Consider the following 115343-nt stretch of genomic DNA (forward strand, 5'->3'; position numbering starts at 1 on the left):
CGGGTGCGTGATCGGCGACGTACGCCCCGAACGCCTTCAGATCGAGGTGACCGGCGCCGCCGCCGAGTTCGGTTGCCTGGAACCGTTCTCCCACTGACTGGAAGTCGACCGTCAGCTTCAGGGCGGCCATGTACCGCTCGGCCACCACCGCCACGCACGGTTTCGGCCGCCCGATGTGGATGGTCGGCGACGGGCTCCCGGAATGTCCGGCCCCCAGCGGCCGCGCCGCCGCCCGCGGCCTGCGCCCTGGCCCCGATCGCCGGCCCCTCCGGCCCTGGTGACCGTCCCTATTCGATCAGCACGCGGACGTCCCAGGGGCCGAGGGGCAGGGTCTCGCCGGCGGTGAACGAGTGCGGGCCGAGGGCGTCGGAGGCCGCGCCCGGCAGGACGATCTCGGCCGGGGTGAACGACCAGTTGTGGATGAAGCGCAGCCGTCGGCCGTCGGGGGCGGTGGCGCCGGTCGCGGTCACGGCCGGGGGCAGTTCGGCCCAGGCCGCAGCCGGGCGGAGCCACGTCATCAGGGCCCGGGCCAGGTCGATGCCGGGGATCGTGCCGACGTACGTGATCCGGCCCTTTCCCACGGCCCTCGTGGTGATGGCCGGCCACTGACCGAAGTGGGGATGGTCGTACGACGCGACCACCTCCGCGTCCGTGGCGATCAACCCGTCGGCCCAGCGGGTGGCCGCCGCCCCGGCCGGCAGGCCGAGCACCGGCGACATGACCGGCAGGTCGGCGGTGAGGTTGCTGAACTCGTCGTACCAGACGCCGGCGGCCTCGGCCAGGCGGGCCGGCATGCGGTCGGTGCGGGCGCGCCCTTCCGGGTCGCCGTAGGCGGTGCGGGGGCCGAGGACCAGGTGGCCGCCGGACGAGGCATAGGACAGGAGCCGGTCCAGGGTGGCGTCGTCCGCCATGTAGAGGCCAGCCGCCACGAGGACCGGGGTGTCGGCCGTGTGGTTGTGGGCGTGCTGAACCCGTACCTGTAGACCCGCGTCGAACGCTCCGCGGTAGAACGGGTCGACGATCCCGTGGTAGGCGCGGGCGTCCGGGCTCCCGTCGGCGTGGGACAGGGGCGGGTACTTCTGCATGAGCCACTTGCTCGGCAGGTCGAAGAGGACCGTCACGTCCGCGTCCGGGGTGAGGCCCGCGACCAGATCGCCGGCGGCGGCGAAGTCGGCGCCCAGGCGGGCCAGCTCGCGATAGGTGCGACCAGGACTGCCGTTGTGCGGGAGGACGCCTCCCCAGTAGGTTTCGGCGCCGAAGTGCAGGGTGTGCCAGTGCCAGTACTCGATCATGCGGGCGCCCCGGGAGACCAGGGCCCACGCCGCCTGGCGCCATTGGCCGTCGTACGCCGGGCGGTTGTCCCAGGGCATGCCGATGCTCGACGCGTTGGTCTCGGTGACCAGGAACGGGGCCTGCTTGGAGGCGTACATCCGGTCGGCGCTCTGATAGAGGGCCCACGTGCCGCGACTGGTCCAGCCCTGATCGGCCGTGCGGCGGTCGGGAAGCTCGAGCGAGTCCTGCATGCCGTAGTACGGGTTCCCGGCCGTCACGTCGAGGTGGGTGGCCGTCGCCGCGTCGTCGAGCGCCGGTCGTTCGTACGAGAAACAGGTCGTCACGAACTGATCGGGCCGAGCGTATTCGCGCACGATGCCGGCCTGCCACGCGATGAAGCCGGCCGTCAGCTCGCCCTGGAACCGGCGCCAGGCCACGTCGTACTGGGGCTGCACGTTGCCGTCCGGGCGCCACAGGTCGGCCCACGTCGACAGCCGGTGCGACCAGTAGACCAGGCCCCACTCGCGGTTCAGCGTCTCGACGTCGCCGTAACGCTGCCGGAGGTCGTCCACGAAGCGCTGGAAGACGCCCTCGTTGTGCAGAATTTCGTTGCCGGGCTCGTTGTCCACCTGATAGCCGATGATCGCGGGGTGGGCGGCGTACCGGGCCACGATCTTGCGGATGACCCGTTCGGCGTGGAAGCGGAAGGCCGGATGCGTGAAGTCGGCCTCCTGCCGGGCGCCCCACGGGATGCGCTCGTTCGTGCCGCGCTCCCCCGCGATCTCGGGGTAGAGACGGGCCAGCCACGGGGGTACGGCGTACGTAGGCGTGCCGAGGATGACCGAGATGCCCCGCGCGTGGGCCTCGTCGAGCACCGGCTCCAGCCAGTCCAGGTCGAAGGAACCGTTCGACGGCTCCCAGGTCGACCAGACCGACTCGCCGACGCGGATGACGGTGAAATGGGCGGCGGCCATCAGATCCAGGTCGGTCTTCAGGCGTTCGTACGGCTGGTACTCGTAGTAGTAGGCGGCACCGAACAGAACCGGCATGTGTTTCCTCACTCCTTGACCGATCCGGCGGTCAGCCCGGACTGCCAGTAGCGCTGCAGCAGCAGGAATGCCGCGATCAGCGGCACGATGGACAGCAGGGATCCGGTCACCACGAGGGCCAGCAGCTCCGGGTCGGAGCCGCTGCCGGCGGCGGCCTGGGCCGACCAGGAGCTCAGGCCCACGGTGATCGGGTACAGCTTCGGGTCGTTCAGCATGATCAGGGGCAGGAAGTAGTTGTTCCAGGTGGCCACCAAGGTGAACAGCAGCACGGTGATGAAGCCGGGCGCAAGGCTGCGGGCGGCCACCTTGAAGAAGATGCGAAACTCGCCGGCGCCGTCGATGCGGGCGGCCTCGATGAGGCTGTCGGCCACGGCGTCCTGGGCGTAGATCCGCATGAGGTAGAGGCCGAACGGGCTGACCAGCGACGGCAGGATGATCGCCCAGGGCGTGTTGACCAGGCCGACCTTGCTGAACATGACGTACGTCGGGATGGCCAGGGCCGTGGTCGGCACCATCACCGAGCCCAGCACCAGGCCGAACAGCTTGCCGTTGCCGCGGAAGCCGTACTTGGCGAAGCCGTATCCGCCGAACGCGGCCAGGAAGGCGGCCCCCAGCGCGCTGACCACCGAGTACACGAGCGTGTTGAGCAGCCATCGCCCGTACTCGCCGCCGTTGTGCCCGAAGGTCTCTCCGATGTTGGTGAACAGGGAGAACGAGTGGCCGAACCAGAGGCCGAAGGTGGAGAACAGGTCGCCGGTGTTCTTGGTCGACGCGATGAGCAGCCAGAACAGCGGCAGCAGGAAGTAGATGAGCACGGCCACCATGCCCAGCGTCAGGACGTTGCTGCGGCGAAGGGTCATGACTTCGACCTCCGGGAGGAGATGAAGAGGACGATGTACGAGGCCAGCACGATCACCAGGCCCAGGAGGAACGAGACGGCCGCCGCGTAGTTCACGTTCTGGCTGGTGAAGGCCAGGCTGTAGGCGTACAGGTTGGGGGTGTACGCGCTGTCGATCACGTTGGGCGCGAGCCGTTGCAGCAGGTTGGGCTCGGCGAACAGCTGGAAGCTGCCGATCACCGAGAAGAGCAGGCAGAGCAGCAGGGCCGGCCGCAGCGCGGGCAGTTTGATGCTCCAGGCGATCCGCCACGCGCCGGCGCCGTCGACGGCCGCCGCCTCGTACAGGTCGGACGGGATGGCCCGCAGCGCGGCGTACAGGATGATCATGTTATAGCCGGTGAACTCCCAGGTCACCACGTTGGCCAGGGAGCCCAGCATGGCGCCCGAGCTGAGGAAGTCGGGCGCGGACGTGCCGATCTTGTCGGCCAGCTGGGCGAACGGGCCGTAGTCGCGGCCGTAGAGATATCCCCACATGAGCGTGGCCACGACGCTGGGCACCGCGTACGGCACGAAGACACCGAGCCGGAACACCTTGGCCGCGCGCAGCAGCCCGCTGTCGATGGCGAGCGCGGCGGCCAGGGCCAGCACGAGCATGACCGGCACCTGGATCAGGAAGAACCGGAACACCCGGAACACGCCGCTGATCAGCCGGTCGTCGCCGAACGCCTTGACGTAGTTGTCCAGCCCCGTGAAGACCGTACCGCCGATGAGTTGTTCCTTGAAAAGGCTGAGATAGGCGGCGTACGCCAGGGGAAGCAGGAACAGCAGGAGGAACAGGACCAGGAAGGGCGCGACGAACAGGTAGCCGCGGTTGGCCTGGCTGACGGAGGCGCCTTTGTTCGCGGCCGCCGTGCTCGCCGCCGCCCGTCGTGCGGTCATGGTGCTCACTGCCCGGAGACCTCGAAGCCCTGGTCCTTGGCGTAGGACACGATTCGCGACTGCCACTGGTCGGAGGCGGCCGACAGGTCGGTCCTGTCGGCGATGGCCTTGCCGACGGTGTCCACCCAGTCGGTGACCGACTGGTCGAGGAACGGCGGCCACTGGAAGTCGGTGTTGACGGTGGAGCTGACGCCCGCGAAGACCTCGTTGACCTGCTGGCCGCTGAAGAAGTCGTCCTTGAGGCCGGTGAACTCGGCGTCGGCCAGCAGGGCCTTGGTGGCCGGGAAGAAGTTCTGCTCGGTGTTGAACATCTTCGTGGTCTCGGGGTCGGTGTTGAGGAACTCGGCGAACTTGGCCGCCGCGATCGGGTTCTTGGTCCCGGCGATGACCGCGGTCGTCGACCCGCCCCAGTTGCCCGAGGCATTGTCGCCGGCGTTCCACTGCGGCAGCGGGGCCGCGCGCCATTTGCCGGCGGTCGCCTTGGCGCTGCCGGCCAGGAAGACCGGGCCCCAGGCGGCGGTGATCCAGGTGGCGTACCGGCCCTTGTTGAAGCCCTGGTACCAGGCGTCGGTGAAGTCGGACTCGGTGGCCAGCAGGCCGGCCTGGTCGAGCTTGCCCCAATAGCCGGCGAGCTTCTTGGAGACCTCGTCGTTGACGTTCAGGCCGACGGTGGTTCCGTTCAGCGAGTACGGCTTGGCGCCGGCCTGCCATTGCAGACCGTGCCAGACGCCGGGCTCGTTGGCGGACAGACAGGTGATGTACGTGTCGGGGGCCGCGGCGTGCAGCTTCTCGGCCGCCGCGGCGAAGTCGTCCCAGGTCTTGGGCACCGTGATGCCGTACTTGTCGAACAGGTCGGCCCGGTAGAGCATGCCCATCGGCCCGGTGTCCTGCGGATAGGCCCAGATCTCGCCGCCGGAGCCGGTGACCTGGCCCCATGTCCAGTCGACGAACTTGTCCTTGAGCGCCTCGGCGCCGTACGGCCGAAGATCCACCAGGCTCTTGGTCAGCGAGAACGTCGGGATGTACTGGAACTCCATCTGGGCCAGGTCGGGGGCGCCGGTGCCGGCCTTCAGGGCGGTGCGCAGCTTGGTGTACTCCGGGGTGCCCTGGCCGGCGTTGACCACGTTCACCTTGATCTGCGGGTACTTCTTGGTGAAGACCGCGACCTCCTTGGCGATGTCCGGCACCCAGGTCCAGAAGGTCAGCGTGGTCGGGGTCTGCATGGCCTTGTCGATGTCGGCCTGCGAGACGGGCTGGGTCGTCGTTTTCGCGTCGCCGTCGTCGCCGCTGCAAGCGGCGGTGAGGCCGGCGAGGGCGGTGGCGGACATCAGGGAGAGCAGTCGGCGGCGGGAGAGGGAACGCTCGTACATGGCCTGGCTCCTTGGATGTTAACGTTCACATCAATGGGCGAAGGTTTGTAGTGCCTTGCAGACAGGGGCTCTATGCGGTCGAGCCGCGGATGATGAGCTCGTAGCTGGTGGCCGGAACCGGCGCGGGCGGCGCCGACGGATCGGCCAGGTGCTCGACCAGGCGGTTGAGGCCGAGCACGGCGACGGTGGCGTTGTCGGGGCGCACGGTGGTCAGCCCCGGGGTCAGATAGGCCGCGACCGGGATGTCGTCGAAGCCCACCACGCTCACGTCCTGCGGCACCCGGCGGCCGGCCTCGGCCAGCGCCCGCATGAGGCCGATCGCCATGTCGTCGTTGGCGGCGAAGACGGCGGTGACGGCCGGATCGGCCGCCAGGTCACGCCCGGCGCGATAGCCGGACTCGGGCGTCCAGTCCCCCTCGACCGGCGGCGGCACGACCGCGCCGGCCCGCTCGAGGGACTGCCGCCAGGAGCGCTGCCGCTCCTGGGCCGCGTACCAGCGCAGCGGCCCGGCGATGTGGTGAACGGTGCGGTGGCCGAGCCCGAGCAGATGCTCGACCACGGTGTTGGCCGACTCGCTGCCCTCGTCCTCGTTGACGGTGAGCACCACCGGCGCCTCGACCGCGGGCGCCCGCCCGATGGTCAGCACCGGCACGTCGGCCCTGATCGGATCCTCGCGCTGGTCGATCGGCTCGGCCAGCACGATCGCGTCGACCCCCTCGGCGAGCAGGCTCTGCACGGCCCCGGCGATGGTCCCGCGATCGCCCTCGAAGGTGTTGACGATGCTCAGCGCGTACCCGGTGGGCCGGGCCGCCCGCTCCAGCGCCACCAGCAGGGTCGAGGGGCCGTAGAGCGCGGTGCCGAGCGAGACCACGCCGATGCGGTTGCTGCGCTCGAGCTTGAGCGCCCGGGCCGCCCGGTTGGGCCGGTATCCGAGCTCCCGCGCCGCCGCGAGCACCCGCTCGCGCACCTCGTCGCCGACATAGCGCTCGCCGCTGAAGACCCGCGAGACGGTCTTCTGCGACACCCCGGCCAGTTTGGCGACGTCGGTGCCACCCGGACGGCGGCCGCGGGCCGTGCTCTCGACACCGCTCACGTCGCCTCCCGGTCTCTGACTACGCAGTCACATCAGCCGCGTGGGTCGACTGTCTTCGTAGTCACACCAAAGGTCAATGCTTCGTTACCTTTTCGTGTCCTTATGTTTCGGCTGTGTGTCGCGCTCTTATCCGGCGACGGCCAGGAACTCCGAATAGAACAGGCCGAGGCCGACGGCCACCGAGATGCCGGCGATGATCCAGAAGCGGACCACGATGTTGACCTCGCTCCACCCGGCCAGCTCGAAGTGGTGATGCAACGGCACCATCCGGAAGACGCGCCGGCCGGTGGTCCGGTACGACACGATCTGGATCACCCAGGTGACCGTGATCAGGACGAAAAGGCCGCCGATCAGGATCGAGAGCAGGGTGGTGCGGGTGGCCACCGCGAGCCCGCCGATCAGGCCGCCGAGCCCGAGCGAGCCCACGTCACCCATGAAGATCCGGGCCGGGGACGTGTTCCACCACAGGAAGCCCACGCAGGCGGCGGCCGCCGCGGCCGCGATCATCGCGATCTCCAGCGGATCACGGACCTGGTAGCAGTAGTCGTTGGTGCGGGCGTAGTCGCTGTCACCGCACCAGTGCCGGTACTGCCAGAAGCCGATCAGGGCGTACGCCCCCAGCACCAAAATGGAAGCCCCGGTGGCCAGGCCGTCGAGGCCGTCGGTCAGGTTCACGCCGTTCGACATCGCGGTGATCACGAAGACGAAGACCATCACCGAGCCGACCTTGCCGACGTCGAGCCAGCTGATGTCCCGGATGAACGAGATGTGCTCGCTGGCCACGGTCTGCCCGTTGGTGCTGGCGAAGTAGAGCGCGACGACGCCGAACCCGGTGCCGACGAGCGCCTGGCCGAGCAGCTTGCCCTTGGCCGAGAGCCCGTCGGAGTTGCGCCGCCGCACCTTGAGCAGGTCGTCGAGGAACCCGACGACACCGCAGAAGACGAACAGCCCGAGCAGGACCAGCGCCGTCATGGTCGGCCGTTCCTGGGCGATCTGCCGGTCCGGCAGCGTGGTCAGGGCGAAATGCCCGGCCACGTACGCGAAGACGGTGGCCACGATGATCGTGACACCGCCCATCGTGGGCGTGCCCTTCTTGCCGGCGTTGCTGGCCAGCCCGAGGCCGCCGCGGATCGGCTGCCCCGCCTTCAGGGCGGTGAAGACCCGGATCGCGATCGGGGTGGCGAACAGCGAGATGAGGAACGCGACCGCCGCCGCGATGATGACGGCCCTCACGAACGGGAGTCCTTGACGAGATCAACGGTCACAGGGCACGAGCTTGCCATCCGGGGGCAAGCCCGTCCAAACGTCAGCCGAGCTCCTCGAAAAGCGTGACATGCAGGTCACCCGGCGCATCCAGGCGCGAGTTCAACGACCGCCACGGCGTCTCGGTGGGCGGCGCGACGACGTCGGCGCCGGCTTCAACCGATTGGGCCGTACGCCCGGCAACGTCATCAACTTCGAAAGCGATCCGGAACCGCGGCGCGACCGTCCGCCCCACCTCGACCGCGTCCACGTAACGGTGGTGCGCCGGATTGGCCAGTTCCAGGGTGGCCCGCCCGGCGTCGAGAATCATGACCCGCTCATCCCCGTCCCCACTGAAGGCGGCCTCCTCCCCCAGCCCTAGCGTGTCGCGAAAGTACGCCACAGCAGCGTCGAAGTCCTCCACCTCGACGATCAGCCGCATCTGCCGAACACCGCTTCGCCGCTCCGCTTTCTCGTCAGTCATGACGCCACTTTCACGCTTTCAGGGGCCGGAGGCAACGCAGGGACGGGGTGCGCCGCGAGGTGATCCTGCAGCTCCCGGTGCCGGAATTGATAGCTGACGCCCGCGACCCGCAACAGGCCGGCTCGCCGGCATTGGTCGAGAAATTGTTCGAGCCGCAGCGGAAGATGATGGCGGTTCCAGCGGCGCGTGCACAGCAGGAGGGCCGCGTACCGGCTGCTCGCGAATCCGCACTGCCCGAAGAACGTGACGGTCGCCGCGAACGCGATCGCCACAGCACCAGGAGGCCGACTCACGAGAGCGGCGCAGAATCCGGCCAGCAATCCGTTCGTCAGCCCGGCGACCAGACCGAACACCAGGTCGCCGCGGAGGACCGAGCGCGGATTCGCCGCCGTGATGTCGTTGTCGTCACCGAGTCCGACCGCGACGACGCCGATCGGCATCCCCGCCGCGGCGCCCAGCAACGCCCCGACCGATGCGCCCATGACCAGGCCGTTGACGCTGCCTCCGTATCCAGCTGCGACGGCGCCCACGAGCCCGCAGCCGAAACCGCCCACGGATCCGGCCTTGATCCCCGACAACAACCCGGAGGACAAACGGCGCCGGCCGGACCGGCTGCGCACCCGGACAGCTCGCAGTCGTCGCGGGGATCCCCGCACCGCCACCCACGGCAGGAAGATGGCCCAAGCCGAACCACTCACCTGAATCACCACGATGGCCGTGAGGTACTGAGCGCGGTCGGCATGCGCGTGAGCGACCATCGTCGGCAGCGCGACGGCCCAGCTCGCGGCGATGAGCGCGGCCAGAACCGAGCGGGGCAGCCAGGTGCCGGCCAACGGCCACAACTCGTGCAGCGTGATGTCCGTGCCGGACAGCCGGCGTCCGCCCAGCGAACGGCCGTCGCGGTTGTTGTCCGCCAAGAAACCGGCGAGCACGGCCAGCCACTGGTGCGCTCGGGGGCCGACCGTCTGGAGCGCGGTGGGCAGGAACAACGTGAGCAGGTGGTCACGTACCTTCTCCGCGGTGTCCAGCGCGGGGTCGGTCAGCTCGGCCGGGTCGTGCGGCCAACTGCCGTCCGGATCACGCTGCTCATAGACGGCGGTGGCGAGGGTCAGGCGCCACGGTGTGGCCAGGCCGGCTGCCAATCGACCGCGGGGATCGGCGTCGAGACGGTCCAGCACGCCCTGCCATCTATGCGGAGCCATGGTGCGGTCGCTGATGAAGTCGCGGGCCTGCCGGCCGGTGAGTGGCAGGATTTCGACCCGGGCCGCGCCGGTCAGCGCGTTGTGATCGTCGATCAACGCCTGGTACTGGCTGCTCCGGCAGGTGACGATCACCGGCGCGCCGGCGTTGAACCGCTGATATCCGTTGAGCGCCCGGACCGCCAGACCGGCCCGCGACGCGTAGCCGGGCTGGTCGGTGCCGTCCAGCTCGTCGAGTCCGTCGACGATGAGCAGGACCAGGCCCGCGTCGACCAGCGCCTCGGCGGATCGCGCCGGGAAGTCGTAGACCGCGACGAGATATTCGATCAGATGGCGCCGCACCTCGTGCCCGTCGACGTTCCACGAGGTCGCCGGCATGCGCACCGGCACCGCGGCGGACGGCTCCCGATTCTTCAGCACCATCATGATGAACTCGATGGCCAGGAGCGTCTTGCCCGCGCCGGGAGCTCCGGTGATCACCATCCGCCCGGTGGGCAACTGCCGGAACGACGTCGCGATATCGCTCAGCTGTCCACTCCGGGCCGTCCGGCCGGACTTGCGCCGGGCCGGGCGGGGCGGGGTGTACGAGAACCGCACGTCGATCACTCGTTCCGGATCGCCGAGCAGTTGCCGGCGCGCCGCCTGTTCCTGTGTCAGAACCGCCTGGGCCAGCCGGTCGGCCAGCATGGTGAGGTCGACCTGGTTCCGGCGCCGGTCACGGATCGCCAGAGTCAGCGCGAGCACCAGGGTGGCGGATCCGAAGATCAGACCCACCGGATCGACGTCACCGAACTTCCAGTCGACCATGTCCCACGGGTGCAGCGCCCAGAGCAACATCACGGCACCAGCGACAACCGCCCACCACAACCGGCGTCCGCTCACGCCGACATGATGGCGAACTGGTGCAACCCTCAGATGACTATCGGTCGGCGTCGAGGGTGGCCACTCGGCGCTTGCCGGCGGTCAGGCGGTAGCTCGCGTCGAGGAGTTCGGCTATCTCGGCCCAGTCGGTTCGCGGGGTCAGGTCGATGCCCACCCAGCCGGACGGGCCCAGATACGCCGGTACGTACGTGTCCGGGTTTTCGAGCAGGGCCTCGCGTTCTCCGGGCTCCGTCCGGACGATCAGGGAGTGCGGGTGGGTGACGTACTCACCATCGATCTTTATCGATCCGCCGTAATAGGCGAAGACCTTCGTGGTGTAGAAGGCGGGATGGCCGTGTGAGACCTTCTCGGCGGCGTCGGGGAAGGCGAGCGCCACCGCTCGGATGCGGGCCAGCAGCGGGTCCGCGTCGTCGAACATGATGGGATGCGCCATCTTGACAGTTGAGCACAGGTCGGGCCTTTGGGCGATCCAGCCGTTAAGATCTCAGACTCGGGCGACGGCGAGGGCGGGCCTAGGAGGCGGGTGTTGACCAGCATCGAGGACCTGTCGTCGCAACTGTCCGACGCTCTGGCCCAGCTCGAGGGCCTGCGGACGTTGCACGAGGTCAGCAAGGCGGTGCACGCCAGTCTCGACCTGACCCGCACGATGGACGCGGTGGTGCACGGCGTCACCAAGGCCTCCGGGTTCGAGGTCGCCGTGGTCAACCTGCTTCAGCTCGACGGTGATTTCGCCGTCGTGTCGGTCGAGGGCGACGAGGAGATCCGCCGGGAGCTGCTCGGCACGACCTCCACGCTGGAGCAGTGGCAGGAGCTGTTCGGCAAGGGCGAGCAGTGGGGGTCGCTGTTCTTCATCGACCACAAGCACGAGATGCCCGAGACGATGACGGTGTGGACGCCGGACATCCCGGTGCCCGACGAGCCCGAGGGGTGGCATCCGGAGGACTGCCTGTTCGCGCCGCTGTCCGCACCCGACGGGGAGCTCGTCGGGGTGCTCAGCGTGGACCTTCCGCGTGACGGGCGACGGCCGGGGCTCGTACAGAGGGAAATGCTGGAGCTCTTCGCCCAGCACGCGGCGATCGCCGTGCAGCATGCGCGGCTTCACCACGAGCTGGAGGAGAAAAGGGCGCAGCTGCATCACGCGGCCACCCACGATCCGCTGACCGGGCTGGCCAACCGGACGCTGCTGCGGATGTTCACCGAGGAGATCCGCGGGGACGAGATGGGCGTCCTCGTGATCGACCTCGACGATTTCAAGGCCATCAACGATCTGGGCGGGCACGACAGCGGCGACCTGGTGCTGCGGGTGCTGGCCGAGCGGATGCGCAAGATCGTGCGCCCGGGTGACCTGCTCGCCCGTACGGGCGGAGACGAATTCGTCGTCGTGGTGACGGGCGAAGACGTGGCGTCGGCGCTGAACAATCTGGCCGACCGCATGCACGTCGCGCTGGCCGCACCCGTCGAGACCCGGATCGGGCCCCGGCGGGTGGGCGCCAGCATCGGTCACGCCTTCGGTTCCGGCGACTTCGCCCAGTTGTCGGCCGCGGCGGACGCGGACATGTACCGGACGAAGCAGCGGCACCGCCGGGTGACTAGCGCCAACTATCGTTGACGGTCAGCGCGCAGGCCGAGCCGGTGTTGATGACCCGGTTGCCGCCGCTCTCCCACGTGACGGCCGAGCCGTTCTTCTTGACGTACTTGTACTCGACGCTGGTGTTCGGCGGCAGGTTCACCGTGCCCCGCCACACCGGGTAGGTCGCCGAGGAGAGCGCGACCCCGCCGCTCGTGTTCCAGTTGCTCAACTCGTTGCGGTTGCCCAGGACGAACACGTTCTCTCCCCACACCGTGGTGGCGCTGGCGGCGAAAGTGACGGCGACTGTCGTGCAAGAACCGCCACCGGATGTCCGTGCGTTGACGTGCAGGGCCAGCATGCCGTTGGCCGGCACGGTCGCGGTGAACTGGCCGCTCGCGTCGACCGTGTAGGCGGTTCCCGAGCACGTCGTGCCGCTGACGTCGCCGTTCGCGACGTCGCAGTAGGTGCCCGCCGGCAGCGACGTCTGGAAGGTCCGGCTCAGCGAGCCGCCACGGTTGAAGACGGCGTACGCCGCCGCGCCGCGCCCGAACGCGATCTGGTTGCCGCCGTTCGACCACCAGTTCGTCACCGACGTGCCCGCGGCCGCGTTGTGGAAGCCGACCAGGTTGGCCGTGGTCCGCGTACGGTGTTCGCAGGCCCAGCCGTTTCCGCAGCTCACCGCCGTGGTCGTGCCGTTCGACGAGGCCGGCGGGCCCGCCTCCGGGTTGCTGAAGGTGAAGCTGCTCATCACCGACGGCGTGCCGTACGGATAGGCGAGCATGAAAGCCTCGGACAGCGCGTAGTTGGTGCCGTCCTTGTAGGTCAGCTTGGCCCGCCCGTTGCGCTGCGTGTCGTGGTTGTCGATGAAGGCGACCGCGTCGCCGCTGCCCAGCAGCATCTGGCCGGGAAGGTTTTGCAGATTTTGCAGGTTGCCGTCACGGAACGCGTTGCCGACCACGTCGCCGTAGCGGAACTCGGTCACGTCGCCGATACCCGTGTACTCCGACGGGCTGGGCTCGCCGGCGCCGCCCTCGATGGTCTCCTGGAAGATGTACGGGGTGCCGTTGAGCTGACCGTAGATCGCCTGGAGGTCGGCCACCGGCACGTGCTTGGCCGCGTCGACGCGGAAACCGTCAACACCGAGCGAGATCAGGTCATTGAGGTACGCGACCAGCTTGCCCCGCACATAACTGGACTCCGTCTTGAGATCGGAGAGATCCACCAGCTCGCAGTTCTGGATCTCCCACCGGTCGCCCCAGTTGGCGATGTCGTCGGTGCCGTTGCGCCCGCAGTGGTGGAAGTCGTCGTTTCCGTACGGAACCGCCGGATAGCCGTAGTGGCTGTAGGTCGAGCCGGCCGTTCCGGTGCCGGTCGAGGCGCCACCGGCCATGTGGTTGAGGATGGCGTCGACGTAGATCTTCACACCGGCCGCGTGGCACGTGCTGACCATGTTGGCGAACGCGGCCCGGTCGCCGCGCCGGGACACGAGCTGGTAGCTGACCGGCTGATAGTCCTGCCACCACGGATAGCCCGAGCCGGGCAGGACCACGTGTTCCTGCGGGGGCGACACCTGCACGCCGCCGAAGCCCTTGGGCCCGAGCACATTGGTGCACTCGGACGCGATCGACGCCCACGGCCATTCGAAGAGGTGCACGATGACGTCGCGCGGGCCGGGATTGGCGTCCGCCTTCGCGTCGGCGTGTTGCGGCCGCCCCGCGACCAGCACGCTCACGAGGAGGGCGAGCAGCGCGACGACGGAGAAACTTCGTTTCACTGGTTGTCCTTTCATTTCAGATAGGCGCCGGTCGTGCCGACCTTGCCGGGGGCCGGGTTGCCGGGCAGCGAGAGCACGAAGACGCGCGCGTTTCCCTTGCCGCCGGCATCGGCGGTCAGACTTCCGTTGGTGACGTTCCGGGACTCGCCGGTCACGGCATCGACATAGGTTCCATTGGGTACGCCGGTGAAAGTGGCCGCACCCGACACCGTGACCAGGGCGAAGCTGTCCACGGCGCCCGAGGTGTACCGGCGCTTGAACGCCATGCCACCGCTGACGCCCTCGGTCGAGTACTGGCCCATCTGGAGCGCCGGGATCGCGCGCCGGATCTGGTTGAGCCGCTGCACATGCTTGGCCAAGGGCTTCGACAGGGTGGTGGCGACCTGGCCGCTGGCGTTGCTCACCACGCCGAAGTCGGAGGCGGTCACCGAGCCGGCCACGTGGTCGCCGTAGTAGGCGCGCCCGGTCGTGGCCAGCGGGCAGGTCGGGCCGCAGTCGATGCGCTGGCCGGCCTGGAATTCGATCTCGGAGCCGTAGTACAGCGTCGGGATGCCGCGGAAGGTCCACATCAGCGCCATGTTCTCGGCCCACGCGTCGGTGCCGCCGGCATAGCGGGTCGACGACTTGTTGGGCCCGTAGTCGTGCGAGTCGACGTAGACCGTGTTGTAGGTCGCGTCGTTCACCGAGTCGTCGGAGTCCTTGCCGTTCCAGAAGGCGTTGGCAGCGTCCCCGAAGTTCATGTGCATGCGCATGTCGATGATGTTCATGCCGGAGAACCGGCTGTGGTCCGGAGCGTGATAGAGGTTGCCGTTCAGGAAGGCGTTGCTGCTGGTGGGCTGATTGCCGGTGCCCTGCTGCTGCTCATAGTCGAATTGCTCGAGGGCGGCCTGCGTGTCGTCGGCGCTGTAGTCGCGGCGCTCCTTCCAGGTGAAGAACTGGGCCGAGTGGTTCACCGAGCCGCGGTTCCACTTGTCGTTCACGAAAGCCGCGACCTCACCGAAGACGTAGAAGTCCTGGGCGCGCTCCGAGCCGTACTTGGAAAGCAGTTTGCTCTGGATCGCCGGAAGGAAGCGCCGGTTCCAGGTGAGGCGCGGGATGTGCACGGCGGTGTCGATCCGGAAACCGTCGACGCCCATGTCGATGTAGCGGTTGTAGACGTCGATCAGGAAGTTCTGCACCGTCGTGTTCTCGGTGTTCAGGTCGGCCAGGTCGTCGGCGAGCCAGCAGGAGCGCGCGTCCTCGCCCTCCCAGTTCCCGATCCAGCACTGGTGATAGAGACTGGCCGGGAACATGCCCGAGGTCGGTGACGGCCATTGGCAGTGGTGAATCGTGTAGCCCTCGGGGCTCTTCTGGCCGGTGGGCGTTCCCCAATCGCGGCAGGTGTTGCCGGTGGGTTCGGCGGTCTCCCACAGGTCACCGTTGTACGGGCGCCCGTTGGTCTCCTCGAGCGGGTCGTACGCCTTGCCGTCCTGTTTGGTGCTGTAGAGCCAATCCCATTGGCCGTCCTTCGCGCCCCAGACCTTCGGAACGAAGAGGTTCTTGGCGCCCCATCGGGACGTGTGGTTGTAGACGACGTCCTGGTAGATCTTGAGGCCCTTGGTGTGCGCTTTGTCGATGAGCTCCTGATAGGTCGCGCCGGGCGATTCGAGGCGCGGGTCGACCCGGTAGAAGTCCCAGCCGTGATAGCCGTGGAAGTCGTAATCGGACCGGTTGGTGACCACCGGGGTGATCCAGATGGCGGAGAAGCCGAGGCCCTTGATGTAGTCGAGCTTGTCGATGAGGCCCTGGAAATCGCCCCGGAACATCGGGTCGTTGTTGGCGGCGTTGCCCGACGTCACATGCTGGCTGCCGCCGCGATTGTTGGACGTGTAGCCGTCGGCGAACCGCGCGGTCATGACGAAGTAGATGCTGTCCTTGCGGGGGTCGCCGCCGAGCATCTGCCCCGTCGTGGCCGGTGGCGTGGTCGGGGGTGGCGTGGTCGGGGGTGGCGTGGTGGGACTTTCACCGCAAGGACTTGCATTGCTGACGGCGCCGCCGGTGATGGTGACCGTGCCGACGCCGGTGCTGTAGTTGCGGCCGCTGTTGTTGTCCCAGGTGCCCTGGCCGTTGTTGAAAGTGATCTGCAAGCCGGTGGCGCCGCCGACATCGAGGTCCTTGCGGTACCAGCCGGCGCACTCGGCCGCGCCCATCTCCACGCCCGGAACGGCCGTCCAGGCGCCGCCGTTCGGGGCGTAGTGGATGTTGACTGTGCTCCAGGCCGCGGACGGCTTGTAGTAGACCGCGGCGGTGGCCGCCGCTGCCGCTTCTTGCGGTGCCACCAGCAACGGGGCAAGCAGGATCGTGACCAACCATCGGGGCATGGCTTTCCGATCTTTCGATTGAGGGACGTGACTCCTTTTCGGCCCTCCACCTGCGGGGGAAGCGGTGACAGAGCCGTAATCCGGTGTTCACATTGGAACGGACGCTAGCAAGAGTTTGCAGTGATTGGAAGAGTTTTCCGGCATGTTGCAAGTTGGTGCGGCCCGTTACGATGCGGCGATGACCATGGCGGCGCGCACCCCACTCCGCGACCGGAATCTCGGCTGGACCGTCGCCGGCGCGCAGCTCGCCTACGCCGCCTGGTACGCGCTGTGCGCGTTTCTCACGCTGCGCCACGCCGCTTCGTTCGCCGGCCATTGGTACCTGCCGTCACGCGACGACGTGTACACCGCCGAGGCCGACATCTGGGCCGGCTGGCCGTGGGCCACGTGGATCTCGCTGACCGCTCCGATGGCGCCCGTGGTGGCCGGCCTCAGCCTGATCGTCTCCGCGGCCATGTTGGTGACCGGTTACGCCCGCGGTCACCGCGCCCTGTTCATCACCCTGATCGCCGGCGCCGTGGCCGCCCTGCTGACGATCACCGTGTCGTTGACCCCAGCAGCCCAGCAGGTCACCGGCTGGCTGATGGACTGACCGTCAGCGACCCGAAGCCGGCCGCCGCGGTCACATCGAGCCCCGGCCCTTGCCCGGCCGTCAGGGTGGTGTCCCGGGCGATGCCTTGCTGACGCCGCCCGTAGAGGGTGACCTCGCCGGCTCCGGACCGCGCCACGACCCGCACGGGCACTTCACCCTCGGTGGCGATGCTCCAGTCGCGCACGCCACCGGACATCCGAACCGGCAACACCCGATCCCCACCCGGCAACGTCAGCCGTACGGTGTCCGCACCCCCACCGAGATCAACCTCGCGCACGGTGCCGCCGCCCAGCTCGAACGTCGCGACCCGCACGCCCGCACTCATCCGGATGGTCCAGTCGATCCGAGCGTCGAGCACCACGTCGACCCTGCCCGCCCCGGTAGCGTCGGCCGCGTCGGCGGTGAGCCGGACGGTGCTTCCCTCCACGGCAACCGCCGGGACGAGGCCACTTCCGGCCGGGCTGCTGACCTGGGCAGGCCCGTCACCCGGACGGCCCAGCGCCAGGTTCAGCTCGCCGACACTGCTCGCAAGGTCGAACGTGCCCGCCGCGAAGGCCGGAACTACATCGTCCGCCGAACCACCTTCGGGCGCCGGGCCTCCCTCGCCCGCCGGTCGACCTTCACCCACCGGACCACCCTCACCCGGGCCGCCTTGAGCCGGGCCTTTGTTGCCCGCCGGGCCGCCTTGAGCCGGGCCTTTGTTGCCCGCCGGGCCTCCCTCAGCCGCGGGCCCGCCGGCGGCCGACGGTGCACCCGATGGCGAGGAACCGATCGAGGCGGCCGCGGCGACCGCGCCGACACCAAGGAGGATGACGGCGCCGAGGAGCGCGACCACCGCCTTCGGCCGGCCGCGGCGCCGCGCGACCGGTATCGCCGCCGCCCCTCCCAGCCCGAGATTCGGCCCCGCGTCCAGAGTGGCCCGACCCGGCGGTGGGACCGCCGGGAACTCTTCGGTCGGCGGCTCGTCGTCGATCGCCGTGTCCGGTTCTTCCCGGTAGGCGTACCCGGCCGCCCCCGACAACAACGGATAGCTGTCGGTCGGACCGTCCATCGTCGTCTCCTCGCTGCGGCCAACGGCGTCGCCCGGGGATACGGACCACGCCGGCCCTCCGGTTCAGAGATCGGCGATCCGCTTCCGCCGGCCCGCGTTCCCGCCCATCGCGAGGCGGCGTCATGACCGCGCAGCACCCGCGGCTCGAAGCCGGCGTCATGACCGTGCGCGACCCGCGGCTCGAAGCCGGTCAGGCTATCCGCCGGGCCGCTCCATGTCGCGCTGGTACCAGGTGCCCTCCTTGCCTCCGAGGTGGGCCGGGTCGGCCGGGCCCACCGGGACGAATCCGGCCTTGGCCAGCACCTTCCGGGAGGCCACGTTCCGGTCGGCGGTCGCCGCTCGCAGCGTGCGCAGGCCGAGCTCGGCTGCGGCCACCTGGCACAGTTCGCGAACGGTCGCGGTGGCCACGCCCCGGCCGGCGACCTCCTGGGCGACCCGGTAGCCGAGGACCGCGCCGCCGTCCTCGATGTCGTACAGGTTGAACCGGCCCAGCACCGGGCCGTCCTCCGCGACGAGCACGTAGTACGCGCACTCGCCCGTCTCCTGCTCGGCCAGCAGAGCGCCGTATCCCTCGGCGAACCGTTCGAAGTAGTCGTCGCCGCGGTCGGAGATCGACGTCGCGAAGTAGGCGCGGTTCGCCAGCTCGAAGGCCAGAACCGCCGGGGCGTGATCGGCGTGGAGCCGTTTCAGCTCGGGCATCACCCGACCTTAGCGATGCGGCGCGAAGACCTGTGACTCGTCGCGGAACGACTTGAACTCCAGGGCGTTGCCCGCCGGGTCGCGGAAGAACATGGTCCACTGCTCGCCGGGCTGCCCCGGGAAACGCAGGTAGGGCTCGATCAGGAACTCCGTTCCGGCGTCGCGCAGCCGCTCGGCCAGGGCGTGGAACTCGTCGGCCCCCAGCAGCAGCCCGAAATGCGGGATGGGCACCTCGTGCGCGTCGACCTCGCTGTCGCCGGCCGGCCGGACCGGGCCGGGCACCACGTGGGTGACCAGCTGATGGCCGTGCAGGTTCCAGTCGACCCAGTGGTCGGACGACCGCCCTTCCGGCAGACCGAGCACCGTGCCGTAGAAGGCGCGGGCCGCGGCCAGATCATCGACGGGGATCGCCAGGTGCACGGCGGGCCGGGGGGTCATGCGATCTGAGTCTTCCACAACTCACCCGGCCGCGGCGGTCGACAGGATCTCGGTGACGACTCGCGCGGCCGCGTCGGGCCGGCCGTGCGCGGCGGCGGCTTGCGCCATTTCATTTCGGCGGTACGGATCGGAGAGCAGCCCGGCCAGAACGGCGAACAGATTGTCCGGGTTGGCCTGGTCGCCGTCGAGCGTGGCGGCGGCGCCCGCCTCGGCGAGGTGGCGGGCGGTGACACGCTGCTCGTCGCCCGCGGAGTACGGGTACGGGATGAGCACGCTGGCCTTGCCGAGCGCGGTGAGCTCGGCGACGGTCCCGGCCCCGCTGCGGGCGACGACGACCGCGGCCGCCGCGAGCAGGTCGGGCAGCTCGTCGTGGATGAAGTCGACGACCCGGTAGCGGTGGGCCATCCAGTCGGGCAGCCCGGCCGCCACCTGCCGCATCTCGTCGAGCCCGTGGCTGCCGCACTGGTGCACGACCTGGCAGTGCTCCAGCAGCCGGGGCAGCGCTCCGGTGAGCATCTGATTGACCTGCCGGGCCCCGGTCGCGCCACCGGTCACGAGGACCAGAGGCAGGGCCGGGTCGAGCCCGTACGCCGCAATTCCTTTGCCGGGGTTTCCATTGAGCACCGCGGGGCGAATGGGATTGCCGGTGACGGCCGCGCGGCTGCGAGCACGGGCGGGCAGATGTTCGAGGGACGCCTCGTGGCTGAGCAGCACCCGCGCGGCGACCCGGGCCAGCAGCCGGTTGGCCAGTCCGAGGCTCAGCGTCTGCTCGTGCATGACCAGGGGCACCCGGAACAGGGCCGCCGCCAGCCCGATCGGCACCGACACGAACCCGCCCGTGCTGAACACCACGGACGGCCGCATCCGGGCCACGGTCAGCGCCGCCTGCACGATCCCGAGCGGAATCCGGAACAGGTCGACGAAGTTGCGGGCCAGATCCCGAGGGCTGAACGAGCGCCGCACCTTACCGGTGGTGACAGCCTTGAAGGGAATTTCATTCCGTACGGCGATCTTCGCCTCCAGCCCGTCCGCAACACCGACCCAGAGCAGCTCAGGCGCGGTACCCGTCTCGGCAAGCCGAGCTTGAAGCGCGTTGACCGTGGTCAGTGCCGGATAGGTGTGCCCACCCGTACCTCCACCAGTAACGATCATGCGGAACGAGTGCAGCCGCTGGGTGCTGTAGAGGGACATGCCTGAACCACTCCGAAGATCGCAAAACCGGCCGAGATCGCAGCAGTCTATCGATGCCCCAGAAATGGATCATCGCTACGCCCAGCCGACCCACCCCGGACGCGAGATCACCCCCACACCCCCAGCAACCGAACGCTGACACACGGTCACCGCCGCACATCAGGCGACGAGACATCAAGCGAGGCCACGGCGACCTGACGGACGAGATCCACCACCACCAGGCAGCGGCCCGAACGACGCCGATCACCCCGTTTCGCCTTCCCGGCGAGCCGGTCCGCCAGAGCCGCCCCACCGATTCGACGTCGCAACCTCAACGCGAGACCGACCCGCAGGATCGATGGCGCGGCCGGCGCGGAATTGGCCCCGCCGGGCGATGTCGTGGCCAGCGCGGAATAGCCCGCAGGGCGATGTCCTGGCCGGCGCAGAACCAGACCCGCGGATCGATGGCATGACCTTCACGCGAAACCGGGCCGCCCGCCGGGTAGATGGCATGGTCCTCGCGCGGAACTCGGGCCGCCCGCCGGGTAGATGGCATGGTCGTCACGCGAAACCGGGCCGCCCGCCGGGTAGATGGCATGGTCCTCGCGCGGAACTCGGGCCGCCCGCCGGGTAGATGGCACGGTCGTCACGCGAAACCGGGCCGCCCGCCGAGCTGAGTGGTGTGGCCTTCGCGCGGGACCGGGCCGCCCCCGAGTTGACGGCGGCGCCTTCGCCCGGAACCAGGCCGCCCCCAAGTAGACGGCGTGACCTCCGCCCGGAACCAGGCCGCCCCCCAAGTTAACGGCGGCGCCTTCGCCCGGAACCAGGCCGCCCCCAAGTAGACGGCGTGACCTCCGCCCGGAACCAGGCCGCCCCCCAAGTTAACGGCGGCGCCTTCGCGCGAAGCCAGGCCGCCGCCAAGTTGACGGCGGCGCCTTCTCGCGAAGCCAGGCCGCCCACCGAGTCGATGACGTGGCTTCGTGCGAAACCGGGGCGCCCGCAAGATCGAACTCGTGGTCTCAGCGCGGAGCCGGGCCGGCCGCGAACATGGCGTCCGCTCGGGTCAGGGCGGCGTTGAGCACCCGGCCGGCCGCGCGGAGATCGTCTTCGGGCAGGTCGCCGAACAGTTCGTCCGCGATCTGCGTGGTCGCGGCCCGGATCCGCTGCCATAGGGCCCGGCCCTCGGCAGTCGCCTCGACGGCGATCGGGTCGACCAGGCCCAGCGAGGCGAGCGCGCCGAGCTCACGGCGGGCCCCGGGCTCGTCGACCTTGAGGGCCTCCCGGATCGCGGCGATGTCGCCGGGGCTGACGACGGCCAGGGTGAGCGCGACCCACTGGGGCTCGGTGACGCCGGTGCCGGCGAGTTCGCGGGCCAGGAGGGCGTTGAGCGATTTCTCCGTACGCCCGATGAGCTGCGGGCCGAAAGCAATGGTCATGGCTACCTCCGATATCCGTTAGTGCCACTAACGTTAGTCCCACTAACGGTCTGTGTAAACTGGCCGGCGTGAACGAACGGCTGGAGAATCTGACGACGCGGGCGCTGTCGCTGGCCGCCATGCGCTCGGACCGGATGGTGAACGAACGGCTGGCCGCGGCCGACTCCCGCAAGTGGCACTACGCGGTGCTGGCCACGCTCGACGAGAACGGCCCAGCCAGCCAGGCCGAGCTGAGCCGCGCCACCGGCATCTACCGCAGCGACATCGTCGCCGTGGTCAACGAACTGGCCGACCGCCAGTTCATCGAGCGCTCCCCCGACCCCGGCGACCGCCGCCGCAACGTGGTCACCCTGACCACGGCCGGCCGCCGCAAGCTGGTCCGGCTCGACCTGCTTCTCCGCAGCGTCCAGGACGAGGTCTTCGCCGCGCTGACCCGAGCCGAACGCGATCAGTTAGTGGCACTACTGGCCAAGATAGGCGGCCCGGACAGCCGAGAGAGCTGAAGAAGGCCAACCAGGACCGCCCGGGCTCGGTCGAGAAGGCCCGCCTCCCGGCTGAGAGGAAAGGCCCGCCGCGAGCGCCCAGCTCGCAGGGAACGCCCGCCACCAGCGCCCCGCTCGGGAAAGTGAGCGCCTGGACATGGGCCGTGAAGGGTGAGTTATCGGTCGCCGATGCCGGCACGTGGGCCATCGCGCCGGCCGCCGGCAACGCCCACCGCGGCCTGGTCGTCGGGTCGGCGGTCGATGCGCAAGTCCTGCTCCAAGGAGGCGATCAGCTCGCGCAAGTCGTCCAAGCGCTGGCTCACCAGGATCCGGTCGATCTCGTCGGGGACGCCGTCGCGGTCGTCGTCGCGGCCCAGGGATGACGTCATCTCCAGGCGGCGGGCCTCCTCCATCGAGTTCACGATGACCGCGATGAGGATGTTCAGCAGCAGATTGACCGTGATCAGGACGTAGCTGATGTAGTAGACCAGCGTCCACGGCGACACCGCCAAGCCGTCCTCGATCAAGCCGGGCAGGGTCTCCAGCGACAGCAGCACGAACAACGTCAGCACCGCGCGGCCGATCGTGCCGTACTCGTCGGGGTAGGTTGTTCCGAAGATCAGCCAGCCTGCCATGCCGTACACGTAAAACGTCACCAATGCCAGCGCCAGAAAGCCGCCCACCCCCGGCAAGCTGCGCAGCAGCGCCGCCACGATGGTCCGCAGGCCGGGCGAGAAACGCACGAGCCGGACCACCCGGGCGATCCGGATGACGCGCAGCGCGGCCGAGTCGCCGTGCAGGCCGGGGATGAAGACCGCGGCGATCACCACGAAGTCGAAGATGTTCCAGCCGTGCCGCCAGAAGTCGCGGCCCGACGCCGTGATCCGGATGGCGATCTCCGCGACGAAGACCATTCGGAAGAACCACTCCAAGCCGTGCAGCCAGGGCCTCAGGTAGCTGGGGTACGGGTAGGTCTCGACGCACAGGAGCAAGGCGTTGAGCCCGATCATGATGACAATGAAGATCTCGAATGCTCGGGACGAGGCGATGCGGGCGGCACGGGACTTCATCCGGTGCAGGGTACGGTGCTGATCACACATCGTGGCGGGCGAGGCCGGTCCGTGATTGGGTCTATCGCGTGAGCGACGAAACCGCCAGCACGCCCTGGAGGGGGCGGGTAGCGACCCCGCTGCGCCAGTTCCTGCGCACCGAGGCCGGCAGCGCCGGTGTGCTCCTGGCCGCCATCGCCGTCGCGCTCATCTGGGCCAATGTCGCCGACGGCAGCTACGAGCGGTTCTGGTCGACCGACCTGAGCATCGACCTCGGCGGCGACGGCATCCATCTGACCCTGCGCGAGTGGGTCAACAGCGGTCTCATGACGATCTTCTTCCTGGTCGTCGGGCTGGAGGCGCGGCGCGAGTTCGACCTGGGCGACCTGCGGGACCGGCGGCGGTTCATCCTGCCCGCCGCGGCCGGCGTCACCGGCATGCTGTTGCCGGTCGGCATCTTCCTGGCTTTCAACGCCGGTGAGGACACCGCCGGTGGCTGGGGTGTCGCCATGTCCACCGACACCGCGCTGGCCCTGGGCCTGCTCGCGCTCGTCGGGCGCAACGTGCCCGTACAGGCGCGGTTGTTCCTCGTGACCGTCTCGGTGGTCGACGACGTGGTCGCGCTGATCGTCATCGCGGTCGCCTACACCGAGGAGATCCGGTGGATGCCGCTGGCGTTCGCGGCCCTCTTCTACGCGCTCACCTTCGCGCTGGTCAGACTCAAAATCAGGAGCGGTTTCGCGTACGTCCCGTTCGGTGTGGCCTTCTGGGTCGCCATGCTCGAAAGCGGCATCGACCCGGTGGTGTCCGGTCTGATCCTTGGCCTGACCGCGGCCGCGTACACCCCGGCCCGGGAGGCACTGCAGGAAGCCAGCGACCTTTTCCGCTCCTTCCGCGAGCAGCCCACGCCGGAACTGGCCCGCTATGCGCGGTTCGGGCTGGTCAGCACGCTGTCCTGGAACGACCGGCTCCAGCGCACCTGGTCGGGCTGGACCAACTATCTGATCGTGCCGCTGTTCGGCCTGGCCAACGCCGGCATCGCGATCGACGCGGGCTTCCTCGGGCGCGCGCTCACCTCGCCGGTCACGCTGGGCGTCATCGTGGCGTACGTGGTGGGCAAGCCGGTCGCCATCACCGGCGTGTCGGCGCTGATCACGTGGGTGACCAAGGGCCGGGTGCGCCCCACGGTCGGCTGGTCGTCGGTGCTGGGCACCGGCACCATCGCCGGTATCGGCTTCACCGTGTCGTTCCTGATCGCCAACCTGGCCTTCGAGGGCGACGACCTGGCCGAGGCCAAGCTGGGCGTGCTGCTGGCCGGGGTGGGCTCGACGCTGGTCACCTGGCTGGTCTTCCGGATCACCAGCATGCAGGCGCGGCCGCGCCGGGCGGTGCTGCTGCTCGGCGACTCCGACGACATCATCGACCTGATCCCCGAGGTCGATCCGGAGCGCGACCACATCCGGGGCCCGGCCGGCGCGAGCGTCACGCTGGTCGAGTACGGCGACTTCCAGTGCCCGTACTGCGGCCAGGCCGAGCCGATCGTGCGGGAGCTGATGACCGACGACGATCTGCGGTACGTGTGGCGTCATCTGCCGCTGACCGACGTACACCCGCAGGCGCAGCTCGCGGCCCAGGCGGCCGAGGCCGCCGGGTTGCAGGGCAAGTTCTGGGAGATGCACGACCTGCTGCTGAGCCGCCAGGACCATCTGCGCATCGCCGATCTCATCGGATACGCGGGTGAGCTCGGCCTCGACCAGGACCGCTTCCACGACGACATGATGCGCGACACCTGCACCGACCGGATCACCGCCGACGTCGAGTCGGCCGACCTCAGCGGCGTGGCCGGCACTCCGACGTTCTTCGTCAACGGCCAGAGGCACTACGGGTCGTACGACGTGGCGACGCTCGAGAAGGCGATCAAGCTGGCCCGGGTGCGGGCGAAGATCGCGTCGAAGCGGTCAGCTGTCTGACCACGTCGACGAAGAAGTCGATGTCGGCCTCGGTGGTACGCCAGTTGACGATCGCCGGGCGCAGGGCCACCCTGCCCCCGTAGACGGTCGTGCCGGCGTACACCCGCCCATCCGCGATGATCGCGGCGCCGAGCGCGCGGTTGAGAGCGTCGTCGCCGACGGCCCGGAAGCAGACGATCGACAGCTGCACCTCGGCCAGCAGTTCCAGCTCCGGCGCCTCGTCGATCTTGCGGCCCAGATATCGGGCGAGATCGAGGTGGCGCTCGACCATCGCGCGGTAGCCGTCCCGGCCGTACGCGGCCAGGGACGCCCAGATCGGCAACGACCGCGCCCGCCGCGACGACTCCGGCCCCAGCAGGGCGAAGCCGCTGTTCGGATCGCCCGGCCCCGGCAGATAGGGCGCTCCCGGCATACCGAAGGCCGCACCCAGCCGTGCGGGCTCCTTGAGCAAGGCAAAGCCGCTTTCGTACGGCACGTTGAGCCACTTGTGCCCGTCAGCCGCTATCGAATCGGCCCGCTCGATGCCCCGTACAAGATGATCGGTCCGGGGAGACAGCGCCGCGAACAAACCGAAAGCCCCGTCCACGTGCAGCCAGGCCCCGTGCTCCTCGGCCAGCTCGGCGAGCTCGGCGATCGGGTCGAAGTCGCCCGCGTTGACCTCACCGGCGTTGGCGATCAGCACGGCCGGCCCGTCGATCTCGCCGAGCCGCCGCCGGATCGCCGGCAGATCGGCCCGCCCCACCGCGTCCGCCGCGTAGACCTCGACCGAGTCACGGCCGTGCCCGAGCATCTGCAACGCCTTGCGGGCGCTGGCGTGAACGTAGCCACCGGAGAGGACCGGCATGCGCGGCAGCCCTGTCAGCCCGTCGCGGGCCACGTCGGCGCCGTGCTTGCCGGCCCACCAGTGGGTGGCGCAGGCGAGCGACGTGAAGTTGGCGAAGGTGGCGCTGGCGACCAGGGCCCCGCCCCACGAGGCGGGCAGGTTGAACAGGTCGCGCAGCCACCCGATGGCGACCGTCTCGACCTCGTGCGCGAACGGCGACGACACCCGCGAGAACGAGTTCTGGTCGAGCAGCGAGGCCGTCCAGTCGGCGGCCAGCGCGGCCGGCGTCACTCCCCCGGTCACGAAGTGGAAGAAGCGCGGCCCGGACGAGGCGGTCGCGGTGGCCGTCCCGATGCGCAGCAGCCGCTCGGTGACGGCGTCGGCGCCCGGCCCGGTGTCGGGCAGGACACCGTCGAGCTCGGCGAGCATCTTCAGGGCGGCCACGTCCTGCACGGGCCGTCCGCCGAGCGAGCCGAGATAGTCGTCGGCGGCGGCCCGCACCCGGTCGAGCGAGGCGGCGAGACCGGGGTCGTCCAGCGGATCAGCCATGCCTTGCAGTATGCCTAGGGTTTGACCGCCACGGCAGCGTACATTCCGGCCGCGCGGGGGCTGACCCGCTGGCCCTCGGGCACGTCGGGCCGCCACTCGGTGACCGCGGAGACACCCGGCTCGACCAGCTCGAGACCGGCGAAGAAGCCGGCGAACTCCTCCCGCGTGCGGGCGAAGGCGTCGGGCTTGCGGTTGCCGAACAGTTTGGCGCTGGCCGCCAGATCCTCGGGGGTGAGGAAGTCGTACGTGATGTTGGTGGCGGCCAGGTAGCTCCCGGCCGGCAGCGCGTCCACCAGCCGGCGTACGACGCCGCGCGCCTGCTCGTAGTCCTCGACGAAGTGCAGGACGGCGATCAGCATGAGCCCCACCGGCCGCTTCAGGTCGAGAGTGCCGGCCACCGCCGCGTTGCCCAGGATCCGCTCCGGGTTGCGCAGGTCCTCCTCGATGTAGCTCGACCGCCCCTCGGGCGTGCTGGTGAGAAGGGCCCGAGCGTGCGCCATGACCATGGGGTCGTTGTCGACATAGACCACACGGCTGGCCGGGTTCATCCGCTGAGCGACCTCATGGGTGTTGTCGGCGGTGGGCAGCCCCGTCCCGATGTCGAGGAACTGGTCGATACCGGCCTCCCCGGCCAGGAAGCGCACCGCCCGCTGGAGAAACTTGCGGTTCTCCACGGCCAGTAGACGGATGGTCGGCACCGCCTTCTCCAGCAGGTCCCCCGACTCCCGATCGGCGGCGAAGTTGTCCTTGCCACCGAGCCAGTAGTTGTACCGCCGGGCGGGATGCGCCACGCTCGTGTCGAGATTCGCGGCCCGGGCCTGCGTTTCGTCCATCGAGTGCCCTTCGTCGGTCCATGGTGGACACCCGACGATATCAAGCCCCGGCGCGGGGCGGGTGCGCACCGAGCCAGGCCGCCGCCCGCCGGGCCGAGGCCCGCGACAGCCAGGCGTCCTGAACAAGCTCGGCCAGCTCCCGGAGCGTCAACTCCCCGATCCGCCCAGCGCGCAGCAGCACCGACGGATGCCCGTCGAAGTGCCCGGTGGTGAAGAAAGGCGACTGGTCGTCCTGAACGAGTGCCTGCTTGTCCGCCTCCGACTCGACCCAGAAGACGATGACGTCGGCATAGCGCTCCAGGGTCTCCGGATCGAAGGCGTCGGGCCGAGGATTCCGGAAGAACACGAACGACTTCCCACCAACTTGATAGACCGGGTTGTCACCAGCCGCGTGCTCGACGGTCACGTGCGGCATCGCGAGCGCCAGCTCATGCACGTCCTCGACCCGGGCCGGCCGGTCCTGCTCCTGCGTCACCACACCAACCTAACCAACCGAATGCGCACTGCCGGGGACTGCGACCCAGGTTCCCGCCCAACGGTTTCGCATGGCATCGCTGCTCCCGCGCCACCCCTCCACCGTCCCGCGCGCGACATCGATGGCCCCGATCTCCGCGCGACGGGTGACCTTGCTCCGCTTCGCCATACGGTCGTTCCCGACTCGGCCCGCACGCTCGCGTCATGGGCCGCACCAGCGGCGTCCGCGACCTCCGCGGCATGGGTAGGCCCTTCCGCACGCACGATGACGGGCGCGAAGTAGGCACGCTTTGCCCGCGGACTGTCGGCTGACTCGAATACGAGCGCGAATGTGGCACGTTTTCCCTCTTACCGCTCCGACGGCGTTCGCGGGAAAATAGCTCATGGGCCAGATACGGGGTCAGACGCAGTTGTTCAGCCAGACGCAGTTAGCTCAATGGCGTGACCCTACCAAGCGCCGCAATTACTCCGCCAGTGCGGAACAATTCCGCCGCGACCATCACGAGCGCCGGCAATACGGATTGATACAACGCCACACCCGCAAATGGCGCAGCCTGCACGGCGACACACCGATGCCACCCTTGGCTCCACCCCGCCCCTACAGGTCACGCCCTGACCGCGCACCCGCCTCGACCAGCCCGGCCGCGCCAGGCCCGTCCGTTGCCAGCCCGACCGCTGCAGGCTCGACCGCCGCAGGCCCGACCGCTGCCCGCCCGACCGCTGCCCGCCCGACCGCCGCCCGCCCGACCGCCACCCGCCCGACCGCCACCCGCCCGACCGCCGCCCGCCCGACCGCCGCCCGCCCGACCGCCACCCGCCCGACCGCCACCCGCCCGACCGCCACCCGCCCGACCGCCACCCGCCCGACCGCCGCCCGCCCGACCGCTGCAGGCTCGACCGTTGTCAGCCCGGCCGCTGCAGGCTCGACCGTTGTCAGCCCGGCCGATCTGGCCGCCCCAAGCCCGGTCAGCGCGGGATCGGTCAGCGCGGGATCGGTCAGCGCGGGATCGGCCAGCGCGGGATCGGCCAGCGCGGGCTCGGCCAGCGCAGGCTCGGGCGGCCCAGCGAGTCCGAGCGTCCCCACCGGGGCTCACCAAAAGCCCGCGGCAGCGATCATCACCACCCACACTGGAACGATGGCGGTGCCGGCCAACGACGTCGCCGCCGGCGCATCCACCGGATCGGCATCATCCGGATCATGCCGGCGGAACTCGACCGTAAGCCCCGCGATACCCCACCGAACACCACGCGCCCATTCCCGCTGGAGTATGGCCGCTCGGTCAAGTCGCCCCGCGAGACGCAAACAGGTTTTCGGGTGGCCATTCCTGCGACGTGAGGAAAGATATTCCGCGATGGCGCTGAACGAATTGGCGCGAAGGTCGAATCGGCGGCTTCGCCTTGACCGGGCGGCGCCATTCCGAACTGACGAGGCGCAATCCTGTCGGTGGATCCGTTCGAGGCTCTCGTGCTTGAGAAACGCCGGACCGCCGGGTGACTATTCACCCGGCGGACCGTTGTGTGGTGTCAGACTCGGGTCTTGGGGCGTAGGTAGACGGCCCAGGTGACCAGGACGCAGATGGCGTAGAAGGCGATGAAGGCGATGTACGCCGCGTCGGCCTCCTTTGTTGACAAGAAGGACTGGCGGAAGGCCAAGTTGACCAGGACGCCGCCGAAAGCGCCGATCGCTCCTGCTATGCCGATCACGGCGTTCGAGAGGCGGCGGGCCTCGTGGTCGTCGTTCGGGTGCTTCGCTCGGAAGATGGCGGGGATCATCTTGTATGTCGAGCCGTTTCCTATGCCTGTGAGGACGAACAGCAGGACGAAGCCGGCGATGTAGAGGGGCAGCGACTTCTGCTGGGCGGCCAGCAGGACTATGCCGGCGCCCACGGCCATCGCGATGAAGTTGACGAAGGTGACCCTTGCTCCGCCCAAGCGGTCGGCCAGGGCGCCGCCTACCGGGCGGATCAGTGAGCCGAGCAGCGGGCCCAGGAAGGTCAGGTAGGCCGCCTTCACGGGCGTACTGAACTCGGTGTGGAACTGGACCTGCAGCACCTGGCCGAAGGCGAAGCCGAAGCCGATGAAGGAACCGAAGGTTCCGATGTAGAGCAACGACATGATCCAGGTGTGCGGCTCGCGGAAGGCGTCGCGCATGCCCCGCTTCTCGTTGCGGACCTGGGTCAGGTTGTCCATGTACAGGGCCGAGCCGAGCGCCGCCAGCACGATCAGCGGGATGTAGATGCCGGCCACGATGCCGGGATGGCCGGCGCCGAAAACCGCCAGCACGAACAGGCCGACCAGCTGGACCGCGGCCACGCCCAGGTTGCCGCCGCCCGCGTTGATGCCCAGGGCCCAGCCCTTCAGGCGATCGGGATAGTACGCGTTGATGTTCGTCATCGACGAGGCGAAGTTGCCGCCGCCGACGCCGGCCAGCGCGGCCAGGATGACCAGGGTCGAGTAGTCCACGCCGGGGCGGATCAGGAACGCCGCCGCCACCGCCGGCACCAGCAGCAGCGAGGCGCTGAAGACCGTCCAGTTGCGGCCGCCGAAACGGGCCACGGCGAAGCTGTACGGGATGCGCAGGGCCGCGCCGAACAGGGTCGGCACCGCGGTCAGCAGGAACTTGCCGGCCGGGTCGATGCCGTACTCGGGGCCCAGGAACAGCACCATCACCGACCACAGCGACCAGACCGAGAAGCCGATGTGCTCCGAGGTGATCGAGAAGATCAGGTTGCGGCGGGCGATCTTCTTGCCGCCGGCCTCCCAGAAGACCGGGTCCTCGGGACGCCAATCGTCGATCCAGTGACCCCGAACCGACGACGCGGCCGGCCTCTCCAGAACAGCGGTCATCTCAATCCCCCAGCATGATCTTGTCGTCGTCGATGGACACCGGGTAGACCGCGACGTCCGGCTGGCCGCTGAGCGAGCAGCCGGTGCGCAGGTCCCAGGCGTTCAGGTGCAGTGGGCAGATGACCTGCTTGAGGTCGATCTGGCCGTCCGCGAGCGGGCCGCCCTTGTGCGGGCACAACGCGGAGGTCGCGCGGACCGAGCCGTCGCGCAGGCGGAAGATGGCGATCATGTCGCCGTCGACGGCGAACGTGCGTCCCTCGCCGAGCGGGATGTCGTGGACGGAAGCGATCGGCCTCATGCGCGCACCGGAACCTGGGGAAGGACGATCAGGGGCAGGGAGGTGCGGAACTGGCCGGGCGTGGCCGGTTCGTCGCGGTCCTTCCACGGGTCGCGGTAGGCGCCCACCGAGGCCTCCATCGCCGCGTCCAGGTCGGCCGCGATGCCGTCGGCGTCGTCCACGACGACCGCACGGACCCGGTCGATGCCGACGCGCGGCACGAAGGCGTACGTCCGCTCGAGCCAGTTCGCGTTCTCCCGGTAGTACTGGAGGAACCGGCCGGTCAGCGTGATGACCGCCTCGGGGCTGTCGACCGTCGTGAGCAGGTCGCCCTTGCGGATGTGGGCCCCGGCGGCACCGCCCACGTAGATCTCCCATTTGCCGCCGTCGATGGCGACGACACCCAGGTCTTTGACGTACGCCTCGGCGCAGTTCCGTGGGCAGCCGGTGACCGCGAGCTTCATCTTGCCGGGACCCTCGATGCCCTGGTAGCGCTCCTCCAGCGCGATGCCCAGCGCGGTCGAGTCGCCCACACCGAAGCGGCAGAAGTCGGAGCCGACGCAGGTCTTCACCGTGCGGAAGCTCTTGCCGTAGGCGTACCCGGACGGCATGTCCAGGTCGGCCCACACCTCGGGCAGCTTCTCCTTGGGGATGCCGAGCAGGTCGATGCGCTGGCCGCCGGTCAGCTTGACCATCGGCACCTCGTGCTTCTCGGCGACCTCGGCGATCCGCTTGAGCTGGGCCGGGGTGGTGACGCCGCCCTTCATCTGGGGCACCACCGAGAACGTGCCGTCGCGCTGGATGTTGGCGTGCACCCGGTCGTTGATGAAGCGGGCGTCACGCTCGTCGACGTACTCGCCGCCCCACATCATCTTCAGCAGCGAGGCCAGCCCCATCTTGCTCTTGGCGTCCTCGTCGCCGCCGAGCTTGGCGAACACCGACGACACGCTCTTGAGCTCGTGCAGGCGGATCGCGTTCATCAGCTCCGGCTTGGGCATCGGGATGCCGGGCACGTAGTACGACGCCGCCGGGTCCTCCTCGACCTCACCGCCGGCCGCCCACTCGACGATCCGCTGGACCACGCTCTTGCAGGTGCCGCAGCCCTTACCGGCCCGGGTCTTGTCCATCACCCCGGAGACGGTCTTGCAGCCGCTCTGCACGGTCGAGCAGATCGTGCCCTTGCTGACGCCGTTGCAGTTGCAGACCTGCTCGTCGTCGGCCATGTCCTCGACCTTGACCTCGCCGGCCGGGCCGCCCAGGTCGAACATGAGCTCGGCCCGCTCCTCGGGCAGGGCCAGGCCCCGGTCGAAGGCCTGCATGAGGAAGGCGACCTTCTTGACGTCGCCGACCAGCGTCGCGCCGACCAGGCGGCCGTCGCGGATGATGACGTTCTTGTAGATGCCCTTCTTCGGCTCGGCGAAGGTGAGCACCTCGTCGTCCTCGTGCTCGGGCTCCTTGAGCCCCATGGCGGCGACGTCGACGCCGGCCACCTTGAGCTTCGTGGCGACCTGCGAGCCCTGATATTCGGCGAACGGGTTGACGCCGGTCAGGTGGTCGGCGAGGACCTTGGCCTGGTCCCACAGCGGGGCGACCAGGCCGTATACCTCGCCGCGGTGCTGGGCGCACTCGCCGACCGCGTAGATGTCGTCCTCGTCCTGGACCCGCATCTGGTCGTCGACGACGATGCCGCGGTCGACCTTGAGGCCGCTCTCGGCGGCCATCTCCGAGTTGGCCCGGATGCCGGCCGCGACCACGATGACGTCGCATTCGATGACCCGGCCGTCGGCCAGCTTGACGCCGGTGACCGCGTGCTTGCCGAGGATCTCGGTGGTCATGCCGTCGACGACGACCTCGATGCCGAGCTTCTCCTCGATCGTCTTGCGCAGGGTGTCGCCGGCCGCGAAGTTGAGCTGGGTGTTCATCAGGTGGCCCATGGCGTGCACGAGGGTGACGTGCGGCAGGTGGTTCTGCAGGCCGCGGGCCGCCTCGAGGCCGAGCAGGCCGCCGCCGATGACGACCGCGCGCTCGTGCTCCTTGGCGTACCGGATCATCGCCCGGGTGTCGTCGAGGGTCCGGAAGGCGAAGACGCCCTGGTGATAGCCGCGGCCGGGCCGGTGCGCGCCGGGGATCGGCGGGACGAAGGCGCGGCTGCCGGTGGCGATGATGAGCTTGTCGTACGGCGTGACGCTGCCGTCCTCGGCGACGACGCTCTTGGTCTTCTTGTCGATCCGGGCGATCCGGGAACCGGCGTGCAGCGTGATGCCGTTGTCGGCGTACCAGGAAAGATCGTTGAGGAAGATGCCGGACTCGTCCTCGACGCCCGCCAGGACGTTGGACAGCATGATCCGGTTGTAGTTGCCGTACGGCTCGTCGCCGAACATCGTGATCTCGAAGTCCCCGCCGCGGGCGAGGATCTCCTCCACCGTCCGGGCGCCGGCCATGCCGTTCCCGATGACCACCAAACGTTGCTTCACCGCGTCTCGGTTCCTTCCTCAAACGTACGGATCGCGACCGCGCACGCCTTGAAGGCGGGCATCCGTGAATGCGGGTCGAGAGCCGGGTTGGTCAGCGCGTTCGCGCCGGGCCAGTGGAACGGGGCGAAGACCGTGTCCGGCCTGATCCCGTCGCTGAGCCGGGCGCGCAGCACCGCGACGCCGCGGCGGCTGCGCAACTCGACCAGGTCGCCGTCGGCGATGCCGTGCCGGCGAGCCAGGTCGGGGTGGATCTCCGCGCGGGGTTCGGGCAGCGCGACGGCGAGCGCCTTCACCCGGCGGGTCTGGTTGCCGCTCTGGTACTGCTGCATGTTGCGGCCGGTCGTCAGGACGTACGGGAAAGTCTTGTCCGGCATCTCCGCCGGATCCCGGTGATCGACTTTGATGAATTTCGCTTTTCTAGTGGGCGTCGGAAAGCCGTCGGCGAACAGCCGTGGCGTGCCCGGGTGATCCTCGGAGGGGCACGGCCAGAAGACGCCGTCCTCTTTCTCGATGCGCTCGTAAGTGATGCCGCTGTAGTCGGCGATACCGCCCGCGCTGGCCCGGCGCAGCTCCTCGAAGACCGTGCGCGGATCGGCGCTGAAGAACTTGCCGCGGCCCAGCCGGTCGGCCAGCTCGGTCAGCACCTCGAGGTCGGTCCGCACGTCCGGCGGCGGGGGCAGCGCCCGCTTGCGGCGGATGACCCGGCCCTCGAGGTTGGTCATCGTGCCCTCCTCCTCGGCCCACTGGGCGGTCGGGAGGACGACGTCGGCCAGCTCGGCCGTCTCGGACAGGAAGATGTCGGAAACAACCAGGAAATCGAGTGCCCGCAGCCGGTCCAGGATCCGGTTGCTGTGCGGGGCCGAGACGGCGATGTTGCTGGCCAGGACCATCAGCACCCGTACGCCGCCGTCGGTGCCGAGACGATCGAGCATTTCGTACGCCGACAGGCCGGGCCGGGGAAGCTCGTCCGGGTCGATCCCCCACACCGCGGCCACGTGGGCCCGGGCCGCGGGGTCGTCGAGCTTGCGATAGCCGGGCAGCTGGTCGGCCTTCTGACCGTGCTCGCGGCCGCCCTGGCCGTTGCCCTGCCCGGTGATGGTGCCGTAGCCCGAGTACGGGCGGCCGACCAGCCCGAGCGCCAGCGCCAGGTTGAGCCAGGCCTGGGCGGTGTCGGTGCCGTTGCTGTGCTGCTCGGCGCCGCGCGCGGTGAGGATCATGGCCGGCCCGTTGGTGGCCAGCAGCCGTACCGTCTCGCGGATCTTCGTCTCCGGCACGCCGGTCATCCGCTCGACCCGCTCGGGCCAGTAGGCGTTGGTGGCCGCCTTGACGGCCTCGAAGCCGGTGGTGCGCTCCGCGATGTACGCCTCGTCGACGAAGCCCTCGCGGATCGCGATGTGCAGCATGCCGTTGGCCAGGGCCAGATCGGTGCCGGGAAGCGGCTGAAGGTGCAGGTGGGCGCCGTTGGCGGTGGCCGTACGGCGCGGGTCGATCACGATGTGCTTGGCGCCGGCGGCCCGCCCCGTGTCCAGATATTGCATGGACGGCGGCATCGCGTCGGCCGGGTTCGCCCCGACCAGCAGAACCGTCCGCGCCTCGGCCACGTCCTCCAGCGGGAACGGCAACCCGCGATCCACACCGAACGCGCGGTTGGCCGCCGTGGCCGCCGACGACATGCAGAACCGGCCGTTGTAGTCGATCGACGCCGATCGAAGACCGACCCGTACGAACTTGCCGAGCGCGTACGCCTTCTCATTGGTCAGGCCGCCGCCGCCGAAAGCGCCGACACTGTCCCGGCCGTACGTTTCCTGGCTCTTGACAATGGCGTCGGTGATTAGGCCGAGCGCCTCGTCCCAGGTCGCTTCCCGCAGCGGACTGGTGCGATCCCCGGGCGTCTTGCGAACCAGCGGAGTCAGCAGCCGATCCCGGTGATCCAGCAGGTCAGCGGCGGTGAATCCCTTGGCGCAGAGGCCGCCCTTGTTGACCGGGAATTCGCGCGGCTCGAGCTTCACCACGGGAATACCCGGGGTCAAGGTCATGCCGCACTGCAATGCGCAGTAGGGGCAATGCGTATCGGTTGCCGTCACAGGTCTTATCTTTGGGGGCGATTGTTTACCGCCAAGTCCTCCGCCGTTGCCGTGACGTACGGAAAAACCTACAAGCGGCTCGGCGCGGTTGTGAGAAGTGCGGACTCGTACCGGCCGAGGACCAGATCGGTGGTGATCGGGTCGAGGCAGAGGGGCGGGGTGACCCAGTCGGCGCCGGCCTGGTGCAGTTTGCGGTAGAAGAGGCCATCGGCCAGCAGGTAGGACGCGATGGCGACGCGTTTGGCGCCCTGCCGGCGCAGATCGGCGACCACGTCGGCGACCTTGGGGGCATGACCGGCGACATATCCGACATGGGCGCCGCCGGGGATGCGGGCGGCCAGGTCGGCGATGTCCGCGCGCCACGAAGGGTCGGAGGAACCGGCGGCGGCCAGGACCACGGCGTCGGCGTTCTTGGGAAGACGCCGGACCATGCTGTCGAGCAGGGCGTCGTCGGGACCGAGAGTCCGGGCGACGGGGATGGGGCGGGCGGCCCCGGCTACGGCTTCGGCGATGTCGACGCGGACGTGATAGCCGGCCGACAGGAGTAAAGGAACCACGACGGCGTCGCCGACCAGCGGGACCACGTCGGCGACCTTGGGCTCCTGGACGTCGACGTAGGTGAGGCGGACGTCGAGGCCGGGGCGGCGGGCGGCGACCCGGGCGACCAGGTCGCGGATCTGGGCTTGGCCGTGTGGGCTGCGGGTGCCGTGGGCGACAGCGATCAAGGTGGGCATTTATCAGGCCTTTCGCGAGAAAAGGACCGCGCCGTTGCGGCCTGACGAGTCGTTGTCCACAGAAGCCGGTTGTCCACAGGCCGCCCGGCGTCCCCACGCGATTTCCGGGAGAATGGCCATCGGGGGCTGCCCCCTGGGAGGGTGGGCTCTGTGATCGGCGGGCTCTGTGATCGGCGGGCTCTGTGATCGGCGGGCTCTGTGATCGGCGGGCTCTGTGATCGGCGGGCTCTGTGATCGGCGCGATCTACACGGGCTCGTCCACGCGGAGCCGATAGCCGCGCTTGATCACGGTCTCGATGTGGCGGCCGGAGCCGAGCGCCGACCGCAACCGGGCCACCGCGACATCCACCGCATGCCCGTCGTTGCCGCGGGGCAGGGCCGCGATCAGCTGATCCTTCGACACCACCACCCCCGGCCTCGCCGCCAGCGCCGTCAGGATCGCCATCGCCGCCGGGGCCAGCGAATGCGGGACTTCGTCGATCAGCACCGCGTGCCCGCGCATCTCCAGCGTCGACCCGGCCACCTTCAGCTTCACCGACCTCTTCGGCAGCTCGTCCGTGACCGTCTTGATCAGCGCGCCCAGGCGGAACCTCTCCGGCATCACCACCGGCACACCGAGCTCGATCAGCGGCGCCGCCGTCACCGGCCCCACGCACGCGGCCAGGGTGCCCGACGCGAAACGATCAAGGACCAGGGAGCGCGACGAACCGGCCATGTTCAGGAACGATTTCACCGCCGGGGCGCTCGTGAACGTCACCGCGTCGATCTGCCCGGCCGTGATCTGCTCGACCAGCCGGCGTACCGGCGCCGTGTCCGCCGGCTCCACCCAGCGGTAGACCGGCACCTCCACGACCGCCGCCCCCGCCGCCCGCAGGGCCGCCACGAACTCCGTCTGCGGCTCCCCGTGCTCCTGCACCGCGATCCGCAGACCGGCGATGCCCTCCTCGAGCAGCCGGGACAGGACCTCCTCGGTCGCCTCGGTCTTGGCCGCCCACTCCTCGGTGAGCCCGGCCGCCCGTACGGCCCCGCAGGGTTTGGGGCCCCGGGCCACGATCCGGGCGCCGCGGAGCACCTCGCGCAGCTGCTCGGCCATGCCCCAGCCCTCGGCCGCCTCGAGCCAGCCCCGGAAGCCGAAACCGGTGGTGGCCACGACCAGGTCGGGCGCCAGCCCGATGCAGGCCGCGGTGGCCGCGTGCAGCGCCTCGTCGTCGATGAGCGGCACGATGCTGATCGCCGACGCGGTGACGACCCGGGCCCCGCGCCGCTGAAGGAGCGCGGTCATCTCGTCACGGCGCCGCTCGGCGGTGACCGCGACGGTGAACCCCGTCAGCGCTCCTTCGATCATCCAGGCTCCCAAGTAGTAGTTCACGCCAGCCTGTCCACGATCCGTTACCGGAACGTCGAGCCTTTGTTTCGGGCTGAATAACGCGTGATCACTTTCCAGAGGATGGAACCTGAGGTCAGTCGGCCTCTTCGACGATCTTGCGGACGGTGGCGAGCAGCTTGAACACCTCGATGCGGCCGTCCAGGAACCCCATCCGATAGTCGGCGCCGGTGTCGGGGTGCTGCGCGCGGGACAGGTCGCGGCGCGCGGCCATGCCGTCGGCGCGACCCGTCTCGTACGCCAGAAGTGCGTCGTCCATCAGTTGTTCTTGCCGTCCAGGGCGCGGCGGATCGCGGCCAGCAGGTTCTCCTCGAACGCCGACACCTGGCCGTCGACGAGCCCGACCATGTAGTCGGGGTCCTCGGCCCGCGCCTCGTTTTTGCGACGGCCGGCGAGCCCGTCGGCCCGGCCGTCCTCGTACGCCAGCAGGGCGTTGTCAGCGCTGTCCATGCATCCTCCCCGAACGCTTGCCGCCGCGCTCGAGCGCAGACACCGCGATCCAATCTCGCACGCGATGACAGCACCGCCCACCGGCTGAAACGGCCGGGCGAAAATCCTAAAGTCCCAGGTCAAGAGCCGGTTCAGATGAATTACTGCGCGTTGGGAAACAATCACGCAGCGGCAGGGAGCAGCCCCGAACGCCGCCACAGGGCGCGGCCGGGACCATCGATCAGATCAAGATCTTCCAGGTACGTCACCACGCGCTCCCCGGCCCAGCGGATCGTCTCCTGGAAATACGGGTTGGCGTCGGCCAGCCGCTTGCCCTCGGCCGGCGACAGGCCGATCGAGCGGTACACCGCCGGGTGGATCAGGCGCGTGCCGCAGAGATAGGCGGCCCGGGCGATCACCACCTTGTCGAAGGTGAGCCGCCCCTTCCCGGCCTCGCGCACCTGCCGGGCCAGCTCCTCGCGGGCGTACCGGACGTGCCGCGCCTCCTCGACCACGTGGATCCGCGACACCATCCGGACCAGCGGCTGCACCTGCTCGTCGGCCATCGCCTCGCGCTGGAGGGTGTCCAGGATCTCCTCGCAGATGAGGATCGCGGCGAACATGCGCGGCCCGGTGCCGGTGGCGGCGATCCACTTGCCCAGCCACGCGTTGACGCCGTCGGGCCGGTAGACCGGTGCGCCCAGGGCGGAGATCATCTTTCCGAACATGACCGAGTGCCGGCACTCGTCCGCGACCTCGGTCAGCGCGTACTGCGCGTGGGCGGCGGTCGGGTCCTGCCGGTAGTAGCCGCGGATGAGCAGCTGCATGAGGATCGTCTCGAACCAGACGCCGAGCCCGGCGATGCTGGCCACCTCGTGCCGGGTCAGGGTGATCCGCTGCTCCTCGGTGAGCCGCTCCCACGTGTCCGTGCCGTAGAGGCTGGACCGGTGCGGCGGTACGAAGTACTTGCCGTCGGCGAACGGAGCCTCCCAGTCGATCTCCACTTCGGGGTCGTACGAATGCTCCGCGGACGACCTCAGGAGCCGGGTGGCGGTGCGATCGCGATCCATCAGAACCCTCCCGGGGACTGTGAGGTACTTGACGTTACCTCGGGTAACAGTTACTTCTAGTACTATGAACACGGATGAGACGCCGGTCAATACGGACGGCCGGAAGGGCCGCTGGGCCGGCCACCGTGAGCAGCGGCGGGCCGAGCTGACCGAGGCGGCCATCGAGGCGATCCGCGTGCACGGCCCCGAGGTGGGCATGGACGCGATCGCCGCACACGCCGGCATCAGCAAGCCGGTGCTCTACCGCTACTTCGCCGACAAGTCCGAGCTGTGGCTTGCGGTCGGGCAGCGCGCGGCCGGCATGGTCCTCGACGCGATCGTCCCGGCCGTGGCGGCGGTCCGCGAGGAGCGGGCGGCGGTCGGTGCCGCCATCGACGCGTACCTGGGGCACATCGCCGCCGACACCAACCTCTACCAGTTCGTGGTGCACCAGCCCGAGATCGCGCGCGGCCGCGACGTCGTCGCCGACGTGGTCGACACGGTGGCCAGCGGCCTGGCCCGGATCCTGGGTGACCGGCTGCGGGCCCGCGGGCTCGACTCGGGCGCGGCGCTGCCGTGGGCGTACGGCGTGGTGGGTTATGTCCAGGCCGTCGGCGACTGGTGGCTGCGGCAGCAGCAGCCGATCAGCCGCGAGGCGCTCGGCGACTATCTGACGACGTTCCTGTGGGGCGGCATTGCGGGACTTCAGCAGGCGGCGGACGTGCCCGGCGGGCTCGCCGCGTATCGGGAGGAGACCAGCTTTGGACATTCCTGAGGAGGAGTACCGGGGGCCCGCCACGCTGAGCATCGGCGAGGCGGCCCATCCGGTCGAGATCCGCCTCTCGGCCCGGTTCGAGCCGATCGAGGGCCGTTTCCGCTGGGCCGGGAGGACGACACCGGACGAGAGCCTGCGGGAACGCGTGGCGGGTGGCTTGCGGCAGGCGTCGCTTGCGCTTCCAGGGTCAAATTCGGTTGAGGTACGCCTGAGCGAGCCCGACCCGTGGGGCGGCATCCGCCTGTCGGGCACGGGCACGCCGCCCTGGTTCCGGGGGTTCCCCTCATGAGCGACCACTTCGACGTCATCATCATCGGGGCCGGGCTCTCGGGCATCGGCGCGGCCTGGCGGTTGCAGGAGTCGGGGCTCGGCAAGACGTACGCCATCCTCGAAGCCCGCGGCGCGATCGGCGGCACCTGGGACCTGTTCCGTTACCCCGGCGTCCGGTCCGACTCGGACATGTTCACTCTGAGCTACTCGTTCCGGCCGTGGCGCGACACCCAGTCGCTCGCCTCCGGCGACAAGATCCGCGACTACATCCGGGCCACCGCCGACGAGGGCGGCATCAGCCGGCACATCCGCTTCGACAGCAAGGTGGTGGGGGCCGACTGGGACTCCGACGAGGCCCGCTGGACGCTGACCATCGCCGACGGCTCGACCCTGACCTGCTCTTTCCTGTACGCCTGCTCGGGTTACTACAACTACGACCGCGGCTACCAGCCGGATTTCCCGGGCCTCGACGAGTTCGAGGGGCGGGTGGTCCACCCGCAGTTCTGGCCGGACGACCTCGACTACCGCGGCAAGCGGGTCGTGGTGATCGGCAGCGGCGCGACCGCGGTGACGCTGGTGCCGGCGATGGCGCCCGAGGCGGCGCACGTGACGATGCTCCAGCGCTCGCCGTCGTACCTGACCTCGCTGCCCTCGCACGACGTGGTGGCCCGGGCCCTGCTGCGGGTGCTGCCCGGCGCGGCGGCGAGCCGGATCGCGCGGGCCAAGAACATCGTGATGACGCAGGGCTTCTATCAGCTGGCCCGGCGGCAACCGGACCGCGTGCGCAAGGTGCTGCGGTCGCTGGCCGTCAAGGGGCTCGGCGACGAGGCGTACGTGGACGAGCACTTCAAGCCCTCTTACAACCCGTGGGACCAGCGCCTGTGCGTGATCCCGGAGGGCGACCTCTACACCGAGATCAAGGCCGGCCGCGCCTCGGTGGTGACCGACCACATCGACGCGTTCGTCCCGTCCGGCATCCGCCTGAAGTCGGGCCAGGTCCTCGGCGCCGACATCGTGGTCTCGGCCACGGGCCTGTCCCTGCTGCCGATCGGCGGCGTCAAGGTCTCGGTCGACGGTACGCCGGTACAGCTCGGCGACCAGGCGGCCTACCGCGGCGTGATGCTGAGCGGCGTACCCAATCTGGCCTATTGCATCGGCTACGTGAACGCCTCCTGGACGCTGCGGGCCGACCTCTCGCACCGCTACGTGATGAAGCTGCTGCGCCACATGGACCGCAACCGCCTCGCCGTGGCGACCCCGGCGACACCCACCGGTTCCGGGCGGCCGCTGCTGGACCTCTCGTCGGGCTACGTGCAGCGCGCCCTCGACGACTGGCCCCGCCAGGGCGTCCAGGCACCGTGGATAGTCCGCCAGAACTACCTGCGTGACATCATCACCACCCCGCGAGCCGACGTGACCCGCGACATGCGCTTCCGCCGCGCGGCCCTGCCCGCTCACCGCACACCCGCCGCCTCCCAGAAGGGCTCCACCCCATGACCCGTCTCGGACAATTCCGATTTGCCGGTCATACGGCCGTGCTGACCGGCGCCGCCAGCGGGATCGGTGAGCAGCTCGCCTATCAGCTCGGCGAGCTCGGCAGCCATCTCGTGCTGGTCGACCGCGACGAGACCCGCCTCAAGCAGGTCGCCGACCGCGTCCGCGCCTCGCATCCCGGCCTCACCGTCGAGACGATCGTGGCCGACCTCGCCGACCGGGCCCAGGTCGAGGGCGTCGCCACCAAGGTCCTGGCCGACCACGCCGCGATCGGGCTGCTGGTCAACAACGCCGGCATCGCCCTCGGCGGGCGCTTCGACCAGGTCACGGTCGAGGAGTTCGAGACCGTGATGAACGTGAACTTCCGGGCCCCGATGCTGCTCACCCACGCGCTGCTGCCCGCGCTCACCGCCGCGCCGGGCGGTCACCTGGTGAACGTCTCCAGCCTGTTCGGGCTGATCGCACCGGCCGGGCAGAGCGCGTACGCGGCCAGCAAGTTCGCCCTGCGCGGCCTCAGCCAGGCCCTGCACGCCGAGCTCGCCGAAAACGGGGTGGGCGTGACGACCGTGCATCCGGGCGGCATCCGCACCCGCATCGCCGAGAGCGCCATCGTCGGCGCCCACGTCCCCGAGTCCGAGATCGAGCCCAACCGCAAGCTGTTCGACGCGCTGCTCACCTATCCCCCGGAGAAAGCCGCGCGGCAGATCATCGAGGCCGTCACCCGGCGCCGGCCTCGGCTGCTCATCGCCATCAGCGCCAAGGCCCCGGACCTGCTGGCCCGGCTCTTCCCGGTCGGCCACGCCCACGTCATGCGGTTCCTGACCACCACCTCCGTCAAGATCGGGGCCCGCCGGTGAACTATGTGGAGGCCAACGGCAGCCGCATCCGCTACCACGCGACAGGCCCGGCCGACGGCCCGCCGGTGGTGCTGCTGCACGGCATCGGCCGCAGCCTGGAGGACTGGCTGCCGCAGCACGACCGGCTCACCGAGCACCGGGTGATCAGCCTGGACATGCCCGGCTTCGGCCTCTCCCAGCGCATGCCGGCCCGCACCACGCTGGCCGCGCTGGCCGAGGGCGTGTGGGCCACCCTGGACGCGCTCGGCGTCACCGACCCGGTGCATCTGATGGGCAATTCGCTGGGCGGCGCCGTGGCCATGCAGATGCTGGTCGACGACCCGGCCCGGGTCACCACGCTGACCCTGGTCAACAGCGCCGGCTTCGGCAAGGAGGTCACGTTCGCCCTGCGCATGCTGGCGGTGCCGTTCCTGGGCCGCCCGCTGCTGGGCCGCATCGACCCGCGCGTGGCCAAGCGGGTGGAACGCTCACTGTTCGCCGACCGCGCGCTGGTCACGCAGGAGCGAATTGCGATGGCCGTACGGATCGGCCGGCAGCCCGACTTCGCCGCCGTCTACCTGGAGGTCGCGCGGGCACTGGGCGGCTTCCGCGGCATCGCCCCACGCTGGCGGGCCGAGCTGCTGAACCGGGTGGTCCGCAACCCCAAGCCCACCCTGATCCTGTGGGGCGACCGCGACCTGATCCTGCCCGCCATGCACCTCACGGCGGCCCGCGCCGCCCTGCCCCACGCCCAGTCCCACCTGTTCGCCGACACCGGCCACATGCCCCAGCTGGAACGCCCCGACGAGTTCGCCCGCCTGGTCCGGCCGCTGCTGACCCTGACCGCCGAGCCACCCCGAACCCATTCACCGTTGTGACGACTATTCCGGACGCCGATCGTCCGGGACCCGGTCTACGGTGCCTTCCATGAGCGATATCCCCTGGGAGCCGCCCGTCGCCGGCAACGAGACGGAACACGTGATCGGCGCCATCGACCGCATGCGCTGGACGTTCCGCTGGAAGGCCGGCGACCTCACGTCGGACGGCCTCAACCAGCGCCTGCCGTCGTCCAGTCTCACCCTCGGCGGCCTGCTCAAACACATGGCCCTGGTCGAGGACAACCAGATCACCGGCAAGTTCTTCGACGAGCCCCTGCCGGCTCCGTGGAAGTCCTCGAACTGGGACGACGACCCCGATTGGGAGTTCACGTCGGCCGCCGACGACAAACCCGGCGACCTGTACGCCCTCTACGACGCGGCCGTGGCCCGCGGCCGCGCCCGCCTGATCGAGGCCATGGCCGACGGCGGCCTGGACCGCCTCAGCGCCCGCACCTGGCCCGACGGCCGCACCCCCAGCCTCCGCCGCTTCGTCTACGACCTGCTCGAGGAGTACGCCCGCCACGTTGGCCACGCCGACCTGCTCCGCGAGGCTGTCGACGGCCGCACCGGCGAGGACCCACCGGACGACTGGCGCCCCTGACCGCCGGTCGCGACGGCCGATCGCGACGACCGCCGCTCGGGCCCACGCGGTCAGCCGGCCCGCCCCTTCCAGAACAGCCGTTCGGCCTTGCCGGGATCCCTGACGATCCGGCAGTCGGCGTCGATCCACATCGTGGCGCGGTCGCGGGGTGTGTAGACGGGCCACCTCGGCACGCCCGGTGCGGTGGGGTGGCCGTGGCGGGCGAAGCCGGCCCACAGGGCGCTCATATGCCGGGCAGTGGCCCGCTTGCCCGGCCGTTCGTCCGCGGGGACGTTGGCGAACTTCATCGGGATGTCCGAGGCGTGGGGTGAGCCGAGCGGGAAGTCCGTCCCGGGCACGACCGTCGGATCCGGGTAGGCGAGCTGGTACATGTACGCGGGCGCGCGGTGCTGGGCCGCCTTCACTTCGGCGATTTTGATGGCGTCTCGCCAGATGGGCGAGGTGGTGATGGCGAAGTACAGCTGGGCCGGGGTGGCGCCCGGCCGGGACCGGCGGAAGGTGGCGATGATCCGGTCGAGCTCGGCGCCCGGATAGGTGCCGCTGAGCCGGGACCGGAGGCCGGCCTCGTCGATGCGGAAGACGTCCGGCGGCCCGAACAGGCTGAAGAACACCGTCTCGTCGCGGCAGGTGCCGACCATCAGCGGTTTGCCGGCCGAGAACGGCGCAGCGCCGTCGGCGAACGGGTGCCGCGGAATGATCCGGCCGTCGACGAAGGCGCCGAAACCCGGCAGCAGGCCGGGGTCGCCCCACGGCGGGGCGCCGTTGGCGGCCTCCGACACCTGGATCTCGAGGAGCCGGGCGGCGGGGATGTCGTACAGCTTGGGGATGTCGGCCTTGGTTATCCCGAGCAGGTGCAGGGTGCGGTCGGCGCGGGCGGTGGCGCCGTCTCGGGTGGGGAAGCGCAGCGGGGCGGCGCTTTCGATGGACGCCTTGTGGAACAGCCGGGACGCCGACGGCATCGTGTGAACGGCCGCGGTCTTGGCGCCGCCGCCGCTCTCGCCCCAGACCATGATGTTGTCCGGGTCGCCGCCGAAGTTCTGGATGTTCTCGCTGGTCCAGCGCAGCGCGGCCAGGATGTCGAGCATGCCCTGGTTGGCGGCGTAGTCGCCATGGGCGAGGTCGCCGAGGAACAGGTAGCCGAGCAGGCCGAGACGGTGGTTGGACTCGACCACCACCACGTCGTACAGCTTGGCCAAGTTGGAGCCGTCCTGGCCGGTGGCCGAGCCGGAGCCGATCATGTAGCCGCCGCCGTGGTTGTAGAACATCACCGGGCGGCGCTTACGGTCGGCGGCCGGAGTCCAGATGTTGAGGTAGAGGCTGTCTTCTGAGGGCGCGGGCATCCGGCCGTTGCCCTGCGGGCCCATCTCACCACCGGCCACCTGGAACGCCGGGTTCGGGAAGTCCACCGCGTCGCGGACACCGCGCCACGGCTGCGGCGGTTTCGGGGCCTTGAAGCGAAGGCGGCCCAACGGCGGCGTCGCGTACGGGACGCCGAGGAACTTGACGATGCCGTCCTCGCGCCGGCCGCGCACCCGGCCGTAGCGGGTGGCCGCCTCGTCCGTGCGCCCGGTGCCGTGTGCCTGCGCCGGCAGCGGCAGTCCCGCCACCACCGCCGCGGACAGGGAACCGCCGATCAACGTCCTGCGGGTCATTCCTGAGCTCATGTGCAACCTCTCGGGTGAGAGGCGGGAGAGCCGCGAACGGCCCTCCCGCCATCGTTGCTACTTGGCGGACACGGTGAAGTGGTGCGTTCCAGCCGGGACGGAGAAGACCGCGTAGGCGCCCTCGGTCCGCTGGAAGGTGGCGCGGCCGGAGGCCTTGCTCCCGGCCGGAGCCCAGACCTCGGCCGTCGTGTTGGCCGGGACGGTCACCGTCAGGGCGAACCGGCCGTCCTTCTTGGTCCAGCTGCTACGGGCCGTTCCCTGCCGGGTCTCGTAGGTGCCGGCCGCGTTCGTCAGGTCACCGACCGGCTTCGGCTTGAAGACCAGCCGATCGCCGGAGACCCCGATGCCCGCGATCCCGGCGTGGAACCACTCCTCGATCTGAGCCAGGATCATGTGGTTCTTCGAGTCGCCGCGGTTCCAGCGCTCCCCCATCGTCGTCATGCCGCCCGGGTTGGCCGGTGTCGAGGCCATGAAGTAGCCGTACGAGGGCTGGTCGTTCTGCTGCAACGTCTCCCACAGCACGTCGTCCCGGTCGGCGTTCATCAAGACCCGGACGATCGGCCCCATGCCGAGGGTGCCGCCGCTGAGGTGCGGGCCGGTGCCGTTCGGGTGGTACGCGTACACGAGCTCGACAAGCGCATTCAGCACCTTGCCGCGCTGGTCGTCGGGGGCGAGCCCCGCGTCGAGGGCCAGCGCCTGCGCCGTCTGCGACGCACCTTCGGTACCGGCGTTGCCCGTGGCCGTGTAGCGGCCCAGCGCCTCGTTGAAGAACGACGCGTTGAACGCCGTCTTGATGTTCGCGGCCAGCGTCTCGTACTTGGACACGTCATCCGTGCGGCCGGTCAGCTTGGCGGCGCGGGCCATGGCCTGCGCGGTCAGGTAGTAGCCCCACGTTCCGGTGATCCGCCCGGAGGTCGGCTCGTCGCCGACCCAGTCACCCAGCGCCGCGTCGACGATGAAACCCTGCGCCTTCTGCCGCTGGATGTAGTCGACGAACCGCACCATCCGGTCGTAGTTCGCGCTCATCAGGGCCGGGTCGCCGTACAGCTGCTCGAGGATCGCCGGGACCAGCACGATCGCGTTGCCCCAGTTGATCTCGTCGCCGAAGCGGCCCGAGTAACCCCAGTCGTACACCGGGGTCTTCAGCGCCACGTTGCCGTACATCGGGGTGTCCGCCAGCGATTGCCCCTCGACCAGATGCCGCATGGTGGTCCGCAGGAACGCGTCGAGCTGGAAGTTCCGCTCGATCGAGGCCATCGGCATCGTGTAATCGGCCGGGTAGGACAGCTTCTCCCGGCCCGGGCAGTCGGTGAACACGCTCATGATGTTGCTCGCGAACGAGTACCGCGCCATCGTGTGGATCCGGTTCACCCGGGCGTTCGATGAGGTGAAGGTGCCGGCCACGGGCGTGTCCGCTTGCAGGCGCACGCCGGTGACGAGGTCTTTCCCCGGCGCGAAGCCGGCGGGCAGACCGGTCACCTGGACCCACTGCATGCCGAAGTAGTTGAAGTTCGGGTGCCAGGTCTCCGAACGCCCGCCGAAGGTCGTATACGTGGTGAACAGGTCGACGCCGCGGGATCCGCCGCCGCCCATCAGCGACGCCTGGTTGACCGTGCCGTCCGGGTTGAGCGACTCGGCCGGCTGCATCTTGACCGTCGTGCCGGCCGGGAGTCCCGACGCGTTCAGCCGTGGCCAGCCGGTGATGTTCTGCCCAAAGTCAAAGACCCATGTTCCGGGTACGGGGTTGGTGACGCTCAACGGCTTGAACGTCTCCTGCACGGTGACCGGCTCGGCCGCGCGCGCGACCAACTGGGTGGCCAGGTTCGGCGGCGGCGCGAACCCCGCGGCGATCCAGCCGGTCGGCGTGCCGTCCCGGCGCGTGGCACCGGCGCTCAGATCGGCGCCTGGAACGTTCCAGCCCGGCTGCTCCCGGCGCGCGTCGTAGTCCGATCCTGAATACCAGGCGTCGGTCACCAGCGGGCCGAGCGCGGTCCGCCACGACCGGTCGGTGACGATGGTGTCCCGGCTCCCGTCCCGATAGGTGATCTCCAGCCGGCCGATGAACCGCGGCGTGACGGCCGCGCCCGCGCTGGCGTCGCTGGCCGCGATGTTGTTGCCCGAGCCGGTCACCTTGGCCCCGGCCTCGTGATCTTTCTCCAAGGCGCCGGTGAACGTGATGGTCCCCGTGCCGATAGCGGTGATCACCCGCGACTCCAGCCGGTCCCCTCCCCCGCCGGTGTCCACGTTGACCGTGCCGCCGACGTGGTATCCGTTGGTGTCACTAACGGAAATCGTCAGGGCTCCGACCGGCGCGGCCGCGGTCAGGGTGCCGTTGCCCTTGAGCTGGCTCTGCCACCACGAGTAGGGCGAGGTGCGGCCCACGGCCGGATTGGTGACGCTGCGGCGCACGTAGGCCGGCCCGTTGCCCAGCTCCACGCCGAGCGTGTTGGCACCGCCGCGCACAGCCGCGGTCAGGTCGTACGTCCGATACTCGCTGGACAGCTGGTAGTTCGAGTTGCCCGGCGCGAGCACCTCCGACGTGATCTCCCGGCCGTTCAGCGTCGCGTGGTGCAGCCCGACACCGGAAAGGTAGAGCCGCGCGCCGGCCACCTTCTTCTTCACCCCGAACGGGCGCGCGAAGATCGGCATCGGCTGGCCCTCGGCCCGGTCCGGATAGTCGATCCAGCGCGCGGAGCCCCAGTCGCTCTGCTTCAGCAACCCCATCGACCACGTCGACGGCGAGGACCAGGCCGACGGGTTGCGGTTGGCGTCCCACACCCGCACCCGCCAGGCCACGGTGTCCCGGCTCTTGAGCTCGCGGCCGAACCGGGCCTGCTGCTCGCTGCCGCTGACGCGGCCGCTTCGCCAGATCAGGCGGCCCGCTTTCAGGTCGTTCGTGGTTGCGGCGGCTTGGATCTCGTACGCCGTCTGGCGGTCACCCGGGCACACCCGCACGCCGGGCCGGCAGCGGACCTCGTCCATCTGCCAGGCCAGCGTGGGCCGCTGACTGTCGAGCCCGAGCGGCGAGTCGTAGCGGCCGTCGACGCTGAGCCGTTCGACCCGCACGTCCCCGGCCGATCCTGAGTGGGCGGACGCCGGCACAGCGACGCCGATCGTGAGCAGTATTGCTGTCGTCATGAGGGTCACAGGTCTTCTGATCGGTGACATCAGACTTCCTTCTCCATCCGTGGTGGGAAACTGACGAACGTTCAGCGCGCGGGCCTACCCGCGGGGGTCCCTCCGTTTTCTCCAAGGGAGTCGAGCCGCCCGGAACGGGCGACGCGGGCGAGGGCGTACGCGCTGGGTTTGGGGTGACGGGTGAAGTCGTCGCCGACCGCGATGAGGCCGAACTTCGGGCGGTAGCCTTCGCTCCACTCGAAGTTGTCGAAGGCCGACCAATGCAGGTAGCCGCGTACATCGACTCCTTCGGCCCGGGCCTGGACCAGAGCCCGCAGGTGCCCTTCCAAATAGGACACACGCTCGGTGTCGTCCGCGGTGGCGATGCCGTTCTCGGTGACGTACAGCGGCAGTCCGGTGCGGGCGGCGCGGTGCAGCATCTCCCGCAGCCCGTCGGGGTGGACGGCCCAGCCCATCTGGGTGACGGGCACGCCCGGCGGCGGTTTGCCGAAGAACGTGGGCGAGTCCGGGTCGACCCACTGTTTGCGGTAGTACTGCACGCCGAGCCAGTCCCCGGCGTCCGGCCCGGTGAGGTTGTCCAGATACCGGTCGACGATCTCGTAGCGCATTTCGTCGAAGAACGGCCCTTCACGCACCGGCGCCAGCAGCGGCAGCTGCACCGCCAGCCCGACCCGGCCGCCGGTGAAGCCGCGCACCGCCTGCACGCCGTGCAGGTGGGCTTCGAGCAGGGCTTCGCCGGCGCGTTTCCACAGGATCGGGTTGGTGACGCCGGGCGGGTGATAGCCCTCCAAATAGCCGTGCAGGGCGATCATCTGCGGTTCGTTGATGGTGCAGATGTACGGCATCAGGTCGCCCAGCTCCGCTGCCACCCGTGCCGCGTAGTGGCTGAACGTGGCGGCCGCGTCCGGAGCCAGCCAGCCGCCGCGGGCGGCGAACCAGCGCGGCAACGTGAAGTGGTGCAGCGTGACGAAGGCGGTCAGGCCCTCGTCGCGCAGCGCCGTCAGCACGCGCCGGTAGTGGGCCAGTGCGGCCCGGCTGAACTCGCCGGGCGCCGGCTCGATGCGCGACCACTCCACCGACAGCCGGTGCGCGTTGTGCCCGAGCGAGGCCAGCAACGCGAAATCGGCGGCGTAGCGGTGGTAGTGGTCGATGCCGTCACCCGACGACTGGCGGGCCGCGGTGGTGGGGTCGTGCTCGAAGTCCCACCAGTCGTTGTTGGTGTTGCCGCCTTCCACCTGATGGGCGGCGGTGGCGCTGCCCCACAGGAAGTCGCCGGGGAAGTCCGTCACGGGCTAGGCGCCCTTCTGGTATTCGGTGTCCATGTCCTTGAGGACCTGGTCGGCGGTGGCCTGCTTGCTGAACACCTCCTGCAGGCCGCTGAGCATGGTCTGCTGCACCTTGGCGTTGGGCCACAGCTGGTCCATGAACGGGACCGTCCGGTTCTCCTCGACGAAGGTGGTCAGCTGCTTGAGGCCGGGGTCGACCGTGGTGCCGGCGCCGGGCAGGGTGGGCAGGCTGCCCTGCTTCTCGGTGAACAGCTTCATGCCCTCGGGCGACATGATGAAGGTGATGAACTTGAGCGCCAGGTCCTTGTTCTTGGCCTTGGCGTTGACGCCGTAGCCCGCGCCCGACGCGGCGGGCATGAGGAACGAGGCCGGGTCGTCGGTGGCCGGCAGCGGGGTCATGGTGAATTTGCCGTTCGGGTTCTTCTGCTTGAGCAAGCCGATGATCCAGTTGCCCTGGACGATGCCGAGCGTCTTGCCGGTCGCGGCCAGGGCCTGGCTGGCCTCGTAACTGGTGCCGAGCGGGTTCTTCTGGAAGCAGCCGGCCGAGGACATCTCCTGGTACTTGGCCATGGCCGTGGTCCACTGCGAGTTCGCGAAGGTGGCCTGCCCGCTCTGCAGCTTGGCGTCGAAGTCCTTGTCGGCGCCGAAGACCGTGGTGGCCGCGAGGGCGTACAGGACAAGCTGGGTGACCCAGTTGTCCTGGATGCCCAGGGCGTAGGCAGGGGTGCCCTTGGCGGCGGCTTCGCCGCAGAACTTGAGCAGTTCGGTCCAGGTCGTGGGGGCCTTGAGGCCCGACTTGGCCAGGGCCTCGTCGTTGTAGACGGCGCCGATGCCGTTGAGGCCGAAGACGGCGTTGTACGTCTTGCCCTCGTACTGGGCGACCTGCTTGAACGCGTCCGGCAGCTTGCCCGCCCACGGCTGGTCGGACAGGTCGAGCAGATAGCCGGGCTTGGCCAGCACATAGGTCGCGCCGGGGTTGCCGTTGCCGGGCCAGACGGTCATCACGTCGGGGGCGGTGCCGGACGACAGCTGGGTGCGGATCTGGGCCTGGTACTGGTCGGCGCCGCTCGTCGTGAAGTTCACCTTCACGCCGGGGTTGGCCGTCTCGAACGCCTTGATGACGTCCTCGATGGAGCCCTGGTCGACCGAGGCCAGGGTGAGGGTCTTGTTGTCGGATTCGTTCGACGCGCTCGAACCCGTACCGCTGCTGCACGCGGCGGTGAGCAGGACGGCGGTGAGGGCGGCGCTGAGACTTTTCTTCATGAGCTCTCCCACGTTGGAGATCAATAAGAGGTGGCGGTGACGGTGTAACGGCCGGAGACCAGGCGGAGGGTGGCTCCGCCGGCCGACGGCGCGACCGGGACGCAGCGCACGCTGTCCGGGTCGGGAGTGGGGATTTCGAGGATCGCGGTGCTGCCGGGCGGCACGGTGACGGTCACGGTGAGCCGGTCGCCGTCCAGCGACCAGCCGCACGACACGAGCCCCCGGGCGGTCTCCTGCTCGGCGCGGGCCCAGGTGAGCTTGCCGCCCGGCAGTGGCCGCAGGAGCAGTTCCTTGTATGCGATGGAGCCGGGCGCCTGCCCGATGCCGGCGACGCGGCCGTAGAGCCAGTCGCCGACGCTGCCGAGGCTGTAGTGGTTGAAGGAGTTCATCGCGGCCGACTGGAAACCGCCGTGTTCGGTCCAGCCGTCCCAGCGCTCCCAGATGGTGGTGGCGCCATGCCGGATGGAGTAGCCCCAGGACGGGAACTCCTCCTGGTGCAGCAGGGCGTACGCCAGGTCGGCGCGTCCGTGCTCGGTCAGCACCGGGCACAGCAGCGACACCCCGACGAAGCCGGTGGTGAGCCGGTTGCCGCGCTTCTCGATGTCGGAGGCCAGATGGTCCACGGCCGCGGCGACGCGATCGGCCGGGAGCAGATCAAAGGCCAGGGCCAGGAGGTAGGCCGTCTGGGTGCCACCGGTCACGCTTCCGTCGTCTTCGACGTACGCCCCGGCGAAGGCGCTCCGGATCCGCGCGTGCAGCTCGTCGTGAGGCCGCGGGTCCCGGCCCAGGACGCGGGCGGCGTCGGCGACGATCCGGGTGCTGTGCGCGAAATAGGCGGTGGACAGCAGATCGCGCGGCGTCTCGGCGTTGACCTGGAGCCAGTCGCCGTACGAGTTGCCGGTCCGGTGGCGCCACAGCAGATCCGGGTTGTGGCGGTGGACGTGTGCGACCCACGCGACCATGGCGCCGAAGCTGCGCTCGAGGACGCGCCGGTCCCCGTACGTCCGCCAGAGCAGCCACGGGATGATGACCCCGGCGTCGCCCCAGGCCGGTGCGCCCTCGCGGTCGAGCACGAGAATCGGGGCCACGTCGCGGAAAGCGCCGTCGGCGTCCTGCCCGTCGACCACGTCCTTCATCCAGCGGGCGAAGAACGCGGACACGTCGGCGTTGCGGGTCGCGGTCGGCGCGAACACCTGCGCGTCGGCCAGCCAGCCGAGCCGTTCGTCGCGCTGCGGGCAGTCGGTGGGAACGGCCAGGAAGTTGCCGCGCTGGCCCCACACGATGTTGGCCTGCAACTGATTGACCATCGGATCGGAACATGCGAAGCGGCCCGTGTACGGCAGATCGTTGTGCACGACGCGGGCCACGAGGTCGTCCTCGGTCAGCTCGCCCGGATAGCCGCTCACCTCGGCGTAGCGGAACCCGTGGAAGGTGAACCGCGGCTCGAACACCTCGGTCCCGCCGCCCGCGCTGACGTACGTGTCGGTGGCCGCCGCCCGGCGCAGGTTGGCCAGGTAGAGGTCGCCGTCGCCGTCGAGGACTTCGGCGTGCCGCAGGACGATCCGGTCGCCGGCCGCGGCGCCCCGCACGGTCAGCGCCACTCGCCCGACGAGGTTCTGGCCGAAGTCGGCGAGCCAGCGGTCGCCGTGCCGCCACACCCGGGTGGCGAGAATGTCGTCGACGACCCGGATCGGCTGGTCGGGTTCGGCGACCAGCGGCCCGGGCTCCTCGTCGAGCACGGCGGCCGGCCGGTAGGACGGTGAGCGGCGGGCGTCGACGAACTCCCCCATGAGCAGGTCGGCGGCCCGGATCGGGCCGTCGCCCTCCTCCCAGCCGTCGCCGGTGGCTACCACCCGGCGGGAGCCGTCGGCGAAGTCGAGCACCAGTTGGGCCAGGAAGGCCGGCGCCAGGCCGTAGTGCCGGGCCGGCCGGCTCGGGTCGAAGCCGGCATGACCCGCCCACCAGCCGTCGGCGACGACGGCGTCGATCGTGTTGGCGCCGGCCCGGACCTGCTCGGTGACGTCGTAGGTCTGGTACTGCAGCCGCTGGTGATATTCGGTCCAGCCGGGGGCGAGCTCGAGATCCCCGGCCCGCTCACCGTTGAGGGCGGGTTCGTAGACACCGCGAGCGGTGGCATAGAGCCGGGCCCGCACCGGCCGTTCGGCCGCGTCGAAGGCGCGGCGCAGATAGAGCGGCGCGGTGGCCGGGTCGGGGAAGGACCGTTCCTCGTCGGTGGGCGGGTCGACCATCGGCAGGCTGACCGGGTCCCGGCCGATCCACACCGCGCTCCACTCGTCGCGGTGCAGCAGCCCGGTCTCGAACCAGGTCCGCGCGCTGCCGGCCGGATCGCCGTGCTCGTCCCAGAGCTCGACGCGCCAGTGATAGCGGGTCGCCGACGCCAGCGCCGGGCCGTCCCACGCGATCAGCAGCGTCTCGTCGCTTTCGCGGCGGCCGCTGTCCCACACGAGACGGTCGGCGCCTTCCACGGTGGCCGTGATCCGGTAGGCGCTCTGCGCCGCGCCCGGCCGGTCGCCCGCCAGCTTCCAGGACAGCCGCGGGCGTGGTTCGCCGAGGCCGAGCGGCTCGGTGAGTTGTTCGGTCGTGAGGCGGTACGGTGTCATCCTTTGAGCCCTCCGGCGAAGCCGTTGATGATGCTGCGCTGCAGCGCCAGGTAGACCGCCAGGACCGGGACGATGCTGATCAGCAGGGCGGCGAAGATGAGGTTCCAGTCGGAGACGAACTGGCCGACGAAGCCGGCCACCGCGACCGGGACGGTCTGCTGGTCGCTGCCGCTGAGGTAGAGCAGCGGCGTGAAGAAGTCGTTCCAGACGGCGACCGCGTTGAGGACCAGGGCCGTCACGGTGACCGGTTTGAGCATGGGCAGCACGATGAAGCGGAACGTGGTGAACGGCGTGGCGCCGTCGATCGAGGCCGCCTCCTCGAAGTCGCGGGGAAGGGCGCGCAGGAAACCGGCGTACAGGAAGGTCGTGAAAGGAACTTGAAGGCCCGAGTAGAAGAGGACGAGGGACCAGACGGAGCCGAGCAGCCCCAGATCGCGCACGGTCTGATAGAGCGGCAGGGACGCCAGCTGGAAGGGCAGGACCAGGCCGAGCATGATCAGCAGGAAGGTGCCGCGCGACCAGCGCGCCGTGGAGCGGGCCAGCGGATAGGCGGCCAGCGCGGAGACGGCCAGCACGATGGCGACGCTGGCCACGGTGACCAGCACGCTGTTGACGAGGGCGCCGCCCAGGCCGGCCTCGCGCCAGGCGCCGGTGAAGTTGGCGAAGGTCGGGGAGGTGGTCGGGCTGATCGGCGACGAGGTGTCCGAGGGTTGCCGGACGGCCAGGTTGACCAGGACGTAGACCGGGAAGGCGAAGACCACGCCGACGGCGATCATGACCATTTCCAGGGCGAACGTGCGCCTGGTGTAGCGGTTCACGACGCCGCCTTCTCGTTGCGGGACAGGAAGGTGTACTGGGCGCCGGAGGCGATGGCCACGATGATCGTGAGGACGACGGCCAGGGCGATGCTGTATCCGAACTCGCCGAGCGTGAAGGCGTCCTTGTAGATCAGCGTCGAGATGGTGTCGGTCGCGTGGCCCGGGCCGCCACCCGTCAGGGCGTACACCTGGTCGAAGAGTTTGATCCCACCGATGATCGACAGCATCAGGTTGATGGTGATGGCCGGCGCCAGCAGCGGCCGGACGATGGAGAAGAAGCGGCGGACCGGCCCGGTGCCGTCGATGGCGGCGGCCTCGTAGATCTCGCGCGGGATCGACTGGAGGCCGGCCAGGAAGATGACCATCGAATAGCCCGCGAACTGCCAGACCACGACCACCACGATCATCCACAGGGCCAGATCGGGGTCGCCGAGCCAGTCGCGGCCCCACGGCCCGAGCACCGCGTTGACCGCGCCGTCGGGGCCGAGCAGGTTGCGCCACAGATAGGCGGTGACGATCGGGGTGACGACCGCCGGCGCGAACAGCAGCACCCGCAGGACGTTCCGGGTCTTGATCATGCTGTTGACGCCGAGGGCGAGCAGCAGCCCGATCCCGTTCTGGATGACCGTGATGGCCACCGCGATCAGGACCGTGTGCCAGATGGCCTGGAGCGCGTCCTCGTCGCCGAGCATGTCGGTGAAGTTGCGCAGGCCGACGAAGGCGAAGTCGGGGTCGAGGCCGTCCCAGTCGGTGAAGGCGTAGTAGACGCCACGGGCGCTGGGGACGAGCACGACGAAGGCGAACAGCAGCAGCGCCGGAAGGGTGAACCACCAGGGCGGGGTCACCCGCGGCCGCCGCGACCGGGGTGCGCGGGTCGCGCCCTCGGGGGGACGGGTTCGGAGATCAAGAGACACGGCAACCCACTTTGACTTGAATCGTTTCAGCAGATCTGGAGCCGACAACAGCACCGCGCCAGCGAGTGGCGTGGGTAACGTTTTCTCAATGTTTCGCCGACCTTACGAGCGTATGGCGAAACAAGTCAAGGTCTATGCTGGGCAACGTTTTCCATTGGTTGTCGGCAAGGAGCGGTGATGGTCAGTCGGCGGGTCACGATCGTCGACGTGGCACGGCATGCGGGCGTCTCGACCACCGCGGTGTCCAAAGTGCTGCGGAACGCCTACGGCGCCAGCCCGCAGATGCGGGCCAGGGTCCGCGCGGCTATCGAGGAGCTGGGTTACCGGCCGTCGGCGGCGGCCCGCGGCCTGCGCGGCCGGACGTACACGATCGGCGTGCTGCTGCCCGACCTGCGCAACCCGTTCTTCGCCGACATCCTCGACGGCGTCGCCGAACGCCTGGCCGAAACCGACTACCAGGTTCTGCTGGCCTCGTCCGGCAACGACGAGGCGGCCGAGGCCCGGCTGACCGACGCCATGATCGACCGCAGCATGGACGGCGTCATCCTCGTGGCGCCCGTCTCGTCCCGCCCGCGCCTGCGGAGCGTGGCCCGGACCGTCCCGACGGTCGTGGTGGGCCGCCACGGCCACTCCCCCGACCACGACACGGTGACCGACGACGACTTCGCCGGGGCCGCCTTGGTCGTCGACCACCTGGCCGGGCTCGGCCACCGCCGCATCGCCCACATCGAACACCACGAGACCGACGCCGTACGCCTGCTCGAGATGCCCAACGCCCGCCGGGCCGACGGATATCGGCACGCGATGCGGGCGCACGGCCTGGCCGAGCACATCGACGTGGCGGCCACGTCCTACACCCGGGAGGGCGGTCGCCTCGGCGCACGGGAGCTGCTGTCGGGCCGGCACCGCCCCACGGCCATCTTCGCCGGGGCCGACATCGTCGCCATGGGCGTCTTCGACGCCCTGAGCGAGGCCGGCCTGTCGGCGCCCGCCGACGTGTCGCTGGCCGGGTACGACGACACCGCGTTCGCCTCGTTCGGCCCGATCTCGCTGACCACGGTCGACCAGGCCGGCCACCAGATGGGCGCCGAGGCGGCCCGGCTGCTGCTGGACCGCGTCGGCGATCGGGAGCGGCCCACGTCGCAGGTGCGGCTCTCACCGGCGCTGGTGCCACGGGCCACGACCGCGCCGCCGAGCTGATCAGTAGGCTCTCGTCATGGACAAGCGGGTCACCATCGTCGACGTCGCGCGGCACGCCCAGGTGTCCACCACGGCCGTCTCCAAGGTGCTGCGCAACGCGTACGGCGCCAGCCCCGCCATGCGGGCCAAGGTGCAGCAGGCCATCGCCGAGCTCGGCTACCGTCCCAACGCCGCCGCCCGAGGGTTGCGCGGGCAGACGTACACCATCGGGGTGATGGTCCCCGAACTGCGGAACCTGTTCTTCGCCGACATCCTCGACGGCGTGGACGCCCACCTCGGCGACACCGACTATCAGGTGCTGATGGCGACCGGCTGCAACGGCGAGAAGGCCGAGGCGAGGGTCATCGACGCGATGATCGACCGCAGCATGGACGGCTTGATCCTGATCGCCCCGGTCTCGTCCCGCAAACGCCTGACCGAGGTCGCCGGCCGGGTGCCGACGGTGGTGGTGGGCCGGCACGGCGCCTCGTCCGCCTACGACACGGTCACCGACGACGACGTGGCCGGGGCCGCGCTGGTCGTCGACCACCTGGCCGACCTGGGCCACCGCCGCATCGCGCACATCGAACACCACGAGACCGACGCCGTACGCCTGCGCGAGATGCCCAACGCCCAGCGAGCCGAGGGCTACCGCGAGGCGATGCGCCGCCGGGGCCTGGAAGCCGAGATCGACATAGCCTCGACCAGCTACACCCACGACGGCGGCTACCAGGGCGCGAAACAGCTGCTGGCCCGCCCCCAGCGCCCCACGGCCATCTTCGCCGGCGCCGACGTGGTCGCGCTGGGCGCGCTGGAGGCGGTGGCCGAGGCGGGCCTGACCGTCCCCGGCGACATCGCGGTGGCCGGTTACGACAACAGCGCCCTGGCCGCCTTCGGCCCGATCTCGCTGACCAGCGTCGATCAGGACGGCCGCCGCATGGGCACCGACGCGGCCCGCCTGCTGGTCGACCGCATAACCGACCGCACCCGCCGCACGGTGCAGGTGAAGCTCTCCCCCACCTTGACCGTCCGCCGCACCACCGGCCCCGTGTCATCCTGACCGCTCGCCGGAAAGCCTCCTTCGACCCGCCACCGTGAACGGACGTTCGCCCGATCATCGCTCGATCGAGGGAGCGCGGAGGCCATCAGCGCGGGGGCATCCTCCTCGGGTATCCGGATAATCAGAAATATCCGGATAACCCCAACCGGAGGTCTCCCCTCATGCGCAAGCGCAATCTCGTGAAGTTCGCCGGCGTCGCCACAGCCGCGACCGTCGTGGCCGCGATCGCCGTTCCGGCCTCGCCGGCGAACGCCGCCCGGCGGAACTGCGGCATCATCAGCTGCACCTGGTACTTCAACAAGAGCGAGACGAGCGACATCAAGGACGGCATGACCATCGCCGGAATCCCCGCCTTCTTCATTCCGGGATTCGGGCCGCTGACGACGGGAAGCCTGGAAGTCAGCGCGGCGACCGTCAGCATCGCACTGAACCACGGTCAGTGCCTGAAGGTGAAGATCGGCCCCGGATCCAACGGCCGGCTCAAGGCCACGCCGGGCTTCCACAACTGCCCCTGAAAGCGCCGGATCCCCGGTCGCGAACCGCGGCCGGGGATCCCTTGCGAGTGGGTCAGTGGGTCGGTGGGTCAGTGGGCCATGGCCGGAGGGGCGTCCGGGTCCACGTCGAGCGGGCCCGTCCGGAACAGGACCGCGGCGACGATGCCGGCCAGGACGAAGAAGCCGGCCGACCACCAGAAGACCGTGGTGTAGCTCTGGATGGCGGCCTCGGCGGCCAAGGTCGGGGACGGGGCGTGCGACGACGCGTAGTTCGTGGCGGCCGTCGCGGCGAAGGAGCTCAGCAGGGCCGTGCCGATCGAGCCGCCGATCTGCTGGACGGTGTTGATCATCGCTGAGGCGACGCCGGCGTCGCGGTGCTCGACGCCGCTGGTGGCGGCGTTCTGCGTGGGGGCGAAGACCAGGCCGAGGCCCAGGCCGATGATGATCAGGCCGGGGAGCACGCCCGAGGCGTACGTCGAATCGAGGTCGAGCCTGGTCAGCAGGACCATGCCGGCCGCGGCGACGAAGGCGCCGAGCGGGACCAGCGGGCGCGGGCCGATCTTCGGGGTGAGGATCGAGCCGGCTGTCGTCGCGGTCAGCATGATCGCGCCGAGCATCGGCAGGAAGGCCAGGCCCGTCTTGACCGGCGTGAAGCCCAGCACCGCGGTCAGGTAGTACGTCAGGAACAGGAAGATGCCGAACATGCCGGCGCCCGCGATGGCGATCGAGGCGTACGAGCCGCCGCGGTTGCGGTCGAGCACGACGCGCAGGGGCAGCAGCGGGTTGGCCACGCGGCGCTCGACGAACACGAAGGCGATCAGAACGATCGCGCCCACGATGATCGGGCCCAGGGTCTTGGCCGCGGTCCAGCCGTCGGTCTCCGCGTTGGCCAGGCCGAAGACCAGGGCCACGAGGCCGACGACGGCGGTGACGGTGCCGATCAGGTCGAGCTTGCCGTGGCGGGCCACCGGCTCGTCCTTGAGCTTGAGCGAGGCGCCCAGCACGGCGAGCGCGGCGATCACCAGGTTGACGTAGAGGCACCAGCGCCACGAGGCGTACTCGGTCAGGACGCCGCCGAGCAGCAGGCCGATGCCGCCGCCGGCGCCGGAGATGGCGCCGAAGATGCCGAACGCCTTGCCGCGCTCGGTGGGCTCGGTGAACGTTGTCGACAGCAGCGAGAGCGCGGCCGGCGCCAGGGCCGCGCCGAAGGCGCCCTGCAGCGCGCGGGCGACGATCAGCACCTCGAGGTTCTGTGCGATGCCGCCGAGGGCCGAGGCCAGCGCGAAGCCGATCAGGCCGATGAGGAACATGCGCTTGCGGCCGATGAAGTCGGCCAGCCGGCCGCCGAGCAGGAGAAGACTGCCGAAGGCGAGGGCGTACGCCGTGACGACCCACTGCCGGTCGGCGTCGCTGAAGCCGAGGTCGGCCTGTGCGGTCGGCAGGGCGATGTTCACGATCGTGGCGTCGAGCACCACCATGAGCTGTGCGAGGGCGAGGACCACGAGCGCCCACCAGCGCCCCGTGGTCCCCGTCTCGCGTGTTTCGAGTTGATCAACAGCGGTGGTCATCGAGTGCCTTCCGGAAACGTAAGTTGAGGTTGCCCCTCCACATAACGCAGCGTAGCAACGGAAGTTGAGAAGTCTCCTCCGTTTAGATGTACGCTTGGCCACATGCCAGCCACCGCCTCCCGCCCGCTGCGGCGGGACGCCCAGCGCAACCGGGAGCGCGTCCTCGAGGCCGCCCGCGAGGTCTTCGCGACCCGCGGCTTCGCCGCCACGCTCGACGACGTGGCCCATCACGCCGGCGTCGGCGTGGGCACCGTCTACCGCCGCTTCCCGACCAAGGAATCGCTGGTCGAGGCCCTGTTCACCGAGCGCATCGCGGGCATGGTGACCCTGGCCGAGGAGTGCCTGGCCGAGCCGAGCGCCTGGGACGGCCTGACCCGTTTCATGACGGTCGCCTGCCGCACCCACTCCGACGACCGGGGCCTGCGCGACGCCATGCTCAGCCTGGGCATGAAGAAGCGGTTCCCCGAGGCCGGCGACCGGATGGAGACGGTGATCACGGAGCTGGTCGCGCGGGCCAAGGCCGAGGGCACGCTGCGCGCCGACTTCGAGGCCACCGACGTGCCCATCATCTTCACGATGGTCAGCGACATCGGCGGGGCGGGACTGCAGGCGTACGAACGCTATCTGCGCCTGGTCATCGACGGCCTGCGGGCCTGCTCGCGCAACGCGCCGCTCGGCGATCCGCTCACCCGCGACGAGGTGATCGGCATGCTGAACGACTGCGTCCCGGCGGTCAGGCCCCGATCCGCAACCGCACCGTGACGGTCTCCCCCACGTCGAGCCCCTCCTTGCGCCGCACATCGGTCTTGATCGGCACGATGTAGCGCCCGTCCTTGGGCCACAGCGAGGTCGTCCATCCGGTGCCACCGATCTCGGCCGTCACCGGGATCATCCCCCACCCGTAGCTCACCAGCGACGACGCGGCCTCGATCTCGCGGCACTCGTCCTCGGGCACGGTGACGAAGTGCCACGGCGCCGGCCCCCGCCAGAACCAGATCTCCCCCGCGAACTCCATGTCCATGGGCCCACCTTATTGAAGCTCCGCCACAGCTAGCCGAGGGTGAGCCGGCGGATACCGAGCGCCGCCGCGGTGGGATGCCCGGCGGCATGGGCGCGGGCCAGGTCGATGCGACTGGCGTTGGTCCACTCGCCCTCGGTGAAGGTCGCCGCCGCCGCGGTGAGCGCCCGCGCTTCGAGCCGGAAGGCGTCCAGGATCACAGACACGGCATGATCCAAGCATGAGTGTGGATGCCGGCGTGCGATGGGCGGAATCGGTGTGGGGGCGCCGGGTGACCGGGGTGCGACCCCTCACCGGCGGCTGGACGTCGACCGTGCTGCGCCTGGACGGGGACGACGGGGAGCGCGCGGTCCTGCGTCTGCTGACCAAGGATCCGTGGCGCCGGCACGCCGACGGCCTTCTGAACCGGGAGGCGGCCGTCCAGAAAACGCTCGCGGGGTCGTCGATCCCGGTCGCGCGCAGCCTCGCCCTGGACGTGACCGGCGCCGGCGCGGGCTCGCCGGCCCACCTGATGTCATGGCTGCCGGGCCGGCTCCGCCTCGACACCACCGAGGTGGTGGAACCCCTGGCCCATCTGCTGGCCGACATTCATCGCGTCGCCGACCGGCCTCGCGACTACCAGTCGTGGGCTCCGCCGGGCAAGCGCGTCGTTCCACAGTGGTCCCGGCGGCCCGCCCTCTGGCAACAAGCCTTCCGCGTCCTGGAGCAGCCACCGCCGGACTTCCGCGGCACCTTCCTGCACCGCGATTTCCATCTGGGGAACGTGCTGTGGTCGCGGGGTGAGGTCACCGGGGTCGTCGACTGGGTGGAGGCCTCGTGGGGCCCGGCCGGCCTGGACGTCGCGCACGCCGCCACCTATCTGGCCATGCTGCACGGCATCGCGGCCGCCACCGCCTTCACCGGCGCCTACCGCCGGCGGACGGCCGGGCCGGACGCGGAGAGCCCGTACTGGACCGTCATGGACATCGTCGGATACCTTCCCGACCCGGCCAAGGTCGCCCAGCCCTGGCGCGACTGCGGCCGGCTCGTCACCGACGATCAGGCCCGGCACCGCCTCGAGGAATGGCTGGCGGTGACACTCTGATCAGCGCGTCGCCCAGGGCCGTCCGGCTGTACAGCACCGAGCGCCCGTCGCGGGCCCGCTCCACCAGCCCCGCCCCGTGCAGCACCTTCAAGTGGTCGCCCACCGCGCCCACCGTCATCCCGTACGCCCGGGCCAACTGGCTTGTGCTCGCCGGCTCGGCCAGCGTGACCAGCAGCAGGGCGCGCGACCGGCCGATCAGCGCCGACAGCTGGTCCGGCGCCCGCGGCGGCCCGTTCTCGAGCAGCGTCGCCACGCCCCGGGCCGGATAGACGATCGCTTTCGGCCACGGCGCGTCGGCGTACACCGCGATCTCCGGCCAGATGAACACCGACGGCACCAGCAGCAACCCCTCGCCCTCCAGCGGCGTGTCCCCTCCCGGCCGCCCGATCAGGTCGATGCCGCCGTCGCGCCACCGCACCTTCGGATGCAGCCCGGTCAGTGCCGCCTCCCACCCCGACCGGCTCAACTCGCCGCCCCGGTGCACGATGTCGCGTTCGCAGAGCAGCCGCAGCCGGGGCCAGTCGTCGGCCAGCAGGGCCTGCCACGCCTCCTCGAGCTGGCCGGCCAGCCGGTCCAGCACATTCCCCGCCGCCAGCACCTTCCGCGCGGCCGCCGGCGTGTCCGGCCGCCGCCGCAGATAAAAGGCGATTTCCTCCTGTACGGCCGCGCGAGGCCCACCGCGAAGCTCCCGCAGGTCGTCCTCGATCGTCTGCCCGTGCCGGCGCGGCGGCGGGGTCAGGAACGTCGCCCCCGACCGGGGCAGCCGCAACGCCAGGATCGCCTGCATGGCCGGCCGGGAGCGCATCGGCTCGAAACGGGGCCGCAGCCGGCGCAGCCACGCCTCCGGCACCCCCTGCCGCTGGGTGCCCGCCACCGCGTGGATCAGGTGGTGCAGCTCGAAGACCGGCGACAGCGCGAACCTCGTACGCAACAGGTCTTCCGCACCCACCAGGAACCGCCGCACCCGTTCGACCTTACGCCCAGCAACGAAACATTCGCCCCTCGCGGCGGGCCGCCGCAGGCTCAGCGCATGACTGTCGCCGACCGACCGGCCACCTATCGCGAGGTGTTCGCCGAGCCGTCCTTCCGCGCCCTGTTCATCGCGCGGACGCTCGCCATCGGCGCCACCTCGCTGCAGATCTTCGCCCTTTCCGTGCTGGTCTACGCGGGCACCGGCTCGCCCCTGCTGAGCGCCCTGGCCTTCGCCGCCGGCTTCCTGCCCCAGTTCGCCGGCGGTCTCCTGCTCGGCTCGCTCACCGACCGGCTGCCCGCCCGCCGCCTGATCACCGTCGGCTACGCGGTCGAGGCCGCGCTGGCCGCCCTGCTGGGGCTGGCCCACCTGCCGGTGGCCGCGAGTCTGCTGCTGGTGGCCGTGCTGGCCACCGGCACCCCGGTCTTCGCCGGCGCCGCCGCCCGCGTGATCGCCGAACGGCTGACCGGCGACGCCTACGTGCTGGGCCGCTCCGTCTCGAACATGTCCTCCTCGGCCGCCCAGCTGCTCGGCCTGGCCGCCGGCGGCGTGGCGGTCGCCGCCATGGGGCCGCGCTCGGCCCTGCTGGTCGCCGCCGTCTGCTTCGTCGTCGCCGCCGCGGCCGCCCGCCTCGGCCTTCCGCGCGACACCGCCGCCGCGCCGGCGAAGGGCGGCGCGGTCCGCGACAGCTGGGTGGGTGCGAGGTCGATGCTTTCCGACCGTACGATCCGCCGGTTGCTCCTGGTCCAGTGGCTGCCCTCGGCCCTGATCGCCGGCGCCGAGGCCCTGCTGGTCTCCTACGGGGGCAAGCGCGGCTTCCCGGCCGGGGCCGGGGCGATCCTCATGGCCGCGCCGGCCGTCGGCATGCTGCTGGGCAACTTCGTGGTGGGCCGCTTCCTGCGCCCGAGCCTGCGGGAGCGTCTCGCCGGGGCCTTCGTGGTCGTGCTGGGCGCCCCGCTGATCGTCCTGCTGATCGCCCCGCCGCTCCCGGTCGTGGTCGCCCTGCTGGTCCTGGCCGGCACCGGATACGCCTACGGGCTGGGCGTGCAACGGGCTTTCCTGGAGGCCGCCCCGGCCGACCGCCGGGGCCAGCTCTTCGCCCTGTTCTCCACCGGCCTGATGGCCCTGCAGGGTGTCGGCCCCCTGCTGCTGGGCGTCGTGGCCGAGGCGACCACGCCGACCCTGGCCATCGCCGTGGCCGGCGCGGCCACCGTCCTGATCGCCCCGGCGTTGCGCCCCCGCTCTTGATCGGCATTCGTATCGTTCCCTTGTGCGGACAAGGGTGACAGCGGCCGTCGCCGCGGCCGGGTTTCTGGCCGTGGCCCTCGGAATCCGGCTGCTGGCGGCGGGCGGCGGAGTGCTGGACAGCTCGGGCGCCCTCGCGCAGTACTCGGGAACCGCCCTCTACGCGAGCATGGTCTACGCGGGAGTGTTCCTGCTGTGGCCCACGGCGAGACCGGCCGGCGCCGGCCTCGCGGCCATCGGTTTCTGCTGGGCCGTCGAGCTCTTCCAGCTCACCGGCGTGCCGGCCGCCCTGTCCGCGCGCAGCACACTGGCCCGTCTGGCTCTGGGCGTCGCCTTCGACCCCACGGACCTGGTCTGGTACGTCATCGGCGTCGTTCCGCTCGTGGTCGCGCACCGCATGGTCGAGAGCCGGTCGCGCGCCCGGCCAGCGCCACGAGCGCGAGCCCGGCCTGCGCGACCGGCACGATCAGCGCGGCCGGAGTGAGCCCGGCGGCCGCCGCGTGCATCGCCGTCATCACCACGGCCAGCACGATCAGATCGCGCCAGGCGCCCCTATCGCCCGGCCTGCGCCACAGGTGGACGCCGCAGCGCACGCAGACCAGCGACAGCACCAGTAATCCGGCGGTGATGACCGGCGCGTGACGCGCGTGTTCCCCGGCCAGCGCCAGATGCCACAGCACTCCCAGCATCCCGGCCGCCGCCGCGACGCGACCGGCCGCCCGCACCACGGCGGTCACGTCGGCATCGTCCGTCACGGGCGGAAGTGTGCCACACCACGCGGCGTCGTCGTGAAAGCTATTTTGAGCGCTTGCTCGAAGACGAGGGGGTCTGTGTAACCTGGCCCGATTCGGGAATGCGGGCCCGATCGGCAGCCGTGCCGCTACGCGAGGAGAGAAGTTCGTTGCCCAAGATCGTCGACCACGACCAGCGCCGCAGTGAGATCGTCGAGGCGTTCCTGTCGGTGGTCGCCCGCAAGGGCCTGCCCGCCGCGACCAGCCGGGCCATCGCGGCCGAGCTCGGCGTGGGCACCGGCGCCCTCTGGCACTACTTCGACGGCTTCGACGCCGTCACCGCCGCCGCCTACAAGAGGGTCTCCGAGCGGACGAACGAGCGGATAGCCGCCGCCTCCGTCGGCCTGCGGGGGCTGGCCGCCGTGGACGCGATGATGCGCGAGATACTGCCCCTGGAGAAGGAGACGCTGGACGAGGCCCAGGTGGTCGTCGGTTTCTGGGGCCGGCTCGCGGCCAACGAGACTCTCTCGGCGGCCGAGGACGACGTGAGCGAGCTGTGGGGCGGCCGCCTCGGCGACCATCTGCGCGAGGCCGTCGACGACGGCGACCTGACCGCCGCCACCCCGGTCGACGGCCTCGTCGACCTCCTGCTGTCCATCTCGGTGGGTCAGCAGGTCCACGCCGTCATGGCCACCCCGCTGGTCGATCCGGCCCGCCAGCTGGCCCTGGTCGAGCAATGCCTGTCACCGTGGCGCCGCACCCCTGATCAGGACGCCGTCACCAAGTAGGCCGCCGCCTCCACCCACACGCCGCCGGGACGTTCCCGCGCCCGGAACGCCTCGATGATCGCCTCCTCGGCGCCGGGACGGCCGGCGGCCAGCTCGGAGATCTGCGTGCTGTCCATGAAGTACGCCGCCACGTCGCGCGCGTCGTCGCCCAGCCGCGCCGGTTCCCGCAGCTCCCGCACGCGCACCTCGCTGTATCCGGCCGACGTCAGGAGCCGCTCGATCCACGCGGCGTCGGCGAACGGGTCACCGCCCGCAGCGGCGCCGAGCAGGCGCAACGGAATCGCGAAGACCTCGTTGACGAGCGCCTCCTGCCAGCACAGGAACGCCAGCCGCCCGCCGGTCGACCGCAGGTTGCGGAACGCCGCCGCCGGATCGTCGAAGAACATCACGCCGAAGCTGCTGACGACCAGATCGAACGGCCCGAGCGGCTCGACCTGGGCGTCCCCGCGGACGAACCGCACGTTCGGCCGGCCGGCGCGGCGAGCCTCGGCGAGCAACGGCTCGGAGACGTCGATGCCCACGACGGAGCCCGCCGTCTCCGCCAGCACCGCGGTCGTGTCCCCGCAACCGCAGCCGACGTCGAGCACCCGTTCGCCCGGCCGCACCGCCGCCGCGCGATAGAGATGAGGCAACAGCCGCGCCCGTACGACCGCGTGCCGCTCCCGCGAGTCCAGCCACCGCCGGGCGGACTCGCCGTTCCACCGTTCGATCTGCCGTTCGTTGGGGATGGCCACGCAGATATCGTGCGCCCGCGACGGTCAGGACACCACGACCCGGTTGCGGCCGGTGTCCTTGGCCCGGTAGAGAGCGTGGTCGGCCCGGGCCAGGAGCTGGTCGAGCGACTCGCCGGCGCCGTGCTGGGTGAGCCCGACGCTGATCGTCACCGGCAGCGGCCCGGCGGCGGTGGGCACCGGCGTGTCGGCCACGGCGCGGCGCATGCGCTCGGCGAGTCCCGGCGCGTCGGCGTGGTCGGGCAGGACCACGGCGAACTCCTCGCCGCCATATCGCCCGAGCACGTCCGAGACCCGGATGCTCTCGCGGACGCGCGCGGCCACGGTGCGGATCACCTCGTCGCCGACGCCATGCCCGTACGTGTCGTTGACGCTCTTGAACTTGTCGATGTCGATCATCGCGGCGGCCAGCGGGCCACCGGACCGGGAGGCCGCGTCGACGAGCGTGCCGGCCAGCGCGTGGAAGTGCCGCCGGTTGTGCTGCCCGGTCAGCTCGTCGGTCGTCGCAAGCTCTTGCACGCGGCTGAACAGCCAGGCGTTGTCATACGCGGTCATCCCCTGCGTGGCCAGCGCCGACGCCAGCTGGACGGCGGAGTCGTCGAAGGTCGCGCCGCCCAGCACCACCACCCCGACCCGGCCGGTCCGGCATTCCAACGGCACCTCCAGTTCCCCCGGGGACGATGCGGAGCTCTCCCACGAGGCGTCGCCGGCCACGTCGATGACCTCGCCGGCGACCATCAAGCGGGACGCGGTGGCGCCGGTCTGGGTGTGCAGCGTGGCGAAGAGCTGACGCAGCAGCTGTGCCGGGTCGTGGACGCCGCTCAGCTCGGCCAGCGACGCCCGCAGGGTCTCGGCGAAGGCCTGCTGCCGCCGGGCCGTCTGGACCGCCAGGTGCAGCTGGGCCGAGCGGGCCGTCTCCAGCGACACCGCCAGGTGGCTGCTGACCGCGGTCAGCACCTCGATGTCGTCCGACGTGAACACGCCCCGGGCCATCCGGCTATCCATGTAGATGACGCCCAGCGTGGTCCCCTTGAACCGGACCGGCACCACCAGGACGCTGCGCAGTCCATGCTGGACGGCACTCTGCGATCCCAGCGCCGCCCCCTCCTCGGTGCCCGTCAGCACCAGGGCCTCCCCGTCCGCCGCGACCCGGCGGACCAGCGAGGAGGCGTACGGCGACGAGACCGTCCCCGCGTACGGCACCGGCTCCCCGCGCTCGTCGAGCAGGAAGAACAGCGCGCGCTCGGCGCCGAGGATGCGCAGCAGCTCGTCGAGGGTGACACGGGCCAGCTCGACCGGGTCGAGGATGTTGGCCGCCGCGGCCGCGACCTGTTGGAGCACCTCGAGGCGGCGCCCGCCGGCCCGGTGGTCGACCACCGTGACCCGGGCCGTGCCGCCCCGCTCCACGCCGAACTCGGCCCGGGCCTGCCGGCGCCGCTGCTCCCAGCCGTACTGGGTGGCCAGGCTGAGCGCGAGCCGGGCCTGCCTCTCGGCCTCGTTCGTCTGCCCGAGGGCACGGAACGCCCGCGCCCGGAAGCGGGCGACCTCGAAATGGACGAGCGGCGCGTCGGCTGTACGAGCGACCCGCTCGGCTTTGTCGCTCCACTCGATGGCCCGAAGGTGGTCGCCCTCGAAGAACGCCAGCGCCGACTCGCCGATGAGATAGCCCGACTCCAGGATCGGCGAGAACTTGCGGACCCGCCGCAGGTCGGCCACCGCGGCCCGGGCCGCCTCCAGGCGCGCCGGGCCCGGGTCGAGGCGCAGCTGGGCCATCCGCCCGTGCGACTGGAAGGCGTAGATGAGCTTGTGCTGGGTCATCAGGTCGCGGTCGCGCAGGCCGAGCGACCGGAACTCGTCGATGATGGCGTCGAAGGCCGGCCCGAACTCGCCCTCCTCGACCGCCGCGCAGGCGGCCGCGACCAGGATGTTGGCCCGCTGCACGGGCGCGTACGAGGTGACCGAGCGCAGATCCGCCAGCGCCGTCGCCGCCTCGCCGGGCCGGCCCTCCATGGCCGGGACCATGACACCGAGCATGCTGAACGACGTGCCGCGGGCGGTCGCCGGATCGGCCAGCACGGCCAGCCCGCGCTCGTACTCGGCGCGCGCCTCCCGCACGTAGCCCCGCAGCATGAGCCGCAGGCCGAGGGTGGCGTGCCCCGGCAGGAGCTGCGCCGGGCCGTACCACCGCCGGTTGGCCGCGATGGTCGCCATCCAGGCGCTGCCGTCGTCGCGGGCGCCGAACAGCAGCCCGCATCCGCGCAGCCATTCCACATAGGCCAGCAGCGCCGGGTCGTTGAGCGAGCGCGCCATCGCGGCCGCCCGCTCCAGGCAGCGGTTGGCCGTTCCGGACAGCCGCAGCACATAGGCGACGTAGCCCAGCAGCGCGTAGACGCGCACGTATTCGGCGCCGGCGCCGAGCCGGTTCACCGCGTACAGAGCCCGCATGGCGAGGATTCCCGCCTCGCGCAGCCGGAGGCCGATCGCCGCCGCGAAGCCACCCGCGTCCAGCGTCGCGGCCAGAAGGGAGAGATCCTCGCGCCGTCGTCCTCTCGCGCTTCCGAAACCCCATCTTGTACGCCGGACGAGCCCGCCGGCGGCGGCGACGGCAAGCGCCGGGGCCACCCGCGGCAGCGGCCGCCCCAGCTCGGCCAGCGCCCGCCCGGCGGCGTCGAGCGCCTTGTCGTCGGCCCACACCGTGTGGTGCAGCTCGACCTCGGTGATGAGCAGCCGGACCCGGGCGTTCCGGTCGGTCTCGGCGGCCAGCGCCCGGTCGATGGTCGCACCGGCGTCGGCGAACCGTCCCGCCCGTAGATAGGCCACGGCCAGGGGATGCAACACCTTCGGGTCGCCGTCGGCCGCGTACTCGAGATAGGCGATCGCGTCGCCGGCCGCGTGGTCGTCCAGCGCCCGCAGCCCGGCCGCGAGCGCGCAGGCCCGCCGCTTCTCGACCGGCACGAGGTCGCCCGCGGCCCGGCGGTGCCGCGCGACGGCGTACACATGGTCGCTGTCCCTCAGATGTTCCGGCAGTTCCTCCAGTTTCTCGGCGAGAGCGGCGTGCAGGTGCGCCCGGGGACGGTCGTCCAGCAGCTCGTCGCGCAGCAGGGGATGCATGAAGCTGTACCAGCCGCCGGTCTCCACCTGGAGGATGCGCCGCTCGACGGCGGCCGCGACCGCCGCCACCACCCGGTCGGCGTCGCCCGGCAGCGCCTCCGTGCGGAAGCGGGGCCCGGCCAGCGCCGCCGCCTCCAGCACCTCGTGGTCGGCGCCGGGCAGGCCGTCGAGCCGGGCCGCCAGCAGGGCCCGCACGTCGTCGGCGGCCGGCAGCACGGCCGCGCCGGCCTCGTCCAGGCGCCAGACGCCCCACAGCGGGCTCAGCAGGCCGGCGTCGATCAGCTGCCAGAGATAGGCGACGACGGCCAGCGGCGATCCGCCGGTACGGTCGGCCACGTGCCGGTTCAGCTCCGGGGTGACCGCCGCGCCGGGCAGCCGGGAGGCGACCAGCGCGTCGACCGCCTCCGGGGCCAGCGGCGAGCAGGTGAGCACGAGATCGGCCCCGGTGAACTGACGGTCGAGCTCGGTCATCACCACCAGCAGCGGCAGGGCGGCCAGTTCGGGGGTGAGCCGGGCGACCACCTCGCGGGTGCCCGGGTCGAGCCACTGGGCGTCGTCGAGCACCAGCATCAGGCCGCCGCAGCGGCGGGACAGGTCGGCCAGGAAGGCCACCACGGCCGCGATGCCGGCCTCCTCGCCCCCGCCGGCGCCGCCGATCAGCTCGGCCAGCCGGGGCGAGAGCCGGGACAGCAGCGCCGCTCCGGAGGCGTTGGCGGCCGCGCGGACGTGCTCCTCGGCCGTGGCCCGGTCCGGCGCGGGCAGCCGCCGCAGCGCCTGGAGATAGCCGTCGACGGCCGTGCGCAGGGCGGCCAGCGGCGTCGCCGCGTCCCGCTGCCCCGCGCCCCGCAGCACCGGGAAGCCGGTCGCCGCGCCGGCGGCCTCGTCGGCCAGGCGGCTGCGGCCCGATCCGGCGGCGCCGCGGATCAGGGCCACGCCACCGCGCCCGTCGCGCGCCCGCTGCCAGCGGGTGGTCAGCGCCTGCCGTTCGGCGTCGCGCCCGCACAGCGGCCAGCGCGCGGACGCGGGCTTCCCGGCCGCCTCGCCGCCGGGACAGGCGCGCAGGTCGGCCAGGAGCGCGGACGCGTCCGGATAGCGGTCGTCGGGATCCTTGGCCAGCAGCCGCGACACCACAGCGGCGAGCTGCGCCGGGACGCCGTCGGTGGCGGCGAGGTCGGGCACCGGAGCCACCAGGTGCATGCGCAGCAGGTCACCCACGTCGCCGGCCTCGAACGGCAGGCGGCCGGTGAGGCATTCGAAGAGCACGACGCCCAGCGAGTACAGGTCGGAGCGGCCGTCCACCGGCCGCTTGAGCATGCCGGACTGCTCCGGCGAGGCGTACAGGAAGGTGCCGACCGCGACGTCGTCCGGCTCGTCCTCGGTGCCCAGCTGGGCCAGGCCGAAATCGATCAGCCGGGCCGGGCTGCCGGGCACCATGATGATGTTGCCGGGCTTGACGTCACGGTGCACCAGGCCGACCCGGTGGGCGGCGGCCAGGCCGCGGGCGAGCTGGGCGGCGATCTCCACCGCGCGCTCGGGCGGCATCGGGCCGGTGGCGATCAGGTCGGCCAGCGGGCCGCCGGGCAGATATTCCAGGACCAGCGCCGGTACGCCGTCGAGCAGCCCCACGCCGTGCACACGGGTCACCGACGGGTCGTCGATGCAGGCCAGCAGCGCCGCCTCGCGCCGGAAACCGGCGATCATGTCGGGCGCCGTCCTGGCGGGGCGCTTCACGGCGTACTCGCGGCCGTCGCGCACCGCCCGGTGGACCGTGGTGAAGGCGCCGCGCCCGAGCTCGTCGCGGATCTCGATACCGAGGAGGTCCACGGCGCTGTTCGTCACTAAGTTCTCATCGGCCCCGGTCGGCGCGACTTGATGAAAACGACGCGCTCAGGCGATCTCGTTCCGTGCCGAAGGGACGATCGTGACATTCGTTCGCCGGATGCGGTTGCGAAGCAGGCTCGCCGCGTGTTTCACCGTGGTGCTGGTGCTGCTGGGTGTGGTCGTCGGTATCGGTGTGGTCGCGCTCCACCGCCAGTCCGAGTCGGCCGAGAGGATGCGCGAGCTGCAGGGCCTCATGCACCAGGTCGACGAGCAGAAGTTCTACAACGGCGACATCTCGGGCTGGCAGATCGCGTACGCCTGGGACGTCTACCGGCTCGGCTACGCCACCGCCGTCAAGTCGACGACCGACAACCGGGCGGGCTTCCTGGCCGACAAGGAGAAGATCGAAGCGCTGCTGGCCGCCATGCCGACCGGGCTGATGACCAGCGGCGAGAAGGCGATCTACGACCAGGTCACCGAGCAGTGGACCGCCTACTGGGAGGCGGACGACAAGGTCATCGCCGCGTTCACCAAGAACGACGTGGCCGGCGGCAACGACGTCATCCTCGGTCCCGGCTACGAGATCTACTTCAAGATCGTCGAACTCACCGACAGTCTCGTCGCCTCGGTGACCGCGCGGGCCGAGAAGACGGCCACCGACGCGCAGAACTCGGCGGCCGACGCCCGTACGGCAATGATCGTCGGTTTCGTCCTGGCCGCGATCGCGGCCGTGCTGCTGGTCCTGATGGTCACCCGGAGCGTCACCGGCCCGCTCGGGCGGGTCGTGGGCGCGCTGCACGCGCTGGCCAAGGGCGATCTCTCCGTCCGCGTCGCCGACCCCTCCACCGACGAGGCGGGCGACATGGCCCGCGCGGCCGACGCCGCCGCCGAGGGCCTGCGCGAGACCGTCACCGCCATCAGCGGCGACGCGCGCGAGCTGGCGGCCGCGGCCGACACGCTCTACCGGGTGAGCAACCAGATCGACGGATCCGTGCGCAGCGCCTACGAGCAGGCCGACATGGTCGCCGGCACGGCCGGCGGGGTCAGCGGCAACGTGCAGACGGTCGCCGCCGGCGCCGAGCAGATGGGCGCCTCGATCTCGGAGATCTCCCGCAACGCGGCCGACGCGGCCGGCGTGGCCTCCTCGGCGGTGAGCGCGGCCCGCGACACCAGCGCCACCATCAACCGCCTGGGCGACTCGTCGGCCGAGATCGGCAGCGTCATCGGCACCATCCAGGCCATCGCCGCCCAGACCAACCTGCTGGCCCTGAACGCGACCATCGAGGCGGCCCGGGCCGGCGAGCTCGGCAAGGGTTTCGCCGTGGTCGCCTCGGAGGTCAAGGACCTGGCCCAGGAGACCGCCCGCGCCACCGAGGAGATCTCCCAGCGGATCACCGCGATCCAGGCCGACACCGGCGAGGCGGTGGCCGCCATCGACGGCATCAGCCAGATCATCCAGCAGATCAGCGACTACCAGACCACGATCGCCTCGGCCGTGGAGGAGCAGAGCGCCACCACGGCCGAGATGAACCGCGGGGTGAGCGAGGCCGCGGACGGCGCCAACGAGATCGCCCGCGGCATCTCCGGCGTCGCGCAGAGCACGGCGACCTCCCGCGACGCGGTGGCCGAGGCGACCTCGGCCGCCGGGGCGGTGAACACCCTGGCCGAGCGGCTCCGGTCGGCGGTCGACCGGTTCAGGGTGTGACGATCTCGACGTAGCCGTCGGTGCCGTGCACCCGGATCCGCTGACCGTCCTCGATCAGCCGGGTGGCGTTCTCGACACCGACCACGGCCGGCAGCCCGTACTCCCGGGCGATCACCGCACCGTGCGTCATCTGCCCGCCGACCTCGGTGACCAGCCCGGCGATCTGCACGAAGGCCGGCGTCCAGCTGGGGTCGGTGTACGCGGTGACGAGGATGTCGCCGGGTTCGAAGTCCGCGCCGGCCATGTCGGCCACGACCCGTGCCCGGCCCTCGACCGTGCCGGCCGAGACGGGCAGCCCGGCCAGCGCGCCCGGCGGCAGCCCGTCGGTCCGGTAGGAGCCGGTGACGGCCTCGCCCTCCGAGGTGAGCACGCGCGGCGCGGCGAGCGACCGGTAGGACGCGAACGCCCGGCGGCGCTCCTCGATGAGGTCGTGATCGGCCCGCTGCGCCCGTACGACCTCGGAAAGCTCCTCGAGACTCAGGAAGTAGATGTCGTCCGGGCGCTCGATCACGCCCGCCGCGACGAGGCGCGCGGCCTCGGCGAGCAACGCCCGCTTGTAGACGAAGTAGCGGCTGACCAGGTGGTACTTCGGATATTCGCGATAGCCGGCGAAGGTACGGAGCTGGTCGATCATCCGCTTGGCCTCTTCGTGGTCACCAGGGCGGCTCAGCACCTCCCGCTCTTTGTCGCGAGCCTTGCGCAGCCCTTCCTCGACGCGCCGCTCATGCTCGCCGGGCGCCGCGTTGCGCACGTTGCTGAGGATCATCGGCACGATCGCGCCCGGATTCTCACTCCAACGCGGCCGGGTGATGTCAATTTCACCGACACACCGCATGCCGTACGTCTCCAGATAGCCCCGGATCGCGTCGCGGACCGCCGCCGGGAGCCCGTCGAGGTCGTCCGGGGACTCCTCCAGAAGAGCCACGGCCTCCGGGTGAAGCCGGACGACGTCGGCCACGTCCAGCAGCGCCAGCCCCATCTCCGAGGTGACGTTGTTCGGCGCGGCGAGCGTGAGCGTGTCGGCCACGCCCTTCTCGAAATGCTCGTCGAGCCACCAGGTGGCCTCCATCCCGGCCATGATGGCCGGCATGTTGCGCGGGTCGAACAGGATCTGCCGCATCCCCTTCACATCGGCGATGACGAAGTCGAGAAGCTCCGGCCCCGTCCTGTCCCGGATCGCCTCCTTGAGCGCGGCCAGCGACGCCTCCCGCTGCGCGATCAGCTCGGCCACGATGGCGGGGTCGGCCTCGATCGGCTGCGGCGGGGTGTTGGTGACGTGCGGGCTCTCATCGGGCGGGGCCGTGACGAATCCGCGCTCGAAGACGGTCCGCAAGGCGCCGCCCATGAGCGGATCCGAGCGTTCGAAGGCCTGCACGAGCGCGGGCCCGAGCCGCGCGGTGGCGTCGACGAACAGCCGCCCACCGGCGTCGACCATGTTCCCGGGCGAGGTCAGCTTCCACACGGACAGCCCGAGCGGCCGCATCGCCTCGGTCATCATCTGCTGGTGCCCCACGGAGACGTACACCCGGTTGTCGTCGTCCTCGGCCTGGGGAATGGGAAACAGCGTGGTGATGGGCCGGCTCTGCACGATCGCGAACCCGTCGCCGTCCAGGCACCATTCGATGTCCTGGGGCCGCCCGAAATGAGCCTCGATCCGCCGCCCCAGTTCGGCCAGCCGCACGATCTCATCATCGGTCAGAGCGGGCGCCTTCTGCCGCTCGGGTGAGATCTCCTCCTCGACGGTCCCACCCTCGGCCCGCGCCCGGATGGCAAGCCGCTTGGCCCCGATCGATGTGGCGACGACGGCCCCGTCACGCACCTTGTAGACATCGGCGTGCACGAGCCCCGAGACGAGAGCCTCCCCCAGCCCGAACCCGGCATCGATGGAGACGACCCGCCGATTCCCGTTGACCGGATCGGCGGTGAACATGATGCCGGCGGCCCGCGGCTGAACCATCCGCTGCACCACAACGGCCATCCGCAGGTCACTGTCATCGGCCCCGGCCCGAAGCCGATAGGCGACGGCCCGCTCGGTGAAAAGCGAGGCCCAGCACTCCCGCACCTTCCGGAGGATCTGGTCGACACCCACGACATTGAGGTACGTGTCGTGCTGCCCCGCGAAGGAGGCCCCCGCCGAGTCTTCCGAGACGGCACTGGACCGAACCGCATAGGCCACGCCCGCCTCGACCCGCGCCGAGATGGCGGCCACGAGAGCATCCGGCATGGCAGCCGTCTCCCCACCGGCCATCACCGAGTCGAAAGCTTCGGTGGTCACGCAGAACCCGTCAGGAACCCGCACGCCATCGATCCGCAGAAGTTCCCCGAGATGCGCGCCCTTACCGCCGGCGTCACCGATCCGCCCCCGATCAAGCCCCGCCAGATCCACGACAAAGCCGTCCACCGAAACCCGCCCTTTGACATCCACGGCACGCATTCTGCGGGACTCACGGGGTCTTGCGGCAAGCCCCCACATCCGCTATAGCTTAGAAGTGGGAGGGGTGCGCCTCTCCTTTTTCGCGCGCTCGGGCCCACTTCCGCGCCTCCGATTCACGGCCCTTCCGCCCGTCGTCGCGGTCACTTTCGCGCTTCGCCTTCACGGCCTCCTCATGCGCGCCGGTCTTTACGGGGTCCTCCGCGCCTCACTTCCCGCGAGCCCTTCGCGCTCATCCCCACGCGCTCCTTCGCGGCTCGCCCCCGACGCCCCCGCGGCTCGTCCCCATGACTCCCTTCGCGGCTCGCCCCCGACGCCCCTGCGGCTCTTGCCCCACGGCACCCTTCGCGGCTCGCCCCCCGACGCCCCTGCGGCTCTTGCCCCACTACACCCTTCGCGGCTCGCCTCCGATGCCCTTCGCATCTCGCCCCCACGTCCCTCGCGGCTCGCCTCCGACGTCCCTCGCGGCGCTCCCCTACGCCCCTCGCGGCTCGCCGCCGACGCTCTTCACGGCTCTTGCCCCACGACACTTTTCGCGGCTCGCCTTCGCACGCCTCCTCGCCGCGCCTCCGTTCTCCTCGCCGCGCCGAGCGGCCACGCCGCCCCACCCTCCGCGGAGGCTCTTCACGCTCGCGTCCGCGCTTGACGGAAACGGACGCTCCCATTCGCGTTCGCCGCACCGCATTCGCCGCTCCCGCGCCCTCTGCAGCCGCTCCGCCGCATCCGAGCCCGCCGCACCCGGCTCCGTCGCACCCGCCTCCGCGATACCTCGCCGCCGCACCCGCCTGCGCCACACCCCACCGCCGCACCGCCTGTGCCACACCCCAACGCCGCATCCGCCTGCGCCACACCCCAACGCCGCAGCCCGCACGCCCCACGCCGCACGCCGCCCTGCCTCCGCCGCCGCAGCCCCAGGCCGCACGCCGCCCTGCCTCCGCCGCCGCAGCCCGCACGCCCCACGCCGCACGCCGCCCTGCCTCCGCCGCCGCAACCCGCACGCCCCACGCCGCCCTGCCTCCGCCACACCCGCCCTGGCCGCACCCGCCCTGGCCGCACCCGCCCATGCCCCACCCGTGCCCGCCTCCGCCACGCCCCGCCTTCGCCACCCGCACCCCGCACCCGCACCCCCACCCGTCGCATTTACGGCAATTGCGTTCGTCCGCGCAGACGCGACACCCACGTCTTCGAGTTCGGCGTCTCGAACCGTGCTCCCTTGCCCGGCTGTGGCCCATCTCCCAATACCTATTTAACTGATAGGAATGATATGCTCTCCCGGTTCCCGACGTGAGTGAGGCAGTGAGGCCACGTGACGACCTTGACGGAGCGGGCGGCCGAGCTGCTCGTCGCCTCCCATGCCTTCGATCCGGCGACCCCGGGCTTCGTCGGCGCGTCGCTGGAACTGCCCGTCGCGGCGGCGCCGTCTCACCGGGTGCCGCTGCGGCACGGCTTCCTCGACGCCCGGTCGGCGCGGGTCGCCGTGGTCAGCGGTCCACCCTCACCGGGCCTGGCCGCCTGCCTCGCGCGCATGACCGACGACCTGGCCGCGACCTCCGCCGCCGGCTTCGCCTGGCCCACCGCCACCACGCCCTTAGCCCGGCAGTCACCCGGCGGGTCCGCCCGACTGCACGCCGGCGACGCCCACCTCCGCGGCGGCGAAATCCGCCCGCGATCCGGGGATGTCCAGAGGGCCGCCGACGAGGACCGCTCGCGCGCCGGCGGAGCTCAACCACGCGCCCATGAAGCCCGAGCCGGCCACTCCCCGACGCACGCCGGCGGCGGCGGGATCCGGGTCGCGCTCGAAGCGGGACTCGACGCCGGCGGCCCGCTCGGTCTCGAGCGGCGATGGGCCCTCGCTCACACCCTCGCCCCGGTTCTGGCCGCCGCCTTCGCCAACTCGCCCCTGCTCGGCGGGGAGCCCAGCGGGTGGCGCAGCGTGCGGCAGGCCCGCCACCGCGATCTGCCGGTTCTGCCCATCGAGGCCGACGCTCGCCGGGGCTGGGCCGGTTTCGTGCTCGACGCGCCCGGGCGGGACGGGCGCTCCTTCCGGCAGCGGGCTCGCTCGGGCGAACGGCCCCGACTGTCCGACCTGGCCGAGCACCTCGACTCGCTGCGGCCGCCCGTGGCCGCGCGCGGGCACCTCGAGATCGACGTCGCCGACCGGCAGCCCGGGAACGGGTGGCGGGTCGTCGTCGCCGTCACCAGTGTTCTGCTCGACGATTCCCGTGCCGCCGCGGCCGCTGAGCGGGCCACGGCCACCCTTGCCGTCGAGCCGGGGCTGTGGGAGCGCGCCGCCCGCGACGCGCTCACCGATCCCGTTCTCGCCGCTGTGGCGCGGGAGTGCTTCGTCGAGGCGTACGGCGCCCTGGCCCGTCATGGTGTTGACCGTGACCTTCGCGACGCCGTCGCCGATTTCACCGACCGTTATGTGATGCGCGGGCGTTGCCCGGCCGACGACGTGCTAAGCGCCCACGTAATCGGCTAGGTGCTGGCCCGTCAGCGTCGCCCGGGCCTTCACCAGTTCCTCCGGCGTGCCCTCGAAGACGATCCGGCCGCCGTCGTGGCCGGCGCCCGGGCCCAGATCGATGATCCAGTCGGCGTGGGCCATGACGGCCTGGTGGTGCTCGACCACGATCACCGACTTGCCCGCGTCGACCAGGCGGTCGAGCAGGCCCAGCAGCTGTTCCACGTCGGCCAGGTGCAGGCCCGTGGTCGGCTCGTCCAGGATGTAGACGTCGCCCTTCTCGCCCATGTGGGTGGCGAGCTTGAGCCTCTGCCGTTCGCCGCCCGACAGCGTGGTCAGCGGCTGGCCCACCTTGAGATAGCCGAGTCCCACGTCCACGAGCCGTTCGAGAATCTTGTGGGCGGCCGGGATGCGCGCGTCGCCCTCGGCGAAGAACCGCTCGGCCTCGCCGACCGACATCGCCAGCACCTCGCTGATGTCGCGGCCGCCGAGCTTGTAGTCGAGCACCGACGCCTCGAACCGCTTGCCCTCGCACACCTCGCACGGCGTGGCCACCGTGTCCATCACGCCCAGGTCGGTGTAGACGACGCCGTTGCCCTTGCAGTTCGGGCACGCGCCCTCGGAGTTCGCGCTGAACAGGGCCGGCTTGACGCCGTTCGCCTTGGCGAAGGCTTTGCGGATCGGTTCCAGCAGGCCGGTGTACGTCGCCGGGTTGCTCCGCCGCGAACCACGGATCGCGCCCTGGTCGATCGAGACGACGCCCTCCCGCGGTGACACCGAGCCGTGGATGAGCGAGCTCTTGCCCGAGCCGGCCACCCCGGTCACGACCACCAGCACGCCGAGCGGGATGTCGACGTCGACGTCCTGCAGGTTGTGCAGGCCGGCGCCGCGCACCGGCAGCGACTCCTTCGAGACCCGCACCGATTCCTTGAGCGACGACCGGTCGTCCAGGTGACGGCCGGTGAGCGTGCCCGACTTGCGCAGCCCGGCCACCGTGCCCTCGAAGACGATCTCGCCGCCCTCCGAGCCGGCGCGCGGGCCGAGGTCGACCACGTGGTCGGCGATCGCGATCGTCTCGGGCTTGTGCTCGACCACGAGCACCGTGTTGCCCTTGTCGCGCAGCTGAATCAGCAGCTCGTTCATGCGCTGGATGTCGTGCGGATGCAGGCCGATCGTGGGCTCGTCGAAGACGTACGTCACGTCGGTGAGGCTCGAACCCAGATGGCGGATCATCTTCGTACGCTGGGCCTCGCCGCCGGACAGCGTGCCCGAGGGCCGCTCGAGCGAGAGGTAGCCCAGGCCGATGCCGACGAACGAGTCGAGGGTGTGCCCGAGCTTGTCGAGCAGCGGGGCGACCGACGGCTCGTCGAGGCCGCGCACCCACTCGGCGAGGTCGCTGATCTGCATGGCGCAGGCGTCGGCGATGCTCACGCCGTTGATCTTCGAGGAGCGGGCGGCCTCGCTGAGCCTGGTGCCGCCGCACTCGGGGCAGGTGGTGAACGTGACGGCCCGCTCGACGAAGGCGCGGATGTGCGGCTGAAGCGCGTCGACGTCCTTGGAGAGGAAGGATTTCTGGATCGAGGGGATCAGTCCGGCGTACGTCAGATTGATGCCCTCGATCTTGACCTTGGTCGGCTCCTTGTGGAGCAGGTCGGCCAGTTCCCGCTTGGTGTATTTCTTGATCGGCTTGTCGGGGTCGAAGTAGCCGACGCCACGGAAGATGCGGCCGTACCAGCCCTCCATGGTGTAGCCGGGGATCGTGATCGCGCCCTCGTTGAGGGACTTCTCCTCGTCGTACAGCGCCGTCAGATCGATGTCGTTGACCGAGCCCCGCCCCTCGCAACGCGGGCACATGCCGCCCGTGATGCTGAAGGTGCGCCGTTCCTTGACCGTCTGGCCGCCCTTTTCGAACGTGACCGCGCCGCCGCCGGAGATCGAGGCGACATTGAAGGAAAAGGCCTGGGGCGATCCGACGTACGGCTTCCCGAGCCGGCTGAACAGGATGCGCAACATGGCGTTGGCGTCGGTGGCCGTGCCGACCGTGGAGCGGGGGTCGGCGCCCAGCCGCTCCTGGTCGACGATGATCGCGGTGGTCAGGCCGTCGAGCACATCGACGTCGGGACGCGCCTGCGACGGCATGAAACCCTGGATGAAGGAGCTGTACGTCTCGTTGATCAGCCGCCGCGACTCGGCGGCGATGGTGCCGAACACCAGCGAGCTCTTGCCGGAGCCGGAGACGCCGGTGAACACGGTGAGCCGCCGCTTGGGCAGCTCGGTGCTGACGTCCTTGAGGTTGTTGACGCGCGCTCCGGTCACGCGGATCAGGTCGTGGCTGTCGGCTTCGTGCCGCGCGGGGCTCATCGGATCTCCGTCTCCATGGGCGTCACGGTAGTGGCGGCCGGGGGCTCCGCGCTTCTTTGTTCCTGATCAGGTGCGCTCACCGGTGATGTATTCGGCGAGGCTGCTCCGCTCCGTCTCGAGCTCGTCGATCCGGAACTTCACGACGTCGCCGATGCTGACGACGCCGTGCAGCGCGCCGTCCTCGATCACCGGCACGTGCCGGAAGCGCCGCTCGGTCATCAACCGTTCGACGTCCTCCAGCAGGGCGGTTCGGGTGACCGAGCGTACCTGTGTGGTCGCGATCGTCGCCACCGGCTCGGCGAGCACCGCGGCGCCGCGCGCGGCGAGCGCCCGCACCACGTCGCGTTCACTGACGATGCCCTCGACGGCCCGGCCGTCCGGGGACACGATGGCGGCGCCGATCTTGTGTTCGGCGAGGACGGTGAGCAGCTCGGTCACGTCGGTTCCGGGGGCCACCGTCACCACGCGGTCGCCCTTGACTCGGAGAATGTCGCTGATACGCATCGTCGTCTCCCCTGGGATCACGTCGTCGTTGTCGCTGGGGCTTACGCCTAGATGCCGTTATCGGAGACGTGATGTCAAGAGTCCTGTTTGGTGAAGAGCCGCTCGGCCGCCTCGTCCCACGCCTTCACGAGATCGACTTTGCCGGGCCAGCGCAGCCACTGGATCTGCAGGCCGTCCATCATCGCCACCACCTGACGGGCCAGGGTCTCGTCGCCTCCGGCGAGCGCGGCAAAGGACTCGATGGCCATTCTTTCCCTCGTACGGAAATAGTCGTGCGCCGGGTGATCGGGAGCGAGCGACTCGGCATCGAGGACCGCGAACAGTCGGACGATTTCGGGTTGGTGGGCGTTACGCCGTACGAGAGCGGCGCAGAGATCTCGCAGCGTCTCGCCACCCAGTTCTGACATATCCGATCTATCGCGCTCTTCCAGGACGGCGATCAGCAAGCCTTCCTTGGAGCCGACATGGTGCAGCAGGCCGGGCACGGTCAGGCCGCAGCCGTCGGCCACGTCCTGCATCGACAGGCCCCAGAAGCCGTACTCGGCGATCAGCCGGCTGGTGACCTCGACGATCTGCTTGCGGCGCTCGGCGGCGGGCAGGCGTGCCCGGTCGCGCCGATAAGGCTGGCTCATGTCTCCCCCTTGCTCCCTCTTGCTACCCAAAGATCATACGGTTACCTTGTACCTAGTAGGTACTCAGTAAGCCTCGCCATCACGCCGTTCTTGCGAGACTTGACCCGAAATCGGCCACCCGAAGGGGATCCCCGTGGAACTCATCGACCAGGCCGCTCTCACGAGCGGCAGCGCCTTCTGGACCTCGACGGCGGCCGGTGGGGTCCCGCAGATCACGCTCACCGACGGCCCGCACGGCGTGCGCATGCAGAGCTCCGAGGAAGACATGCTCACCGGCCGCCCGGCCACCGCCTTCCCGCCGGCGGTCACCTCCGGCTCGACCTGGGATCCTTCGCTGCTGCGCCGGATGGGCGAGGCGCTGGGCGACGAGTGCCGGGCCATGGGCGTGCAGGTGCTGCTCGGCCCCGGCATCAACATCAAGCGCACTCCCCTGGGCGGCCGCAACTTCGAATACTTCTCCGAGGACCCGCTGGTCAGCGGCGTGATGGCCACCGAGTGGGTGCGGGGCCTGCAGAGCCGCGGCGTCGGCGCGTCGCTGAAGCACTTCGCGGTGAACAGCCAGGAGACCGACCGCATGACGATCAGCGCCGACGTCGACGAGCGGACGCTGCGCGAGATCTACCTGCGCGCCTTCCACCGGGTGGTCACGCGGTCCCAGCCGTGGACGGTCATGTGTTCCTACAACCGCGTCAACGGCGTGCACGCCTCGCAGAACCGCTGGCTGCTCACCGACGTGCTGCGCGGCGAGTGGGGCTTCGAGGGCCTGGTCGTCTCCGATTGGGGCGCCGTGGTCGACCGGGTGGCCGCCGTGCACGCGGGCCTCGACCTGACCATGCCGGGCCCCGACGAGGCCGGCGACGCCGCGCTGGTCGCCGCGGTCAAGGACGGTTCCCTGGCCGCGGGCGACCTTCAGACGTCGGCCGACCGGGTGGCCGCGCTGGTCGCGAAATCGAAGCGGGACACCACTGGGCCGTACGACGCCGACGCCCACCACGCCCTGGCCCGCGAGATCGCCGCGCGGGGCATCGTGCTGCTGAAGAACGACGGCGACGTGCTGCCGCTGCGCGCCGAGGGCCAGTCCATCGCGGTGCTGGGCGAGTACGCCCGCACCCCGCGTTTCCAGGGCGGCGGCAGCTCCCAGATCACCCCGACCCGTCTCGACGACGCCCTCACCGAGATCACCGCCTCGTCCTCGGCCACCGTCACGTTCGCCCCCGGCTACGGCCCCGACGAGAACGCCGTCGACGAGTCCCTGCTCGATGAGGCCGCCGCGGCGGCCGCCGGCGCCGACGTGGCGCTGGTCTTCGTCGGCTCGAAGCAGGAGACCGAGGGTTCCGACCGCGACGGCATCGACCTGCCGGCCCCGCACCGCGCGCTGGTGGAGAGGGTGGCCGCCGCCAACCCGCGCACGGTCGTGATCCTGTCGAACGGCGCGGTGGTCCGCACCGCCCCGTGGGACGCCGAGGTCCCCGCCATCGTCGAGGCGTGGCTGCTGGGCCAGGCCGGTGGCAGCGCCATCGCCGACATCCTGTTCGGCCGCGTCAACCCGTCGGGCCGCCTGACCGAGACGATCCCCCTGAAGCTGGCCGACCACCCGTCCTACCTGGACTTCCCGGGCGAGGCGGGCCACGTCCGCTACGGCGAGGGCCTGCACGTCGGTTACCGCGGTTTCGACGCCCGCGAGCAGGAGGTGGCCTACCCGTTCGGTTTCGGACTGTCGTACACCACTTTCGAGTACGGCATGCCCGCAGCCACCGTCACCCCCACCGGCGTCGAGCTCACCATCGACGTCACGAACACGGGCCACCGCGACGGCCGCGAGGTGGTACAGGCCTACATGGAGGTCACCCACTCCCGGGTGCGGCGCGCCCCTCGCGAGCTGAAGGCCTTCGCCAACGTACCGATCGCCGCCGGCGCCACCGAGACAGTAACTTTGCAGATCCCCCGGGAAGACCTGGCCTACTGGGACGAGCGTCTGTCCCGCTGGGTGGTGGAGGGCGGCGAATACCACTTCGCCGTGGGCGCTTCCTCCCGCGACCTGCGCGGCGCCGTGCTGGCCACCATCGACGCTGATCCCGGCTCCCGCTGGCCCCTGACCGCCGACTCCACCATCGCCGAGTGGTTCGCCGACCCCCAGGGCGCCGAGTTGCTCCGCAAGGCTTTCGCCGACGCGGCCGGCACCGGCACCGGCATCGCCGCCCAGGCTTCCGACCCGGCCATGCTGCAGCTGCTGGGTGGCCTGCCCCTGAACCGCCTGGGCATGTTCCCCGGCAGCCCGTTCACCGAGGACGCCATCAAGGCCCTGGCCGCCGCCGCGAACGACTGATCCTTCGTGGCCTCGCCCGTGCCGTCCACCGGCGGGGCCACGACTAAGATGTGCCCCAGCCGGTGCGGCCGGCCGAGTCCACGCGGAAGGGCATGACCATGAAGGTCCCGGCGGAGATCGCTGCCAGCAAGCAGGTCAGCCTGATCACGTTCCGCAAGGACGGCACGCCCGTGGCCACACCGGTGTGGCAGGTCTCCGAGGGCGAGACCCTGACGACGGTCTCCCTGGCCGACGCCTGGAAGGTCAAGCGCATCCGCAACAACCCGCGCGTGGAGGTCACCGCCTGCGACATCCGGGGGAAAGTCGCCCCCGGTGCCCGGACCGTCCAGGGCACGGCCGTCCTCCTGCCCCCGTCCGAAACAGAGCGGGCCCGCCGCCTCCTGGCCCGCCGCTACATCACGGCCCGCATCGGCGCCTGGTTCACCCGCCTGTTCCGCATCAAGCGGCCACCGGCCGTCGCGATCGTCGTCACCTTCTGACCGCCCCCGGCCCGCGTGGGCGGCCGGTGCAGGTTCATCTCTATGCCCTCGCACCTTGGCCAGTTCGCGGCCGGTCGGGGAGATCGCGCCGCGGGCGTCGCACAATCTGCTCGGGGCTCCACTTGAGGGACCGGCCCCGCACCGACGGCGATGCAGTGGCGTTGGTCGGCGCCGCACCGGCGTCTCGGCCGCTCGGGGTTACGGCCGTTACGCCACCGCCGGCCGGTTCCGGTGTTGATCCCGAAAATCCCGCACGCTTTTTCAGTTCCAACGCCTTGACCAGCGGACTGACAGCCTCGCGTACTTATTGATGCGAGGCTGTCAGTCCGTGAGCACACCCTTCTACCGTGTGTGATCTCTGTTCTCGGTCTGACCGCGCCAATAGGTGAGGCCGTCGAAGATGTCGAGGGCGTGTAGTCGGCAAGCAGTGGTTCGTAAGCGTCGGCGGCTGGATCCCCGGCTGCGCCTTGCCAGAAGGCGAGGTTGTGACGGGCGGCCACGGTGTCGGGGTAGTCGGCTCCAAGGACTCCGTCAGCGGGTCGCGTAGGTCATGTCGCTGTGATGGCGTTGCCAGGTGCCCTTGCCCTGGCGCTTGGCCGCGTACATGGCCAGGTCGGCGTCGCGCAGCAGGGACGTCACGTCCGAGCTGGGGGATGCCACGGCCACGCCGATGCTGGCGGCCGCCGTCACCGGGATGTCGTCGATCAGGACCGGGCTCTTCAGGGCGGTCAGGATCCGGGCGGCCGTCGCCTCGGCCTCGGCGGCCGCGCAGCCGGGCAGCAGGATGGCGAACTCGTCGCCGCCCAGGCGGGCCGCCAGGTCGCCGGCGCGGATCTCCGCCCGGAGCTTGTCGGCCACGCCCAGCAGCAACGCGTCGCCGGCGGCGTGGCCCATGGTGTCGTTCACCGCCTTGAAGCCGTCCAGGTCGACCAGCAGGACCGACAACGCCGGGGCCTTGGGCAGGGCGGCCGCCAGCTGCTCGTGGAAATGGGTTCGGTTGGCCAGGCCCGTCAAACCGTCGAAGTGGGCCTGGCGACGCAGGCGAACCTGGTGTTCGCGGAGCTGGTCGATCAGTTCCACGTTGTCGTGGAAGGCGACCAACTGCCGCACCGCCACCAAACCGCAGATCAGGGCCAGGCCCGCCACCACACCCCACAAGCGGGCGCCCACTTCACCCGACAAAGCGAAGACCAGAGCGCCGAAGGCCACGACCATGGCCCCGTACGGCAAAAGGCTGTAAGGCTTTTTGCGCCTCTCCCCGAATGCCGTCCGGTCGGCGTCGGCCAGGATCTGCTGGATCCGCGGGCCGACCGTGATGAGCAGGGTCGGCAGGAAACGGACGAGGTAGGAGTCCGGCGCCAGGAATGCCCCGGCGCTCATCACCACCGCCGAGCCCACCATCGGGATCGCGGCGTATCTGTGCATGGGGGCGTTGCCGCTCAGGATCATCTTGACCGCGGAGAACGCCGCCGTGACGCACACCCCGGTCGCTGCCATCACCGCCAGCACGTCGGGGCGGCTGTATTCGCCCGGCACCGCCAGCACGCACCAGCCGACCACGCCGCCCGCCACCAGGACCGTGGCCGAGTCCAGCCAGAACGTCAGGCGTTCGCGGCCGGTGCGGCCGGGCTGCGGATGGATCAGCATCGCCGTCACCACTGCCGTCAAGCCCACGCCGAAGCACACTGTCTGCACCGTGCCGCCCGTGCTCGACCACTCGCCCGGGAACCACGTGGAAACCGCCTGCCACGTGTCGCCGAGTGTGAACAGCACGCCCACCGTCGCCATCACGCGCCAGAAGCGCCGGATCGGGCCGGCCGCCAGCTGGGCGACCCGCCACGAGCAGATGGCCAGGGCCATGTCGAGCGGCGGCTGGAACGCCCAGAACGCGCGCACCTGAGCCGCCGTGTTCCCGTTGAGCAGCAGGAACAGCACGAACGCCAGTGCCGTCCAGCCCAGGTACGCCCGCAGCAGGGGGTCGCGACGCAGCACGTGCCCTCCCCTCGCGGGCGACCACAGCGGTCACCGGCTCAAGGATTCCGATCGGCCCGGCGGCGGAGGGGTTGAGGAGAAACGGGCGGCGAGCAACCCGCCGACACCCGGGACGAGGGCCAGCAGACGGGGCCGGAGCCGCGTGGTTGCGGCCAGCGTAGCGCCGATGACCAGCAGATACGAGCAGCCGTGGAGCGGGCCCAGCAGTTGCGTGACCGGACGGGCGTGGATCGTGGCCAGGTTGAGCAGCATCAGGAGCAGCGTGATCAGCTCGGCGCGGGCGGCGGTGCGCAGCAACACGGGTCAGGCTCCCGTCGTCGAGCCGGGGCGCACGATCATCAGTACGACGACCGTCGCCCACAGCAGGTTGAAGATCCCCGACGTCATACCGAGGCGGGCCGGAACCGTGGGCTCACCGGCCACGGCGGCCGCCTGGGCGGGCAGGATCGCGAAGCCGAGCACGGCGGCGGCCACGGCGGTCAGCGCGATCGAGGTCAGCAGCCACGCGTCGCCGAGGACACCGAGGGAACTCGCCGTCGCGAAACCGAAGACCGGAACGGCCAGGCCGAGTACGGCGTAGACGCGGCAGATCCGGTGCAGGGTGGCCAGTTGCGCGCGGTCGCCGCGGCGCAGCGCCGGTGGGAACATGCTGGCGGCCACGGTCACCGGGCCGATGGCCACGATGGCGGCCAGGACGTGGAGCGAGAGCAGGAGCTTTGTCACGATCACCGACCGTATGGGCGCCGGCGGGCGGGTGACAGTGGCAGGAATGCCACAGCTCAACGGATAATCGCCAACCATGCACCAGGTCGTGGTTCTCGCACTGGACGACGTCATCCCCTTCGACCTCGCGACGCCGCTCGAGGTCTTCGCCCGGGTGCGGCGGGGCGACGGATCAACCCCTTATGCCGTACGGGTGTGCGCGCCCCGGCCGCGGGTCAGCGCGGGCTGGTTCACGGTCACCGCGCCGTACGGCCTCGAGGCGCTGGACAACGCCGACACGATCATCCTTCCGGGCGTGGGTGAGCCCGCGAAGCCCGTACCCCCGAAGGTCGTGACCGCGCTGCGGACGGCCGCGAGCCGCGGCACCCGGATCGCCTCCATCTGCGCCGGCGCGTTCGTGCTGGCCGCGACCGGGCTGCTGGACGGGCGACGGGCGACCACCCACTGGGCCGGCACCGAGGCGTTCCGGGCCATGTTCCCCGCGGTCGAGCTCGACCCGGACGTGCTCTACGTCGACGAGGGGCAGTTCCTGACGTCGGCCGGCGCGGCCGCCGGGCTCGACCTCTGCCTGCATCTGGTGCGCCGCGACCACGGTTCGGCGGTGGCCGCCGACGCCGCCCGTCTGTCGGTGATGCCGCTGGAGCGCGACGGCGGGCAGGCCCAGTTCATCGTGCCGGAACGGCCGCCGGCCCCGCGCGGTTCGGCCCTGGAGCCGCTGCTGCTGTGGCTGGAGCAGGACGCGCCGGCCGACCTGACGCTGGACGACATCGCGGCCAAGGCCGGGATGAGCGCGCGGACGCTGAACCGCCGCTTCCGCGAGCACACCGGCACGACGCCGTTGCAATGGCTGCACCGGGCGCGGATCCGCCGGGCTCAGCACCTGCTGGAGACCACGGAGCGGCCGGTGGACCGGATCGGCTCCGAGGTCGGGTTCGGCTCACCGACCGCGTTCCGTGACCGCTTCAAGCGGATCGTCGGAACGACTCCGCAGAGCTACCGGCGAGCCTTCACGCGGCGTTAGGCCGGCGGAGCATGGCGATCACTCGCCGTTGGACTCGGCGAACGCCTCGCCCGCGATCTCGATCTTCACGGTCTTGCCGACCAGGAAGCCGCCGGTCTCCAGGGCCACGTTCCAGACCAGGCCGAAGTCCTCACGCTCGAACTGGGCGGTCGCGCTGAAGCCGAAGATGTCACGGCCGTACGGGTCGCGGCGGGCGCCGCCGTACTCGACCTGGAGATCGACCGGGCGGGTCACGTCGCGGATGGTCAGCAGGCCGTTCACCACGAACTTGCCGTTGGACCGGGCCGCCGCCGGGATCTCGGACGCGCCGGCCCGCCGGGTCAGCGGGTTGTTGCGCAGCCGGGCCCACTGGAAGATCGCGTCGTTGGTCTCCTGCCACTGCACGCCGGTGCTGCGGTACTCCAGCGTGGGGTACTTCTCGACGTGGAGGAAGTCCGGGCTGGACAGGTGGGTGTCGCGGTCGGGGTTGTGCGTGGTGATGCTGGCCGCCTCGATCGAGGCGGTGACCGACGAGCGGGCCGGGTCCTCGCCGATGACGATCGTGGCGGTGCCCCGGGCGAACTCGCCGCGGATCGGGCTCACCATCATGTGCTGGGCCAGGAAGCCGAGCCGTTTGTGGGCTTCGTCGAGGACGTACACACCCGGGTCGGGAATGGTCAGGCCGTTCCATTCGCGGATCGGTCGGTCGACCATAGCTACGCTTCACCCCTCGCCCCGTCGGTAACCTCATCGATCTTAGGACGTTCATTTTTGAATTACCTGAGTGTGCGCAGCTCAGTGGCCGGGGACACTGTCGCGAAAGGGCCCGTTGGTCCGTTTTGGGAGCGGCCCGGATCACAATTCCCGGACGTTCGTAGCTCAGGGTTCCAATTACCGAAACAAAGAGTCAACAGTGACAAGCGCCACTGCTATCGCTATCGGCAATAGCGAGGGGCGTCGTACAGCGTTTCCCGCGTGATCAGCGTGATCGGCAGGCGGGTGACCTTGGTGGGCTGGAGGCCGTCCAGCAGGTCGAGGGCGTTCTCGGCCGCCAGTTCACCGAGCCGGCTGGCCGAGTTGGCCACGGTGGCGGAGAACCGCCCGTCCCCGATGGCCGCGAGCCCTTCGTCGGTGCCGTTGACCGTGACGATCCTGACCTTCGCGCCGGCGGCCCGGAACGCCTCCAGCGCGCCGAAGGCCATGTCCTCGTTGGCCACGAAGGCGTAGTCGAGCCCGGGCTGCTTGGCGATCATCTGCGCGGCCACGGCTTTGGCCTTGGCCCGGCTGTACATGCCGGGGGCGGACGCGACGACCTTCGCGTTCTTCGGCATCGCGGCCCGGAGCCCGGTCACGACCAGGTCCGAGGCGGCGCCCGGGGCGCCGGCGATGACGCCCAGCGTGCGGGGCTGCCCGACCGCGTCGTTGCCCACCCACGAGGCGGCCAGCACGCCGATCCGGTACTGGTCGACGGTCACCGCGCCGAGGATGCCATCGGAATCGCCCGGTGCGACCGAGGTCAGGAAGATCGGGATGCCGGCCGCCCGGGCCCGGGCGATGTCGTCCGCGAGCTGTTCGATGTCGACGGTCTGCACGACCAGCGCGTCGACGTCCTGGGCGATCAGGTTCTCGATGTTGGCCAGTTCCCGCTCGGGCTTCTGCTGCGAGTTGGCCGAGATCACCGTGGCCCCGCGCGAGGTGGCCTCCCGCTCGATGGCCTGCTGCAGGCACCGGTGGAACTCGGTGTCGGCGCCGTTGACGAAGCCGAGCGTGTAGTGGCCGTCGCGGGCCGGCGCGTCGGCGCCGCAACCAGCGGTGGTGACGGCCAGGATCAGCGCCGCGACGGCGGCGGGCAGGGCACGGGGCATCGAGGACTCACCTTGTGACGTGGACCACTGAGGACGGTGCGCCGAACCGTAACAACGAGTAGGCGCGCCCCAAACGTCTCCGTACGCAAGGTAAGAGTTCGAATTCCGTTCGAGGGCAACGGCGTCGGCGGGTGAGCCAGGCGAAGGTGCGTTCGACGACCCAGCGTCGGGGCAGGACCTGGAATCCGTTGCGATGGTGACGTCGAGGTCGGCGGCCCAGGCGATCAGCGGGCCGTGGTAGCGGTTGTCGGCCCAGATGAGCTGGACGCCGTGCAGGGCGGCTTGGTGGACGACGGGTCGGGAGCCGTCGCGGTCCGGATGTTGGCTGGGGACGGGGCTCTATAGCTTGCCGGTGAGCTCGATCGAGTGGATGCGGTCGGACAGGTCGGCGGCGTGGTGGGCCAGGATCAGCTCGTCCGCGCCGACCGAGGTGGCGAAGGCGGTCAGTTGGTCGCCGACCTCCTCGGCCGTGCCGGTGGCGGTGTAGCGGGTCATCGCGGCCAGCGAAGCCCCGTTCGGCGAGGCCAGGAAGGCGTCGATCTCGGCGTCGGTGAAGTTCGCGCCGCGCGCGCCCCGGGTCAGCATCGACCGCGTCCGCGCGCGGTACGCCGTGGTCTTCTGCTCCTCGGCGGTCGCGCGGTCGTCGGCCGCGAAGACGTTCATGCCGGCGATCACGTACGGCTTGTCGAGCTGGCCGGACGGGCGGAACTTCTCGCGGTAGACGGTCACCGCGGTGTGCAGGGCGTCCGGGGCGAAGTGCGAGGCGAACGCGTACGGCAGGCCGAGCTGGGCGGCCAGATTGGCCCCGAACAGCGACGAGCCGAGGATGTAGAGCGGCACGACCTCGTCCGCGCGCGGCACCGCCTGCACGCCCGGCACCCGGGAGCGGCCGGACAGATATCCCTGGAGCTCCTGCACGTCCGACGGGAACGAGTCGGCCGAGCTGTTGTCACGGCGCAGCGCCAGCATCGTGTTCTGGTCGCTGCCCGGCGCCCGTCCCAGGCCGAGGTCGATCCGGCCCGGGAAGAGCGTGGCCAGGGTGCCGAACTGCTCGGCGATGACCAGCGGCGAGTGGTTGGGCAGCATGATGCCGCCGGCGCCGAGCCGGATGGTCGAGGTCTGCGAGGCGACGTATCCGATCACCACGCTCGTGGCCGACGAGGCGATCGTCGGCATGTTGTGGTGCTCGGCGTACCACACCCGGCGATATCCGCTGCGCTCCGCGGCGCGCGCGAGCTCCACGCTCGCCTCGAAGCTGTCCCGCGCGGTCTGACCGGCGGAGATGGGCGCGAGGTCGAGCAGCGACAGCGCTGGCGCCATGGTGGGGTTCCTCCCGAAAAGTAGGTTCAGGCTTGAACCTACTCTCCGGTCCTTACATCGACACTGTGCCGGGCGTCACCCCGCGCTCGATGTCACGTGCGGCGGCCAGGGCCACGTGGTCGTGGTGCAGGCGGGCGATGACCTGGACGCCCTGCGGCCGCCCATCGGCCACGCCGGTCGGCACGGCGACCGCGGGCAGGCCGAGGAAGTTCGCCGTGACCAGCAGCCGATGCTGCCGCCAGAGCTCGGTCGCGGCCTCGGGCCCGCTCAGGTCATAGCCGATGAGCGGCATCGCGGCCGTCGTCACCGGGCCGATCACCACCGGATAACGGGCGTGGAACTGCCGCCACGCGGCGGCCAGGACGTGCCGTTCGGCCCACGCGGCCTGATAGGCCGCGGAGGTGTCGAGCAGCTTCACGCCGGCCACGTTGTCGGCGAAGTACTTCACCGTTCCTTCCGACAGCGGACCCGGCAGCAGGCCCGGCTGGAAGACGGTCGCCTGCATCTCGGTCGCCGACAACTGCCGCCACAGCTCGGCGCAGCGGTCCACGCTCGGAGGCTCCGCCTCCTCGATCTCCCATCCGGCTCGCCGCAGCGCTTCCGCCGATTGGCGTACGGCCGAAGCGACCTCGGCCGAGACACCCCAGCCGCACGGATCCACGGTGAACGCCGCGCGCCGGGGCCCCTCGTAGGCGGGCGGATGCGCGACGGTGACGGTCAGCGGATCGAAGTCGTCGGCGCCGTGCATCACCCCGAAGAGCAGGTCAAGGTCGTCGACGGTACGGGCCAGGGGGCCGTTGACCGCGAACGCCTGAAGCGACAGGGACACCGGCTCGGCCGCCTGCCCCGGCGCCGGGACCCGCCCGGCCGAGGGCCGCAGGGCGGCGATCCCGGCCGCGTGCGCGGGCAGCCGCAGCGAGCCGCCGTAGTCGTTGCCGACCCCGGCCGCGACCATGCCGGTGGCCACCGCGACCGCGTCGCCGCCGCTGGAGCCGCCCGGCACCCGCGTGGGGTCCCACGGGTTGAGCGTGCGGCCGTACAGGTCGTTGTCGGTGTCCCAGCGCAGCCCGATGTCGGGCATGTTCCCGCGGGCGACCGGGATCGCGCCCGCGTCGAGCAGCCGCTGCACGAAGGTGGCGTTGGCCGGCGGCCGGAAGTCGCGCAGGAAGGGCAGGCCGGAGGTGGTGGCCGACCAGGTGAGGTCGATGTTCTCCTTGACCGAGATCGGCACACCGGCGAGCGGGCCGGGATCCTCGCCGCGGGCGATCCGCTGGTCGAGGGCGTCGGCGGCCGCACGGGCGCGCTCGCCGAGCACGACGGTGACGGCGTTGACGGTGGGGTTGACCTCGGCGATCCGGGTCAGGTGCTCGTCGACGACCTCGGCCGCGGTGCGCCTGCCGGCCCGAACGGAGTCAGCGATCCCAGCGGCGGAGACAGAAGCGTCGGTCATGGCTCTCCCAGGACGGTGATGGTCAGGCGGACCCCGTCGGGGCCGCCGAGGCGTACACATTGGTGGTTGGGCTTGGTCGTCGAAGCCAGCCAGCGGTGCTCGCCCGTGCCGGGCGCGGGCACGAACTCGGGCGCGTCGCTGGAGGCCAGGGTGAGCCGCAGCGCGTGGCCGGCGGCGAGGCGATATCCGGTGTGGCCGAGGTCGAGCTCGACCGGGCAGCCGTCGCCCGGTTCGAGGATGGTCTGCTGACCGCGGGCGATCAGCCGGCAACTCCCGTCGGGCGCGACGTCGAGCAGGCGGGCGAACAGATCCATCTCGGGGCCGTCGGAGCCGGCCGTCGCGGTCACCCTCAGCGGACCGGCCAGATCGAGCGGCGACGGCACCGGCTCGGCGGTGAAGACCAGGACGTCGTCCCGGGCCGCCAGGTCGCGCTCGTCGGGGCATTCCGCGAGGAACGCGAACGGGTCACGGGCCGGGGACGGCACGGGGTTCTCGGCGTCGTGGGTCCAGGTCGCGGTTCCGGCCACGTCCGGGGCGGGACCAAGACCGCCATCGACGCGGGCATGAAAGATCGACTCCCACCCCGCGACAGGCGGCCATGCCGGACTTGTGCGATAAGAAGGATCGCCCGAACCGGCGAGCTGCCACCGTACGCGCGGAATCTCCTTCTCCTCACCGCGCAGGAAGACGTCGAAGAACTCGGCAGCGGGGTCGAGATAGGCCTCCAGCGCACCCTGCGCGGGCCCGGGACCACCGAAATGGCTGTTGTTCTCGTGGTCGATCGCCTCGAGGAGCAGATATTCGTTGCGGCGCCAGGCCGGCTTCCCGGCGATCGCGCGGTGATCGGCCCACTGCCAGGGCGCGCAGTTGTCCCACCAGCCGATCGTCATCAGCACCGGCACCGCCGGCGCGTCGAACGGGCTGCCCGCCGGGAAGCGCCGCAGGGTCACCGGATGGGGGAACCAGAGGTCGTACGACGGTGAGCGGCTCCCGACCGCCGCGAAGAACTCCTCCACGCCCTCGGCCAGCGGGCGCCGCGACCAGTCGAACCGCCACTCGAGGATGTCCCGGTCGTGGAACATCGACAGCGGATAGAACCGGTGGACCGACATCTCCACGTCGTGGGTGCGCTGCCCCGGCACGGGCACCGGCAGCTCACCGAGCCGGGTGCCGGTGACCCTCGGGACCATGGCCCGCAACGCGCGGTGTCCCGACGAGGCCGCCGCCCACTGGGTGAAGCCGTAGTACGAGTCGCCCCACATGCCGACCACGCCGTCCGACCACTCCTGGTTGATCACCCAGTCGATGGTGTCGTAGCCGTCGTACGTCTCGTTGACGAACAGCAGGGTCTCGCCCTCGGACCGGAACTTGCCGCGCACGTCCTGCACCACCATGCGGTAGCCGCGCGCCGTGAAGTAGGCGGCCACCTTCGGCATGAACGTGTATTCGCCGCTCTTGTCGTACGGCAGCCGGGTGAGGATGGTCGGCCCCGGCTCGCCGCCGGCCGGCAGGTAGACGTCGGTGGCCAGCCGCACGCCGTCGCGCATGCGGACCATGTGCTGGGTGGCGTCCGGCGACAGCGGGCCGGGCCCGGTGCGGTGGATCTCCAGCGTCATGTCAGAGCACCTCGAAGAAGCGGATGCACACCTGGCCGCGCTCACCGCGGGCCATCCCCACGAACACCGACTCGGCCAGCCAGCGATGCTGCTCGGCGTCCGTGCGGAAGACCGGGCTCGTCCGGTAGTAGTACTCCGTCTCGGGCAGGTCCTCCCCCGCCTCGACCCGCGCGTCGACCTCCGGCGAGGCCCGCCAGAAGCCGCGGTTGCGGATGTCGATGACCGTGCCGTCGTCCGCCCGCAGCAGATAGTGCGCGTCGAGCGCGGTCACCGGACCCCGGGTCGTCGACCAGTCCCCGCCGCCGGCCAGCACCGTTCCGGTCAGGCGCGGCCCGTCGACCGTGCCACCGGTGATCGGGGTGAAGGCGGCGCCGTCGCCGATGTCCAGGGTCTCGGCGACGTCGACCCGGGCCTCGAACGCGAAACTGAGCTGGGGATCGAGCATGTGGTCCTCGTTTCCTTGTACATGATGACAATCAATTAGGCTGCTCCCATGGGACGCCCGAGCCTCGCCGCCGAACGAACCGAGCAGATCATGCAGGCCACCGGTCGCAGCCTGCGCAAATACGGCCTGGCCGGCACCACCCTGGAACGGGTCAGCGAGGAGTCGGGCCTGAGCCGCAGCCACGTGCGGCACTACGTCGGCAACCGCGACGACCTGCTGCGGGCGTTCACGACATGGCTCTACACGGGCTACGAGGCCGAGTTCGTCGGCAAGGTCGCCGGGGCCGAGCCGGGCGCCAAGCTGCCGCACGCCATGGACTACCTGTTCCAGACCGGTTTCGTGCCCAGCGACGACGACACCGTGATCCGTGAGCTGGTCACGGCCGGCATCACCGACGAGAGCATCCGCGAGGTCCTCCAGGCGCACTATCTCCAGGCGGTCTCGACCATCGAGGACGCGCTGGCCGACGAATATCCGGCGGCCCCGTCGGCCGCGCGGCGCAGTGTCGCCTACGGCCTGTGGTGCCTGGCCCTGGGCAACTCGACCATGGCCGAGTTGCAACTGCCGGTCGCCTCGGGCGGCCTGGTCCGTACGGCGGCCGACGCGCTTCTGGAACGCCTGGCCTAACACGCCACGCTCCCCCGGCGTCGCGGCACCCATCCGGCCCGGGGCACCGACGCGACCAGCCGCCGCGTGTACTCGGCCTCGGGACGGTCGAGCACGTCGGCCACCGGCCCCGACTCGACGATCCGGCCGCGGTGCATGACCACGACGTCGTCGCAGACGTGCCGTACGACGGAAAGATCGTGCGTGATGAAGAGGTAGGCCACGCCGGTCGCGGCCCGCGCCTCGATGAGCAGGTTGAGGATCTGCGCCTGGATCGACACGTCGAGCGCGGCCACGGCTTCGTCGAGCACGAGGAGCCGGGGTTCGGCCGCGAGCGACCGGGCGATCGCCACCCGCTGCCGCTGGCCACCGGAGAGCGCCCGGGGCAGCGCGCGGCCGTGCCGCTCGTCGAGGCCGACCAGCGCGAGCAGTTCGGCGATCCGGTCGCGCCGGGCCGCACGGTCGAGGCGGGTGTGGTGGGCCAGCACTTCGTTCAGGCAGGCGGTGACGGTCTGCCGCCGGTCCAGGGACTGGTACGGGTCCTGGAACACCATCTGCACGGCGCCGGTCAGGATGACCGTCCCGCTCGTGGCCCGTTCCAGGCCGGTGATGACGCGGGCGCAGGTGCTCTTGCCCGAGCCCGACTCGCCGACGATGGCCAGCGAGCCGCCCTCGGCGACGCTGAAGCTGACGCCGTCCACCGCCACCTGCTGTTTGAACTCCTTGCGCAGATCGCGCACCTCCAGCAGCGCGCTCATCGGTGTGCCTCCGCGCCGGCGAGAAGGTGGCAGGCGGCCGCGCCGGAGCCCAGCGGCACAAGCCGTGGGACGGTGTCGCGGCATCGCGCTTCGGCCCGCAGGCACCGGTCGGCGAACACGCATCCGGGCGGCGCGTCGTGGGCCGACTGCGGCGCGCCGGGCACGGTCTCCAGCCGCGCGCCCGGCTCCACCGCGCCGGGGCGGGACTTCAAGAGCGCTTGGGTGTACGGGTGACGAGCACCCGAGTGCAGGCCGGAGGCGGGCAGGATCTCGACGATCCGGCCCGCGTACATCACTGCTATCCGGTCACAGACCGCGGCCGCGAGCTCGAGGTCGTGCGAGATGAACAGGAGGGCGGCCCCACGGCGGCGGCGCTGCTCGGTGAGGATCGCCGCCACCTCCTCCTGGGTGGTGACGTCGAGCGCCGTGGTCGGCTCGTCGGCCAGGATCAGCGCCGGCGAGGTGGCCAGGGCGGCGGCGATGACCACACGCTGGAGCAGACCCCCGGACAGCTCGTACGGCCTCTGCCGCAACCGCCGTTCGACGTGGTCGACGCCGATCTCCTCGAGGATCCCGCTCACTTTCCCGAGGGCGGCCCGCCGGTCGTACCCCTGCTCGCGCAGCACCTCACCGAGGAAGTCACCGACGGTCCGGACCGGGTTGACCGTGGCCCGCGGATCCTGGAAGACCATCGCCACGTCGTGCGAGCGCATCCGCCGCAGCGCGCCGGCGTCCATCGTCCCGATGTCGGCGCCCCGCAGCTGGATCGTTCCAGCGGTCCGGGCGCCGCGCGGCAGCAGCCGCAGCACCGAGCGCACGGTCATCGACTTCCCGGATCCCGACTCGCCGACCAGCCCTACCGCCTCCCCGGCGTTCACGCTGAGGCTGACATCCCGCAGGATCGCCCGGCCGCCGATCGAGAGACTCAGGTGGCCGATGTCGAGCAGCGCGGTCATCGGGCGCCTCCCCCGAAACGAAGGGCGAGCCGCTCGGCGACCGCCGTGAACGCGACCACCGCGATGACGACGGCGATCGCGGCGTACAGGGACTGCTGGGGGCTGCCGGCCAGGATGGACGGCTGGCCGTTGGCGATCATGAGGCCCCAGTCGGCGACCGGCGGTTGCAGGCCGAGCCCGAGGAACGAGATCGACGCCAGGTCGACCATGGCGTAGCCGAAGCCGATCGCCGCCTGCACCAGCAACAGCGGCACCAGGTTCGGCAGCAGGTGGCGCAGGCAGATGTGCCAGGACGAGAAGCCCTGCACGCGCAGCGCCTCGATGTAGGGCAGGTTCCGCTCGCGCATCGCCGCCGCCCGCATGACGCGGGCGATCACCGGGACGTACGCCACGGAGAGCGCCACCACCGGCGCCACGAACCCGGGCCCGAAGACGGCGGCCACCGTGATCGCCAGCACCAGCCCGGGGAACGCGAACATGATGTCGAGCAACCGCGACACCGCCGCGTCGAACCACCCGCCGATCCAGGCCGCCGACACCGCGAGCGCCGTGCCGGCCAGACCGGCCGCGACCACCACCACGAACGGCCCGGCGAGGCTGCTCCGCGACCCCGTGATCAGCCGGGACAGCAGGTCGCGCCCCAGGTCGTCGGTGCCCAGCGGATGCGCCGCCGAGGCCGATGCGAACGCGTTGAGCGGATCGACCGCGTTCGGGTCGTGCGGCGCCAGAAGCGGCGCGAAGACCGCCACCAGCACGATCAGGCCACAGACGACCGGAGCGAGCGCCGCCACCGGCCGTACCACCGAAAAGCGCGACAATCGCACCAGACCGCGCCGCCGCAGTGGCACCTCCGGCGCCGCGGGCGCCGGACCGATCGCCGCGCCGGCTTCCGGCCGCGTCGTCACGCTGCCTCCCGGGCTCGCAGCAGGCGTGGGTCGAGCAGGGCGTTCACGATGTCGACCAGCATGTTGACCACGACGAACGCGGCCACCAGCAGTAGCGCGATCACCTGCACCACGACCAGGTCCTGCCGGGCCGCGCTCTGCACCAGCAGCGATCCCAGCCCGCTGACGCCGAACGCCTGCTCGGCGACCGCCGTCCCCGCGAACAGCCCGGCCACGGTGATGCCGCTGACCGCCACCACCGGCGGCGCCGCGTTGCGCAGCACGTGCCGGCGCAGCACGGGCCAGCCGCGCAGTCCGCGCGCCCGCGCCGCCTCCACGTGGTCGGAGCCCAGCTCGGCCCGGACCTCGGCCCGCGTGATCCGGCTGACGTAGGCCAGAAAACCGGCGCTGAGCGCGATCGCCGGCAGCGTCAGGTGGTGGAGCCGGCCGGCCAGGCCGGTCCCCGTGCCGTACACCGGGAACCAGGTCAGCCGCGTCGCGAACAGCCAGATCAGCAGGATCGCGGCCACGAACGCCGGCGCCGCCATCAGCACCGTCGTGCCCACCGTGATCGCCGCGCCGGCCGCCCGCCCGGCCACCGCGGCCAGGATCCCGGTCGAGACACCGAAGAACAGGATCAGCACGGAGGCGTACGCCACCAGCAGTGCCGTTGTCGCCAGACGGGCGCCGATCAGCGCGCCCACCGGCTCCTTCAGCACCAGCGAGTCGCCCAGGTGCCCGGTCAGCACGCCCGACAGCCACCGCCAGTACTGCGCGAGGAACGGCTCGTCGAGGTGGTACTCGGCGCGGATCGCGGCCAGCGCCCGTGGGTTGGGCTGATGGCCGCCGGCGAGCAGGACCGCCGGGTCGCCCGGGGCCAGGTAGAGCCCTCCGTAGATCACGAAGCTGGCCACGAGCAGCGTGGCGAGCACCCCGGCCAGGCGCCGGGCCAGGAACCCGATCATGCGCCGGCCTTGCCGACCAGCGCCGCCCAGGCCGAGCTGATGTAGGAGAACGAGACCGGCGCCCCGGTCAGCCGCTTGTTGAGAAAGAGCCGGTTGTACGACTGCGCGAGCGTGATCTGGAGCCGCGCGTCCGCGTACACAGCCTGCGCGGCGACGAAATGCTTGGCCGTCACCTGCGGATCGGTGGCCGCCGTGGCCGCCGTGATGTCGGCGGTCACCCGGGGATCGCTGTAGCCGGTCCAGTTGAACGCGCCCTCCTTCAGCACGAACCCCGGTGCGTAGTACAGCGCTCCCGGCACCTCCAGATATCCGGTCGTGGCGATCAGATCGATGCCCTGCCGCAGCGCCGGGTCGTAGAACAACCCGCCGAACTCGGCCGCCTGGAGCTGCTTGATGGTCATGCTCAGCCCGATCTGCTGAGCCGCCGCCTGGGCCAGCGTCGCCGTCTGGAGGAGTGACTGATCGCCCGCCGGCACCGCGATGACCAGGCTCTTCACCGCCGGCGCGGCCTCGGCCACCAGCTTCCGGGCCTCGTCGAGGGAGGCCGTCGCGGTGTCCGGCAGCGCCGCGTATCCGGCGTCGTACACGCTCTTGGCCGGGCTGCCCTGCCAGGCCAGCGGCGGGGTGAACGTCTTGAGCGGCGCCCCCGCGCCCTTGAGCACGCCGGTCACGAAGCTGTTCTTGTCGATGGCCAGGTCGAGCGCCTTGCGGATGCGCGGATCGGCGGCCGGGCCGGTCGGCGAGACCGCGCCCAGGCTGTACGTCTCCGTGCTCGGCCCGAAATACAGCGTGCCGGCGGCCGCCTTGCGCAGCGCGGCCAGCCCGCCGGCCGGGGCCCCGTACACCCCGTCGACCTCGCCGGAGAGCAGGGCGCTGGTCAGCGTGCTGCTGTCGGTCAGGAAGACGAAGTCGAAGGTGGCGGCCCTGGCCCGGCGGGCGCTGTCCCAGTACGTGTCGTTGCGGATCAGGGTGATCTTCTGGCCGGACTGCCAGCCGCCGAGCTTGAACGGGCCGGTGCACATGACGCCGGTGCTCGGTGTCCCGTACCTGGCCCCCGCCTTGGCCAGAAACCTCGCCGAGCTGATCGCGCCCGGCACGCCGGCCAGGCCGGGGATGAACTGCGCGTCGGGCGCCCGGAAATGGACCGTGACCTGCAACGGCCCGGTCTTGTCGATCGAGGCCACGCTCGCGAAGACGTGAGCGCTGTAGGAGGCGACCTTGGGGTCCATGTTGCGCTTCAGGCTGGCCACGACGTCGTCGGCTGTCATCGCGCTGCCGTCGGAGAAGGTGACGCCGTCGCGCAGGTCGATGACTACCGTCTTGGCGTCCTTCTGGGTCACCGCGGTGGCCAGGCCGGGTTTCGCCGAGAAGTCGGGTTCGAGGCGCAGGAGGCTCTCGCACAGGTTGGTGACCACCGAGTTGGCCGAGTAGTCGCCGGTCTTGGCCGGGTCGAGCGAGGCCGGCTCGCCGGACGGGAGCGCCCAGGTGACCCGGTCGACGTCGCCGGCGGCGGCCGGGGTGGTCTCGACGAGCGTGATCTTGGAGTCGGAGCCGGCCGGGGCAGAGCTGCCGCAGCCGCCCGCGGCCAGGCACAGCGCGGCGATCGACGCCGGAATCCACCGTTTCATCCCTTGCCTCCTGCTCATAGGTGTGGCGGCCGCCTCAATCTCCTCCGCGGGTAGTAGATTGTCAATTACGAAAATCTACTGTTGACAAAAGAGGCGGGCCTCCCTTGGAGAAACCCGCCTCGGTGGGGAAAGATCAGGTGGTACGCCGGAACGCGTCCAGCAGGAACCATTCGTCGTCGTGGTGCACGAGCCGCTCCAGCCCCGGCCGCTCGGCCAGTGCCGCGTGCACATTGAAGCCGTCGTAGCTGTCCCCGTCGGCCCGGTTGCTGAAGTGCACCGAGACGATGTCGCCGCCCGGCTCCAGCCGCTCGAACAGCCCGTCGAGCAGCCGGTCGAGGTCCTCGGCGGACAGGTAGTAGAGCAGGTCGCCGATGACAATCAAATCGAAGGTGCCCTCGGGCAGATCGGCCGGCAGGTTCGCCCGCTCGTAGCCGACGTTCGGCAGGTCGGCCAGGCTCTCCCGGGCCGCGCCCACGGCCTCCTCGACCGAGTCGACGGCCAGCACCTCGTCGCAGCGCTCGGCCAGCATGCGCGTGAGCAGCCCGATCGAGGCGCCCGGCTCGTAGCAGCGCCGGTAGCGCTCGCGCGGCAGGCTGGCCATCGTCACCGCGTACTTGCGCCGGTCATGCCATTTGGTCGCCAGATCCCACGGGTCGTCCTTCACCAGGTACATGTTGGTGAAGTGGTCGACGGAGACCGAGGACTGCGGGGGTTGTGCGTCGTTAGCTCGTGCCACGCCCTGAATTGTGCAGCAAGCGGTTCTCGACGACGCCGAGGACCGTGTCGCAGAGCTTGCCGATCACCGCGAGCAGGATGATGGCGAGCAGCATGATGTCGGTGCGCCCGGTGTTCTGGCTGTCGATCAGCAGGAAACCGAGGCCCATGGACGACGCGATCAGCTCGGCCGCGACCAGGAAGAGCCAGCCCTGGGCCAGCCCGAGCCGCAGCCCGCTCAGAATAGCCGGGGTGGCGGCCGGGAAGAGCACGGTGCCGAGCAGACCAAGACCTTTCCTTCCGTACGCCCGTCCGACCTCCACCAGATGCGGATCGATATGGGCAAGCGCGGCCGACACGGTCGTATAGACGGGGAAGAAAGCCCCGATGGCCACCAGCACGATCTTCGGCGTCTCCCCGATGCCGAGCCAGAGCAGGAGCAACGGCACCCACGCAAGCGACGGCACGGCCCGAACAGCCTGAATGGTCGGCGAGAGGGCGGCCGCGGCCGTACGGGAAAGACCCACAAGCCCACCGAGAGCAAGCCCGAAGGCGCCACCCACCGCGAACCCGATCAGAACCCGCTGCGTGCTGATGGCGACGTGGTGCCAGAGTTCCCCCCGCCCGACAAGCTCGGTGAACGCGCTGACGACCTCACTCGGAGCGGGCAGCTGAGCAGCCGAGTAGATCCCGGCCGCAGCCGCCCACTGCCACAGCACAAGCAGCAGAACCGGAACAACAGCACCAACCGCGACCCGGCGCGCCTTGCGCACGCCCGCTTCCGCCCACTCCCCCGGTCGCGCCCTTCCCGACACACGCGACTTCTCCGCCGCTCGCGCCACCCAGGCCTTCCGCACCCCCGCGCCTTCCGCGCCGTCCCCGCCTCCGTCAACCGCGCCGCCGGCACCTTTTTCCGCCGGCGACGCGCGGCCGTCCGCTTCCGGCGGGGTCAGCGTCACGAGGAGCTCCGGGCCTGGGCGAACTTCGGCTCGAACAGCGAGTCGATCGCCTCCCGGGCCGCGGCCTCGCTCTTCACGTTGGCGTCCGCCACCAGCACCGGCAGGATCGACTCGAAGACCGCCGTCTGGGCCGCGCCGGGCACCGGGTCGATGTCGAGCTTCGTGCGCTCGGTCAGCACCAGCTTCGCCACCTCGGGCGAGATCTTGGCCTCCCGCGCGTAGAGCGCCACCGCCTCGTCCGGGTTGTCGTGGATCCACTTGCGAGCCCGCTCATAGGCGTTGACGACCGACTGCGCGAGTTCCGGCTGTCTCTGAAGGAAGCTCTCGGTCGCGTTCAGAACCCCGTACGAGTTGAAGTCGATGTTGCGGAAGATCAGCTTGGAGCCCTGGTCGAGCTGGGTCTGCGCCATGATCGGATCGAGCCCCGACCAGGCGTCGACGTCGCCGCGCTCGAGCGCGGTCCGCCCGTCGGCGTGCTGAAGGTTGACCACGGTGACATCGCCCGGCTTCAGCCCCGCCTTCTCCAGGGAGCGCAGCAGGAAGAAGTACGGGTCGGTGCCCTTGGTGGCCGCGATCTTCTTGCCCTTGAGCTGGGCCACGTCGGTGACCGTGGAGTTCCTGCCGACCACGATGGCCGCCCACTCGGGCTGGCTGAACACGTCGATGGTCTTGATCGGCGATCCGTTGGCCCGGGCCACGAGCGCCGCCGCCCCGGCCGTCGAGCCGACGTCGATGGCGTCGCCCCGCAGCGCCTCGTTGGCCTTGTTACTGCCGGCGGACAGCTGCCAGGTGACGGTCACCTTCTTGTCCGCGAGCTCGGTCTCGAGCCACTTCTGATCGCGCAGCACCAGGCTGGCCGGGTTGTAGTAGGCGTAGTCCAGCCGCAGGGTCGTAGCCCCCTCCGCGGTTCCATCGCCGCCCGTCGAGTCCTCCCCGTCGACGCATCCGCCCAGCACCATCGTCACGGCCACCGCAGCCGCCACCGCACGTATCTTCCACATTTCGCTCATCCTTTTCGCCGATATCGGGGCTTCGCTCACGAACGCACAGGGGCATGAACACCAAGCTCACCGAGCAGCGCCACCCGAAGCGCGGCCAGCTCGGCATCGCCCCGATCCCGGGGCCGCACACCAGGCACACCCCGAACCAGCCGAATACCAGCCGCCCCGCCCCCGCCACCCGCCGAGCCGTTCGAAGCCGCTCGGCCATCGCCGCCCACGCCACCGCTTGCCGCCTGGCCTTGGACGTCCGCGGTGTCGGCGGGTGCGATCGGGTGCGCGGACTCGTTCGTGCCGAGCAGGACCACGCGGTCGGCCAGGTGCAGTGCCTCGTCGACGTCGTGGGTCACCAGCAGGACCGTCGTTCCGGCGGCTTTCTGGACCTCGGCCAGCAAGTCCTGCATCCGCAGGCGGGTCAGCGCGTCCAGCGCCGCGAACGGCTCATCCAGCAGCAGCACCCCCGGCCGCCGGGCCAGTGCCCGGGCCAGCGCCGCCCGCTGGGCCATGCCGCCGCTGATCTGCCGGGGGCGGTGCCGGGCGAACGCCGCCAGCCCCACGACCTCCAGCCAGTGCGCGACCTCCTGCCGCGCCTTCTCGCCGGTCACGCCGCGCGGCAGCCCGTACGCCACGTTCTTCTCGACCGTGCGCCACGGCAGCAGCCTCGGCTCCTGGAACACCACCGCACAGCGCGGCTCGATCCCGTTCACCGCCCGCCCGCCGACCCGCACCGACCCCTCGCTCGGCGTGTCCAGCCCGCCGGCCAGCCGCAGCAGCGTCGACTTCCCGCACCCGGACGGGCCGAGCAGCGCCACCACCTCGCCCGCCGCCACCTCCAGCGACACGCCCGCCAGCACGGCCCGCCGCCGCCCGTCGGCCGTGAACGTCTTGCCGACCCCGTCCAGTTCGAGCGGGACCGCGCTCACAGCGGCACGTATGTCGATGCGTCCATGGCCGGGAGCATACCCAGCATTCCTACATGTTCGATAGGCCTACGGACGCTTGATCATTTTTCGTTGAGGTCGGTCAGCGGGGTCGGCTGGCTGATGTTGGCCGGGGCGTTCCATTTCTGGAGCTCGGAGGTGTTGCACGTGGCCACTTTGACCTTGCTGGTGCCGTCGCTGTGGAAGTCGTTGGCCACGCCGCTGTTCTGATCGGTGGGCTGCAGGCAGTAGCCCATGTAGTCCTTGATCCGGTAGCTGGTGCCGTAGTCGCCGGTGTCGTGATAGACGGTCCACGTCACGTTCTGCGCGCTCTGCGCCGCGACGGTCGCGCAGTTCACCACCGTGACCCACGACGTCGCGGTCACGATGCCGGGTGACTTCAGGCAGTAGTTCTTGTTGGCCGTGCCGTTGTTGCTGTTGCTGGTCGAGGTCGTGTTGTTCACGATGATCGGGCCGGTGGCGGTGATGGCCGGCGTGACCGGCGTCGGGTGGACCCACTGCTGGTTGAAGTCGACGATGCCCTGCGGATCCTGCTTGCAGAACCAGGCGATCATGTACGTGGCGCTCGTCGACTTGCTCGTGACGTCGAGACAGCGACTGAACTGGGCGTAGTTGACCAGCTGGTTGGTGCTGTCGCCGGCCATGCCGGCGCCCACCCCGGTCGCCGATCGCCACACCGTCTTCGTCGCCGTGACGCCGCAGGAGCCGAGGACGACGGCCCGGTCCGTCGTCGAGCCCGGGGTCTTGACGTTGACGCAGAGGGATTCGACGGTCTTGCCCGACGACGTGGAATGGAACAGCGAGTTGCCGTCCAGGCTCCACTGGAAGACGCCGGTCTGCAGTGTCGGGCACGGCTGGAAGACCAGCGCGTTGCCGCTGCTGTGCGAGGCGCCGGCGTGCAGGCACATGCCCGACGCGGCGCCGGACGACTCCGAGTTGATCAGCTTGAGATAGAGGTCCGCGGTATAGCCGAACTGCTGCCGGCTGCTGCCGTCGCACGGGGCCATGACGATCGCGGAACCGGCCGCCGGTGTCTTGTTCGACCCGGAGTCCATGCACTGATTGCCGAGGGTCGAACTGGAGATCCGGATCTGGCCGCCCGGGATGTTCGTGTTGCTCGTCGAGAAGACGTAGGTGGCGGTGAGGGTCCGCGTCACCGAGCCGCCGGCGCCCTGCGAAGTGACCCGCGCGGTGGTCGGCACGCTCACGGCCGGGCAGGCGGTCATGTCCTTGCCGTCCTGATCCTGATAGACCAGCGTCACCGTGTACGTGAGCGGCACCCCCGTGGAGGCCACTCCGGCGCTGCCCGTGAGCGTGCACGGGGGAAGATTCTCCAGATATCCGCTCTGGTTGTCGGGGTCGGCGGCCGCCCGCACGCGCGCCATCATCACGTCCATGCCGGCCTGAGCGGCGTTGAGCGCGATGTTGCGCTCGCTGAGATGCTGCGTGGTCTTGATCTGGCGAATGACGATCGGCGTCAGAATCGCCGACAGCGACAACACGACCGTGATGACGAGCATCGCCATCGGCAGGGAGCCGTCGTCCCCACGGGGAAGCCGCATCAGCCTCATGAGGACGGCCTTCCCTTGCTGCAGTCGTTCTCGGTCAGCTTGCCGTTGTCCGCGAACACGTTGCTGGCGTTGGTGTTCTGAGCGGTGAACAGCACGTCGAACGGCAGGCTGGTCACGCCCACCTTGCCGGTGAAGCGCAGCCGGACCTGGCTGTGCGCGAGCTGATAGTCGGCGCCGACGCCCGAGGTGCCGGGGCTGGCCGAGGCGTACGGCTGGGAATTGGCGAGATCGACCTTGATCGGCGGGGTGGTGCCGGTCTGCACGAGGTCGGTGGCGATCGTCGTCGGTGTTCCCGGCGTGATGCCGGGCAGCGTCCAGCCCGCCAACGTCAACACGCCGCCGTTGAAGACCAGCTGACGGCAGCCGGCCGCGGTGGCGTACTCCAGATACCAGCCGGTGCCCACCTGGTCGGCCGTCGAGAGCCAGCTGGCGTAGCGCAGCTCCTTGTCGAGCCGGCGAAAACTGTTGCTGAGCTGGTCGCGGGCGACGGCGACGGAGTCGGTGCGGTTGACATTGGAGTAGACCTCCACCAGCCCGCCGAGCACGATGACCAGCACGACCGACATGAGCCCCATGCCGACCAGCAGCTCGATGAGGGTGTAGCCGTCGTCGTCGTCGCGATCGTCGCTCATGTGACCTTCCAGACGAAGGTGAGGACACTCGTGCCGGACAACGCGGTGGCCGTGGCGGTCACGGTGTAGGTGCCCGCCACGTTCGGCGTGCCGGAGATGACGCCGGTCAGGGCGTTGAAGGACAGGCCCGTCGGCAGGCCGCTGACGCTCATCGCCGGGTTCAGGCCCAGCAGCGTCCCGTTGGTGCCCAGCGTCAGCGACGCCGCCTTGCCCCGCACGGTCGTCTGGTCCGGCGCGGTCAGCGCGGGCGCCGTGAAGACCAGCGAGGTGGTGGTGTTGACGATCAGGACGATCTGCTGGCTCGCGGTGCCACCGCTCCCGTCGGTGACGGTGATCGTCGGCAGGAAGCGGCCCGAGGTGGTGACCTTGTCGTTGATGGCGCCGGTGTTCTTGTTGATCGACACGTTCGCGGGCAGGCCGGTGGCGCTGTACGTGTAGTTGCCGTCGCCGCCCGCGCCGGCCGCGGTCAGGGTCAGCTTCGCGTTCAGCGCGATCGTCTGATCGGCCAGGGCCCCGAGGGTGAGCGTGGGGTAGACCGTGTGGGTGTAGGTGGTCGTGCCGGCCACACCGTTCTGGTCGGTGGCGGTGATCTTGGAGACGTAGGTGCCGGTGGTGGTGACCGTTCCGCTGATCACTCCGGTCTCGGCGTTGATGCTCAGTCCCGGCGCGAGGGCCGAGGCGCCCGAGGTGTCCGCCGAGTAGACGTACGGGCCGACCCCGTTCGCACCGACGGCGGTCACACTGGCCGTCTCACCGACGCGGTTGGTGGCGGTGGCCGGCATGGTCACGGTCGTCGGCAGCACCACGGTGAAGGTGATCGGCTCATTCGGGTCGTTGCGGTTCAGGCTGTCGGTGACCGTGGCCTTGGCCGCGGTTGTTCCCGCCGTGGTGGGGGTTCCGTAGATCAGGCCGGCGGCGGTCATCTGGAGACCGGCCGGCAACGCCGTGATCGTCCACGTGTTGGGCAGCTGACCGCCGCGCGCTTCCAGTTGAGCGTTCACAGTGACGCCCCGGTAGAACGTCATCGACTTGGTGAGGACCGTCGGCGACGGGCGGTGCAGGTCGAAGTTCGGCTCCGGGGCGCGCGAGACCAGCGTCGAGGCGACGTACTGACAGGTGTTGGCCGTGCAGGAGTTGTCCGGCCAGCTCACCAGGACGACCGCGCGGAAGAACTTCAAGATCTTGGTGGTGTCGGACGGCCGGTTGCCGCTGCCCGGATAGACGCAGTCGCCGGCGCCGGTCAGATAGATCTCGCACGCGCCGACGTAGATCATCCGAGTGAAGGTCGTCCCCTCCACGGTCGTGACCTGCGCCGCGGTGGAGAGAGGGGCGTCGGCGCCGTCGGTGGTCGCCACCGCGCTGTCCTCGTCGTGGCCGACCTGCATCGTCGTCAGGTACGGCTTCACCACGGCCGGCGCGGCCGCGAACTGGGCCTCGCCGGCCTGCTGGCCGTGCCCGGTCAGCAGCGAGCTGCCCTTGAGCCCGCGCACCTGCTCCATCGAAGTGTTGGCGAGTTCGATGGCCGCCTGTTTCGTCCGCTGCCGGTTGACGCTCTGCAGGCTGGTGACGAAGAACGGGGTGCTGGCGAGCAGCGTGATGGAGAGGATGGTCAGCGCGACGAGCATCTCGATGATGGAGAAGCCCTCGTCGCCGTCGTGCGCCACATACCGACATTCGGCAGCAGACGGGCAGCGCTGAGCAGTTCGGGGCCCTGATATCGTCCCTTGCCTGATCTTGTCGGGACCAGTGGGAGGGCTGTGCCGTGCGCGAGCAGGCCTTCCACGCGTTCTTCGAGCGGCATCACGCCGAGCTGTCCGGCCTGGCCTACCTGCTCTGCGGCGACTCCGCGGCCGCGGACGACCTGGCGGCGGACACGCTGACCGAGGTGTGGCGGCATTGGGACCGCGTCGCGGCCGCCGACGATCCGGCCGCGTACGCCAAGGGGATCGTGGCCAACCTGACGAAGAACTGGATCCGCCGCCAGGGCCGCGCCCGCCGGGGTCTGGAACTGCTCGGCTTCCCCCGCTCGCGCCCCGCGCCGGACGTGCCCGCGGTCCTCGACGTGCGCAGCGCGCTGCGCCGTCTCCCCTACCGCCGGCGCGCCTGCGTGGTGCTGCGGTACGCCTTCGACCTGCCCGAACAGGAGGTGGCCGACATCCTCGGCATCTCGGTCGGCACGGTCAAGAGCCAGACCTCACGCGGCGCCAAGCAGCTCGCCGGGCTGCTCGAGGACCTGGAGGTGGCCCGGTGAACGAGGACTTCCTCCGCTCCGAGCTCCGGCACACGCTGTCCGAGCACACCCCCGACCGCGCGGCGATGCTGAACCGCATAGCGGCGAACCGCACCGCCAAGTCCTCACGTGGCCGCCGCCTGCGCCTGGCCGGCGCCGCGGCCGCCGTGACCACGGTCCTGGGCCTGGGCGGCGTCGCCCAGTGGGCCCTGGCCGGCGAACACGAGCCGGCCCCACCGGTCGCGCCCCCACCCGTCACCGTCCCCACGACCACCGCTCCCGCGACCACGTCCCCCACGCCGTCGGCCGCGCCCTCCACAACGCGCCCGTCCAGGTCGTCACCGTCCCCGGCCACTCCCACCACCCCGCCGCCCGCGACGACGGAGGTCCGTGGCCACCCCGGCGACACCCAGGTCGAGAAGGGCACCCTCTGGTCCGACGGCTCGGTCGTGGCCGACGGCCGGAGCCAGGTCACCCTGAAGGCCGGGACCGCCCTGACCACCCTCGACCTGATCCTGCGCCTCGAGCCCACCACCGGCCTCACCACCGGCCGGGTCGACTCCCCCGACCCCCGGATCAACGCGACACTGACCCGCGACGGCGACGCTCTGCTCTACCGCTTCACCCTGGCCAAGGGTCAAACTCTTCCCCCCGGCACGTACGTCTTCACAGCGCGCTACAACGGCGACATCAAGAACCGCGACGCCGCCCAGGACACGTACGAGGCCTTCGCCGACACCACCGTCGACGACGAGAACAAGCGCCTGCACATCTACGGCAACTACTTCCCCACCGACTGAACGTCGCGGTTGCCGGAAAGGAAGACGGTGGCGCGGCCGTCATCGACGGAGAGCTCGACGCAGGCCGTGGAGCTGTCGAGGAGCCAGCCGGCCGGGCGACAGCCGGAGCCCCAGCCGCGGGCCTCGAGGTGGCGGGTCAGTTCCGAGCGCAGATCGCCGGCGGACTGGCCCGGGCGGCCGGTGATCTCGATGGTGAGCTGGCAGGTGCCGGACCCGCAGTCCGCGTCGCCGTGCGGCTCGACCGTGGCCCGCATGCCGTCCGGGGCGGGCAGCACGGTGCTGGCCGAGGGGAAGAACGGGCCGGGGACCGACACCACCAGAAGTGTGCACACGCTCAACGGCAGCCAGCAGGCGACGAGGAACGCCGGCACAGCCACCCGGGCGCCCTGGGCGGGGCCGAGGCGCCGCCGTTCGGCCAGCCGGCCGCCGATCACGGTCAGCGCGGCCAGCACCGGCACGGCCAGCAGGATCTCCAGGCTCGCCCGCGGCGCCAGCCACAGGCCGAGGGCCGCCACCGCCGCGATCGCCGCGAGTAAAGCCGCGACCGGCCAGCGGCTCCGGGGCTGCCGAGCCATGACCATCCACAGCGGCAGCACCGGAGCCATCACGATGCATACGAGAACCACGCGGGAGATCATGCCTGCCGGGACCGCCCAGGCGGCCCGCCCGCACAATCCCTTCACACAAGCTCCCGAACTTCAGCGCGGCCTCCGGCGGAAGAGGCGGCCCCAGGCGATGAAGGCGAACAAGCCGAACAACACCACGGGCGTGATCGCCACCGCTCCGCCGTGCAGGATGAACACCTGGGTGATGAAAGCGCCGACCATCAACAGCATGAGGCCGACGGCGGCCGGGCCGGCCAGGCGCGGAATCAGCAGGCCGACGCCGCCGGCCAGTTCGGCCACGCCGATGAAGTAGCGGAACCAGGTGGCGGCGCCCATGTCGTCGAAGGTCTGCACGGCGTTCTCCTCGCCGGCGAACTTGGGCGCGGCCGAGGCGACCACCATGAACAGACCGAGGACGATCTGAGTGGCCCACAGCGTGCGGTGGAGGGCGGGAGCGAGCGGCGCGGAAGCAGTACCGATAGCAGTCATGCTCTTCAGACCACCCGCGCCGGCCGGAATCATCGCTGATCCGAAAGATTTATTTGTCAGTGGTTCACCGGCGAAGCCGTCCACGCTTCGGTGAGCAAGGCGGTGATCTGAGCGGCCGGCGCCGGGCGGGCGAACAGATAGCCCTGCCCCCGGTCGCAGCCCAGCTCGCGCAGCAGGTCGGCGTGGTGATCGGTCTCGATGCCCTCGGCGACAGTGGTCAGGTCGAGGCTGCGGGCCAGGTCGACCACCGCCCGGACCAGGGCCGTCTGGCGCCGGTCGGCGGGGTCGGCCGGCATGAAGGACTTGTCGATCTTCAGGGTGTCGATGGGCAGGTCGCGCAGGTAGGCCAGCGACGAATATCCGGTGCCGAAGTCGTCGATCGCCACCCGGACCCCGTCCGCCCGCAGGGCGTGCAGGTGGGCCAGGGCCTGGGCGCCCGAGCCGATCAGCACGCCCTCGGTGATCTCCAGGGTGAGGGCGGACGGCGGCAGGCCGCTGTCGGCGATCGCCCGGTTCGCCTTCGCGGTGAAGGACGGGTCGGTCAGCTGGCGCGGGGAGACGTTCACGGTCACCGCGATGCCGTACCGGCCGTGCCAGACGGCCGCCTCGGCGCAGGCCCGGCGCAGGACACGCTCGCCCAGGTCGATGATGAGGCCGCTGTCCTCGGCGGCCGGGATGAAGCGGTCGGGCCCGATCACCGGCCGGCCGGGCGGCGTCCAGCGCACGAGCGCCTCGACGGCCACGATCGACCCGCTGCACAGCCCGACGATCGGCTGGTAGTGGACCGTGAACTCGTCGTTCTCGAGTCCCGCGCGGAGGTGCTCCACCATCCGTACACGGTCGATCTGCTCCTGCCGCAAGCGCGGGTCGAACAGCTCGGCCCGGTCCTTGCCCGCCGCCTTGGCGGCGTAGAGCGCCAGATCGGCGTCGCTGAGCGCCTCGGCCACGTCGGCGCCCGGCGCCAGCAGCCGGACGCCGGCGCTGCCCGTCACGTGCAGGGTGTGGCCGCTGACCTCGATCGGAGGGCGCAGCGCGGCCAGCACGTCACCGGCCCGGGAGGTGGCCTCGATGAGGTCGGTGGACGGCAGGAGCAGGGCGAACTCGTCGCCGCCGGTGCGGGCCAGCCGCTCGCCCGGGCGCAGCAGCGGCCGCAGCCGGCCGGCCACGGCGACCAGCAGTTCGTCGCCGATGGTGTGCCCGAGGCGGTCGTTGACGTCCTTGAAGCCGTCGAGGTCGAACAGGATCAGCGCGCCCGACGACGCCACCTCGGCCGTGAGCAGATGCCGGTTGGGCAGGCCGGTGAGCGCGTCGTGCCGCACCATGTGCCGCATGGCCGACCCCTGCCGGCGGACCAGCCGCAGCGTGAGCGTCATCCGGACGACCAGCATCACGGCGATCACGGCCGTGAAGGTCACCGGCACGCCGATGTCGAGCACGTCCAGCTCCTGGTCCTGGATGTCGCGGATCAGCGCGTACGCCGTGGCGGCCGGCCCGATCAGCACCAGCAGCAGATGCACCACCATCAGCTTCCACGAGCCGGCCTTGGGCACCGAGACGGCGCGGTGCGACGCCATCGCCGGGTGCAGCGCGGCCGCCCCGACCAGCGCGAACGCCGCGCCCATGCCGGTGATGCTCAGCTCCGGCCCGCTGACGGTGCCCGCCACCGCGGCCAGGAAGTAGCGGACGTCCGAGGCGACGAACACCACCGTGGCCGCGAGCACGAGCAGGTGGGGGCCGGGCAGCCGTTCCCGCATCGCGAACAGGCGCAGCGCCATGCCGAGCAGCAGCACGTCGGCCAGGGGGTAGACGAGCAGCTCGCGGCTGGGGAGCGTGTCCGCGTCGTACACGTACGGGTCGTAGAGCAGGACCCAGGCCACGAGCGCGCCGGTGCAGACGATAATGCCGGTCTCGGTGATCCCGCCCGAGTCGCCCTCGCTCCGGGGCAGCAGGGCGAGCCCGGCCAGCGCCAGCAGGAACGTCGCCGGGTGCAGCACGGCGACGGCGTTCCAGCCGGGTGCGGCCGAGCTCAGCAGGCCGAGCCCGGAGCAAACGGCGGCCCCGGCCAGCAGGCGCCAGGCCACCGCGCGGTCGGGCCTGTGCAGACGTACACCCCAAGCGGTCCCCGCCGCCGCACCCAGCGCGACCACACCGCTGACAACGCTCCGGCCGGTCAGGCCGAACAGCTGAGCGCCGCCCAGCATCACCGTGGCGGCGACCAGCAGCCACCACCACGCGTGCTGTCTCACGCCCCCATTTTCGCCACCGGCCCCGGACCGGGTCCGGGGATTGTGGGAACTTTCAGAGAGAGGCCAGCAACTCCGAGCACGCCTTTTCGCAGGCCCGGCAGGCCCGCGCGCAGATCCGGCGGTGCTCGTGCATGGAGGCGTGCCGTTCGCACTCCTCGGCGCAGGCGCGGCAGGCGGCCAGACAGGCCTCCAGAAGCTCCCGGGAGGCGGTCTGCCGGGTCAGCACGCGCTCGGTGGCCGCGCAGACGCCGGCGCAGTTGAGGTTGGCCCGGTCATCGCTGTCTCGCCTGTCCCCGTGGTCACAGCCGTGACGGCCGAACCCAGACGAGATCTCACCGTTGTGCGGCCAAGGCCTCCGCGGCGAAATGCAGCAGGTCCTCGACCGACGGGTCCGCGCTCGGCGGCAGCGGCTCCGGGTCCTGGCAGCGGTCGAGCAGCAGCTCGACCAGCGCCGCCCGGTTGATGATCTCGTCGGTCGAGATCATGCCGGGCAGGATGCGGATCTCGACGGTGTCGCGGATCGGCTGGTCGGCGAAGAGCTGGGTGAGGTTGACGTCGAAGTACTTCGTCAGCTCGCCCTCGCCGGCCGCCTTGGCCAGGTCGTCGAAGCCGGGCACGCCGTCGGCCGCCGCGACCAGCTGGGCGGGCAGCGGGGCCAGCCGCCGGCAGGCCGGGTTGGTCCGCAACAGCTCACGCAGCGGCTCGCGCCAGTGCGCGAACAGCCGCACCACGTTGGCCAGGGCGTGCGCCTGGCGGAACGGGGCGCCGTCGACGTGCAGGTGGACGGCGGCCTCGTGGGGCACGGTGAAGCCCAGCTCCCGGGCCGGCCCGAGCAGCTCGTCGAGCGCCCGCTCGTGGTCACGGGCCAGGGGCGGGGTGACGATCTCGCACGGGCGCTCACGCTCGGCGCCCTGCGGTGCGGCCAGGGCGACGGTCGCGCCGTACTCGTCGTCGAGGCGGAACACGTCGGCGATCGGCTCGGGGGCACGGCCCCACAGCTCGCCGGCCGCGTCCAGGACCCGCTCGAGCGGGGCGCCGGGATCGGCGTGCCGGGCCAGCAGGCGCACCAGGCGCGGCTCGTCGCTGAGCACCCGGTACCAGCCGGGCAGGGCCGGCGAGCGCGGGTTGAGCCCGTCGAGCAGGGTGATGTCGTCGACCAGCGTGCACAGGAGCGTGCCGTCGGCCCGCACCACCTCGAACCCCTGGGTGAGGTGCAGGAAACGCCCCAGACCGGGCACCAGGGACGGCTCGCTGTCGTGGTGCCAGACCGGGCGGACCCGGCCGCCGTGGCGGGCGGCCAGGTCGTCGGCGAGCGTGCGCCGGCTGGCGCCTCGCGGCGCCATCAGCTCGATCTCGAAGCCGATGCGCCGGCGCAGCTCCGCGGTCACGGCTGGATCGGCAGCGTCTGACCGGCGAGGATCCGCTTGCCGGCCTCGGCCTTGGCCTCGCCCGCGGAGATCTTCCACAGCTTGGCCAGCTTCACGGCGTCGTCGTAGTCGTAGCCCTTGTTGAAGAAGGCGTTGACGTTCTTCGCCTCCTTGGCCGCCGCGACGTTGGCCGGGGTCGGCTTCACGGGCAGCGTCTCGCCCGCGATCAGCCGCCTGCCGGCCTCGATCTTGGCGTCGGACGGGTCGGCCAGCTTCCAGATCTTGGCCAGTTTCTCGGCCTCGTCCCAGGTGTAGCCGGCGTTGAAGAAGGCGTCGAACTGCTTCTGGTTCTTCTCGATCTCCTCGCTCGACGGCTCGCTCACCTCGGGGTCGGGCGAGGGCTTGATCGGCAGGGTCTCGCCGAGCAGCAGGCGGCGGCCGGCCTCGGCCTTGACGTCGCCCGGGTTGGAGTTCAGCTTCCACAGCTTGGCCAGCTTGAGGGCGTCGTTGTAGCCGTAGCCGGCCTCGAAGTAGGCCTTCCAGTAGTTCTGGAGCTCGGCCTCGCTCGGGGCGTGGCTGGCCGAGGGGGACACGGCCGGCGCGGCGGCCGGGAGCGTGGCCCCGCCGGTGTTGGCCGGGTCGGACGGGAGGAAGGTCGGCAGGTTGAGCACGCCGGCGATCAGGCCGGCCCCGAGCACGGCGCCACCGGCGGCGTACGCGCCGCGGCGGCGGCGCTTGTACTTGCCGGCGAGCTCCTCGACGCGGGCGTAGACGGCGGCCGGGTCAGGGGTCTGGTTCGAATATTTCTCGAAGACCACGCGGAGCTGGTCCTCGTGCTGCTCAGTCACGACTTCTCCTTGACGGGGATCCGGTTCGCGTGCTCCGAGAGACGGAGCGATTTCAGTGCCCTCGACGCGTGGCTGCGCACGGTGGCGGGCGTGCAGTCGAGCAGATCGGCGATGGAGTCGTCGTCCAGCTGCTCGTAGTAGCGCAGCACCAGCACCGCCCGCTGCTTGCGGCCGAGCGTGGCCAGCCTGTTCCACAGCGCGTCGGCCTCGACGACGTCCTGGGCATGGTCGTTCGTCATGCTGCGGGCGTCGTCGATCTCGACCAGGCGCTCCCCGACGGCGTGCACGTGCCGAACCGCCCAGCTGCGCCGCCACGACAGGTACTCGTTGAGCACCATGCGCCGCACGTACGCCTCGGGCGAGTCGGCCTCGCTGATGCGCCGCCATCGGACCTGTGCCCGGGCCAGGACCTCCTGAACGACATCCTGCGCGAGATCGTTGTCGCCGGTGAGGACGACCGCGTACCGCATCAGGCTGGGAAGCCGGGCCATCGCGAATTGCTCGAAGGTCACGAACATGAAGACGTCTCCCGGGCCCGGGTTGTGCAGTCGTCGGCCAAAGA

General features: G+C 70.6%; 102 protein-coding genes and 1 pseudogene (1 of these 103 cut by a window edge). 27 read left to right on the forward strand and 76 right to left on the reverse strand.

Annotated elements, in window-relative coordinates:
- Positions 1-97: the final stretch of a DUF6993 domain-containing protein gene (locus ACFY36_RS32205; RefSeq protein ID WP_499749675.1), read on the forward strand. 467 nt of this gene lie to the left of the window's left edge; the window shows 97 of its 564 coding nt (coding positions 468-564); the start codon falls outside the window, past its left edge; the stop codon is at positions 95-97.
- A gap of 190 nt (positions 98-287) precedes the next feature.
- On the opposite strand, the gene ACFY36_RS32210 is transcribed toward ACFY36_RS32205, so the two are convergent.
- The 9 genes from ACFY36_RS32210 to ACFY36_RS32250 form a co-directional block, all read right to left on the reverse strand.
- Positions 288-2321, reverse strand: a complete 2034-nt coding sequence (locus tag ACFY36_RS32210; protein ID WP_499749676.1) for a beta-galactosidase — start codon at positions 2319-2321, stop codon at positions 288-290.
- 8 nt (positions 2322-2329) lie between these two features.
- Complete coding sequence (locus ACFY36_RS32215; protein WP_499749677.1) at positions 2330-3181, reverse strand: carbohydrate ABC transporter permease; 852 nt, start codon at positions 3179-3181, stop codon at positions 2330-2332.
- Positions 3178-4098, reverse strand: coding sequence for a carbohydrate ABC transporter permease (locus tag ACFY36_RS32220; protein WP_499749678.1), 921 nt, complete (start codon positions 4096-4098; stop codon positions 3178-3180). The genes ACFY36_RS32215 and ACFY36_RS32220 overlap by 4 nt, the downstream gene beginning before the upstream one ends.
- A 5-nt stretch (positions 4099-4103) precedes the next feature.
- Positions 4104-5468, reverse strand: coding sequence for an extracellular solute-binding protein (locus ACFY36_RS32225; protein WP_499749679.1), 1365 nt, complete (start codon positions 5466-5468; stop codon positions 4104-4106).
- Positions 5469-5538: 70 nt separating this feature from the next.
- Positions 5539-6561, reverse strand: coding sequence for a LacI family DNA-binding transcriptional regulator (locus ACFY36_RS32230; RefSeq protein WP_499749680.1), 1023 nt, complete (start codon positions 6559-6561; stop codon positions 5539-5541).
- Positions 6562-6687: 126 nt separating this feature from the next.
- Positions 6688-7794 (reverse strand): phospho-N-acetylmuramoyl-pentapeptide-transferase, encoded by a 1107-nt coding sequence (mraY, locus tag ACFY36_RS32235; protein WP_499749681.1) that lies wholly within the window; start codon positions 7792-7794, stop codon positions 6688-6690.
- A 73-nt stretch (positions 7795-7867) separates the two neighbouring features.
- A complete protein-coding gene (locus tag ACFY36_RS32240; protein WP_499749682.1) occupies positions 7868-8287 on the reverse strand; it encodes a VOC family protein in 420 nt (139 codons plus the stop codon).
- A complete protein-coding gene (locus ACFY36_RS32245; RefSeq protein ID WP_499749683.1) occupies positions 8284-10368 on the reverse strand; it encodes an NACHT domain-containing protein in 2085 nt (694 codons plus the stop codon). The genes ACFY36_RS32240 and ACFY36_RS32245 overlap by 4 nt, the downstream gene beginning before the upstream one ends.
- 37 nt (positions 10369-10405) lie before the next feature.
- Positions 10406-10801, reverse strand: a complete 396-nt coding sequence (locus tag ACFY36_RS32250) for an MmcQ/YjbR family DNA-binding protein (RefSeq protein WP_499749684.1) — start codon at positions 10799-10801, stop codon at positions 10406-10408.
- A 93-nt stretch (positions 10802-10894) separates the two neighbouring features.
- On the opposite strand from ACFY36_RS32250, the gene ACFY36_RS32255 reads away from it, so the two are divergent.
- Positions 10895-11977 (forward strand): sensor domain-containing diguanylate cyclase, encoded by a 1083-nt coding sequence (locus ACFY36_RS32255; RefSeq protein WP_499749685.1) that lies wholly within the window; start codon positions 10895-10897, stop codon positions 11975-11977.
- Here the strand turns inward: ACFY36_RS32255 and ACFY36_RS32260 are convergent.
- Both ACFY36_RS32260 and ACFY36_RS32265 read right to left on the reverse strand, forming a co-directional pair.
- Positions 11958-13712, reverse strand: coding sequence for a carbohydrate-binding module family 20 domain-containing protein (locus tag ACFY36_RS32260; protein WP_499749686.1), 1755 nt, complete (start codon positions 13710-13712; stop codon positions 11958-11960). The two genes, ACFY36_RS32255 and ACFY36_RS32260, sit on opposite strands and share 20 nt — an antisense overlap.
- Positions 13713-13723: 11 nt before the next feature.
- Positions 13724-16072 (reverse strand): alpha-amylase family glycosyl hydrolase, encoded by a 2349-nt coding sequence (locus ACFY36_RS32265; RefSeq protein WP_499749687.1) that lies wholly within the window; start codon positions 16070-16072, stop codon positions 13724-13726.
- A gap of 178 nt (positions 16073-16250) precedes the next feature.
- Between ACFY36_RS32265 and ACFY36_RS32270 the strand changes: the two genes are divergently transcribed.
- The gene (locus tag ACFY36_RS32270; RefSeq protein ID WP_499749688.1) at positions 16251-16664 is read left to right on the forward strand and encodes a hypothetical protein; all 414 of its coding nucleotides are present in this window, start codon (positions 16251-16253) and stop codon (positions 16662-16664) included.
- On the opposite strand, the gene ACFY36_RS32275 is transcribed toward ACFY36_RS32270, so the two are convergent.
- The 5 genes from ACFY36_RS32275 to ACFY36_RS32295 all read right to left on the reverse strand — a co-directional run bounded on the left by ACFY36_RS32275 (position 16642) and on the right by ACFY36_RS32295 (position 21458).
- Entirely contained in the window at positions 16642-17715 is a 1074-nt protein-coding gene (locus ACFY36_RS32275; protein ID WP_499749689.1) for a hypothetical protein, read from the reverse strand. The genes ACFY36_RS32270 and ACFY36_RS32275 overlap by 23 nt on opposite strands.
- A gap of 195 nt (positions 17716-17910) precedes the next feature.
- Positions 17911-18414, reverse strand: coding sequence for a GNAT family N-acetyltransferase (locus tag ACFY36_RS32280; protein WP_499749690.1), 504 nt, complete (start codon positions 18412-18414; stop codon positions 17911-17913).
- A 9-nt stretch (positions 18415-18423) separates the two neighbouring features.
- Positions 18424-18852: a VOC family protein gene (locus tag ACFY36_RS32285; RefSeq protein ID WP_499749691.1), complete on the reverse strand. Its 429-nt coding sequence runs from the start codon at positions 18850-18852 to the stop codon at positions 18424-18426.
- Between the two features lie 21 nt (positions 18853-18873).
- Complete coding sequence (locus ACFY36_RS32290) at positions 18874-20043, reverse strand: UDP-N-acetylglucosamine--N-acetylmuramyl-(pentapeptide) pyrophosphoryl-undecaprenol N-acetylglucosamine transferase (protein ID WP_499749692.1); 1170 nt, start codon at positions 20041-20043, stop codon at positions 18874-18876.
- Between the two features lie 998 nt (positions 20044-21041).
- Entirely contained in the window at positions 21042-21458 is a 417-nt protein-coding gene (locus ACFY36_RS32295) for a MarR family winged helix-turn-helix transcriptional regulator (protein ID WP_499749693.1), read from the reverse strand.
- 68 nt (positions 21459-21526) lie between these two features.
- Here ACFY36_RS32295 and ACFY36_RS32300 point away from each other — a divergent pair, with 68 nt between their 5' ends.
- The gene (locus ACFY36_RS32300) at positions 21527-21961 is read left to right on the forward strand and encodes a MarR family winged helix-turn-helix transcriptional regulator (protein WP_499749694.1); all 435 of its coding nucleotides are present in this window, start codon (positions 21527-21529) and stop codon (positions 21959-21961) included.
- A gap of 155 nt (positions 21962-22116) precedes the next feature.
- On the opposite strand, the gene ACFY36_RS32305 is transcribed toward ACFY36_RS32300, so the two are convergent.
- Positions 22117-23010, reverse strand: coding sequence for an ion transporter (locus tag ACFY36_RS32305; RefSeq protein ID WP_499749695.1), 894 nt, complete (start codon positions 23008-23010; stop codon positions 22117-22119).
- A gap of 68 nt (positions 23011-23078) precedes the next feature.
- On the opposite strand from ACFY36_RS32305, the gene ACFY36_RS32310 reads away from it, so the two are divergent.
- The gene (locus tag ACFY36_RS32310) at positions 23079-24959 is read left to right on the forward strand and encodes a Na+/H+ antiporter NhaA (RefSeq protein WP_499749696.1); all 1881 of its coding nucleotides are present in this window, start codon (positions 23079-23081) and stop codon (positions 24957-24959) included.
- Here ACFY36_RS32310 and ACFY36_RS32315 read toward each other — a convergent pair.
- From ACFY36_RS32315 to ACFY36_RS32375, 13 genes are all read right to left on the reverse strand, one after another.
- Positions 24907-26331 carry a pyridoxal phosphate-dependent decarboxylase family protein gene (locus ACFY36_RS32315; RefSeq protein ID WP_499749697.1) on the reverse strand — a complete coding sequence of 475 codons (1425 nt, stop codon included), beginning with the start codon at positions 26329-26331 and terminating at the stop codon, positions 24907-24909. The two genes, ACFY36_RS32310 and ACFY36_RS32315, sit on opposite strands and share 53 nt — an antisense overlap.
- Before the next feature lie 14 nt (positions 26332-26345).
- Complete coding sequence (locus ACFY36_RS32320) at positions 26346-27164, reverse strand: SAM-dependent methyltransferase (protein WP_499749698.1); 819 nt, start codon at positions 27162-27164, stop codon at positions 26346-26348.
- Positions 27165-27204: 40 nt separating this feature from the next.
- Positions 27205-27639 carry an MmcQ/YjbR family DNA-binding protein gene (locus ACFY36_RS32325; RefSeq protein ID WP_499749699.1) on the reverse strand — a complete coding sequence of 145 codons (435 nt, stop codon included), beginning with the start codon at positions 27637-27639 and terminating at the stop codon, positions 27205-27207.
- A gap of 597 nt (positions 27640-28236) precedes the next feature.
- Positions 28237-28722, reverse strand: coding sequence for a hypothetical protein (locus ACFY36_RS32330; protein ID WP_499749700.1), 486 nt, complete (start codon positions 28720-28722; stop codon positions 28237-28239).
- Positions 28723-29162: 440 nt separating this feature from the next.
- Positions 29163-30485: a nitrate/nitrite transporter gene (locus tag ACFY36_RS32335; RefSeq protein WP_499749701.1), complete on the reverse strand. Its 1323-nt coding sequence runs from the start codon at positions 30483-30485 to the stop codon at positions 29163-29165.
- Between the two features lies 1 nt (position 30486).
- Positions 30487-30783 carry a Rieske (2Fe-2S) protein gene (locus ACFY36_RS32340; RefSeq protein WP_499749702.1) on the reverse strand — a complete coding sequence of 99 codons (297 nt, stop codon included), beginning with the start codon at positions 30781-30783 and terminating at the stop codon, positions 30487-30489.
- Entirely contained in the window at positions 30780-33236 is a 2457-nt protein-coding gene (gene nirB / locus ACFY36_RS32345; RefSeq protein WP_499749703.1) for a nitrite reductase large subunit NirB, read from the reverse strand. The genes ACFY36_RS32340 and nirB overlap by 4 nt, the downstream gene beginning before the upstream one ends.
- The gene (locus tag ACFY36_RS32350) at positions 33233-35320 is read right to left on the reverse strand and encodes a molybdopterin oxidoreductase family protein (protein ID WP_499749704.1); all 2088 of its coding nucleotides are present in this window, start codon (positions 35318-35320) and stop codon (positions 33233-33235) included. Before ACFY36_RS32350 ends, nirB begins: the two co-directional genes overlap by 4 nt.
- A gap of 68 nt (positions 35321-35388) precedes the next feature.
- On the reverse strand, positions 35389-36054 hold the full coding sequence (locus ACFY36_RS32355) for a sirohydrochlorin chelatase (RefSeq protein ID WP_499749705.1): 666 nt from the start codon (positions 36052-36054) through the stop codon (positions 35389-35391).
- Positions 36055-36298: 244 nt separating this feature from the next.
- Entirely contained in the window at positions 36299-37396 is a 1098-nt protein-coding gene (locus ACFY36_RS32360) for a uroporphyrinogen-III synthase (RefSeq protein WP_499749862.1), read from the reverse strand.
- Positions 37397-37514: 118 nt separating this feature from the next.
- Positions 37515-37697 (reverse strand): hypothetical protein, encoded by a 183-nt coding sequence (locus ACFY36_RS32365; protein WP_499749706.1) that lies wholly within the window; start codon positions 37695-37697, stop codon positions 37515-37517.
- Positions 37697-37888: a hypothetical protein gene (locus ACFY36_RS32370; RefSeq protein ID WP_499749707.1), complete on the reverse strand. Its 192-nt coding sequence runs from the start codon at positions 37886-37888 to the stop codon at positions 37697-37699. The genes ACFY36_RS32365 and ACFY36_RS32370 overlap by 1 nt, the downstream gene beginning before the upstream one ends.
- Before the next feature lie 161 nt (positions 37889-38049).
- The gene (locus tag ACFY36_RS32375; protein WP_499749708.1) at positions 38050-38937 is read right to left on the reverse strand and encodes an AurF N-oxygenase family protein; all 888 of its coding nucleotides are present in this window, start codon (positions 38935-38937) and stop codon (positions 38050-38052) included.
- A 64-nt stretch (positions 38938-39001) separates the two neighbouring features.
- On the opposite strand from ACFY36_RS32375, the gene ACFY36_RS32380 reads away from it, so the two are divergent.
- The 6 genes from ACFY36_RS32380 to ACFY36_RS32405 are packed head-to-tail and all read left to right on the forward strand — an operon-like array spanning position 39002 to position 43770.
- Entirely contained in the window at positions 39002-39691 is a 690-nt protein-coding gene (locus ACFY36_RS32380; protein ID WP_499749709.1) for a TetR/AcrR family transcriptional regulator, read from the forward strand.
- On the forward strand, positions 39678-39980 hold the full coding sequence (locus ACFY36_RS32385) for a DUF4873 domain-containing protein (protein ID WP_499749710.1): 303 nt from the start codon (positions 39678-39680) through the stop codon (positions 39978-39980). The genes ACFY36_RS32380 and ACFY36_RS32385 overlap by 14 nt, the downstream gene beginning before the upstream one ends.
- Positions 39977-41458: a flavin-containing monooxygenase gene (locus tag ACFY36_RS32390; protein ID WP_499749711.1), complete on the forward strand. Its 1482-nt coding sequence runs from the start codon at positions 39977-39979 to the stop codon at positions 41456-41458. Before ACFY36_RS32385 ends, ACFY36_RS32390 begins: the two co-directional genes overlap by 4 nt.
- Entirely contained in the window at positions 41455-42312 is an 858-nt protein-coding gene (locus ACFY36_RS32395; protein WP_499749712.1) for an SDR family NAD(P)-dependent oxidoreductase, read from the forward strand. The genes ACFY36_RS32390 and ACFY36_RS32395 overlap by 4 nt, the downstream gene beginning before the upstream one ends.
- On the forward strand, positions 42309-43169 hold the full coding sequence (locus tag ACFY36_RS32400) for an alpha/beta fold hydrolase (RefSeq protein WP_499749713.1): 861 nt from the start codon (positions 42309-42311) through the stop codon (positions 43167-43169). The genes ACFY36_RS32395 and ACFY36_RS32400 overlap by 4 nt, the downstream gene beginning before the upstream one ends.
- Positions 43170-43218: 49 nt before the next feature.
- A complete protein-coding gene (locus ACFY36_RS32405) occupies positions 43219-43770 on the forward strand; it encodes a mycothiol transferase (RefSeq protein WP_499749714.1) in 552 nt (183 codons plus the stop codon).
- A 50-nt stretch (positions 43771-43820) separates the two neighbouring features.
- Here the strand turns inward: ACFY36_RS32405 and ACFY36_RS32410 are convergent, their stop codons facing one another.
- The 7 genes from ACFY36_RS32410 to ACFY36_RS32440 all read right to left on the reverse strand — a co-directional run bounded on the left by ACFY36_RS32410 (position 43821) and on the right by ACFY36_RS32440 (position 55474).
- On the reverse strand, positions 43821-45434 hold the full coding sequence (locus ACFY36_RS32410) for a carboxylesterase/lipase family protein (RefSeq protein WP_499749715.1): 1614 nt from the start codon (positions 45432-45434) through the stop codon (positions 43821-43823).
- A gap of 57 nt (positions 45435-45491) precedes the next feature.
- Positions 45492-48572, reverse strand: coding sequence for a family 78 glycoside hydrolase catalytic domain (locus tag ACFY36_RS32415; RefSeq protein ID WP_499749716.1), 3081 nt, complete (start codon positions 48570-48572; stop codon positions 45492-45494).
- 71 nt (positions 48573-48643) lie between these two features.
- Positions 48644-49861 carry a glycoside hydrolase family 1 protein gene (locus ACFY36_RS32420; RefSeq protein ID WP_499749717.1) on the reverse strand — a complete coding sequence of 406 codons (1218 nt, stop codon included), beginning with the start codon at positions 49859-49861 and terminating at the stop codon, positions 48644-48646.
- Between the two features lie 3 nt (positions 49862-49864).
- Entirely contained in the window at positions 49865-51121 is a 1257-nt protein-coding gene (locus ACFY36_RS32425; protein WP_499749718.1) for an ABC transporter substrate-binding protein, read from the reverse strand.
- A gap of 20 nt (positions 51122-51141) precedes the next feature.
- Positions 51142-53742, reverse strand: a complete 2601-nt coding sequence (locus ACFY36_RS32430) for an alpha-L-rhamnosidase (RefSeq protein WP_499749719.1) — start codon at positions 53740-53742, stop codon at positions 51142-51144.
- Positions 53739-54560 (reverse strand): carbohydrate ABC transporter permease, encoded by an 822-nt coding sequence (locus ACFY36_RS32435; RefSeq protein ID WP_499749720.1) that lies wholly within the window; start codon positions 54558-54560, stop codon positions 53739-53741. Before ACFY36_RS32435 ends, ACFY36_RS32430 begins: the two co-directional genes overlap by 4 nt.
- Positions 54557-55474 (reverse strand): carbohydrate ABC transporter permease, encoded by a 918-nt coding sequence (locus ACFY36_RS32440; RefSeq protein WP_499749721.1) that lies wholly within the window; start codon positions 55472-55474, stop codon positions 54557-54559. Before ACFY36_RS32440 ends, ACFY36_RS32435 begins: the two co-directional genes overlap by 4 nt.
- Before the next feature lie 177 nt (positions 55475-55651).
- Between ACFY36_RS32440 and ACFY36_RS32445 the strand changes: the two genes are divergently transcribed.
- From ACFY36_RS32445 to ACFY36_RS32455, 3 genes are all read left to right on the forward strand, one after another.
- Positions 55652-56674, forward strand: coding sequence for a LacI family DNA-binding transcriptional regulator (locus ACFY36_RS32445; protein ID WP_499749722.1), 1023 nt, complete (start codon positions 55652-55654; stop codon positions 56672-56674).
- 16 nt (positions 56675-56690) lie between these two features.
- On the forward strand, positions 56691-57713 hold the full coding sequence (locus ACFY36_RS32450) for a LacI family DNA-binding transcriptional regulator (protein WP_499749723.1): 1023 nt from the start codon (positions 56691-56693) through the stop codon (positions 57711-57713).
- 161 nt (positions 57714-57874) lie between these two features.
- Positions 57875-58228, forward strand: coding sequence for a hypothetical protein (locus tag ACFY36_RS32455; RefSeq protein WP_499749724.1), 354 nt, complete (start codon positions 57875-57877; stop codon positions 58226-58228).
- A gap of 68 nt (positions 58229-58296) precedes the next feature.
- On the opposite strand, the gene ACFY36_RS32460 is transcribed toward ACFY36_RS32455, so the two are convergent.
- On the reverse strand, positions 58297-59775 hold the full coding sequence (locus ACFY36_RS32460; RefSeq protein ID WP_499749725.1) for a DHA2 family efflux MFS transporter permease subunit: 1479 nt from the start codon (positions 59773-59775) through the stop codon (positions 58297-58299).
- A gap of 102 nt (positions 59776-59877) precedes the next feature.
- Here ACFY36_RS32460 and ACFY36_RS32465 point away from each other — a divergent pair, with 102 nt between their 5' ends.
- Positions 59878-60537, forward strand: coding sequence for a TetR/AcrR family transcriptional regulator (locus ACFY36_RS32465; RefSeq protein ID WP_499749726.1), 660 nt, complete (start codon positions 59878-59880; stop codon positions 60535-60537).
- Here ACFY36_RS32465 and ACFY36_RS32470 read toward each other — a convergent pair.
- Positions 60509-60796, reverse strand: coding sequence for a DUF1905 domain-containing protein (locus tag ACFY36_RS32470; RefSeq protein ID WP_499749727.1), 288 nt, complete (start codon positions 60794-60796; stop codon positions 60509-60511). The two genes, ACFY36_RS32465 and ACFY36_RS32470, sit on opposite strands and share 29 nt — an antisense overlap.
- A 29-nt stretch (positions 60797-60825) precedes the next feature.
- Positions 60826-60999: a hypothetical protein gene (locus ACFY36_RS32475; protein ID WP_499749728.1), complete on the reverse strand. Its 174-nt coding sequence runs from the start codon at positions 60997-60999 to the stop codon at positions 60826-60828.
- Between the two features lie 14 nt (positions 61000-61013).
- Here ACFY36_RS32475 and ACFY36_RS32480 point away from each other — a divergent pair, with 14 nt between their 5' ends.
- Positions 61014-61877 carry a phosphotransferase family protein gene (locus ACFY36_RS32480; protein WP_499749729.1) on the forward strand — a complete coding sequence of 288 codons (864 nt, stop codon included), beginning with the start codon at positions 61014-61016 and terminating at the stop codon, positions 61875-61877.
- On the opposite strand, the gene ACFY36_RS32485 is transcribed toward ACFY36_RS32480, so the two are convergent.
- On the reverse strand, positions 61822-62841 hold the full coding sequence (locus ACFY36_RS32485; protein WP_499749730.1) for an ArsR/SmtB family transcription factor: 1020 nt from the start codon (positions 62839-62841) through the stop codon (positions 61822-61824). The two genes, ACFY36_RS32480 and ACFY36_RS32485, sit on opposite strands and share 56 nt — an antisense overlap.
- 66 nt (positions 62842-62907) lie before the next feature.
- Between ACFY36_RS32485 and ACFY36_RS32490 the strand changes: the two genes are divergently transcribed.
- From ACFY36_RS32490 to ACFY36_RS32500, 3 genes are all read left to right on the forward strand, one after another.
- A complete protein-coding gene (locus ACFY36_RS32490) occupies positions 62908-64095 on the forward strand; it encodes an MFS transporter (protein WP_499749731.1) in 1188 nt (395 codons plus the stop codon).
- Positions 64096-64117: 22 nt separating this feature from the next.
- A complete protein-coding gene (locus ACFY36_RS32495) occupies positions 64118-64576 on the forward strand; it encodes a ribosomal maturation YjgA family protein (protein ID WP_499749732.1) in 459 nt (152 codons plus the stop codon).
- A gap of 417 nt (positions 64577-64993) precedes the next feature.
- On the forward strand, positions 64994-65611 hold the full coding sequence (locus ACFY36_RS32500; protein WP_499749733.1) for a TetR/AcrR family transcriptional regulator: 618 nt from the start codon (positions 64994-64996) through the stop codon (positions 65609-65611).
- Here ACFY36_RS32500 and ACFY36_RS32505 read toward each other — a convergent pair.
- Positions 65590-66345, reverse strand: a complete 756-nt coding sequence (locus tag ACFY36_RS32505; RefSeq protein WP_499749734.1) for a class I SAM-dependent methyltransferase — start codon at positions 66343-66345, stop codon at positions 65590-65592. The two genes, ACFY36_RS32500 and ACFY36_RS32505, sit on opposite strands and share 22 nt — an antisense overlap.
- A 24-nt stretch (positions 66346-66369) precedes the next feature.
- A complete protein-coding gene (locus ACFY36_RS32510) occupies positions 66370-71277 on the reverse strand; it encodes a diguanylate cyclase (RefSeq protein ID WP_499749735.1) in 4908 nt (1635 codons plus the stop codon).
- 97 nt (positions 71278-71374) lie between these two features.
- Here ACFY36_RS32510 and ACFY36_RS32515 point away from each other — a divergent pair, with 97 nt between their 5' ends.
- Positions 71375-72979 carry a methyl-accepting chemotaxis protein gene (locus ACFY36_RS32515; RefSeq protein ID WP_499749736.1) on the forward strand — a complete coding sequence of 535 codons (1605 nt, stop codon included), beginning with the start codon at positions 71375-71377 and terminating at the stop codon, positions 72977-72979.
- On the opposite strand, the gene rph is transcribed toward ACFY36_RS32515, so the two are convergent.
- Positions 72969-75452, reverse strand: a complete 2484-nt coding sequence (gene rph, locus ACFY36_RS32520) for a rifamycin-inactivating phosphotransferase (RefSeq protein WP_499749737.1) — start codon at positions 75450-75452, stop codon at positions 72969-72971. The two genes, ACFY36_RS32515 and rph, sit on opposite strands and share 11 nt — an antisense overlap.
- Positions 75453-76716: 1264 nt before the next feature.
- Here rph and ACFY36_RS32525 point away from each other — a divergent pair.
- Complete coding sequence (locus tag ACFY36_RS32525; protein ID WP_499749738.1) at positions 76717-77892, forward strand: glutamate-cysteine ligase family protein; 1176 nt, start codon at positions 76717-76719, stop codon at positions 77890-77892.
- Here the strand turns inward: ACFY36_RS32525 and ACFY36_RS32530 are convergent.
- From ACFY36_RS32530 to ACFY36_RS32540, 3 genes are all read right to left on the reverse strand, one after another.
- Positions 77869-80232 (reverse strand): ATP-binding cassette domain-containing protein, encoded by a 2364-nt coding sequence (locus ACFY36_RS32530; RefSeq protein WP_499749739.1) that lies wholly within the window; start codon positions 80230-80232, stop codon positions 77869-77871. The genes ACFY36_RS32525 and ACFY36_RS32530 overlap by 24 nt on opposite strands.
- Positions 80233-80298: 66 nt before the next feature.
- Positions 80299-80736 (reverse strand): CBS domain-containing protein, encoded by a 438-nt coding sequence (locus ACFY36_RS32535; protein WP_499749740.1) that lies wholly within the window; start codon positions 80734-80736, stop codon positions 80299-80301.
- Positions 80737-80810: 74 nt separating this feature from the next.
- Positions 80811-81368, reverse strand: a complete 558-nt coding sequence (locus ACFY36_RS32540; protein ID WP_499749741.1) for a TetR/AcrR family transcriptional regulator — start codon at positions 81366-81368, stop codon at positions 80811-80813.
- 133 nt (positions 81369-81501) lie between these two features.
- On the opposite strand from ACFY36_RS32540, the gene ACFY36_RS32545 reads away from it, so the two are divergent.
- Both ACFY36_RS32545 and ACFY36_RS32550 read left to right on the forward strand, forming a co-directional pair.
- Positions 81502-83694, forward strand: coding sequence for a glycoside hydrolase family 3 C-terminal domain-containing protein (locus ACFY36_RS32545; protein ID WP_499749742.1), 2193 nt, complete (start codon positions 81502-81504; stop codon positions 83692-83694).
- Positions 83695-83786: 92 nt separating this feature from the next.
- Positions 83787-84173, forward strand: a complete 387-nt coding sequence (locus ACFY36_RS32550; RefSeq protein ID WP_499749743.1) for a PPOX class F420-dependent oxidoreductase — start codon at positions 83787-83789, stop codon at positions 84171-84173.
- A 531-nt stretch (positions 84174-84704) separates the two neighbouring features.
- Here the strand turns inward: ACFY36_RS32550 and ACFY36_RS32555 are convergent.
- The 3 genes from ACFY36_RS32555 to ACFY36_RS32565 are packed head-to-tail and all read right to left on the reverse strand — an operon-like array spanning position 84705 to position 86888.
- Positions 84705-86165 (reverse strand): diguanylate cyclase domain-containing protein, encoded by a 1461-nt coding sequence (locus tag ACFY36_RS32555; protein WP_499749744.1) that lies wholly within the window; start codon positions 86163-86165, stop codon positions 84705-84707.
- Positions 86166-86195: 30 nt separating this feature from the next.
- On the reverse strand, positions 86196-86417 hold the full coding sequence (locus ACFY36_RS32560) for a DUF3817 domain-containing protein (RefSeq protein WP_499749863.1): 222 nt from the start codon (positions 86415-86417) through the stop codon (positions 86196-86198).
- 51 nt (positions 86418-86468) lie between these two features.
- Complete coding sequence (locus tag ACFY36_RS32565; protein WP_499749745.1) at positions 86469-86888, reverse strand: hypothetical protein; 420 nt, start codon at positions 86886-86888, stop codon at positions 86469-86471.
- Positions 86889-86964: 76 nt separating this feature from the next.
- On the opposite strand from ACFY36_RS32565, the gene ACFY36_RS32570 reads away from it, so the two are divergent.
- Complete coding sequence (locus ACFY36_RS32570; RefSeq protein ID WP_499749746.1) at positions 86965-87909, forward strand: GlxA family transcriptional regulator; 945 nt, start codon at positions 86965-86967, stop codon at positions 87907-87909.
- A gap of 18 nt (positions 87910-87927) precedes the next feature.
- Here the strand turns inward: ACFY36_RS32570 and ACFY36_RS32575 are convergent, their stop codons facing one another.
- From ACFY36_RS32575 to ACFY36_RS32605, 7 genes and pseudogenes are all read right to left on the reverse strand, one after another.
- Complete coding sequence (locus ACFY36_RS32575; protein WP_499749747.1) at positions 87928-88602, reverse strand: YceI family protein; 675 nt, start codon at positions 88600-88602, stop codon at positions 87928-87930.
- A 221-nt stretch (positions 88603-88823) separates the two neighbouring features.
- Positions 88824-89753, reverse strand: a complete 930-nt coding sequence (locus tag ACFY36_RS32580) for a sugar ABC transporter substrate-binding protein (RefSeq protein WP_499749748.1) — start codon at positions 89751-89753, stop codon at positions 88824-88826.
- 118 nt (positions 89754-89871) lie between these two features.
- Positions 89872-89958, reverse strand: a pseudogene (locus tag ACFY36_RS32585) (IS5/IS1182 family transposase); the annotation flags it as partial.
- Positions 89959-90092: 134 nt separating this feature from the next.
- Positions 90093-91073 carry an LLM class flavin-dependent oxidoreductase gene (locus ACFY36_RS32590; RefSeq protein ID WP_499749749.1) on the reverse strand — a complete coding sequence of 327 codons (981 nt, stop codon included), beginning with the start codon at positions 91071-91073 and terminating at the stop codon, positions 90093-90095.
- A 52-nt stretch (positions 91074-91125) separates the two neighbouring features.
- Positions 91126-92523, reverse strand: a complete 1398-nt coding sequence (locus tag ACFY36_RS32595; protein ID WP_499749750.1) for an amidase family protein — start codon at positions 92521-92523, stop codon at positions 91126-91128.
- A complete protein-coding gene (locus ACFY36_RS32600; RefSeq protein WP_499749751.1) occupies positions 92520-94139 on the reverse strand; it encodes a CocE/NonD family hydrolase in 1620 nt (539 codons plus the stop codon). The genes ACFY36_RS32595 and ACFY36_RS32600 overlap by 4 nt, the downstream gene beginning before the upstream one ends.
- A gap of 1 nt (position 94140) precedes the next feature.
- Positions 94141-94584 carry a DUF3237 domain-containing protein gene (locus tag ACFY36_RS32605; RefSeq protein WP_499749752.1) on the reverse strand — a complete coding sequence of 148 codons (444 nt, stop codon included), beginning with the start codon at positions 94582-94584 and terminating at the stop codon, positions 94141-94143.
- 48 nt (positions 94585-94632) lie between these two features.
- Here ACFY36_RS32605 and ACFY36_RS32610 point away from each other — a divergent pair, with 48 nt between their 5' ends.
- On the forward strand, positions 94633-95211 hold the full coding sequence (locus tag ACFY36_RS32610; RefSeq protein WP_499749753.1) for a TetR/AcrR family transcriptional regulator: 579 nt from the start codon (positions 94633-94635) through the stop codon (positions 95209-95211).
- On the opposite strand, the gene ACFY36_RS32615 is transcribed toward ACFY36_RS32610, so the two are convergent.
- The 12 genes from ACFY36_RS32615 to ACFY36_RS32670 form a co-directional block, all read right to left on the reverse strand.
- Positions 95208-95948 (reverse strand): ATP-binding cassette domain-containing protein, encoded by a 741-nt coding sequence (locus ACFY36_RS32615; protein WP_499749754.1) that lies wholly within the window; start codon positions 95946-95948, stop codon positions 95208-95210. The two genes, ACFY36_RS32610 and ACFY36_RS32615, sit on opposite strands and share 4 nt — an antisense overlap.
- On the reverse strand, positions 95945-96904 hold the full coding sequence (locus ACFY36_RS32620; RefSeq protein ID WP_499749755.1) for an ABC transporter ATP-binding protein: 960 nt from the start codon (positions 96902-96904) through the stop codon (positions 95945-95947). The genes ACFY36_RS32615 and ACFY36_RS32620 overlap by 4 nt, the downstream gene beginning before the upstream one ends.
- Complete coding sequence (locus tag ACFY36_RS32625) at positions 96901-97809, reverse strand: ABC transporter permease (RefSeq protein ID WP_499749756.1); 909 nt, start codon at positions 97807-97809, stop codon at positions 96901-96903. Before ACFY36_RS32625 ends, ACFY36_RS32620 begins: the two co-directional genes overlap by 4 nt.
- Positions 97806-98753: an ABC transporter permease gene (locus tag ACFY36_RS32630; protein WP_499749757.1), complete on the reverse strand. Its 948-nt coding sequence runs from the start codon at positions 98751-98753 to the stop codon at positions 97806-97808. Before ACFY36_RS32630 ends, ACFY36_RS32625 begins: the two co-directional genes overlap by 4 nt.
- Positions 98750-100381: an ABC transporter substrate-binding protein gene (locus tag ACFY36_RS32635; protein WP_499749758.1), complete on the reverse strand. Its 1632-nt coding sequence runs from the start codon at positions 100379-100381 to the stop codon at positions 98750-98752. The genes ACFY36_RS32630 and ACFY36_RS32635 overlap by 4 nt, the downstream gene beginning before the upstream one ends.
- A 133-nt stretch (positions 100382-100514) precedes the next feature.
- Positions 100515-101117 (reverse strand): class I SAM-dependent methyltransferase, encoded by a 603-nt coding sequence (locus tag ACFY36_RS32640; protein ID WP_499749759.1) that lies wholly within the window; start codon positions 101115-101117, stop codon positions 100515-100517.
- Complete coding sequence (locus tag ACFY36_RS32645; protein WP_499749760.1) at positions 101104-101868, reverse strand: ABC transporter permease; 765 nt, start codon at positions 101866-101868, stop codon at positions 101104-101106. Before ACFY36_RS32645 ends, ACFY36_RS32640 begins: the two co-directional genes overlap by 14 nt.
- Before the next feature lie 182 nt (positions 101869-102050).
- The gene (locus ACFY36_RS32650; protein WP_499749761.1) at positions 102051-103055 is read right to left on the reverse strand and encodes an aliphatic sulfonate ABC transporter substrate-binding protein; all 1005 of its coding nucleotides are present in this window, start codon (positions 103053-103055) and stop codon (positions 102051-102053) included.
- Positions 103056-103090: 35 nt separating this feature from the next.
- The gene (locus ACFY36_RS32655) at positions 103091-103975 is read right to left on the reverse strand and encodes an ABC transporter ATP-binding protein (RefSeq protein WP_499749762.1); all 885 of its coding nucleotides are present in this window, start codon (positions 103973-103975) and stop codon (positions 103091-103093) included.
- A gap of 80 nt (positions 103976-104055) precedes the next feature.
- On the reverse strand, positions 104056-105555 hold the full coding sequence (locus ACFY36_RS32660) for a ricin-type beta-trefoil lectin domain protein (protein WP_499749763.1): 1500 nt from the start codon (positions 105553-105555) through the stop codon (positions 104056-104058).
- A 5-nt stretch (positions 105556-105560) separates the two neighbouring features.
- Positions 105561-106196, reverse strand: a complete 636-nt coding sequence (locus ACFY36_RS32665; RefSeq protein WP_499749764.1) for a PulJ/GspJ family protein — start codon at positions 106194-106196, stop codon at positions 105561-105563.
- Positions 106193-107860: a type IV pilus modification PilV family protein gene (locus ACFY36_RS32670; protein WP_499749765.1), complete on the reverse strand. Its 1668-nt coding sequence runs from the start codon at positions 107858-107860 to the stop codon at positions 106193-106195. The genes ACFY36_RS32665 and ACFY36_RS32670 overlap by 4 nt, the downstream gene beginning before the upstream one ends.
- Positions 107861-107958: 98 nt before the next feature.
- Between ACFY36_RS32670 and ACFY36_RS32675 the strand changes: the two genes are divergently transcribed.
- Both ACFY36_RS32675 and ACFY36_RS32680 read left to right on the forward strand, forming a co-directional pair.
- Positions 107959-108447 (forward strand): SigE family RNA polymerase sigma factor, encoded by a 489-nt coding sequence (locus tag ACFY36_RS32675; protein WP_499749766.1) that lies wholly within the window; start codon positions 107959-107961, stop codon positions 108445-108447.
- Positions 108444-109226, forward strand: a complete 783-nt coding sequence (locus ACFY36_RS32680; protein ID WP_499749767.1) for a hypothetical protein — start codon at positions 108444-108446, stop codon at positions 109224-109226. The genes ACFY36_RS32675 and ACFY36_RS32680 overlap by 4 nt, the downstream gene beginning before the upstream one ends.
- Here the strand turns inward: ACFY36_RS32680 and ACFY36_RS32685 are convergent.
- The 7 genes from ACFY36_RS32685 to ACFY36_RS32715 all read right to left on the reverse strand — a co-directional run bounded on the left by ACFY36_RS32685 (position 109208) and on the right by ACFY36_RS32715 (position 115299).
- The gene (locus tag ACFY36_RS32685; RefSeq protein WP_499749768.1) at positions 109208-109852 is read right to left on the reverse strand and encodes a hypothetical protein; all 645 of its coding nucleotides are present in this window, start codon (positions 109850-109852) and stop codon (positions 109208-109210) included. The two genes, ACFY36_RS32680 and ACFY36_RS32685, sit on opposite strands and share 19 nt — an antisense overlap.
- Before the next feature lie 72 nt (positions 109853-109924).
- Complete coding sequence (locus ACFY36_RS32690) at positions 109925-110320, reverse strand: DoxX family protein (RefSeq protein WP_499749769.1); 396 nt, start codon at positions 110318-110320, stop codon at positions 109925-109927.
- A gap of 56 nt (positions 110321-110376) precedes the next feature.
- Positions 110377-112566 carry a putative bifunctional diguanylate cyclase/phosphodiesterase gene (locus ACFY36_RS32695; RefSeq protein ID WP_499749770.1) on the reverse strand — a complete coding sequence of 730 codons (2190 nt, stop codon included), beginning with the start codon at positions 112564-112566 and terminating at the stop codon, positions 110377-110379.
- Positions 112567-112618: 52 nt separating this feature from the next.
- Complete coding sequence (locus ACFY36_RS32700; protein ID WP_499749864.1) at positions 112619-112933, reverse strand: four-helix bundle copper-binding protein; 315 nt, start codon at positions 112931-112933, stop codon at positions 112619-112621.
- On the reverse strand, positions 112899-113954 hold the full coding sequence (locus ACFY36_RS32705) for an amidoligase family protein (RefSeq protein ID WP_499749771.1): 1056 nt from the start codon (positions 113952-113954) through the stop codon (positions 112899-112901). The genes ACFY36_RS32700 and ACFY36_RS32705 overlap by 35 nt, the downstream gene beginning before the upstream one ends.
- Positions 113951-114781 carry a hypothetical protein gene (locus tag ACFY36_RS32710; RefSeq protein WP_499749772.1) on the reverse strand — a complete coding sequence of 277 codons (831 nt, stop codon included), beginning with the start codon at positions 114779-114781 and terminating at the stop codon, positions 113951-113953. The genes ACFY36_RS32705 and ACFY36_RS32710 overlap by 4 nt, the downstream gene beginning before the upstream one ends.
- The gene (locus tag ACFY36_RS32715) at positions 114778-115299 is read right to left on the reverse strand and encodes a SigE family RNA polymerase sigma factor (protein WP_499749773.1); all 522 of its coding nucleotides are present in this window, start codon (positions 115297-115299) and stop codon (positions 114778-114780) included. The genes ACFY36_RS32710 and ACFY36_RS32715 overlap by 4 nt, the downstream gene beginning before the upstream one ends.
- Between the last annotated feature and the right edge of the window lie 44 nt (positions 115300-115343).

Source organism: Actinoplanes sp. NPDC000266 (assembly GCF_042899005.1).
Lineage (GTDB): Bacteria > Actinomycetota > Actinomycetes > Mycobacteriales > Micromonosporaceae > Actinoplanes.

Bases quoted from the DNA above. Each gene is read 5' to 3' on its own strand.
- ACFY36_RS32580 (WP_499749748.1), bottom strand. From the start codon at position 89,753: ATGCCCCGTGCCCTGCCCGCCGCCGTCGCGGCGCTGATCCTGGCCGTC.
- ACFY36_RS32615 (WP_499749754.1), bottom strand. From the start codon at position 95,948: ATGAGCGCGCTGCTGGAGGTGCGCGATCTGCGCAAGGAGTTCAAACAG.
- ACFY36_RS32610 (WP_499749753.1), top strand. From the start codon at position 94,633: ATGGGACGCCCGAGCCTCGCCGCCGAACGAACCGAGCAGATCATGCAG.
- ACFY36_RS32405 (WP_499749714.1), top strand. From the start codon at position 43,219: ATGAGCGATATCCCCTGGGAGCCGCCCGTCGCCGGCAACGAGACGGAA.
- ACFY36_RS32335 (WP_499749701.1), bottom strand. From the start codon at position 30,485: ATGACCGCTGTTCTGGAGAGGCCGGCCGCGTCGTCGGTTCGGGGTCAC.
- ACFY36_RS32715 (WP_499749773.1), bottom strand. From the start codon at position 115,299: ATGTTCGTGACCTTCGAGCAATTCGCGATGGCCCGGCTTCCCAGCCTG.
- ACFY36_RS32240 (WP_499749682.1), bottom strand. From the start codon at position 8,287: ATGACTGACGAGAAAGCGGAGCGGCGAAGCGGTGTTCGGCAGATGCGG.
- ACFY36_RS32650 (WP_499749761.1), bottom strand. From the start codon at position 103,055: ATGTGGAAGATACGTGCGGTGGCGGCTGCGGTGGCCGTGACGATGGTG.
- ACFY36_RS32605 (WP_499749752.1), bottom strand. From the start codon at position 94,584: ATGCTCGATCCCCAGCTCAGTTTCGCGTTCGAGGCCCGGGTCGACGTC.
- ACFY36_RS32450 (WP_499749723.1), top strand. From the start codon at position 56,691: ATGGACAAGCGGGTCACCATCGTCGACGTCGCGCGGCACGCCCAGGTG.
- ACFY36_RS32305 (WP_499749695.1), bottom strand. From the start codon at position 23,010: ATGAAGTCCCGTGCCGCCCGCATCGCCTCGTCCCGAGCATTCGAGATC.
- ACFY36_RS32665 (WP_499749764.1), bottom strand. From the start codon at position 106,196: ATGAGCGACGATCGCGACGACGACGACGGCTACACCCTCATCGAGCTG.
- ACFY36_RS32595 (WP_499749750.1), bottom strand. From the start codon at position 92,523: ATGACCGACGCTTCTGTCTCCGCCGCTGGGATCGCTGACTCCGTTCGG.
- ACFY36_RS32560 (WP_499749863.1), bottom strand. From the start codon at position 86,417: ATGCTGCTCAACCTGGCCACGATCCACGCCCGTCCGGTCACGCAACTG.
- ACFY36_RS32220 (WP_499749678.1), bottom strand. From the start codon at position 4,098: ATGACCGCACGACGGGCGGCGGCGAGCACGGCGGCCGCGAACAAAGGC.
- ACFY36_RS32355 (WP_499749705.1), bottom strand. From the start codon at position 36,054: ATGCCCACCTTGATCGCTGTCGCCCACGGCACCCGCAGCCCACACGGC.
- ACFY36_RS32600 (WP_499749751.1), bottom strand. From the start codon at position 94,139: ATGACGCTGGAGATCCACCGCACCGGGCCCGGCCCGCTGTCGCCGGAC.
- rph (WP_499749737.1), bottom strand. From the start codon at position 75,452: ATGTGGGGGCTTGCCGCAAGACCCCGTGAGTCCCGCAGAATGCGTGCC.
- ACFY36_RS32465 (WP_499749726.1), top strand. From the start codon at position 59,878: ATGCCAGCCACCGCCTCCCGCCCGCTGCGGCGGGACGCCCAGCGCAAC.
- ACFY36_RS32620 (WP_499749755.1), bottom strand. From the start codon at position 96,904: ATGACCGCGCTGCTCGACATCGGCCACCTGAGTCTCTCGATCGGCGGC.
- ACFY36_RS32690 (WP_499749769.1), bottom strand. From the start codon at position 110,320: ATGACTGCTATCGGTACTGCTTCCGCGCCGCTCGCTCCCGCCCTCCAC.
- ACFY36_RS32480 (WP_499749729.1), top strand. From the start codon at position 61,014: ATGAGTGTGGATGCCGGCGTGCGATGGGCGGAATCGGTGTGGGGGCGC.
- ACFY36_RS32490 (WP_499749731.1), top strand. From the start codon at position 62,908: ATGACTGTCGCCGACCGACCGGCCACCTATCGCGAGGTGTTCGCCGAG.
- ACFY36_RS32315 (WP_499749697.1), bottom strand. From the start codon at position 26,331: ATGGCTGATCCGCTGGACGACCCCGGTCTCGCCGCCTCGCTCGACCGG.
- ACFY36_RS32470 (WP_499749727.1), bottom strand. From the start codon at position 60,796: ATGGACATGGAGTTCGCGGGGGAGATCTGGTTCTGGCGGGGGCCGGCG.
- ACFY36_RS32285 (WP_499749691.1), bottom strand. From the start codon at position 18,852: ATGACCCCCCGGCCCGCCGTGCACCTGGCGATCCCCGTCGATGATCTG.
- ACFY36_RS32550 (WP_499749743.1), top strand. From the start codon at position 83,787: ATGACCATGAAGGTCCCGGCGGAGATCGCTGCCAGCAAGCAGGTCAGC.
- ACFY36_RS32250 (WP_499749684.1), bottom strand. From the start codon at position 10,801: ATGGCGCATCCCATCATGTTCGACGACGCGGACCCGCTGCTGGCCCGC.
- ACFY36_RS32445 (WP_499749722.1), top strand. From the start codon at position 55,652: ATGGTCAGTCGGCGGGTCACGATCGTCGACGTGGCACGGCATGCGGGC.
- ACFY36_RS32280 (WP_499749690.1), bottom strand. From the start codon at position 18,414: ATGCCCGAGCTGAAACGGCTCCACGCCGATCACGCCCCGGCGGTTCTG.
- ACFY36_RS32630 (WP_499749757.1), bottom strand. From the start codon at position 98,753: ATGATCGGGTTCCTGGCCCGGCGCCTGGCCGGGGTGCTCGCCACGCTG.
- ACFY36_RS32380 (WP_499749709.1), top strand. From the start codon at position 39,002: ATGAACACGGATGAGACGCCGGTCAATACGGACGGCCGGAAGGGCCGC.
- ACFY36_RS32375 (WP_499749708.1), bottom strand. From the start codon at position 38,937: ATGGATCGCGATCGCACCGCCACCCGGCTCCTGAGGTCGTCCGCGGAG.
- ACFY36_RS32365 (WP_499749706.1), bottom strand. From the start codon at position 37,697: ATGGACGACGCACTTCTGGCGTACGAGACGGGTCGCGCCGACGGCATG.
- ACFY36_RS32295 (WP_499749693.1), bottom strand. From the start codon at position 21,458: ATGACCATTGCTTTCGGCCCGCAGCTCATCGGGCGTACGGAGAAATCG.
- ACFY36_RS32320 (WP_499749698.1), bottom strand. From the start codon at position 27,164: ATGGACGAAACGCAGGCCCGGGCCGCGAATCTCGACACGAGCGTGGCG.
- ACFY36_RS32340 (WP_499749702.1), bottom strand. From the start codon at position 30,783: ATGAGGCCGATCGCTTCCGTCCACGACATCCCGCTCGGCGAGGGACGC.
- ACFY36_RS32425 (WP_499749718.1), bottom strand. From the start codon at position 51,121: ATGAAGAAAAGTCTCAGCGCCGCCCTCACCGCCGTCCTGCTCACCGCC.
- ACFY36_RS32210 (WP_499749676.1), bottom strand. From the start codon at position 2,321: ATGCCGGTTCTGTTCGGTGCCGCCTACTACTACGAGTACCAGCCGTAC.
- ACFY36_RS32660 (WP_499749763.1), bottom strand. From the start codon at position 105,555: ATGCGGCTTCCCCGTGGGGACGACGGCTCCCTGCCGATGGCGATGCTC.
- ACFY36_RS32430 (WP_499749719.1), bottom strand. From the start codon at position 53,742: ATGACACCGTACCGCCTCACGACCGAACAACTCACCGAGCCGCTCGGC.
- ACFY36_RS32540 (WP_499749741.1), bottom strand. From the start codon at position 81,368: ATGAGCCAGCCTTATCGGCGCGACCGGGCACGCCTGCCCGCCGCCGAG.
- ACFY36_RS32225 (WP_499749679.1), bottom strand. From the start codon at position 5,468: ATGTACGAGCGTTCCCTCTCCCGCCGCCGACTGCTCTCCCTGATGTCC.
- ACFY36_RS32270 (WP_499749688.1), top strand. From the start codon at position 16,251: ATGACCATGGCGGCGCGCACCCCACTCCGCGACCGGAATCTCGGCTGG.
- ACFY36_RS32410 (WP_499749715.1), bottom strand. From the start codon at position 45,434: ATGAGCTCAGGAATGACCCGCAGGACGTTGATCGGCGGTTCCCTGTCC.
- ACFY36_RS32590 (WP_499749749.1), bottom strand. From the start codon at position 91,073: ATGGCGCCAGCGCTGTCGCTGCTCGACCTCGCGCCCATCTCCGCCGGT.
- ACFY36_RS32290 (WP_499749692.1), bottom strand. From the start codon at position 20,043: ATGTCCCTCTACAGCACCCAGCGGCTGCACTCGTTCCGCATGATCGTT.
- ACFY36_RS32265 (WP_499749687.1), bottom strand. From the start codon at position 16,072: ATGCCCCGATGGTTGGTCACGATCCTGCTTGCCCCGTTGCTGGTGGCA.
- ACFY36_RS32460 (WP_499749725.1), bottom strand. From the start codon at position 59,775: ATGACCACCGCTGTTGATCAACTCGAAACACGCGAGACGGGGACCACG.
- ACFY36_RS32530 (WP_499749739.1), bottom strand. From the start codon at position 80,232: ATGAGCCCCGCGCGGCACGAAGCCGACAGCCACGACCTGATCCGCGTG.
- ACFY36_RS32575 (WP_499749747.1), bottom strand. From the start codon at position 88,602: ATGGTCGACCGACCGATCCGCGAATGGAACGGCCTGACCATTCCCGAC.
- ACFY36_RS32635 (WP_499749758.1), bottom strand. From the start codon at position 100,381: ATGAAACGGTGGATTCCGGCGTCGATCGCCGCGCTGTGCCTGGCCGCG.
- ACFY36_RS32390 (WP_499749711.1), top strand. From the start codon at position 39,977: ATGAGCGACCACTTCGACGTCATCATCATCGGGGCCGGGCTCTCGGGC.
- ACFY36_RS32535 (WP_499749740.1), bottom strand. From the start codon at position 80,736: ATGCGTATCAGCGACATTCTCCGAGTCAAGGGCGACCGCGTGGTGACG.
- ACFY36_RS32570 (WP_499749746.1), top strand. From the start codon at position 86,965: ATGCACCAGGTCGTGGTTCTCGCACTGGACGACGTCATCCCCTTCGAC.
- ACFY36_RS32415 (WP_499749716.1), bottom strand. From the start codon at position 48,572: ATGACGACAGCAATACTGCTCACGATCGGCGTCGCTGTGCCGGCGTCC.
- ACFY36_RS32455 (WP_499749724.1), top strand. From the start codon at position 57,875: ATGCGCAAGCGCAATCTCGTGAAGTTCGCCGGCGTCGCCACAGCCGCG.
- ACFY36_RS32370 (WP_499749707.1), bottom strand. From the start codon at position 37,888: ATGGACAGCGCTGACAACGCCCTGCTGGCGTACGAGGACGGCCGGGCC.
- ACFY36_RS32275 (WP_499749689.1), bottom strand. From the start codon at position 17,715: ATGGACGGTCCGACCGACAGCTATCCGTTGTTGTCGGGGGCGGCCGGG.
- ACFY36_RS32215 (WP_499749677.1), bottom strand. From the start codon at position 3,181: ATGACCCTTCGCCGCAGCAACGTCCTGACGCTGGGCATGGTGGCCGTG.
- ACFY36_RS32395 (WP_499749712.1), top strand. From the start codon at position 41,455: ATGACCCGTCTCGGACAATTCCGATTTGCCGGTCATACGGCCGTGCTG.